At 68.4% G+C, this 114,256-nt stretch carries 102 protein-coding genes and 1 tRNA gene (1 of these 103 cut by a window edge); 51 read left to right on the top strand and 52 right to left on the bottom strand.

Annotated features, from left to right (window positions below; all coding sequences use genetic code 11):
• Positions 1-213: 213 nt before the first annotated feature.
• Entirely contained in the window at positions 214-1,668 is a 1,455-nt protein-coding gene (gene pyk, locus OM513_RS13845; RefSeq protein ID WP_264945053.1) for a pyruvate kinase, read from the bottom strand.
• Positions 1,669-1,745: 77 nt separating this feature from the next.
• Between pyk and OM513_RS13850 the strand changes: the two genes are divergently transcribed.
• From OM513_RS13850 to ruvC, 5 genes are all read left to right on the top strand, one after another.
• Complete coding sequence (locus tag OM513_RS13850) at positions 1,746-2,123, top strand: DUF1244 domain-containing protein (RefSeq protein ID WP_264945055.1); 378 nt, start codon at positions 1,746-1,748, stop codon at positions 2,121-2,123.
• 30 nt (positions 2,124-2,153) lie between these two features.
• On the top strand, positions 2,154-3,512 hold the full coding sequence (locus tag OM513_RS13855; protein WP_264945057.1) for a metal-dependent hydrolase family protein: 1,359 nt from the start codon (positions 2,154-2,156) through the stop codon (positions 3,510-3,512).
• A gap of 80 nt (positions 3,513-3,592) precedes the next feature.
• Complete coding sequence (locus OM513_RS13860; protein ID WP_264945058.1) at positions 3,593-3,832, top strand: DUF2312 domain-containing protein; 240 nt, start codon at positions 3,593-3,595, stop codon at positions 3,830-3,832.
• Positions 3,833-3,949: 117 nt separating this feature from the next.
• Entirely contained in the window at positions 3,950-4,693 is a 744-nt protein-coding gene (locus OM513_RS13865; protein ID WP_264945060.1) for a YebC/PmpR family DNA-binding transcriptional regulator, read from the top strand.
• A gap of 127 nt (positions 4,694-4,820) precedes the next feature.
• A complete protein-coding gene (gene ruvC, locus OM513_RS13870) occupies positions 4,821-5,318 on the top strand; it encodes a crossover junction endodeoxyribonuclease RuvC (protein WP_264945061.1) in 498 nt (165 codons plus the stop codon).
• Positions 5,319-5,362: 44 nt separating this feature from the next.
• Here the strand turns inward: ruvC and OM513_RS13875 are convergent, their stop codons facing one another.
• The 4 genes from OM513_RS13875 to OM513_RS13890 form a co-directional block, all read right to left on the bottom strand.
• Positions 5,363-6,844, bottom strand: a complete 1,482-nt coding sequence (locus OM513_RS13875) for a putative 2OG-Fe(II) oxygenase (RefSeq protein ID WP_264945062.1) — start codon at positions 6,842-6,844, stop codon at positions 5,363-5,365.
• Positions 6,841-7,998, bottom strand: a complete 1,158-nt coding sequence (locus OM513_RS13880; protein ID WP_264945063.1) for an aspartyl/asparaginyl beta-hydroxylase domain-containing protein — start codon at positions 7,996-7,998, stop codon at positions 6,841-6,843. Before OM513_RS13880 ends, OM513_RS13875 begins: the two co-directional genes overlap by 4 nt.
• Positions 7,995-10,010 carry a tetratricopeptide repeat-containing sulfotransferase family protein gene (locus OM513_RS13885; protein WP_264945065.1) on the bottom strand — a complete coding sequence of 672 codons (2,016 nt, stop codon included), beginning with the start codon at positions 10,008-10,010 and terminating at the stop codon, positions 7,995-7,997. The genes OM513_RS13880 and OM513_RS13885 overlap by 4 nt, the downstream gene beginning before the upstream one ends.
• 122 nt (positions 10,011-10,132) lie before the next feature.
• Entirely contained in the window at positions 10,133-13,273 is a 3,141-nt protein-coding gene (locus tag OM513_RS13890; protein ID WP_264945066.1) for a TonB-dependent receptor domain-containing protein, read from the bottom strand.
• A 216-nt stretch (positions 13,274-13,489) separates the two neighbouring features.
• On the opposite strand from OM513_RS13890, the gene OM513_RS13895 reads away from it, so the two are divergent.
• Entirely contained in the window at positions 13,490-14,032 is a 543-nt protein-coding gene (locus tag OM513_RS13895; protein WP_264945067.1) for a hypothetical protein, read from the top strand.
• A 459-nt stretch (positions 14,033-14,491) separates the two neighbouring features.
• On the opposite strand, the gene OM513_RS13900 is transcribed toward OM513_RS13895, so the two are convergent.
• From OM513_RS13900 to xseA, 3 genes are read right to left on the bottom strand one after another with little or no spacing between them, the layout of a single operon-like run.
• Positions 14,492-15,385, bottom strand: a complete 894-nt coding sequence (locus tag OM513_RS13900; protein ID WP_264945068.1) for a M23 family metallopeptidase — start codon at positions 15,383-15,385, stop codon at positions 14,492-14,494.
• On the bottom strand, positions 15,385-15,588 hold the full coding sequence (locus tag OM513_RS13905) for a DUF2093 domain-containing protein (protein ID WP_264945070.1): 204 nt from the start codon (positions 15,586-15,588) through the stop codon (positions 15,385-15,387). The genes OM513_RS13900 and OM513_RS13905 overlap by 1 nt, the downstream gene beginning before the upstream one ends.
• Before the next feature lie 36 nt (positions 15,589-15,624).
• Positions 15,625-17,004, bottom strand: coding sequence for an exodeoxyribonuclease VII large subunit (gene xseA / locus OM513_RS13910; protein WP_264945072.1), 1,380 nt, complete (start codon positions 17,002-17,004; stop codon positions 15,625-15,627).
• Between xseA and purD the strand changes: the two genes are divergently transcribed.
• Both purD and OM513_RS13920 read left to right on the top strand, forming a co-directional pair.
• The gene (gene purD / locus OM513_RS13915) at positions 17,003-18,268 is read left to right on the top strand and encodes a phosphoribosylamine--glycine ligase (RefSeq protein ID WP_264945073.1); all 1,266 of its coding nucleotides are present in this window, start codon (positions 17,003-17,005) and stop codon (positions 18,266-18,268) included. The genes xseA and purD overlap by 2 nt on opposite strands.
• Before the next feature lie 138 nt (positions 18,269-18,406).
• Positions 18,407-19,138 carry a helix-hairpin-helix domain-containing protein gene (locus OM513_RS13920; protein ID WP_264945075.1) on the top strand — a complete coding sequence of 244 codons (732 nt, stop codon included), beginning with the start codon at positions 18,407-18,409 and terminating at the stop codon, positions 19,136-19,138.
• A gap of 48 nt (positions 19,139-19,186) precedes the next feature.
• On the opposite strand, the gene OM513_RS13925 is transcribed toward OM513_RS13920, so the two are convergent.
• From OM513_RS13925 to OM513_RS13940, 4 genes are all read right to left on the bottom strand, one after another.
• Positions 19,187-19,711, bottom strand: a complete 525-nt coding sequence (locus OM513_RS13925; protein WP_319951620.1) for an STM3941 family protein — start codon at positions 19,709-19,711, stop codon at positions 19,187-19,189.
• A gap of 38 nt (positions 19,712-19,749) precedes the next feature.
• Positions 19,750-21,060: a hemolysin family protein gene (locus OM513_RS13930; RefSeq protein ID WP_264945078.1), complete on the bottom strand. Its 1,311-nt coding sequence runs from the start codon at positions 21,058-21,060 to the stop codon at positions 19,750-19,752.
• A 110-nt stretch (positions 21,061-21,170) separates the two neighbouring features.
• Positions 21,171-21,602, bottom strand: a complete 432-nt coding sequence (locus tag OM513_RS13935) for a nucleoside deaminase (RefSeq protein WP_264945313.1) — start codon at positions 21,600-21,602, stop codon at positions 21,171-21,173.
• Positions 21,603-21,683: 81 nt separating this feature from the next.
• Positions 21,684-21,974: a hypothetical protein gene (locus OM513_RS13940; protein WP_264945079.1), complete on the bottom strand. Its 291-nt coding sequence runs from the start codon at positions 21,972-21,974 to the stop codon at positions 21,684-21,686.
• Positions 21,975-22,127: 153 nt separating this feature from the next.
• Here OM513_RS13940 and rpmB point away from each other — a divergent pair, with 153 nt between their 5' ends.
• Positions 22,128-22,415 carry a 50S ribosomal protein L28 gene (rpmB, locus tag OM513_RS13945; RefSeq protein ID WP_264945080.1) on the top strand — a complete coding sequence of 96 codons (288 nt, stop codon included), beginning with the start codon at positions 22,128-22,130 and terminating at the stop codon, positions 22,413-22,415.
• 140 nt (positions 22,416-22,555) lie between these two features.
• Here rpmB and OM513_RS13950 read toward each other — a convergent pair whose 3' ends face one another.
• The 4 genes from OM513_RS13950 to OM513_RS13965 form a co-directional block, all read right to left on the bottom strand.
• The gene (locus OM513_RS13950; RefSeq protein ID WP_264945081.1) at positions 22,556-23,611 is read right to left on the bottom strand and encodes an esterase-like activity of phytase family protein; all 1,056 of its coding nucleotides are present in this window, start codon (positions 23,609-23,611) and stop codon (positions 22,556-22,558) included.
• A 280-nt stretch (positions 23,612-23,891) separates the two neighbouring features.
• Complete coding sequence (phbB, locus tag OM513_RS13955) at positions 23,892-24,614, bottom strand: acetoacetyl-CoA reductase (RefSeq protein ID WP_264945082.1); 723 nt, start codon at positions 24,612-24,614, stop codon at positions 23,892-23,894.
• A gap of 17 nt (positions 24,615-24,631) precedes the next feature.
• Positions 24,632-25,639 carry a ferrochelatase gene (hemH, locus tag OM513_RS13960; RefSeq protein WP_264945083.1) on the bottom strand — a complete coding sequence of 336 codons (1,008 nt, stop codon included), beginning with the start codon at positions 25,637-25,639 and terminating at the stop codon, positions 24,632-24,634.
• A complete protein-coding gene (locus OM513_RS13965; RefSeq protein ID WP_264945084.1) occupies positions 25,636-27,891 on the bottom strand; it encodes a xanthine dehydrogenase family protein molybdopterin-binding subunit in 2,256 nt (751 codons plus the stop codon). The genes hemH and OM513_RS13965 overlap by 4 nt, the downstream gene beginning before the upstream one ends.
• 130 nt (positions 27,892-28,021) lie before the next feature.
• Between OM513_RS13965 and lgt the strand changes: the two genes are divergently transcribed.
• The 5 genes from lgt (at position 28,022) to OM513_RS13990 (ending at position 32,614) form a co-directional block, all read left to right on the top strand.
• Complete coding sequence (lgt, locus tag OM513_RS13970) at positions 28,022-28,888, top strand: prolipoprotein diacylglyceryl transferase (RefSeq protein ID WP_264945085.1); 867 nt, start codon at positions 28,022-28,024, stop codon at positions 28,886-28,888.
• A gap of 119 nt (positions 28,889-29,007) precedes the next feature.
• Positions 29,008-29,982, top strand: coding sequence for a class I SAM-dependent methyltransferase (locus OM513_RS13975; RefSeq protein ID WP_264945314.1), 975 nt, complete (start codon positions 29,008-29,010; stop codon positions 29,980-29,982).
• Positions 29,979-30,488 carry a GNAT family N-acetyltransferase gene (locus OM513_RS13980; RefSeq protein WP_264945086.1) on the top strand — a complete coding sequence of 170 codons (510 nt, stop codon included), beginning with the start codon at positions 29,979-29,981 and terminating at the stop codon, positions 30,486-30,488. The genes OM513_RS13975 and OM513_RS13980 overlap by 4 nt, the downstream gene beginning before the upstream one ends.
• Entirely contained in the window at positions 30,485-31,246 is a 762-nt protein-coding gene (gene pgeF / locus OM513_RS13985) for a peptidoglycan editing factor PgeF (RefSeq protein WP_264945087.1), read from the top strand. The genes OM513_RS13980 and pgeF overlap by 4 nt, the downstream gene beginning before the upstream one ends.
• 57 nt (positions 31,247-31,303) lie before the next feature.
• Positions 31,304-32,614, top strand: a complete 1,311-nt coding sequence (locus OM513_RS13990) for a cystathionine gamma-synthase family protein (protein ID WP_264945088.1) — start codon at positions 31,304-31,306, stop codon at positions 32,612-32,614.
• 21 nt (positions 32,615-32,635) lie between these two features.
• On the opposite strand, the gene OM513_RS13995 is transcribed toward OM513_RS13990, so the two are convergent.
• From OM513_RS13995 to OM513_RS14015, 5 genes are all read right to left on the bottom strand, one after another.
• Positions 32,636-33,274 carry a PilZ domain-containing protein gene (locus OM513_RS13995; protein WP_264945089.1) on the bottom strand — a complete coding sequence of 213 codons (639 nt, stop codon included), beginning with the start codon at positions 33,272-33,274 and terminating at the stop codon, positions 32,636-32,638.
• A 139-nt stretch (positions 33,275-33,413) separates the two neighbouring features.
• A complete protein-coding gene (gene murA, locus OM513_RS14000; protein ID WP_264945091.1) occupies positions 33,414-34,697 on the bottom strand; it encodes a UDP-N-acetylglucosamine 1-carboxyvinyltransferase in 1,284 nt (427 codons plus the stop codon).
• A 240-nt stretch (positions 34,698-34,937) separates the two neighbouring features.
• The gene (gene clpS, locus OM513_RS14005) at positions 34,938-35,294 is read right to left on the bottom strand and encodes an ATP-dependent Clp protease adapter ClpS (RefSeq protein WP_264945092.1); all 357 of its coding nucleotides are present in this window, start codon (positions 35,292-35,294) and stop codon (positions 34,938-34,940) included.
• A 139-nt stretch (positions 35,295-35,433) separates the two neighbouring features.
• Positions 35,434-36,207, bottom strand: a complete 774-nt coding sequence (phaP, locus tag OM513_RS14010; RefSeq protein WP_264945093.1) for a phasin family protein — start codon at positions 36,205-36,207, stop codon at positions 35,434-35,436.
• Between the two features lie 200 nt (positions 36,208-36,407).
• Entirely contained in the window at positions 36,408-38,150 is a 1,743-nt protein-coding gene (locus OM513_RS14015; RefSeq protein WP_264945094.1) for a PHA/PHB synthase family protein, read from the bottom strand.
• Between the two features lie 185 nt (positions 38,151-38,335).
• On the opposite strand from OM513_RS14015, the gene OM513_RS14020 reads away from it, so the two are divergent.
• Both OM513_RS14020 and OM513_RS14025 read left to right on the top strand, forming a co-directional pair.
• On the top strand, positions 38,336-39,541 hold the full coding sequence (locus OM513_RS14020) for an LL-diaminopimelate aminotransferase (RefSeq protein ID WP_264945096.1): 1,206 nt from the start codon (positions 38,336-38,338) through the stop codon (positions 39,539-39,541).
• A 43-nt stretch (positions 39,542-39,584) separates the two neighbouring features.
• On the top strand, positions 39,585-40,007 hold the full coding sequence (locus OM513_RS14025) for an acyl-CoA thioesterase (RefSeq protein ID WP_264945098.1): 423 nt from the start codon (positions 39,585-39,587) through the stop codon (positions 40,005-40,007).
• Positions 40,008-40,009: 2 nt separating this feature from the next.
• On the opposite strand, the gene OM513_RS14030 is transcribed toward OM513_RS14025, so the two are convergent.
• A complete protein-coding gene (locus OM513_RS14030) occupies positions 40,010-40,675 on the bottom strand; it encodes a hypothetical protein (RefSeq protein WP_264945099.1) in 666 nt (221 codons plus the stop codon).
• On the bottom strand, positions 40,672-41,166 hold the full coding sequence (locus OM513_RS14035; RefSeq protein ID WP_264945100.1) for a winged helix-turn-helix transcriptional regulator: 495 nt from the start codon (positions 41,164-41,166) through the stop codon (positions 40,672-40,674). The genes OM513_RS14030 and OM513_RS14035 overlap by 4 nt, the downstream gene beginning before the upstream one ends.
• A gap of 148 nt (positions 41,167-41,314) precedes the next feature.
• Here OM513_RS14035 and OM513_RS14040 point away from each other — a divergent pair, with 148 nt between their 5' ends.
• Positions 41,315-41,629, top strand: a complete 315-nt coding sequence (locus OM513_RS14040) for a CC_3452 family protein (protein ID WP_264945102.1) — start codon at positions 41,315-41,317, stop codon at positions 41,627-41,629.
• 48 nt (positions 41,630-41,677) lie between these two features.
• On the opposite strand, the gene OM513_RS14045 is transcribed toward OM513_RS14040, so the two are convergent.
• Positions 41,678-42,352, bottom strand: coding sequence for a hypothetical protein (locus tag OM513_RS14045; RefSeq protein ID WP_264945103.1), 675 nt, complete (start codon positions 42,350-42,352; stop codon positions 41,678-41,680).
• Positions 42,353-42,461: 109 nt separating this feature from the next.
• On the opposite strand from OM513_RS14045, the gene OM513_RS14050 reads away from it, so the two are divergent.
• Complete coding sequence (locus OM513_RS14050) at positions 42,462-44,555, top strand: RelA/SpoT family protein (protein WP_264945105.1); 2,094 nt, start codon at positions 42,462-42,464, stop codon at positions 44,553-44,555.
• Positions 44,556-44,574: 19 nt separating this feature from the next.
• Here the strand turns inward: OM513_RS14050 and OM513_RS14055 are convergent, their stop codons facing one another.
• The 3 genes from OM513_RS14055 to OM513_RS14065 all read right to left on the bottom strand — a co-directional run bounded on the left by OM513_RS14055 (position 44,575) and on the right by OM513_RS14065 (position 50,860).
• Positions 44,575-45,552, bottom strand: coding sequence for a DUF6607 family protein (locus tag OM513_RS14055; RefSeq protein ID WP_264945315.1), 978 nt, complete (start codon positions 45,550-45,552; stop codon positions 44,575-44,577).
• 23 nt (positions 45,553-45,575) lie between these two features.
• The gene (locus tag OM513_RS14060; protein ID WP_264945107.1) at positions 45,576-47,783 is read right to left on the bottom strand and encodes a TonB-dependent hemoglobin/transferrin/lactoferrin family receptor; all 2,208 of its coding nucleotides are present in this window, start codon (positions 47,781-47,783) and stop codon (positions 45,576-45,578) included.
• A gap of 320 nt (positions 47,784-48,103) precedes the next feature.
• Positions 48,104-50,860 carry a TonB-dependent receptor gene (locus OM513_RS14065; RefSeq protein WP_264945108.1) on the bottom strand — a complete coding sequence of 919 codons (2,757 nt, stop codon included), beginning with the start codon at positions 50,858-50,860 and terminating at the stop codon, positions 48,104-48,106.
• Positions 50,861-51,134: 274 nt separating this feature from the next.
• Between OM513_RS14065 and OM513_RS14070 the strand changes: the two genes are divergently transcribed.
• Positions 51,135-52,199 carry a glycosyltransferase family 2 protein gene (locus OM513_RS14070; protein ID WP_264945110.1) on the top strand — a complete coding sequence of 355 codons (1,065 nt, stop codon included), beginning with the start codon at positions 51,135-51,137 and terminating at the stop codon, positions 52,197-52,199.
• A 25-nt stretch (positions 52,200-52,224) separates the two neighbouring features.
• Here the strand turns inward: OM513_RS14070 and OM513_RS14075 are convergent, their stop codons facing one another.
• On the bottom strand, positions 52,225-53,094 hold the full coding sequence (locus OM513_RS14075; RefSeq protein WP_264945111.1) for a 3-hydroxybutyryl-CoA dehydrogenase: 870 nt from the start codon (positions 53,092-53,094) through the stop codon (positions 52,225-52,227).
• A gap of 65 nt (positions 53,095-53,159) precedes the next feature.
• Between OM513_RS14075 and OM513_RS14080 the strand changes: the two genes are divergently transcribed.
• Positions 53,160-54,158, top strand: a complete 999-nt coding sequence (locus OM513_RS14080) for a DUF1176 domain-containing protein (RefSeq protein WP_264945112.1) — start codon at positions 53,160-53,162, stop codon at positions 54,156-54,158.
• A gap of 25 nt (positions 54,159-54,183) precedes the next feature.
• On the opposite strand, the gene egtD is transcribed toward OM513_RS14080, so the two are convergent.
• The 5 genes from egtD to gluQRS all read right to left on the bottom strand — a co-directional run bounded on the left by egtD (position 54,184) and on the right by gluQRS (position 58,140).
• Positions 54,184-55,161, bottom strand: coding sequence for an L-histidine N(alpha)-methyltransferase (gene egtD / locus OM513_RS14085; RefSeq protein WP_264945113.1), 978 nt, complete (start codon positions 55,159-55,161; stop codon positions 54,184-54,186).
• 1 nt (position 55,162) lies between these two features.
• Entirely contained in the window at positions 55,163-56,431 is a 1,269-nt protein-coding gene (egtB, locus tag OM513_RS14090) for an ergothioneine biosynthesis protein EgtB (protein ID WP_264945114.1), read from the bottom strand.
• 73 nt (positions 56,432-56,504) lie between these two features.
• On the bottom strand, positions 56,505-57,053 hold the full coding sequence (locus tag OM513_RS14095; RefSeq protein ID WP_264945317.1) for a cob(I)yrinic acid a,c-diamide adenosyltransferase: 549 nt from the start codon (positions 57,051-57,053) through the stop codon (positions 56,505-56,507).
• A 4-nt stretch (positions 57,054-57,057) separates the two neighbouring features.
• On the bottom strand, positions 57,058-57,297 hold the full coding sequence (locus OM513_RS14100) for a twin transmembrane helix small protein (RefSeq protein ID WP_264945115.1): 240 nt from the start codon (positions 57,295-57,297) through the stop codon (positions 57,058-57,060).
• Between the two features lie 9 nt (positions 57,298-57,306).
• Positions 57,307-58,140: a tRNA glutamyl-Q(34) synthetase GluQRS gene (gluQRS, locus tag OM513_RS14105; protein WP_264945117.1), complete on the bottom strand. Its 834-nt coding sequence runs from the start codon at positions 58,138-58,140 to the stop codon at positions 57,307-57,309.
• A 101-nt stretch (positions 58,141-58,241) separates the two neighbouring features.
• On the opposite strand from gluQRS, the gene OM513_RS14110 reads away from it, so the two are divergent.
• The 5 genes from OM513_RS14110 (at position 58,242) to OM513_RS14130 (ending at position 65,570) form a co-directional block, all read left to right on the top strand.
• Positions 58,242-58,808 carry an HNH endonuclease gene (locus OM513_RS14110; protein WP_264945118.1) on the top strand — a complete coding sequence of 189 codons (567 nt, stop codon included), beginning with the start codon at positions 58,242-58,244 and terminating at the stop codon, positions 58,806-58,808.
• A gap of 110 nt (positions 58,809-58,918) precedes the next feature.
• Complete coding sequence (locus tag OM513_RS14115; protein ID WP_264945120.1) at positions 58,919-60,958, top strand: S9 family peptidase; 2,040 nt, start codon at positions 58,919-58,921, stop codon at positions 60,956-60,958.
• 104 nt (positions 60,959-61,062) lie between these two features.
• Positions 61,063-63,537 carry a transglycosylase domain-containing protein gene (locus OM513_RS14120; protein WP_380916345.1) on the top strand — a complete coding sequence of 825 codons (2,475 nt, stop codon included), beginning with the start codon at positions 61,063-61,065 and terminating at the stop codon, positions 63,535-63,537.
• Positions 63,538-63,664: 127 nt separating this feature from the next.
• Positions 63,665-64,666, top strand: coding sequence for a threonine aldolase family protein (locus tag OM513_RS14125; RefSeq protein ID WP_264945121.1), 1,002 nt, complete (start codon positions 63,665-63,667; stop codon positions 64,664-64,666).
• Position 64,667: 1 nt separating this feature from the next.
• The gene (locus OM513_RS14130) at positions 64,668-65,570 is read left to right on the top strand and encodes a DMT family transporter (RefSeq protein ID WP_264945122.1); all 903 of its coding nucleotides are present in this window, start codon (positions 64,668-64,670) and stop codon (positions 65,568-65,570) included.
• 40 nt (positions 65,571-65,610) lie between these two features.
• Here OM513_RS14130 and OM513_RS14135 read toward each other — a convergent pair whose 3' ends face one another.
• Positions 65,611-67,224, bottom strand: a complete 1,614-nt coding sequence (locus tag OM513_RS14135; RefSeq protein WP_264945123.1) for a M20/M25/M40 family metallo-hydrolase — start codon at positions 67,222-67,224, stop codon at positions 65,611-65,613.
• Positions 67,225-67,268: 44 nt separating this feature from the next.
• A complete protein-coding gene (locus OM513_RS14140) occupies positions 67,269-68,924 on the bottom strand; it encodes a M28 family metallopeptidase (RefSeq protein ID WP_264945124.1) in 1,656 nt (551 codons plus the stop codon).
• 107 nt (positions 68,925-69,031) lie between these two features.
• Between OM513_RS14140 and pepN the strand changes: the two genes are divergently transcribed.
• Together pepN and OM513_RS14150 are read left to right on the top strand one after the other, a co-directional pair.
• Complete coding sequence (gene pepN, locus OM513_RS14145) at positions 69,032-71,617, top strand: aminopeptidase N (protein ID WP_264945126.1); 2,586 nt, start codon at positions 69,032-69,034, stop codon at positions 71,615-71,617.
• Between the two features lie 125 nt (positions 71,618-71,742).
• Positions 71,743-72,837 (top strand): Fic family protein, encoded by a 1,095-nt coding sequence (locus tag OM513_RS14150; RefSeq protein WP_264945127.1) that lies wholly within the window; start codon positions 71,743-71,745, stop codon positions 72,835-72,837.
• On the opposite strand, the gene OM513_RS14155 is transcribed toward OM513_RS14150, so the two are convergent.
• Entirely contained in the window at positions 72,838-74,457 is a 1,620-nt protein-coding gene (locus OM513_RS14155) for an alkaline phosphatase D family protein (RefSeq protein ID WP_264945128.1), read from the bottom strand.
• Positions 74,458-74,564: 107 nt separating this feature from the next.
• Between OM513_RS14155 and OM513_RS14160 the strand changes: the two genes are divergently transcribed.
• Entirely contained in the window at positions 74,565-76,280 is a 1,716-nt protein-coding gene (locus OM513_RS14160) for a dipeptidyl-peptidase 3 family protein (RefSeq protein ID WP_264945129.1), read from the top strand.
• Positions 76,281-76,296: 16 nt separating this feature from the next.
• The gene (locus OM513_RS14165; RefSeq protein ID WP_264945131.1) at positions 76,297-77,760 is read left to right on the top strand and encodes a hypothetical protein; all 1,464 of its coding nucleotides are present in this window, start codon (positions 76,297-76,299) and stop codon (positions 77,758-77,760) included.
• 7 nt (positions 77,761-77,767) lie between these two features.
• On the opposite strand, the gene OM513_RS14170 is transcribed toward OM513_RS14165, so the two are convergent.
• The 3 genes from OM513_RS14170 to OM513_RS14180 are packed head-to-tail and all read right to left on the bottom strand — an operon-like array spanning position 77,768 to position 80,402.
• A complete protein-coding gene (locus tag OM513_RS14170; RefSeq protein WP_264945132.1) occupies positions 77,768-78,943 on the bottom strand; it encodes a glycosyltransferase in 1,176 nt (391 codons plus the stop codon).
• The gene (locus OM513_RS14175; protein WP_264945134.1) at positions 78,943-79,455 is read right to left on the bottom strand and encodes a DUF2141 domain-containing protein; all 513 of its coding nucleotides are present in this window, start codon (positions 79,453-79,455) and stop codon (positions 78,943-78,945) included. The genes OM513_RS14170 and OM513_RS14175 overlap by 1 nt, the downstream gene beginning before the upstream one ends.
• Positions 79,452-80,402, bottom strand: coding sequence for a hypothetical protein (locus OM513_RS14180; RefSeq protein WP_264945135.1), 951 nt, complete (start codon positions 80,400-80,402; stop codon positions 79,452-79,454). The genes OM513_RS14175 and OM513_RS14180 overlap by 4 nt, the downstream gene beginning before the upstream one ends.
• Positions 80,403-80,568: 166 nt before the next feature.
• Between OM513_RS14180 and OM513_RS14185 the strand changes: the two genes are divergently transcribed.
• Positions 80,569-81,648 (top strand): glycosyltransferase, encoded by a 1,080-nt coding sequence (locus OM513_RS14185; protein WP_264945136.1) that lies wholly within the window; start codon positions 80,569-80,571, stop codon positions 81,646-81,648.
• Here OM513_RS14185 and OM513_RS14190 read toward each other — a convergent pair.
• From OM513_RS14190 to pyrE, 7 genes are read right to left on the bottom strand one after another with little or no spacing between them, the layout of a single operon-like run.
• Complete coding sequence (locus OM513_RS14190) at positions 81,633-83,693, bottom strand: TonB-dependent receptor (protein ID WP_264945138.1); 2,061 nt, start codon at positions 83,691-83,693, stop codon at positions 81,633-81,635. The two genes, OM513_RS14185 and OM513_RS14190, sit on opposite strands and share 16 nt — an antisense overlap.
• Positions 83,690-84,325 (bottom strand): maleylacetoacetate isomerase, encoded by a 636-nt coding sequence (gene maiA, locus OM513_RS14195; protein ID WP_264945139.1) that lies wholly within the window; start codon positions 84,323-84,325, stop codon positions 83,690-83,692. The genes OM513_RS14190 and maiA overlap by 4 nt, the downstream gene beginning before the upstream one ends.
• Before the next feature lie 2 nt (positions 84,326-84,327).
• Positions 84,328-85,473, bottom strand: coding sequence for an AI-2E family transporter (locus OM513_RS14200; RefSeq protein ID WP_264945141.1), 1,146 nt, complete (start codon positions 85,471-85,473; stop codon positions 84,328-84,330).
• The gene (gene lepB / locus OM513_RS14205; protein WP_264945142.1) at positions 85,470-86,363 is read right to left on the bottom strand and encodes a signal peptidase I; all 894 of its coding nucleotides are present in this window, start codon (positions 86,361-86,363) and stop codon (positions 85,470-85,472) included. The genes OM513_RS14200 and lepB overlap by 4 nt, the downstream gene beginning before the upstream one ends.
• A complete protein-coding gene (gene acpS / locus OM513_RS14210) occupies positions 86,363-86,776 on the bottom strand; it encodes a holo-ACP synthase (protein ID WP_264945143.1) in 414 nt (137 codons plus the stop codon). The genes lepB and acpS overlap by 1 nt, the downstream gene beginning before the upstream one ends.
• Positions 86,777-86,818: 42 nt before the next feature.
• Positions 86,819-87,565, bottom strand: coding sequence for a pyridoxine 5'-phosphate synthase (locus OM513_RS14215; RefSeq protein ID WP_264945320.1), 747 nt, complete (start codon positions 87,563-87,565; stop codon positions 86,819-86,821).
• Positions 87,565-88,149, bottom strand: coding sequence for an orotate phosphoribosyltransferase (gene pyrE / locus OM513_RS14220; protein ID WP_264945145.1), 585 nt, complete (start codon positions 88,147-88,149; stop codon positions 87,565-87,567). The genes OM513_RS14215 and pyrE overlap by 1 nt, the downstream gene beginning before the upstream one ends.
• A gap of 160 nt (positions 88,150-88,309) precedes the next feature.
• On the opposite strand from pyrE, the gene coxB reads away from it, so the two are divergent.
• From coxB to OM513_RS14265, 9 genes are all read left to right on the top strand, one after another.
• Positions 88,310-89,434, top strand: a complete 1,125-nt coding sequence (gene coxB / locus OM513_RS14225) for a cytochrome c oxidase subunit II (RefSeq protein ID WP_264945147.1) — start codon at positions 88,310-88,312, stop codon at positions 89,432-89,434.
• A 4-nt stretch (positions 89,435-89,438) separates the two neighbouring features.
• On the top strand, positions 89,439-91,106 hold the full coding sequence (gene ctaD, locus OM513_RS14230; RefSeq protein WP_264945149.1) for a cytochrome c oxidase subunit I: 1,668 nt from the start codon (positions 89,439-89,441) through the stop codon (positions 91,104-91,106).
• Positions 91,107-91,217: 111 nt separating this feature from the next.
• The gene (locus OM513_RS14235) at positions 91,218-91,721 is read left to right on the top strand and encodes a DUF805 domain-containing protein (RefSeq protein WP_264945150.1); all 504 of its coding nucleotides are present in this window, start codon (positions 91,218-91,220) and stop codon (positions 91,719-91,721) included.
• 58 nt (positions 91,722-91,779) lie between these two features.
• Positions 91,780-92,682: a heme o synthase gene (locus OM513_RS14240; protein WP_264945152.1), complete on the top strand. Its 903-nt coding sequence runs from the start codon at positions 91,780-91,782 to the stop codon at positions 92,680-92,682.
• Positions 92,679-92,843: a hypothetical protein gene (locus OM513_RS14245; protein ID WP_264945154.1), complete on the top strand. Its 165-nt coding sequence runs from the start codon at positions 92,679-92,681 to the stop codon at positions 92,841-92,843. Before OM513_RS14240 ends, OM513_RS14245 begins: the two co-directional genes overlap by 4 nt.
• The gene (locus OM513_RS14250) at positions 92,840-93,373 is read left to right on the top strand and encodes a cytochrome c oxidase assembly protein (protein WP_264945155.1); all 534 of its coding nucleotides are present in this window, start codon (positions 92,840-92,842) and stop codon (positions 93,371-93,373) included. Before OM513_RS14245 ends, OM513_RS14250 begins: the two co-directional genes overlap by 4 nt.
• Positions 93,374-93,405: 32 nt before the next feature.
• The gene (locus tag OM513_RS14255; RefSeq protein WP_264945156.1) at positions 93,406-94,239 is read left to right on the top strand and encodes a cytochrome c oxidase subunit 3; all 834 of its coding nucleotides are present in this window, start codon (positions 93,406-93,408) and stop codon (positions 94,237-94,239) included.
• Positions 94,240-94,243: 4 nt separating this feature from the next.
• On the top strand, positions 94,244-94,609 hold the full coding sequence (locus tag OM513_RS14260) for a DUF983 domain-containing protein (RefSeq protein ID WP_264945157.1): 366 nt from the start codon (positions 94,244-94,246) through the stop codon (positions 94,607-94,609).
• Positions 94,609-95,253, top strand: coding sequence for an SURF1 family protein (locus OM513_RS14265; RefSeq protein WP_264945158.1), 645 nt, complete (start codon positions 94,609-94,611; stop codon positions 95,251-95,253). The genes OM513_RS14260 and OM513_RS14265 overlap by 1 nt, the downstream gene beginning before the upstream one ends.
• A gap of 239 nt (positions 95,254-95,492) precedes the next feature.
• Here the strand turns inward: OM513_RS14265 and OM513_RS14270 are convergent, their stop codons facing one another.
• Positions 95,493-95,657: a hypothetical protein gene (locus OM513_RS14270; RefSeq protein WP_264945160.1), complete on the bottom strand. Its 165-nt coding sequence runs from the start codon at positions 95,655-95,657 to the stop codon at positions 95,493-95,495.
• A gap of 89 nt (positions 95,658-95,746) precedes the next feature.
• Here OM513_RS14270 and OM513_RS14275 point away from each other — a divergent pair.
• The 11 genes from OM513_RS14275 to OM513_RS14325 all read left to right on the top strand — a co-directional run bounded on the left by OM513_RS14275 (position 95,747) and on the right by OM513_RS14325 (position 105,043).
• Positions 95,747-95,821: transfer RNA gene (locus OM513_RS14275), tRNA-Thr, on the top strand.
• A 265-nt stretch (positions 95,822-96,086) separates the two neighbouring features.
• A complete protein-coding gene (locus OM513_RS14280) occupies positions 96,087-97,331 on the top strand; it encodes an MFS transporter (RefSeq protein ID WP_264945161.1) in 1,245 nt (414 codons plus the stop codon).
• Between the two features lie 88 nt (positions 97,332-97,419).
• Positions 97,420-98,550, top strand: coding sequence for a nickel/cobalt efflux transporter (locus OM513_RS14285; RefSeq protein WP_264945163.1), 1,131 nt, complete (start codon positions 97,420-97,422; stop codon positions 98,548-98,550).
• Between the two features lie 13 nt (positions 98,551-98,563).
• The gene (locus OM513_RS14290; RefSeq protein WP_264945164.1) at positions 98,564-98,830 is read left to right on the top strand and encodes a metal-sensing transcriptional repressor; all 267 of its coding nucleotides are present in this window, start codon (positions 98,564-98,566) and stop codon (positions 98,828-98,830) included.
• A 591-nt stretch (positions 98,831-99,421) separates the two neighbouring features.
• Entirely contained in the window at positions 99,422-100,171 is a 750-nt protein-coding gene (locus OM513_RS14295) for a LuxR family transcriptional regulator (protein ID WP_264945166.1), read from the top strand.
• Positions 100,172-100,253: 82 nt separating this feature from the next.
• On the top strand, positions 100,254-100,880 hold the full coding sequence (locus OM513_RS14300; RefSeq protein ID WP_264945168.1) for an acyl-homoserine-lactone synthase: 627 nt from the start codon (positions 100,254-100,256) through the stop codon (positions 100,878-100,880).
• Positions 100,881-100,889: 9 nt separating this feature from the next.
• Entirely contained in the window at positions 100,890-101,774 is an 885-nt protein-coding gene (locus OM513_RS14305) for a phytanoyl-CoA dioxygenase family protein (protein WP_264945169.1), read from the top strand.
• Complete coding sequence (locus OM513_RS14310) at positions 101,771-102,349, top strand: GntR family transcriptional regulator (RefSeq protein WP_264945170.1); 579 nt, start codon at positions 101,771-101,773, stop codon at positions 102,347-102,349. The genes OM513_RS14305 and OM513_RS14310 overlap by 4 nt, the downstream gene beginning before the upstream one ends.
• 93 nt (positions 102,350-102,442) lie before the next feature.
• Complete coding sequence (locus tag OM513_RS14315; RefSeq protein ID WP_264945171.1) at positions 102,443-102,571, top strand: benenodin family lasso peptide; 129 nt, start codon at positions 102,443-102,445, stop codon at positions 102,569-102,571.
• Between the two features lie 55 nt (positions 102,572-102,626).
• A complete protein-coding gene (locus OM513_RS14320) occupies positions 102,627-103,283 on the top strand; it encodes a lasso peptide biosynthesis B2 protein (RefSeq protein WP_264945173.1) in 657 nt (218 codons plus the stop codon).
• Positions 103,284-103,324: 41 nt separating this feature from the next.
• The gene (locus OM513_RS14325) at positions 103,325-105,043 is read left to right on the top strand and encodes an asparagine synthase-related protein (RefSeq protein WP_264945174.1); all 1,719 of its coding nucleotides are present in this window, start codon (positions 103,325-103,327) and stop codon (positions 105,041-105,043) included.
• On the opposite strand, the gene OM513_RS14330 is transcribed toward OM513_RS14325, so the two are convergent.
• The 4 genes from OM513_RS14330 to OM513_RS14345 form a co-directional block, all read right to left on the bottom strand.
• Entirely contained in the window at positions 105,023-107,140 is a 2,118-nt protein-coding gene (locus OM513_RS14330; protein ID WP_264945176.1) for an Atxe2 family lasso peptide isopeptidase, read from the bottom strand. The genes OM513_RS14325 and OM513_RS14330 overlap by 21 nt on opposite strands.
• Positions 107,134-110,067 (bottom strand): TonB-dependent receptor domain-containing protein, encoded by a 2,934-nt coding sequence (locus OM513_RS14335; protein WP_264945177.1) that lies wholly within the window; start codon positions 110,065-110,067, stop codon positions 107,134-107,136. Before OM513_RS14335 ends, OM513_RS14330 begins: the two co-directional genes overlap by 7 nt.
• A gap of 99 nt (positions 110,068-110,166) precedes the next feature.
• Entirely contained in the window at positions 110,167-111,132 is a 966-nt protein-coding gene (locus tag OM513_RS14340; protein WP_264945178.1) for a FecR family protein, read from the bottom strand.
• A gap of 38 nt (positions 111,133-111,170) precedes the next feature.
• The gene (locus tag OM513_RS14345; RefSeq protein ID WP_264945180.1) at positions 111,171-111,728 is read right to left on the bottom strand and encodes an RNA polymerase sigma factor; all 558 of its coding nucleotides are present in this window, start codon (positions 111,726-111,728) and stop codon (positions 111,171-111,173) included.
• 690 nt (positions 111,729-112,418) lie between these two features.
• Here OM513_RS14345 and OM513_RS14350 point away from each other — a divergent pair.
• A complete protein-coding gene (locus tag OM513_RS14350) occupies positions 112,419-113,381 on the top strand; it encodes a LysR family transcriptional regulator (RefSeq protein WP_264945182.1) in 963 nt (320 codons plus the stop codon).
• A 100-nt stretch (positions 113,382-113,481) separates the two neighbouring features.
• Here OM513_RS14350 and OM513_RS14355 read toward each other — a convergent pair whose 3' ends face one another.
• Positions 113,482-114,256, bottom strand: the 3' end of a protein-coding gene (locus OM513_RS14355; protein ID WP_264945183.1) for a beta strand repeat-containing protein. Its footprint extends 2,303 nt past the window's final position; the window shows 775 of its 3,078 coding nt (coding positions 2,304-3,078); the start codon falls outside the window, past its right edge; the stop codon is at positions 113,482-113,484.

Below are 114,256 nucleotides of genomic sequence, written 5' to 3' on the forward strand. Positions count from 1 at the left end.
GCGCACTTGCATGCCTCGCCAACGCGCATTCGATCCGATCAAATACAAGCTGCGAAACCAAATCGAGCGGACCATCGGCAAGCTCAAACAACTCCGGCGCATCGCAACCCGATACGACCGCATCCCGCAAAACTACCTCGCCAGCCTATGCTTGGCCGCCCTCAGCTTCTGGTGCTGAATGTCGATTCAACCTAGCCGCCCGCCACAGGCCACTCAGCGATAATTCTTCAGTTCGTCGCCCAGGATGCGCACGACGTGCAGCACGTTGGTGGCGCCCGGCGTGCCGAAGGGGACGCCGGCGCACACGATCACGCGATCGCCCGCCGCGGCGATATGGTGGCGCAGCGCCATGCGCTTGGCCTTGGCCACCATCTCCTCGAACGAGCCGACGTCCTTGGTGTGGACCGCGTGGACGCCCCACAACAGGCCCAGCCGCCGCGCCGTCTCCAGCTTGGGGGTGAGCACCATGATCGGCACCGCCGGACGCTCGCGCGCGATGCGCCGCGCGGTGGAGCCCGAGGTGGTGAAGCACAGGATCGCGCTGGCGGAAACGGTGGCGGCGATGTTCTTCGCCGCCTCGGCCAGCGCGTCGGCGGTGGTGGGATCGGGGCGGGTGACGGTGAAGTGGACGCGATCGCCATGCGCCGGATCGCGCTCCACCGCATCGGCGATGGCGTTCATCATCGCCACCGATTCGACCGGATATTTGCCCGCCGCGCTTTCCGCCGACAGCATGATCGCGTCCGCGCCATCATAGACCGCGGTGGCCACGTCCGACACCTCGGCCCGCGTCGGCGACGGCGATTCGATCATCGATTCGAGCATCTGCGTGGCGACGATCACCGGCCGCCCCTGGCGCCGCGCCGTCTCCACGATGCGCTTCTGGAGCGGCGGCACCGTTTCCGGCGGCAGCTCGACGCCCAGATCGCCGCGCGCGACCATCACCGCGTCGCACTGCTCCACGATCTCGTCCAGCCGGGCGATGGCGCTGGGCTTCTCGATCTTGGCGAGCAGCGAGGCACGCCCGGCGATCAGCCGCCGCGCCTCCGCCAGATCCTCGGGCCGCTGGACGAAGCTGAGCGCGATCCAGTCCACCCCCTGTTCGCAGGCGAAGGCCAGGTCGCTGCGGTCCTTCTCGGTCAGCGCCGCCAGCGGCAGCACCATGTCCGGCACGTTCAGCCCCTTGGAGTTCGACAGCGCGCCGCCGACCTCGACGATGGTGGTCAGCCGGTCGGGCGCATGGGAAAGCACGCGCAGCACCAGCTTGCCGTCGTCGAGCAGCAGCCGCGCGCCCTCGCGCGCCGCCTCGAAGATCTCGCGGTGGGGCAGCTCGACGCGGGTGGCGTCGCCGGGCTCCGGATTGCGATCGAGCACGAATTCATGCCCCGGCATCAGCATCACCCGTCCCTCGGCGAACTTGCCGACGCGCAGCTTCGGCCCCTGGAGATCGGCCAGGATCGTGCTGGGGCGCGACACCCGCCCCTCCAGCGCGCGGATCGCCTTGATCAACGGCACCTTCGACGCCTGGTCGCCATGGCTCATGTTGATGCGGAAGGCATCGGCGCCCGCACGATGGAGCTGCTCGATCATCTCGGGCGTGCTGCTTGCCGGGCCGAGCGTGGCAAGCACCCTGACCTTGCGCGAACGCGGGTTGATCGCCTTGGACATCCGGATCCTCGCCTGGGGAGCTATGCGTCGGTGGCTCTAACCCTTAATGCGTCAGGATCAACCCGTGGAGACGGATTATGACAACGCTGGACACGCTGGACGACAAAATCGCCGCCGCCGCATTCCGCCGGCTGGTCCGCCATCTCCGCCACCGCAGCGATGCGGAGAACATCGATCTGATGGGCCTGGCGGGCTTCTGCCGCAACTGCCTGTCCGACTGGGTGGAGGAGGCGAGCGGCGGCGGCATCGGCCGGGAGGACGCGCGCGCGATCGTCTATGGCATGCCCTATGCCGAGTGGAAGGCGCGGTTCCAGAAGGAGGCGACGCCCGAGCAGCTTGCGCGGATGCAGGAAAGCCTGGCCCGGAACGAGGCGGTGGAGGCTGCGCTGGACGAAGCGCTCGACGAGAGCTTCCCGGCCAGCGATCCGCCGTCGATGATCGAGCCGGGCCGCTGAACGACATGAAATAGAGGAGAGGGGAACGAGATGATCCGCACGATCGCGACCGCGCTGGCGCTGGCAATCGCCGGCCCCGCGCTGGCCCAGTCCGCCGCGCCCGCGCCCGGCGCGGCGCCGGTGGCCGCCAAGGTGACCTATATCCACGCCGGCCGCCTGCTCGACCGGCCCGGCCAGCCGCCGCGCGGCAACAGCACGATCATCGTGCGCGACGGCAGGATCGCCGAGGTGCGCGACGGATTCGCCGCGCCGGAGGGCGGCGCCGCGCTGATCGACCTGAAGGACCGTTTCGTGCTGCCGGGCCTGATCGATCTGCACGTCCACCTGCTGGGCATCGGCGGCGATCCGATGCGCGCGCGGCTGCTCGCGCTGACCAACGACGATGCCGACGACCTGCTGATCGGCATATCGAACGCCCGCGTCACCATCGACGCGGGCTTCACCACCATCCGCGATCCGGGCGACGACCCGCGCAGCATCCGCGCGCTGCGCGATGCGATCGAGCGCGGCGACGTGGCCGGCCCCACCATCGTCAACGGCGGACTGATGCTTTCGGTGACGGGCGGGCATGGCGACGGATCGAACGGCGTGCGCGCCGACGTGGCCGAGATGATCATCCAGAAGCAGGAGCAGGTGTGCGACGGCGCGGTGGATTGCGCCCGCGCGGTGCGCCGCCAGATCGCGCTGGGCGCGCAGGTGATCAAGTTCGCGGCGACGGGCGGGGTGCTTTCCAACGTCTCCGGCGGGCTGGGCCGCGCGATGACGCCGGAGGAGATGCGCGCGATCGTGGAGACCGCGCACGGCCTGGGCCGCAAGGTGGCGGCGCACAGCCACGCCGCCGACGGCACCAAGGCGGCGCTGATCGCGGGCGTGGACACGATCGAGCACGGCAGCTTCCTGGACGATGAGGCGATCCGCCTGTTCAAGGAAAAGGGCGCGTGGCTGGTGCCGACGATGCTGGCGCCGCGCGCGGCCGTGGCGCAGGCCCGCGGCGGCGCGTTGCCGCCGGCCGTGATCCCCAAGGCGGAGGAGGCGGCGGCCGCCGCCTTCGAAAGCCACAAGAAGGCGATTGCCGCGGGGGTGAAGATCGCCTTCGGCACCGACACCGGCGTATCGAAGCATGGCGACAATGCGCAGGAGTTCGCGCTGATGGTGAAGGCGGGGATGAAGCCTGCCGACGCGATCGCCGCCGCCACCGTCAACGCCGCCGACGCGCTGGGCCGCAAGGGCGAACTGGGCAGCATCGAGCCGGGCAAATGGGCGGACATCATCGCCGTATCCGGCGACCCGCTGAGCGATGTGACGCGGCTGGAATCGGTGGAGTTCGTGATGCGCCGCGGTGCCGTCCACAAGGCGGGCGGAAAGCGCCAGGGCTTTCCGCCGCAATAAACCGCGGCAAGGTTGCGCGGGCCGCGGGCAATCGCCTAGAGGCCCGGCTTCCCCAATTCGAATCCGAGAGCCGAAAACCGATGACCGACAATATCTCCGCCGAGCAGTTGCGCCTTTTCATCGAGCGCATCGAGCGGCTTGAGGAGGAGAAGAAGGCGATCGCCGACGACATCAAGGACGTCTATGCCGAGGCCAAGTCCACCGGCTTCGACGCCAAGACGATGCGCACGATCGTCCGCCTCCGCAAGATGGAGAAGCACCAGCGCGACGAGATGGACGCGCTCGTCGAAACCTATCGCACCGCGCTGGGCATGGCCTGACGCGAGACCCCGGCCCGCCCGCCCCAAGCTTGCCGAAGGGCGTGCGCGGCCACCAACGATCGCGGGCGGCGGGCTTCGACCGGCCCGGCCCGATCGGGAAACACTGGATCCGGACCAATGGCAGGCCATTCCAAGTTCAAGAACATCATGCACCGCAAGGGCGCTCAGGATAAGAAGCGCTCCAACATGTTCTCCAAGCTCAGCCGCGAAATCACCGTCGCGGCCAAGATGGGCTTGCCCGATCCCGACATGAACCCGCGCCTGCGCGCCGCGATCAACGCGGCCAAGGCGCAGTCGATGCCGAAGGACAATATCCAGCGTTCGATCGACAAGGCGGCGAAGGGCGATACCGAGAATTACGAGGAGGTCCGCTACGAGGGCTTCGGCCCGGGCGGGGTGAGCCTGATCATCGAGGCGCTGACCGACAACCGCAACCGCACCGCCACCAACGTGCGCACCGCGGTGACCAAGAACGGCGGCAACATGGGCGCCAGCGGATCGGTAAGCCACGGTTTCGACCGGATGGGCCTGATCAACTATCCCGCCTCCGCCGGCGATGCCGACAAGGTGTTCGAGGCCGCGCTGGAAGCCGGCGCCGAGGATGTGACGTCGAGCGAGGACGGCCACGAGATCTGGACCGCGATCGACGCGCTGCATGAGGTGGTGAAGGCGCTGGAACCCGTGCTGGGCGAAGCCGAGGGCGCCAAGCTGGCGTGGAAGCCGCAGACCATGGTCAGCGTGGGCGAGGACGACGCGGGCAAGCTGTTCAAGCTGATCGACACGCTGGACGACGACGACGACGTCCAGACCGTGTGGGGCAATTACGAAGTGCCCGACGAGGTGATGGAGAAGCTGGCGTGATCCAGCGCCTCCCCCGGCGCACTGGGGGAGGTTGTTCCCGGCGGCGGCGCGGGCCGCCGTCCTGCTTGCTCACGCGAAGGCGCGGAGGCGTGAAGCTGGCGGCAGCCGTCCCAGCGGCGATCCGCGCATGATCCTGCTCGGCCTCGATCCCGGGCTGGCGACCACCGGCTGGGGGCTGATCCGCGCCGAAGGCAACCGGCTGAGCCATGTCGCCAACGGCCGTCTGACCACCGATGCCAAGGCGCCCCTTCCCCGCCGTCTGGCGCATCTCGACGCGCAGCTTGCCGCGCTGATCGCCGATCATGCGCCCGATGCCGCCGCGGTGGAGGAGGTGTTCGTCAACGCCAATCCCCAGTCCACGCTGAAGCTGGGGCAGGCGCGCGGCGTGGTGATCTGCGCCGCCGCGCGGGCGGGGATCGAGGTGGGCGAATATGCCGCGCGGCTGGTGAAGAAGGCGGTGGTCGGCAACGGCAATGCCGAGAAGGCGCAGGTCCATGCGATGGTGACGCGGCTGCTGCCCGGCGTGAAGATCGACGGCCCCGACGCCGCCGACGCGCTGGCCGTCGCGATCTGCCATGCCCACCACCTGGCCAGCGCAAGGGCGCTGGGGGGCGGCAGGGCGTGATCCGCGCGGATTGAACCGTTCCCAGCGGAGGCCGGGGAGCGGATTCAGGCAGGCGGTGCGACGTCGAAGGCCACGGTCATCCGCTCGCCGGCGGCGAAGGGCACCGTGCCGTGCCACAGGATGGAGGGGAACAGCACCAGCCGCCCCGGCCGCGGCTCGACGGTGCGCAGCGGCGGCAGATCCAGCCCCAGCCCGGCCTGCGGAGCGCCCAGCGTCAGCCACCCGGCCTCGCCTCCGCCCCGCTCCGCCTCGCCCGGCAATGCGACGTACAGCGCGGAGGATATCCAGCCCTGAGGATGGACATGCGCGGCATGGTGCCCCGCCGCCGCCAGCCGCACCGACCAGCTTCCGGCGAAGCGCACCGGCCTGTCGCGGCGCGGCGCGAGCGTGGGGTGGCGCGGATCGGCGGGGGGAAGCTGGTCGCGGTGCCGCTCCACCGCCCAGACGATGGCCTGGCGCAGCGCCACGATCTCCGGCTCGATCCGGCGGAACAGCGGCCCATCGGTCTGGGTGCCGCCACGCACCGACTGGTCGAGATGCTGCGCGCGCGCGTGGTGAAGCCCGCGCAGCACCTCCGCCAGCCGCTCCAGCGGCGGCAGGCGATCGCCCAGGTCGATCACCGAGACGAGCCGGGGATCTCCCGCCAGCCAATCGTGGCGCGGATCGCCCGCCAGCCGCCAGGCGATCGCGGCATAGGGCCAGAGCGCCGTGGCGTGGGGCGTATCCAGCCAGCGCTCGATCAGCGGCAGCGCCTCCGCCGCGCGTCCGGTGCGCAGCAGGTGGCGGACGCGGCGCACCGCCACGCCCGCATCGTCGAACCCCGCCAGGCGCAGGAACAGCGGCTCGGCGGCGTCGGCCTCGCCCAGCTCCGAACGGGCGGCGGCCTCCTGAAGATCGAGGAACGGCGATCCGCCCACCGCCGCCCGGGCGCGGGCGATCGCATCGCAGGCGGCGCCATGCTGCTCGGCGAGCATCAGCGTCTGCACCAGCCCTTCCCACAGCGCGCGTTCGCCCGGATGCCCGGCGATCGCGCGGTGATAGGAAGCGGTGGCCGCATCGCGCGCGCCCATCATCCAGCGGAGCTGCGCCAGCTTGGCGTGGCCCGGCAGCCAGCCGGGGTTCTGCGCCAGCAGCGCGTCCAGATCGCGGATCGCCTCCTCCGCGCGGTCCTCGGCGAACTGCGCCGCCGCGCGGCCGAAGCGCACCTCGCCATCGCCCGGCGCGAGCGCCACCGCGCGATCGTAAAGCGCCAGCGCGGGCACCCCCGCCTCCAGAGCGACATGCGCGTGGCCCTGCGCGATCTTGGCGTCGCCTGGTGCCAGCCGCGCGGCATGGGCGAAGGCATCGAGCGCGATCGCGTGGCGATCCAGCGCACGATGGAGCAGCCCGCTCCACTGCCACAGCCGCGCATTGCCGCCCGCGCGCGCCGCCGCCTGGGCCAGCAGCGGCGCGGCCTCCTCCTCATTGCCGTCCGCCAGCGCGGCTGCGGCGCGGCGTTCGAGCGCCTCGGCCTCGCCCGGGGTCACAGCCCGCCCGCGGAGGAGCCCCCGTCGGCCGCGATCATCGCCGCCACGGCGGCGCGCTCGGCCGCGGTCAGATCCGGGTGCCAGACGTCGAGGATCAGCACGACGCGCAGCAGGCCGCTGGGGTTCATCGCCTCATGCTCGACGGTATCGTCGAATACCCAGGCCCGGCCGCGTTCCCACAGCCGCGTCTCGCCGCCGACACGGAACCAGCAGCCTTCGGGCACCACCAGCGGCAGATGGCACACCAGCCGCGCGTTGTTCACCCCGACATGCGGCGGGATGCTGGTGCCCGGTGCGAGCAGCGAGAACATCGCGTTGGGCGAGGCCCCGGGGATATCCGGCTGGCCGATGCGATCGAGCAGCGCAAGCGTGGCGGGGGCATGACGGGCGTTGGCCTCCACCCGCTTGCCGTTCTTGTAGAGATGGATCGCGGTCCAGTCCGGATTGCGGTTGAGCGGGCGCCATTGCTGCAGCGGCAGATGATCCGGATATTCGATATAGGGCACCAGTTCGGACCGTTCGGAGGCCATTGCGGCCTCCAGCTCGGCGGCGATCGCATCGGTCGCGGCCTCCAGCTCCTCCAGCCAGGGGAAGCGGGCGCGCGGATGATATTCGCGCTCGGCGATGCCGGGGAAATGATAATGGGTCGGCTCGCTGTGCCACACCCGGGTGCGGCGCAGCGCGTTGGTGCGGAAGCGGGCGATGCGCCAGCGCTCGTCCTCATCCGCGCCCGCCTCGATCGCCGCCGTGCCCTGTGCCAGCCGCGCCTCGCGCGCGTCGAGCCAGGCGTTGTGGCGCCGCTCCGCCTCGGCGACGATGCCCGCGAGCTGGGGCGGCAGCGCGCCGTCGGGCCGCTGTGCCAGCGCGTTGCCCCATGCCTCCCCGGCGCGGGGATCCTCGATCCGTTCGAGCAGGCTGGCGCGCAGCAGCAACGCCGAGAAATCGAGCGGGTGGACGGCGAGCGCGGCGTGCGCCGCATCCAGCGCGACGCGCGGCTGGCCCAGCGCGCGGCTGATCCCCGCCAGCCGCATCAGCACGCCGAAATCGCCGGGATCGGCCTCCGCCGCCTGGCGCAGCAGCGCCTGCGCGCCCTTCAGGTCCTGCGCCGCCGCCGCGCGATCGGCCTGGGCGACCAGCGTGGCGGCATCGCTCACAGCGAATATCCGAAGCGTTCGGCCCAGGGCTCCAGCACCGGCAGCACCGGCTCCAGATGCTTGCGGTAACGGGTCCAGCGGCCGGCCGCGCGCTTGTAGATCGGCTCGGTCACCTGCGAATAGCTGGCGGTGGTGATCAGCCCGCGCGCCTTCGCCGTGCGGGTGTGGTCCAGCGCTTCCTCGCGCCATTCCAGGCCCAGGAAGTCGAACAGCGGCCGCACCTCCGCCGCCACATCCTCCACCAGTTGCTCATAGACGATGGTGTGGACGTTGAGCGGCAGCAGTTCGCGCGCGCGCTCCCAATGGCGGAAGGTGAGATCATAATAGGCCGCCGCATCCTCCAGCCGCAGAAAATTGGCCATCGCGCTGTTTAGGCGGAAGTTGCTCATGAAGCAGCTCAGCAGCACGTCGCACGGATGGCGCAGCGCCAGGATGAAGCGGGCGTTGGGGAAGATGCGCGCGATCAGCGCGGCCTTTTGAAGGAACAGCGGCGATTTATCGATCAGCATCGATCCGGCGGGCACTTCCGCCACCTTCGCCACCTCATCGCGATACTGCGCGCGGGCGGCGGCGATCGCGGCATCGTCCATCCCCGGGATCGCGAAGAAGCCGCCGGTTTCCTTGTCGACATAGTTGAGCGGCGGCTGTTCCTCCATCACCGTGGTGGCCGGATGGCCCATCAGGATGGTGTCGAGCAGCGTCGTGCCCGAGCGCGGAAAGCCGACCAGGAACACGGGATCGGCGCCATCACCCGCAGGCGGGGTGGCGGGCTTCCACCCCGCGACCCATTCGGGAGTGAACGCCGCCACCTCTGCCTTCAGCTCGTCGCGCAGTTCCTCCGCGCGGCGCAGCGGCTCGGTGGGGCTTTCGCCGTGCAGCCGGTTGGTCTCCTGGAAATCGGCGAAGGCTTCGTCCGATCGGCCCAGCCGGTCGAGCAGCGTCGCGCGGATGTGGATCGTGCGCTCCGGCTCCACCTCGGGCGGAACCTGCGCCAGCGCCGCCAGCCCTTCCTCGAACCGGCCGGCGCGGCGATGCTCCATCGCGCGCAGGAAGCCCAGCGGCCCTTCATCGAGCCCGTTGGCCTCGGCCAGCGCGATCAGCGGGGCGAACTGGTCCTCGCGGTTGGTGTGCTCATATTGGATGACCAGGCCCAGATAGGCGTCGACCAGCTTCGGATCGTGCGCGATCGCGTGGCGGAACGCGGCCTGCGCCTCGTCCACGCGGCGGACCAGGCCATATTCGACGCCCAGCTTTAGCTGCAGGTTGGGATTGTCCGGATCGCGCGCCACCGCGCCCTCGATCGCGGGCAACGCCTCTTCGTGCCGCGCCTCGCGCTTGAACAGGACATAGAGTTCGTGGAGCGGGCGGCCGTCGTCCGGGAAGTCTTCGGCGGCCTTGCGCAGCACGGCGGCTGCATCGTCGATCCGGTCGGCGTTGCGCAGCGCCTCCGCCAGGTTGAGCCGCGTCGGCGCGGCCTGCGGATCGAGCGCGACCGCCCGTTCCAGCGCGGCGACGCTGCCCGCGAAATCGCCGGTGGCCGACAGCGCATTGCCCAGGTTGTTCCAGCTCTCGAAATCGCCGGGCGCCGCGGCGACGACGTGGCGATAGGCCTCCACCGCCTCCTCATAGCGTTCCAGCGCCTGGGCCGCGAAGCCGCGATAGCGCGCGATGCGCAGCGTGGGATCGGCCAGCGCGCGATCGCGCGTCGCCACCTCCAGCGCAGTGGCCAGGTCGCCGGTCTCCACCAGCGTGGCGACAAGGTTGCACGCGATGGTCGTGTCTTCGGGCCGGCCGTGGTGCGCGGCGCGCAAGTGCGTCACCGCACCGGCAGGATCGCCGGAACGCGCGCGCAGCATACCGAGGAAGGCGTTGAGCGCGACGATGTCGCCGCCACCGGCCAGCGCGTTTTCCGCGATCATGCGGGCGCGGGCGAGGTCGCCCGCCTGGGCCGCCCCCATCGCCTGGCGCAGGGCATTTGCGGTTGCGGGATCGAGCATGGGTGCGCTTGCCACCTTGGCTGTTTGGACCGCGGGCAGGCACCAATGCAACCGCCTGATTGCCGCGCCGGATCCGAAAAAGAGAGGGGCGGCGGACCCGAAGGTACGCCGCCCCGAAGTATCAGGCGATCCGATCGTCAGAAGTCGATCGTGACACCCATGTAGATGTAACGGCCCAGCGCGTCATAGGTCGCCGGATAGGTGTTGCCGTTGCACGGACCGGTCGGACACAGGTTCGAACCGTCGCGCCCGGCGTTACCGCTGGTGACAAACGGCGGAGCCTTGTCGAACAGGTTGTTCACGCCGAGGCGGAACGAGTAGTTCTTGCCCAGCGAATAGGTCGTCGCCAGGTCGAAGTAGTTGTACGCCTTGATGTGCAGGCCCGGATCGAAGTTGAACGCACCGGTCAGCGCCTGATAGGTGCTGAGGGTTTCCGCGGTCACCTTGCCGACATAGCGCCACTGGAGCGACGCACCGAGACCGAACGGCGCCTGCCAGGTCAGGCGCGCCTTGTGCCGCCACTGGGGCAGCGGAGCGCCGCTGGTGACCGTGCCGCCCGCCGAGCAGGTCGGACCATAGAGGCCCGCGCAGTCATAGGGCTGGGTCACGCCGTTATCGACGATGTAGCGATCCAGATAGGTGCCCATCATGTTGACGCCCAGCGAACCCCAACTACCGATATCGGTCGAGTAGGAAGCGCTGACCTCCACGCCCCGGGTCTTGGTGGTGCCCAGGTTGTTCGGGATGCCGTCGACATAGCCGCCCGGCGTCAGCCAGATCGAGCCCGCGGTGTCGCGATGGACCAGCGTGCACGAATAGGGGACGAACGAGGACGTCGCGTTGGCGACGCAATCCTTCAGGATCGCGTCCTGCGCGGCGGGGCTGATCGCCTGATCGACCTTGATGTCGAACCAGTCGATCGTGGCCGAGAAGCCCGGCAGCATCGACGGCTGGAGCACGACGCCCAGGGTCTTGGTGGTGGCGATTTCCGGCGTCAGGTTCGGGTTGCCGCCGATCAGGCCGTTGTACTGGCCCGCCGGATTGGCCGCCGTGCCGGTGCCGACCGCGAGGCCCTGATAACGGCAGCCCCATTCGGCGGCCGTGATCGTGTGGCCCGAGCACGGATCGCTGGAGCCCGCCAGACCCACGGTGGGGGTGGCGAACAGCTCCTGGATGTTCGGCGCACGGACGGCGCGGTTGTATGCGCCGCGCAGGCGGATGTCGCGAATCGGCGCGAAATCCAGGCCGAGCTTCCAGGTGTCGGTGCCGTAGCTCTTGCCCGCGCTCGTGTCATAGTCCGAACGGCGATAGCCCGCGGTCAGCGACAGATCATAGAAGATGCTGTCGTGGACGATCGGGACCTGGGCCTCCGCGAAGAACTCGAACACCTTGAAGCTGCCGGCGATCGGCAGCGTGGCGCCGCCCTGGCCGGTCAGGTCGCCGGTGGCGAAGGCATTGTCGGTCTGCAGCTCGAGCGATTCCTTGCGGTATTCGATACCGAAGTTCACCGCCACGCCGTCATCGGCCCACGGCGACTTCACGCCGTAGTCGCCCAGCAGGCCGGTAACCGACGCGCTGGCGATCTGCTCGGAGGTCTGGCCCTTCTGGAAGCCGGTGGCAGACAGATAGGCGACCGCCGCCGCGCTGGCGCCGCCGGCGCCGCCGAACACATTGTACGGAACGCAGGTCGGATCCGAACCGTCGAGCACCGAACGGCAGATCGGATCGAACGCCGCGGTGCGCGGATCGTCCACCACGTTCAGCGCGCGGTTCAGACGGGCGACCGAGAACTCGTTCGAATAGACCTGCGTGTAGTTGACGCGGCCATACTGATAATAGGCATCGTACGACCACTGCGGACCCAGGTTGCCCTTGGTGCCGATCACGCCGCGGAAGTTGACGTGCTGCAGGTCCGAACGGCGCGGACCGCCTTCCACGTTGCGGCGCAGGAGCTGGAAGAAGCCCTGGTTGTAGGTCGTGCCGAACGAATCGGTGAAGACCAGCGGCGCATTGCCCGGATTCGGGTTGTACGGCGCGCCCGTGGCGAGCGGGAAGTTGCCGAGATAGCCGTTGATCAGGTTGTCGCCGTCGCAGACCACGTTGCGCTGCGTCGCCGACATCAGCGGGTTGTCGCAGTTGATGGTCAGCGTGTTGCCGAAGTCACCCGAGGGCGCGATCTGGGCGACCGTGCGGTCGTCCATGAACATGAACTCGAGGTACGGCTTGATCGACTCGTTGACTTCGTAGTTGGCGAAGAAGCCCGCCGTGTAGCGCTCGTCGGGGCGCTGGAAGTAGTTGGTCGGCGCGAAGTTGTAGAGCGTCGCGGTGTTCGCGAAGCCGCCGCCCGGCGTGAAGGTGTAGATGGTCGAGGTCGCGGTGGTCACCGCGGTATCGAACAGCACCACGTTGCCGTTGTCCGACGTCGCCGAACCGCCGCAGCGCGGAGCCCCGCCGCCGCCGTTCTGCAGCACGCAGGCCGAATAGTCGCGGTTGCGCTGGGTGATCGGCTTGACCTTGCGATAGCCGAAATAGGCGACGGCATGGCCACGGTCGTCGTCGAAGCCGGTGCCGATCGCAACCGTCGCGTCCCAGGTGCCACCGTCGGTGACGCTGCCCTTGGGATAGTCATAGCCCACCAGGCCCGCGTTGGCGCGCGCATCGAGCAGCGGCGTCAGGAACTTGTCGCGGTTGTTGTGCTGGAAGAAGCTGTACTGGCCGTCGACGCGGATACCGGTGAAATCGGTGTCCACGATGAAGTTGACGACGCCGGCGACCGCGTCCGCACCATAGGTCGACGAAGCGCCGCCGGTGAGGACCTCGACGCGCTTCAGCATCGCGGCCGGAACGATGTTGATGTCGGCGGCCGAACCGCTGGTCGGGCTCGGATCGCCCGGCAGCAGGCGGCGGCCGTTGATCAGGCTCAGCGTGCGGGTGGTGCCCAGACCGCGAAGGTCGACCGAGGCGGTGCCGTCGGCGCCGTTCGACAGAGTCGAGGCCTGCGACGCGAACACAGCCGGCAGCGAGTTGAGCAGGTCCTCCATCTTCGTCGTGCCCTGGAGCTTGATGTCCTGGCTGTTGACGACGGTGACGGGGGCGACCCCCTCAAGGTTCGGCTGCGGGATGCGCGAGCCGGTGACGATGATCTCGCCCTCATCCGAGGCGGTATCCGCCGGCGCGGACTGGTCGTCCTGCGCGAAGGCGGGCGAAGCGATCAGCGCAATGCCGATGGCGAGCGGAGCCGCCCCACGCTTCAAATACCCTGCCAATCTGTTGGTCATGGTTTCTTCCTTTCCCTGAATACCAGGCGCCCGCAGGGGCGCCGGATCGCGGGAGAAAGCACTTCGTTTCGACCAGTGTAAATCGTTTGTGTGTGGCCTGGATAAATCACTTCGGCACTATGCTTTTTGTGCAACACAGCGGCAACGTTTTCGCAAGGAAACGGACACTTGACTCGCCGCCTGCGCGGGTCGCAACTGTGCGCAGGAGAACGAGTTATGTCCGACAAGCGTCCCACGGCAGCCGCCCTTCGCGGGCTATGGCTGGCTGCGGCCGCGCTGCCGTTTCTCGCAGTCGCGGTACCGGCCGCGGCGCAGGACCGGTCGAAGCGACTCGACGATGTCGTCAACTGCCGCAAGATCACCGATGCCGCCGCCCGGCTGGCCTGTTACGACACCGCCGTCGCCGAGCTGGACAGCGCGGAAAAGGCGCGCGAGGTGGTGGTCGTCGATCGCGAGCAGGTGCAGGAGGCCAAGCGATCGGTGTTCGGCCTGAAGCTGCCGAAGATCCGCCTGTTCGGCGATGGCGTGCCCGATGCGGATATCGACCAGATCGACACCAGCGTCACCGTGATCGCACGCCGCGGCGACGGGCGCGTCGCATTCACCGTGACCGACGGCGCGCGATGGGTGCAGACCGACGATCGCGCGCTGGTGGGCGTCAAGCCCGGCACCGCGGTGACGCTGACCAAGGGCGCGATGGGCAGCTATTTCGCACGCTTCAGGGGCGCGATCGCGATCCGGGTCGAACGGGTGAACTGAAGCCTGGGCGGAGCAGCCCGAGGTTCCGGCGACACGCGGCGCCGTTGGATGGGCAGCGAAACAGGGTTGGCTCCACAGCAGGGTGCGTCAAATCTGACCCATGCGCGCCGGGCCGTTCCGGCTTGGTTTATGTTTCACGCGAAGGCGCGAAGGCGCTAAGATTTGAAGAGAATTTGTTCGCGTAGGGGCGCTGAGATGCGTCGCCTGATCGCGCCGAAGGCGTCCTTCCAATAGCTCGCGCGCGGCGGCGCTTGGATGGGGGATCGCTATCGCGGCCAATATCTCCCCGCGCCCTGTGCGCCTCTGCCCGGACCAAAAACTTTCTTCGCGCCTTCGCGCCTTCGCGTGATTCAAATGGAAGAAGACCAACGCCGCCGCCCCGGGCACAGCCGTCCCGCCTCACCATAAAACCGCGTTCAATCTCCCGGAGAATGCCACTCGGATTTGATGCGCGATACCCTAATCCGCCATCGGCATCGGTCCGGCGACCAGCAGCGGATCGATCCGCGCGTCGCGCCACTTGAGGCTCCAGTGCAGGTGCGGGCCGGTCGCCCGGCCGGTCATTCCCACGGCGCCCACCGGCTGGCCGCGGCGCACGCGCTGGCCCACCGTCACGTCGATCCGCGACAGGTGCATGAAGGCGGTGTTGAGCCCCATGCCGTGATCGATCATCAGCAGATTGCCCTCCAGCGTGAAGGGCTTGGCGGCGGCGAGCACGACCACGCCGTCGGCCGGCGCCAGCACCACCGTGCCCGTAGGCCGGGCGATGTCGATGCCGGAGTGATAGGAGCCCGCCTCGCCGTTCTTGTACACGCGCTGCGATCCGAACAACGTGGAGATGCGCCCGGTGACCGGCCACAGGAAATCCTGGCGCCATCCGGCGGCGTCGGTCTCCTTGCTGCGCGCGGCGGTGATCTGTGCCAGCTCGCCGGGGCGGGTGCGCTCGAACTCGGGCTGGGGCACGGGGTATTTGGGCAGCGTGTCCAGCCGCGAGATGTCCCAGGCGCGCGGGGCGATGGCCAGCGTCTCGCTGACGGTGGTGCCGTCGGCCAGCGCGGCCTCCAGCCGCGCAGAGGCGGGGGCGTCGCGATCGAAGGCGATGATGAAGCGGCCGTCGGAGGCGAAGGGGATCGCCTTGCCTTCCAGCGTCAGCATCCGCGTGCCGCGCGGCACGGTGCCGCTGGCCAGCCCGCCCTGGATCAGCTTGCCGGCGAGCGCGAAGCGGCCGGGCGCCGCGGCAGCAGGCGCGGCCGGCGCGGATGCCGCCGCAGGCGGCACCTCCGGCGCGGGGACCATGGTGGCGAGGACGAACAGCGCGGCGCCGGCCGCGGGAACACGCAGCAACCGGCCCATCAACCCGCTCCGTTCAGCGCCTTCAGCGCGATATCGGCGCCGGCATAGGCCTCCTGCCGCGCAACGCTCCAATAGCGTAGTTCATCCAGCGCGATACGCTCGCCGGTGATCGCGCAGACGACGTGATCGCCCGGCGTCAGCACCCGGAATCCATTGGCCATGAAGTGCAGCCGGGCGGCGCGGGTGGAGTTGGACATCAGCATCTTGCGCAATCCCAGGAGAGGTGGAGCGGCGATCCGCTAGAGCAGGCTCGGCTGCTCGGGCTTGTCGCCAGCATAGGATCTGCCGCCCGTGCGCTCAACCCGCACGTCCACCATGCCGTCCCTGAAGTGGAGCGTCACCGCCTGGGCCGCGCGCGCCGCCGCCGCGGTGGCGATCACGCGCCCGCCCCCGCGCGCCTGGACCCAGGCATAGCCCTTTTCCAGCGGCCGGTTCGGATGCGCGGCGTCGAGCAGGCGCGATGCGCCGTCCAGCCGCTGGCGCGCGGCCTCCAGCCGGTGCGTCAGCATCGCGGGGCGCAGCGCGGCTCCGGCGCGATCGAGCTGGGTCCGTGCCGCAACCGCGCGCCGTTCCAGCGCCAGGCCCAGCCGGCCGGCGAGATCGTCCAGCTTCTGCCGCTGTGGCCCCAGCAGCGCGTCGCGCCGGGGGATCACCCGCTCCAGCGCCGCCAGCCGTTCGCCCGCGCGCTCATGGTAGCGGCGCGCGCAGCGTTCGGCGCGCAGCCCCAGCGTGGCGACATTGTTCGCCACCTCCGCCAGCACCGGCACCGCGATCTCCGCCGCCGCGGTGGGCGTCGGCGCGCGCAGGTCGGCGGCGAAGTCCGACAGGCTGGTGTCGGTCTCATGCCCCACGGCGGAGATGGTGGGGATGCGGCAATCGGCGATCGCGCGCACCACCGCTTCCTCGTTGAAGGCCCACAGGTCCTCGATCGAACCGCCGCCGCGCGCGACGATCAGCAGGTCGGGCCGCGGCACCGGCCCGCCGTGCGCCAGCGCGTCGAAGCCGCGGATGGCCCCCGCGATCTGCGCCGCCGCGCCATCGCCCTGCACCAGCACCGGCCAGACGATCACATGGCTGGGACAGCGATCCGCCAGGCGATGCAGGATATCGCGGATCACCGCGCCGGTGGGCGAAGTGACCACGCCGATCACGCGCGGCATATAGGGCAGCGGCCGCTTGCGCGCGGGATCGAACAGCCCCTCCGCCGCCAGCTTCGCCTTCAGCTTTTCGAGCAGCGCCATGAGCTGGCCCTCGCCCGCCAGTTCCATCCGCTCGATCACGATCTGATATTTCGAACGGCCGGGATAGGTGGTCAGCTTGCCGGTGGCGATCACCTCGATCCCGTCCTGCGGGGCGAAGGGCAGCGCGCCGGCCACGCCGCGCCAGATCACCCCGTCGATCACCGCATCGGCATCCTTCAGCGCCAGATAGGCGTGGCCGGATGCGGCGCGCTTCCACCCCGAAATCTCGCCGCGCACGCGGACATGGGCGAAATTGGTCTCCACCATCCGCTTCAGCCGCTGCGAAACCTCGCTCACGGTGAACGCAGCGGAATTGTCCCCCGCGCGCTCCTCCGCTACCAGCCGCGCCGGTGCGTCGTCGGAGAAGGGATCGGGCATGAACGTCCTGCTGCTGGGATCGGGAGGACGCGAACATGCGCTCGCGTGGAAGCTGGCGCAATCGCCGCTGGTCGAAAAGCTGTGGGCGGCGCCCGGCAATCCGGGGATCGCGCAGCACGCGGAGCTGGCCGTGCTGAACCTGGCCGATCATGGCGCGGTGGCGGATTTCTGCCGCGCGAACGCGGTGGAATTCGTGGTCGTCGGGCCGGAGGCGCCGCTGGTCGACGGGCTGGGCGACAGCCTGCGCGCCGCCGGGATCGGCGTGTTCGGCCCGGACAAGGCGCCCGCGCAGCTCGAAGGGTCCAAGGGCTTCACCAAGGCGCTGTGCGCGCGCGAGGGCATCCCGACCGCCGGCTATGTCCACGCCCATTCGCTGGTGGAGGCCCGCGCGGCGCTGGCGCGGTTCGGCGCCCCGGTGGTGGTGAAGGCCGACGGGCTGGCCGCGGGCAAGGGCGTGACCGTGGCGATGGCGATGGCCGAGGCGGAGGCCGCGGTCGCCGCGATCTTCACCGGCCCGGGCGCCAGCGCGGTGATCGAGGAATTTCTGGAGGGCGAGGAGGCCAGCCTGTTCGTGCTGACCGACGGGCGCGACATACTGACCATCGGATCGGCGCAGGACCACAAGCGCGTGGGCGACGGCGACACCGGCCCCAACACCGGCGGCATGGGCGCATACAGCCCCGCCCCCGTGCTGACCCCCGAACTGGAAGCGCGGGCGATCGCGGAGATCGTGAAGCCCACCGTGGCCGCGCTGGCGCGCGACGGCATGCCCTATAAGGGCGTACTCTACGCCGGGCTGATGCTCACCACCGAGGGGCCGAAGCTGATCGAATACAACGCCCGTTTCGGCGACCCCGAATGCCAGGTGCTGATGCTGCGGCTGAACAACGACCTGATGGCGCTGATGCTGGCCACCGATCGCGGCACGCTGGCGCAATGCGGCGCCGCCGGTTTCACGGACGACACGGCACTGACGGTGGTGATGGCGGCGCGCGGATATCCGGGCACGCCGGAGAACGGCGGCCAAATCGCGGGAATCGACGCGGCCGAGGCGGCGGGTGCGCATGTCTTCCATGCCGGAACGCGGATGGACGGCGGACGGCTGGTGGCGAGCGGCGGGCGCGTGCTGAACGTGTGCGGCACGGGCGCGGACGTGCGCGCGGCGCAGGCGGCGGCCTATCGCGGCGTCGACGCGATCGACTTCCCCAGCGGCTTCTGCCGCCGCGACATCGGCTGGCGCGAAATCGCGCGCGAGACCGCGTGATCGATCGCCCGGCGAGCCCAAACGTCTCGCGGATGCACAACTGATGGCCGCTTGGGTGCGCGACGCGCTGGACGCGGCGGGAAAAGCCGCGTTAAATAGTTAACGGGGAAATCACAGCAGTTGCGTCGGGAGGGCGCCATGACCGACCTGTTCAAGTCGACGACGCCGCTCATCGCGGGAGGGCCGGACTGGCTCACCCTGCCGATCGCCATCTTTGGCGGGGCGGGGCTGCTTGCGGTGCTGATCCTGTGGTGGGCGCTGGCATCGCTGCTGCGCCGCCGCCAGATCCAGCGCCAGATCGAGGAATATCGCGCCGAACGCGAAGCGGAGGCGGCAGCGGCCGCAGCAGCAGCGGCGGCAGTACCGCCGCCTCCCCCTCCGCCGCCGCCCCCTCCTCCCCCGCCGCCTGCGCCCGAGCCCGAGCCCGTGGTGGAGGCCGCTCCCGAGCCGGTGGTCGAAGCCGCGCCGGAGCCTGTGGCCGAACTGGCCGCCGAGCCCGTGGCGGAAGCGCCAGCCCCGGCCGAGGAGCCAGCCCCGGCCGAGGAGCCAGCCCCGGCCGCGGAGTCGCCTGCGCCCGAGCCTGCCCCGGCCCCCGCTCCGCCGCCGCCCGCACCGGCCCCCGCGCCCGCCGCGATGGACGACCTCACCCGCATGAAGGGTGTCGGCCCGCGCCTTGCGGAGCGGCTCAACAGCGTAGGGATCGGCAGCTTCGCGCAGATCGCCGCGCTGTCGCCCGAGGACCAGGAAGCGCTCGATTCGCGCCTGGGCGATTTCCAGGGCCGCATCCACCGTGATCGCTGGGTGGAACAGGCCGCGCTTCTCGCCGCCGGCGACATCGCCGGATTCGAGGAGAAGTTCGGCAAGCTGTGATCCGGTCGGCGGGCACGCCCTGAGGGCGGCGTCTCGCCCCGTTGGCGATCAGCCTTCGGTGAACAGCTCCGGCGCGTTGGCCTCCACCGCCCCGGCCATCGCGTCGAAGCCCTGGCTCAGCCCCTGCGCGGTCAGCGTGACGTCGCCGAAGCCCAGTGCCTTGTTCGCGCCCGCCAGCCGGCCGAGCAGCGTCGAGGACGGGTAGGCGTCGGGATCGCGCAACCACAGCGTCAGCATCCGCTGGCTGCGGATCGTGGCATAGGCGGCGCTGTCAAAGGCGCTCCAGGGAATCGTCTCCTCCGACCAGCGGCGCCAATAGAGCCCTTCCGGCGCGATCCGCATCACCACGCCGGTGCGGAACAACTGGCGCACCGCCACCGCCGCGCAGAGGCCGAAGAAGGCGATCGCCCCCCAGCCGAGCAGCTCCACCAGCCCCGGATCGCGCAGGAAGCGTGATCCGGCCGATATCGCTTCCGGATCATAGACGAACCAGATGCCCGCCGCGACGAACAGCAGCGCCCCCGCCAGCAACAGGACCACCCGGCCCCGCGAAACCCCTGCTTCAAAAACCATCGCCACGCCCCCCCGCTCCCGGTGCGTGGCCGCGGCGGCTATCCCGCGCGGCCGACCAGCAACTTGTCGATCTTGTGCTCGTCCATGTCGACGATCTCGAAACGCCAGCCCTGCTGGACGAAATGCTCGCCTTCCTCGGGCAGGTGCTTGAGCACCGCCAGCGCCAGCCCCGCGACGGTGGCGAAATCGCGATCCTCGTCCAGCTCGATACCGATCCGTTCGGCCAGCGCGTCGGCCGGCATCTGGCCGGATACGAGCAGCGAGCCGTCCTCGCGCACGACGACATAGGGGCTTTCGCCCCGGTCGCGATCCGACGCCAGTTCGCCCGCGATCGCGGCCAGCAGGTTCATCGGCGTGACGATGCCTTCGAAATGGCCGTATTCGTCATGCACCAGCCCCATCGGCACCTGGGCGCGGCGCAGCGCGCCCAGCGCGTCCATCGCGTCCACCTGATCGGGCAGAACGGGGGCGGGGCGCATCAGCTTGCGCAGGTCCAGCGTCTCGCCGCGGAACAGCGCGGCGGCGATGTCGCGCGCCTGCACCACGCCGATCACCGCATCCACCGATCCTTCCGCCACCGGCAGGCGGGTGTGCATCGTTTCCAGCAGCGCGGCGCGGATACCGGCATCGTCCAGGTCCACGTCCAGCCAGTCGACCTCGGTACGCGGCGTCATCACCTCGCGCACCGGCCGGTCGGCCAGGCGGACGACGCTGGAGATGATCGACCGCTCATGTTCCTCGATCACGCCCGATTTGCTCGCCTCCGCCACCAGCAGGTGCAGCTCCTCGGCGGTGACGCGATTCTCCGACTCGCGCTCCATGCGCAGCAGGCGGAAGATCGCGGCGCTCGTCGAATCGAGCAGCCACACGAAGGGCGCGGTGATCCGGCTGAGCCACAGCATCGGCACCGCCATGATCGCGGCGATCGGCTCCGGGCTGCGCAGCGCAAACTGCTTGGGCACCAGCTCGCCGATCACCAGGCTGGCGAAGGTGGTGATGCCGATCACCAGCGTGAAGCCCAGCGTCTCCGCCAGCTCGGCGCCGACGCCCAGCCAGTGCAGCCGCGCCGCCACCGGCCCGCCCAGGCTGGCCCCCGAATAGGCGCCCGCGATAATGCCGATCAGCGTGATGCCGATCTGGACGGTGGAAAGGAACTTGCCCGGATCGGCCGCCAGCGTGATCGCCGCGCGCGCGCCCGTTCCCCTGCCTCCCGCCCGGGCCATCGCCTCCAGCCGCGCCTTGCGCGCGGAGACGATCGCCAGCTCGCTCATCGCGAACAGGCCGTTCAGCGCGACAAGCGCGAGGATGATGACGACATCGATCCAGGGAAAGGGAGGCATCTGGTCCATCGCCGGATGGCCCCTCTTAGCCGGAGTTGCGCAGGCTTAACAACCAGGGAGTGCCGGAAAACGGGCTTTTGGTCACACACGGTCCGCTTGTCGCGGCGCCAGCCGCTCCGCTACCCCCGCCGGTCCCTGAAGAAGCCGCGCAGCATGTCCGCCGCATCGCGCTCGCCGATGCCCGGATAGACCTCGGGCCGGTGGTGGCAGGTGGGCTGGCCGAAGAAGCGCGGGCCATGCTCCACAGCACCGCCCTTGGGATCGGCGGCGCCGTAATAGAGGCGGGCGATCCGCGCATGGGCGATCGCCCCGGCGCACATCGCGCACGGCTCCAGCGTAACCCACAGATCGCAATCGTCGAGCCGTTCGCGCCCCAGCGCGGCGGCCGCGGCGCGAATCGCCAGCATCTCCGCATGTGCGGTGGGATCGGCCAGCGCGCGCGGCGCGTTGGCGGCGGTGGCGATCACCGCGCCGTCGCGCACGATCACCGCGCCCACCGGCACCTCGCCGCGAATCGCGGCATCGGCGGCGGCGTCCAGCGCCAGGCGCATCGGCTCGGGCAGGGTGAACATGCGCGCCTCAATGCACCAGCCGCGCGGCGCGGGCCATGCCCGGCGCGCGCGGCGGGCGAATCACTTCTTCTCGGCGGGCGGGGCGCTTTCGGCCGGGGCCTTCTTCACCTCGATCGTCGGCAGCGAAACCGTGGTGTTGCGCATCTCGACGGTCGGCACGGCGAAGGTGGCGTTGGTGGTGCCCATCTCGATCGTACCCGTCTTCACCTCGGGCAGCCGGCCGGCCTGCACGTCGAAGCGCACCCGCGGCATCATCCCTTCCTTGGGGAACTCCACCCGCAGCATGCCGATCGACAACAGCACCACAGCCGCGAGCGCGAGCAACCCGATCAATACCAGCAAAATACGCATCGTCCGGCTCTCCACTGAATCGCTTGCGCAATGAACGCCGTATTCACCATGCTGGTTGCACGGTAAACGGTGAATCGGTTGACGGCCCGTCCCATTACGGCTATCGGCGCGGCCTTTCCGGCCTTCCGGGGCCCTCGATTCAGGACTGAACCGATGTCGCGCATTTGCGAGCTGACCGGCAAGGGCCGGCAGGTGGGACACAATGTCTCCCACGCCAACAACAAGACCAAGCGTACGTTCCTGCCCAACCTGCAGAATGTGACGCTGATCTCCGACGTGCTCGGCAAGAGCGTGCGCCTGCGCGTTTCGACGCACGGCCTGCGTTCGGTGGAGCATGTCGGCGGCCTGGACAACTGGCTGCTGAAGACCCGCGACGAGCAGCTTTCGCTGCGTGCGCGCCGCCTGAAGCGCGAAGTCAAGAAGGCGTCGGTCGCGGCCTGAGCCGCCGGCCTGCCGGATTCGAACCGGCCCGCCCTTCTGCCCGAATCTCCCATGCCAACCGGCATCGGGCGTTCCGGCAGAAGGGCGGGCCGTTCGCATTGGCGGATTCGGGCATATCGCGCCCTGGCGCGGGATCGGCGCTACGGAGCCCGGGCGGCGGGCTTGACCGGTTTCGCCGGCGCGCGCGGCGGCAGGTCCAGCCGGAACTTGAGCAGCAGCGATCGCTCGAAAAAGGCGCGATTGTCGTCGCTGGCGATCCACAGCACGGTATCGGTGCCCTCGCGCGCCACCGCCAGCGCCTCCAGATTGTCGCGCGTCAGCGGCGGCCCGATCGTGGCCAGATCGATCCCGCGCACACGCGCGCCCGGCCGGATGTCGCGCGGCTCCACCAGCAGCAACTTGGCCGAGAACAGGTCGCGGAAGGTGAAGCGCAACAGCGATTCGGGCGAAAGCTTGCGCAACAGCACCAGCAGCCGCCCATCGGGCAGCGGCACGGCGTCTGAGGGATTATATCCGTCCTCCGGCTGCACCAGCGCGAAGCGATAGGCGCGGGTGCGCGGATCGGCGGGATCGCCAAGGAAGCGCACGCCCGCGCGCGTGCCCCCCGCCCCGCCCGGCTCGGTCTCCGCGATCGCCACGAAGCTGCCGTCGGGCATCCGGGCGAGCGATTCGATCCCGCCGTTATAGCCCCATCCGGCCATCGGGCGCGGGCGGGCATGCGCCTGTGCCTTCGCCAGATCGGGGCCGTAGCGCCAGATCGCGTTATAGCTTTCATAGCCGATCCAGACCTGCCCGGTCGCCGGATCGCGTGCCATCGATTCGGCGTCGCGATCGGCCTTGCCCAGCCCGGTGCCGGGGCCTTCCGCCAGATCGGCGAATTCCACCGCGCGCGGCTGCCAGTCCGCACCCATGCGGAAACGGACGATATTGCCGCCGTCGCTGACCAGCGTGAACCGGTCGCCATCGACCGACATGGCGGAAAAGCCGCCGAAGGCGGGGTCCTCGCTCTCCAGCGCCACGCCGCCCAGCCAGGTGAGAGCGCCGGTGCGCACGCGCGCGGGATCGCCCGGATCGAAGGGCACCGGTATCGCGCGCATCTGCGCCACCGGCCCCAGCGTGAGCCGCTGCAGCCAGCTAGACGACGGGAGCAGCAGCAGCAGGAACATAAGCGGGATCAGGGCGGCGGCGCGACGCATCCGGGCGACCCTAAAGCGATTTCCAGCCGGGTGGAATCGCCAGCGGCCCGGAAATCGCGGCAAGCAAAGGAAAAGGGAGCGGCGAACCGGCGCGGCCGGATCGGAACCTGCTCTGGCGGCGCAGCGCGCGCCGCACGGAGGAAGATGAACCGCGGCTTACGGCGGCATTCAGGGAAGGATCAGCGGAACCCGATTAGGTTACGATCATTGTAAGCGTATCCCCTCGCGTGGCGTATCGAGGGTTCGGGGCCGGCTCCCAGCGGAGCCGGCCCCGTTTTCGTCAGTACATATGCTGGCCGCCGTTGATCGACATGGTCGATCCAGTGACGAAGCCGGCATTCTCCGAACAGAGGAAGGCCACGCCGCGCGCGATCTCCTCGGCATGGCCCAGCCGGCCGACCGGGATCTTGGCGACGATCTTCTCCAGCACGTCGGCGGGAACGGCGGCGACCATGTCGGTGTCGATATAGCCCGGCGCGATGGCGTTCACGGTGACGCCCACGCGCGCGCCCTCCTGCGCCAGCGCCTTGGTGAAGCCGTGGATGCCGGACTTGGCGGCGGCATAGTTCACCTGGCCGTACTGGCCGGCCTGGCCGTTGATCGATCCGATGTTGACGATGCGGCCCCATTTGCGATCGCGCATGCCCGGGAACACCGCGTGCGCCATGTTGAAGCAGCCGCCCAGGTTGATGCGGATCACATCCTCCCACATCTCGCGGCTCATGCGCAGCAGCGTGCCGTCGCGGGTGATGCCGGCGTTGTTGACCAGCACGTCGACCGGGCCGAGCGCGGCCTCGACCGCCTTCACGCCCTCGGCGCAGGCGTCGAAATCGCCGACGTCCCATTTGAATGCCGCGATGCCGGTGCGCGCGGTGAAGTCGCGCGCCTTCTCGTCATTGCCGGCGTAATTGGCGGCGACGATGAGGCCATCCGCCTTCAGCGCGACGCTGATCGCCTCGCCGATGCCCCGCGTACCACCCGTCACGATCGCTACTCGTGCCATTTCGCTTCCTCTCTTCGTTACGCCGCCGCCTCTAACCAGCCGGTCAGCTCGCGTCCAATAATTGTGCGCAGCATTTCGATGCCCGTTTCCCCGGCATTGAGGCAAGGGAGATAGGCGAAATCGCGCCCTCCAGCGGCGCGGAAAGTCTCGCGCCCGCGGATCTCGATCTCCTCGAGCGTCTCCAGGCAGTCCGCGGCGAAGCCGGGGGAGAAGATCGCGACGCCGCGCCCCTCCCCGCCCAGCCGGGCGAGCACCGTCTCTGTCGCTGGCTCCAGCCATTTGGCGCGGCCGAAGCGCGACTGGAACGCGACCTCGACCGGGCGCCCCAGCGCCTCGCCCAGCAGTCGCGCCGTCTTCAGGCAATGGCAGTGATAGGGATCGCCCAGCGCCAGCGTCCGTTCCGGCATGCCGTGGAAGCTGGCCAGCAGCACGTCCGGCGCGAATTCCAGCCGCGCCAGCCCCTCGCGCACCGATGCGGCGAGCGCGGCGATATAGGCCGGATCGTCGTGATAGGGCGGCAGCGTGCGCAGCGCCGGCTGGCGGCGCATGCCGGCCAGCGTGGCGAAGGCGATATCGTTGGCGGTCGCCGTCGTCGCCGCGCAATATTGCGGGTAGAGCGGCGCGAACAGGATGCGGTCGCACCCCGCCTCGACCAGCGCGGCGATGCGATCCGCGATCGCGGGGCGGCCATAGCGCATGGCATGATCGACGATGACGCGATCGCCCCAGCTCCCCGCCAGCGCCTCCGCCTGCGCGCGCGTGATCGCGGCCAGCGGCGATCCCTGCTCGGTCCAGACCTGGGAATAGGCGTGCGCCGACTTGCGCGGCCGGGTGCGCAGGATCACACCGTGCAGGATCGGCTTCCAAAGCAGCGGCGGGATCTCCACCACGCGGCGATCCGACAGGAACTCGGCCAGATAGCGGCGCACCGCCCCCGGCTCGGGCGCGTCGGGCGTGCCCAGGTTGACCAGCAGCACGCCCACGCGGGGCGGCGCGACGCGCGGGTGATCGGCGGGGCGGGTCATCCGACGTCCGAAAGCAGCGGCAGGCGGCGCAGGCGCACGCCCGACGAAGCCTGGATGGCATTGGCGATGGCCGGGGCGACCGGCGGCACCGCCAGTTCGCTGACCCCGCCGGGATCGGCCGCGCTGTCGATCAACTCGACGGTGATGTCGGGCGCGTCGGCCAGCGTGGGCAGGTTGAGGTCGGCGATCGACGTCGCCTCGGCCAGATTGCCCTCGAAGCCGGTCGAGCAGCCGATCGCCGCGGCCATGCCGAAGATCAGCCCGCCCTCGATCTGCTGCAGCACCAGATCGGGGTTGATCACCCGCCCGCAATCGACCGCCGCGACAAGGCGCGTGACCTTCACCCGGCGCCCGGGCGCCAGCGCGGCCTCCGCCATCACCGCGATATGGCTGCCGCGGAAGCTGTGGCAGGCGATGCCCTGGCCGCTGCCCGCGGTGCCGCCCTGCCAGCCGCCGATCGCCGCCGCCGTCTGGAGGCAGCGTGCCAGCCGCGCCTCGTTGCCCAGCTTGCCCATGCGGAAGCTGAGCGCCTCGATATTGGCGATGTGCGACAGCTCGTCGATGAAGCTCTCGGTGAAGAAGGCGGTGTAGCTATGTGCGCCCGACCGCCAATAGCCGGTGGGCACGCCGATGTCGGCCGGGTGATGATCCACCGCCAGATTGGGGATGGCATAGGCGGGCGCCGCCCCGGCCACCGCCGCGCGGTCTCCACCCGAAAGCGCCAGCGCGCCCGCCACCAGCGGATCGCCGCCCAGCAGCCGCGCCGCCAGCTCGCGCCCGGTGGAGGGCGCCGCGATCTTCGCCAGCCAGCCGGTGATGGCGCCCCCGGCGCCCAGCTTCGCGGTGAGCCGCGCGGCGGCGGGCGCGCGGTACCGGTCCTGCCGGGCATCCTCCGCGCGCGACCAGGTGAGCTGCACCGGCCGCCCCACCGCCCGGGTGATCGCCGCCGCCTGGGCCGCCACCTCGGTCTCCAGCTTGGCGCCGAACGATCCGCCCGCCATCATCGGATGCACGGTCACCTGATCCTGGCCCATGCCGATCGCCGCGGCGGCGGCGGCGCGCGCCAGCGACGGCGCCTGGGTGGGCAGCCACAGCGACAGCCGCCCTTCGCGGATCGCGGCGGTGCAGGTCATCGGCTCCAGCGCGGCATGGAGCGCGAGACCGGCCGAATATTCGGCCGAAACCACGCGCGCGCCACGGAAATCGGCAGCCAGATCGCCCGTCTGCACGATCCGCGTACCGGCGCCGTCGAGCGCCTTGGCCAGAGCTTCCTCGAGCGAGACATTGTCGATGCGTTCCGCCGGAGTGCGGAAGGCGGGGCGCATCTTCGCCAGCGCGCGTTCCGCCGCCCACCAGGTGTTGGCCACCGCCGCCACCCAGCGATCGCCGCGCACGATCGAGAGCACGCCGGGCACGGCCTTCGCCAGCGCCTCGTCCGCGGTCAGCAGTGCGGTGTCGCCCGCCGGCCCCTGGCGGACCGCGGCGAACACCATGCCGGGCAGCCGCACATCGGCGGCATAGTTCAGGCTGCCGTCCACCTTGGCCGGCGCGTCCAGCCGGGCGACGCGCTGGCCGGTCAGGCGGTTGGCGGTGCCGGTGCGCAGCGGCGGTTCCTCGGGCGGGGTCTCGTCGGCGGCATCCTCGGCGAGCGCGCCGAAGCCCAGCCGCTGGCCGCCGCTCACCACCTGGCTCGCCACCGTGTCGCACGCCTTCCAGTCGACGCCCCAGCGCCGCGCCGCCGCCATGCACAGCATGGCCCGCGCCGCCGCCCCGGCCGCGCGCAGCTCCGGCTCGAACTGGCGGATCGAAGAGGAGCCGCCCGTAAGCATCAGCGCGCTGCGCACCACCTGGCGCTCGCGCAGCCATTCGGGGAGCGCGCCCAGCGCGGTTTCGAACACCGTCGCGGCGCCCAGCGGATTGGCATAGAGCGGGTTCAGCGGCGCCGCCTCCACCCCCACCTTCTTCCAATCGGCCCCCAGTTCGTCGGCGATGATCTGGGCAAAGGCGGTGAACACCCCCTGCCCCTGTTCCGATTGCGGGACGGCGACGGTGACATGCCCGTCGGTGCCGATCTTGATCCAGGCGCCATAGACGCTTTCGCCCGCATCGGCGGTGAGATTGGGCGAATAGGCGCGCGGCCACACCGCCCAGGCGACGAGCAGCCCCAGCCCCGCGCCGCCGCCGATCAACAGCGTCCTGCGGCTGGGCCGCCATCCTTCGCCCGCGTGCTTCGCCGCTGCCTGTTTCGCCATCGCCCCGCTCTATCGCGCCGCGCCGCGCCGCGCCAGCCGCCTCCGCGCCCCGAACGTCCAACAGCCCCTTGGGTTTCGTCGTGGATGGCACTAAGCAGTGCCGCGCCCATTCCCGCGGAGAACAAGCCCGGTGCTCCTCGATTTCCTCGCTTCGGCGAACCAGCATATCCAGTTCGAATCGCTCGGCCTCAGCAAGGTCGCGCTCGACCTCGGCGTTTTCGAGGTGAAGTGGTATTCGCTCGCCTATATCGCCGGGATCCTGATCGGCTGGTGGTATCTGCTGCGGATGCTGCGCCAGCCGGGCGCGCCGATGTCGCGCACGCATGCGGACGATCTGGTCTTCTATGCCACGCTGGGCATCATCCTGGGCGGGCGGCTGGGCTATGCGATCTTCTACGATCCGGCGATGCTGATCCAGCCGCTGCGGCTGATCGCGCTGTGGGACGGTGGCATGAGCTTCCACGGCGGCGTGATCGGCACGACGCTGGGCATCCTGTTCCTGGCGCGGCGCAACGGGCTTAGCTGGCTGCGCGTGCATGATTATGTCGCGTGCTGCGCGCCGATCGGCCTGTTCCTGGGCCGGCTGGCCAATTTCGTGAACGGCGAGCTGTGGGGCAAGCCGGCGGATCTGCCCTGGGCGATCGTGTTCCCCAACGGCGGCGGCGTGGCCCGCCATCCCAGCCAGCTCTATGAGGCGGGGCTGGAGGGGATCGTGCTGTTCGCGATCCTGTGGTGGCTCTTCTGGAAGACCGATGCGCGCTACAAGCCTGGCCGCCTCGTGGGCGTGTTCCTGCTCGGCTATGGCGCGTTCCGCTTCATCGTCGAATATTTCCGCGAGCCTGACGCGCAGTTCACCGGCACCTTCCTGGCCAGCACGATCCACATGGGTCAGCTCCTGTGCCTGCCGATGATCGCGGGCGGCATCTACCTGATCGCCACCGCGGCGAAGCGGCCGCTGATCAACGCCCCGGGCGGCGAGGAGCCGGCCAGGCCGTGAGCGAAACGCCGCTCGACGCCTCGCCCAGCGAGCGCGCCGGGAACGCCGCCGAGCCGCTTCTGCCGGAGCGGCTGGCGCGCGCGATCACGCTCGCCGGGCCGATCCCGCTCTCGCAGTTCATGGGGGCGGCCAACACCCATTATTATGCGACCCGCGATCCGCTGGGCGCGCGCGGCGATTTCACCACCGCGCCCGAGGTGAGCCAGATGTTCGGCGAGCTGATCGGGCTGTGGCTGGCGGACCTGTGGGACCGCGCCGGGCGGCCCGAGGTGCGATTCGTCGAGCTGGGGCCGGGCCGCGGTACGCTGGCAGCGGACGCGCTGAGGGCGATGGCGCGGATCGGGCTGACCCCGCCCGTGCATTTCGTCGAGACCAGCCCCACGCTGCGCGCCGCCCAGGCCGAGCGCGTGCCGCACGCCGAATGGCACCTGGACCTGCTGGGCGTGGAGGACGACCGGCCGCTGCTGATCGTCGCCAACGAATTCTTCGACGCGCTGCCGATCCGCCAGCTCGTCAGCACGGGCGAGGGCGGCTGGCGCGAACGGCTGATCGCCTGCCAGGACACGCTGTTCCTGCCCGTTACCGGCGATCGCGGGTTCGATCAGATCATCCCGCCGCATCTGCGCGGCGCCCCGCCGGGATCGGTGATCGAGACGTCGCCCGCCAGCGTCGGGGTGATGCGCGGGCTCGCCAAGCGGCTGCTGGAGCATGGCGGCGCCGCGCTGGTGATCGACTATGGCTATGAAGGCCCGGCGCTGGGCGACACGCTGCAGGCGGTGCGCGGGCATCAATATGTCAATCCGTTCGACACGCCCGGCGAGGCCGACCTGACCGCGCATGTCGATTTCGGAACGCTGGGCGCGGCGGCGGCGGCCGAGGGGCTGACGGTCCACGGGCCGGTGACACAGGGCGCGCTCTTGTCCGCGCTGGGCATCGACGCGCGCGCCGACGCGCTGGCCCGCGCCCATCCGGACCGCGCGGAGGGCATCGCCGAAGACCGTGCCCGGCTGGTCGACGACGACAAGATGGGCGAGCTGTTCAAGGCGATGGCGCTCACCGCCCCCGGCTGGCCGGAGCCGGAGGGCTTCGCATGATCGCCTATTCGGACGGCGTGCCCGCCGACGGGCCGGAGCTGGACGCGATGGCGCAGGAAAGCTGGATCGCCACCTTCGCCCACAGTTGTTCGGAGGCGGACCGCAACGCCTATTTCGCCACCGCCTATGGCCCGGACGGCGCGCTGATCCGCGATCTCGCCGATCCCGCGCATGCCTATCGCATCGCGCGGGTGGACGGGCGGATCGCGGGCTATGCCAAGCTCAGCCCCGCCTGGCTGCCCGATGCGGAGGAGGGCGCGGTGCAGCTCAGCCAGCTCTATGTGCTCGGCGCGTTCCACGGCACCGGCATCGCCCGCACGCTGATGGACTGGACGATCGCCGCCGCCCGCGCCCGTGGCGCCCGCGCGCTGCTGCTGACCGTGTGGGAGCATAATCCGCGCGCGATCCGCTTCTATCAGCGCAAAGGCTTCGTCCATATCGGCGACTATGCCTTCCAGGTCGGCGAGCAGACTGACCGCGACCTGATCCTGCGGCTGGCGCTGTGAGCGGCGTGGAGGCGATCCGCGCACAGGCGCTGGCGGGCGTGGCGCACGGCTTCCTGGGGCGGCGCGGCGGCGTATCCGGCGGATTGCACGCCGGGCTGAACGTGGGGCTGGGATCGGAGGACGACCGCGAGGCGGTGGCCGAGAACCGGCGCCGCGCGGTGGCCGCGGTGCTGCCCGGCGCCGATCTGGTGACGCTGTATCAGGTGCATTCGGCCGATGCCGTCACCGTGCTGGCGCCGTTCGAGGAGCGGCTGCGCCCCCGCGCCGACGCGCTGGTGACCGACCGGCCCGGCTTCGCGCTGGGCATATTGACCGCCGATTGCGCGCCCGTGCTGTTCGCCGATCGCGATGCGGGCGTGATCGGCGCCGCGCATGCCGGGTGGAAGGGCGCGATCGCGGGCGTCACCGATTCGACGCTGGCGGCGATGGAACAGCTCGGCGCGCGGCGCGACCGGATCGTGGCGGCGATCGGCCCGTGCATCGCGCGCGCCAGCTATGAGGTGGACGAGGGCTTCCTGGCGCGCTTCGCCGCCGCGGACCCGGAAAACGAGCGCTTCTTCGCCGCGGGCCGCCCGGGCCATCACCAGTTCGACCTGGAGGCCTATGTCGCCCACCGCCTGGCCGCCGCCGGCGTGCGCACGGTGGAGGCGATGGGGCTGGACACCTATGCCGATCCGGAGCGTTTCTTCAGCTATCGCCGCGCCACGCATCGCCACGAACCGGACTATGGGCGGCAGATCGCGCTAATCGGTCTGTGACCCCTGTTCTTTCGTTGCATCCGTAACTAACTGCCGGCCATTGATCCGGAGAAGATAATGACCGACGAGACCGAAAACGGGCCGGCTGGCAGCGCGCCGCGCCGCCGCGCCAAGCCGTCCACCGATACGGTGGGCACGCGCAAGCTGAAGCCCAGCACGCTGATGATGGGCCATGGCTATGATCCGATGCTGTCCGAAGGATCGCTGAAGCCCCCGATCTTCCTCACTTCCACCTTCGTCTTCCCCAACGCCGCGGCGGGCAAGCGCCATTTCGAAGGCGTCACCGGCAAGCGCCCGGGCGGGGCCGAGGGGCTGGTCTATTCGCGCTTCAACGGGCCGAACCAGGAGATACTGGAGGACCGGCTGGGCGTGTGGGAAGAGGCGGAGGACGCGCTCGCCTTCTCCTCCGGCATGTCGGCGATCGCCACGCTGTTCCTGTCGATGGTGCGGCCGGGCGACACGATCGTCCATTCCGGGCCGCTCTATGCCGCCACCGAGACGCTGATCGCGCGCATCCTGGGCCGCTTCGGCATCCACTGGCTCGACTTCCCGGCAGGTGCCACGCGCGAGGAGATCGACGCGGTGCTGCAGAAGGCATCCGCCGGCAACGTCGCGCTGATCTATCTCGAAAGCCCCGCCAACCCCACCAACGCGCTGGTGGACGTGGAGGCCGTGGCCGCCAGCCGCGACGCGATCTTCACCGGCGCGAACAAGCCGCCGATCGCGATCGACAACACCTTCCTGGGTCCGCTATGGGCGCAGCCGCTGAAGCAGGGCGCCGACATCGTCGTCTATAGCCTGACCAAATATGCCGGGGGCCATTCGGACCTGGTAGCGGGCGGCGTGCTGGGATCGAAGGCGCACATCGACACGATCCGGCTGATGCGCAACACGATCGGCACGATCTGCGATCCCAACACCGCCTGGATGCTGCTGCGTTCGCTGGAGACGCTGGAACTGCGCATGACCCGCGCGGGTGAGAATGCGGTCAAGGTGTGCGAATATCTGCGCACGCATCCCAAGGTGGAGAAGGTCGGCTATCTCGGCTTCCTGGAGGAAGGGAGCCGCCAGGCCGACATCTATCGCCGCCACTGCACCGGCGCGGGATCGACCTTCTCGCTCTATCTGAAGGGCGACGAGAAGGAGGCCTTCGCCTTCCTCGACGCGCTCAAGATCGCCAAGCTGGCGGTAAGCCTGGGCGGCACCGAGACGCTTGCCAGCCACCCCGCGGGGATGACCCACCTGTCGGTGCCCGAGGCGCGCAAGGCGGCGCTGGGGATCACCGACAACCTGGTCCGCATCTCGATCGGCGTCGAGGACGCGGACGACCTGATCGCCGATTTCGAGGAAGCGCTGAAGGCGGTGTGAAGCGATGCCGGACGGCGCGCGCTACATCGCGTCGTCCGGCCCCAGCCAGTTCGCCAGCGTGTCGATCTTGAGCGCGACGTCGAACTGCATCCCGACATAGCCGTCGCGCGCCCAGCGGACGCGCCCGGCGAGCGGCGGCAGGCCATCGACGAACACCGCCGCCTCGGTCTCCACCGGCAGCGCCAGGTCGGTCGCCACCTTGGCGCCGTTGAGCGAGATGTCGCACAGCAGCACGCCGCGTTCGGCATCATCGGTGCAGAGCCGCGCGTGGCGGCTGACGCGCATCCGCGGCGTGCGCGCCACGCGGCGATAGGGGCCGCCGGCCTGCTCGCCGCGCAGCGCCGCGATCACGTCGATCCGCGTATCGAAGGCGATGCCCGCCAGATCGTCCTGACACCACATCACGCGCGCGGGCACCGGATATTCCGGGGTGACCTCCACCATCACCGCCGACCCCACAGGGATCGGCTGGTAGAGCCTGATCATCGCGCCAGAGCTGGAAAGGTTGCGCACCATGCACAGCCGCTGCTCGCCGGCAACGACCAGCTTGCCGACGCGCAGCAGCGTCGTCGCGCGTTCCTCGGTTCGCCGCTCGGGCGGCCTTGGCACGCCCGAACCCAGCGACACGACCGTAAGCTCGTGTCCAGCAAAACTATCCATCCAAGCCACCCGTTCTGGGAGTGCCGCCCTGACTCCGGAACCCGCGTAGCAATTCCGCCAAAATAGGTAGGCGCAGGCTTACGGGCGGTGAACCGGCACGGTTTAGGCGCGGTTAGGCATGATGGCGGCGGCGCGGCGCTCAGCCGTCGCCGACACGCTCGATATCGGCGCCCACGGCCTGGAGCTTCTCCTCCAGCCGCTCATAGCCGCGATCGAGGTGATAGACGCGGTTGACCTGGGTCTCGCCCTCGGCGGCCAGGCCGGCGACGATCAGGCTCATCGAGGCGCGCAGGTCGGTCGCCATCACCGGGGCGCCGGTGAGCTTCTCGACGCCGCGCACCACGGCGGTGCGGCCGTGGACCTCGATATTGGCGCCCATGCGCGCCAGCTCGGGCACGTGCATGTAGCGGTTCTCAAAGATCGTCTCGGTCAGCACGCTGGCGCCGTCGGCCTTGCACAGCATCGCCATGAACTGCGCCTGCATGTCGGTGGCGAAACCGGGGAAGGGCGCGGTGTTGAGCGTCAGCGGGCGCAGCGGGCCATCCGCGGCGATGCGGATCGAGTCGCGCTTTTCCTCCACCGTCACGCCCGCGTCGATCAGCGCGTCGAGCGTTGCGCGCATGTCCTCCGCGCGGGCGCCCGCCAGGTCCACCGAGCCGCCGGTGATCGCCGCGGCGCAGGCATAGCTGCCCGCCTCGATCCGGTCGGGCATCACCTGATAGGTCGCGCCGTGCAGCCGGTCGCGCCCCTCGATCTCCAGCGTCTCGGTGCCGATGCCGCCGATCGAAGCGCCCATCGCGACGAGCAGGTTGCACAGGTCGACGATCTCCGGCTCGCGCGCGGCGTTTTCCAGCACCGTGGTGCCCCGCGCCGTCACCGCCGCCATCACCGCATTCTCGGTCGCGCCCACCGACACCACCGGGAAGCGGAAGCTGCCCCCCGGAAGCCGCCCGCCGGGCGCAGTGGCCTTCACATAGCCCGCGGCCAGCTCGATCTCCGCGCCGATCGCCTCCAGCGCCTTCAGGTGCAGGTCGATCGGGCGATTGCCGATCGCGCAGCCGCCGGGCAGCGAGACGGTCGCCTCGCCCTGCCGCGCGACCAGCGGGCCAAGCACCAGGATGGAGGCGCGCATCTTGCGAACGATGTCATAGGGCGCGACCGTGGAGGTGAGCCGCTGCGCCTGCATCGTCATCACCCGGCCAAAATCCTCGGGCCGCCCGCCCGCGACCATCGTCGACGCGCCAAGCTGGTTGAGCAGGTGGCCGAAGCTGTCGACATCGGCCAGGCGCGGCAGGTTGCGCAGCGTCAGCGGCTCGTCCGTCAGCAGCGCGCAGGGCATCAGCGTAAGCGCGGCGTTCTTCGCGCCGGAGATGGCGATGCGGCCGGAAAGGCGATTTCCGCCGCGGATCAGGATGCGGTCCATCGCGTGCTTCTAGCCGTACCGGTATGCCGCGCAAGAGCGCCCGCAACGGGTATCCCCTCCCGGTAAAAAGCAAAGGCGCGCCATCCGCCTGCCGCGGAAATCGGGGCCGGGCGGCGCGCCACGTCCCATCGCGCGCAACCGCCCGGCCGCCCACCGCGCCCCCCGGCACGGCGACGAACGCGGAAATAAAGCGGAAATACGAAGACGGAACTCAGGAATGCCCCGTAGCGGGCCGCAAAATCAGGCTTTTTCGAGCGTACACTGGAGCGGGTGCTGGTTTTGCCGGGCGAAATCGATCACCTGCTGCACCTTGGTCTCGGCGACCTCATAGCTGAACACGCCGCATACGCCCACGCCGCGCTGATGCACGTGCAGCATCACCCGCGTCGCCTCCTCCATGCTCATCCGGAAGAAGCGCTGGAGCACCAGCACGACGAATTCCATCGGCGTATAATCGTCGTTGAGCATCAGCACGCGATAGGGTGTCGGCTTCTTGGTGCGCGTGCGGGTACGTGTGGCGAGGCCGACGGAGGGGCCGTTGCCGCCTTCGTCGCCATCATCGCCCATGCGGATCGGATCGGGAGCGCGCTGGTCCATCGTGCCAAAAATATGTGAGCGCCCCGCACGTGGCAAGGCCGCAGCGCAAGGATCGCGGCGACAGGCCGTCCCGGAAACGCGAAAGGGGCGGCCGCCGAACCGGCGACCGCCCCTCGATTGTACGCGATACGCTGCGGGATCAGGCCGCGGCCTTCACCTTCTCGGCGGCGACAGCGAAGCGGTTCTGCAGCGGCTGGGCGGCGTCGCCAGCCAGCTTCAGGAACGCCTCGGTGCCCTTCGAAGCTTCGGCGACGTAGGAGTCGAACGCGCCGCGGAAGAAATCGCTCTGCAGCTTGAAGAACTCGGTCGGCGACTTGACGGCCGACAGGCTCTTCAGTGCGGCGGTCGCGCTCTCGAACGACTTGCGGCTGTACTCGGCGGCTTCCTGGCCCAGCGACTCGAAGCCCTTGGCAGTGATCTTGCCCGACTCGACGAGCGCCTCGATGTTGCCCTTGGCGAACTCGTTGGCTTCCTCGGCCAGCTTGGTCGACTTCTCGACGGCCGCCTTGGTGCGGTCGTTGAAGTCGGTGAAGAAGGCCTGGGCCTTGGCGATGTTGGTCTCGATGGTTTCCATGACTTTGCTTTCCTTGACTGCGGTTTCGGCCGTCTCGCTGGCGGCGGCGGCGGCCTCGATCAGGGTTTCGGCTTCCTCCACGACGGACTCGATCGCGGCTTCCGCCGCTTCGGGCACGATGGGATCGGCCAACTCGGTTACGGTCTCTGCTTCCTGCGTTGCTGCTTCGAGGACGGGCTCGGGCTCGGCTGCGACCGGGGCGGTTACAACCGCTTCGATGGCCGGCTCGGGCTTCTCAGCCTCGACGGCAGCAACCATCTCCTTGGGCGCGGCCTTGGCACGCGCCGTGGACTTCGGAGCGGCGGGCTTTCCCGTGCTCTTCTGACCCTTGGCTGCCATGATGACTCACCTCGTCAAAAGTTGTTGCTGCAACGCAGCATCTAATATCTTGCAGCGCGGAATGCAAGGGGCTTATTGTGCAGTGCAGCATAAACGAAATATCGTTTATATATAGATGGTTGTCGCAACTGTTATGTCGCACAACACCCTCACGCCGGGGCAGCAAAACTCCGGGGACTCGGCCAGATCAGCGGCGACGATCAGCGCGCGCGGACATAGGTTCCCGGCGCATCGCACAGCGGCTTTAGCCTGCCCTTGCCGGGAATGCGCGCGCCCTTGGCCGCGACGCGCTCCTCGTCCTGCCCGGCGATCCATTCGATCCAGTCGGGCCACCAGCTCCCCTTCGTCTCCTTGGCCGAGGCGAGGAAGGCATCGAGCGTCTTCGCGCGCTTGCGGCTGGTCCAATATTGATATTTGCCCGCCGCGGGCGGATTGACCACGCCCGCGATATGCCCCGATCCGGCCAGCACGAAGCGCAGCGGCCCCTTGAAATAATGGGTGATCTTCCAGACGCTGGCGGGCGGCGCGATATGGTCCTCGCGGCCGGCCTGGATATAGGCGGGGGTCTTCACCATCGTCAGGTCGATCGGCGTGCCGCCGGCGCTCAGCGATCCGGGCACCACCAGCCGGTTGTCGCGATACAGATCGGCCAGGTAGCTCATGTGCCAGGCGACGGGCAGGTTGGTGACGTCCGAATTCCAGTAGAGCAGGTCGAACGGCGCATAATCCTTGCCGAGCAGATAGTTGTTGGTGACGTAGCTCCAGATCAGGTCGCGCCCGCGCAGCAGGTTGAAGGTGGCGGCCATATAGCGCCCGTCGAGGAAGCCGTCCGCCGCCAGGCTGCGCAGCATCGCGAGCTGATCGTCGTCGACGAACACGTTGAGGTCGCCCGCCTCGGAAAAATCGACCTGGGCGGTGAAGAAGGTGGCGCTCTTCACCTTCTCCACCTGCCCGCGCGCGGCCAGCACGGCCAGCGTCGCGGCAAGCGTGGTGCCCGCGACGCAATAGCCGATGGCGTGGACGGCATCGACCTTCAGCAGATCGCGGATCGTGTCGATCGCGTCGATCTGGCCATGCTCGATATAGTCGTCCCAGGTGACGTCCTTCATCGATGCGTCGGCAGACCGCCACGAAACGACGAACACGGTAAGCCCCTGCGCCACCGCCCAGCGGATGAAGCTCTTCTCCGGCGCCAGATCCAGGATGTAGAAACGGTTGATCCACGGCGGGAAGATCACCAGCGGCACCTTGAACACCGTCTCGGTCGCCGGGCTGTACTGGATCAGCTCATAGAGCGGTGTGCGCTTCACCACCTTGCCGGGCGTCGTCGCCAGGTTGCGCCCCACCTCGAACGCCTGCGCGTCGGTCTGTGTGAGCTGGCCCTTCTCCAGGTCCGCCAGCATGTGCTGCAAGCCCTTGAGCAGGTTCTCGCCGCCGGTTTCGATCGTCTTGGCCAGCACCTCCGGATTGGTGGCGGGGAAGTTGCTGGGGCTGATCGCGTCGATGAAGCCCTTGGTCGCGAAGCGGAGCTGCTCCTTGTGCCGGGGATCGACGCCGTCGAGCGATTCGACGCCCTTCAACAGATGGTCCGCGATCAGGAAATAGCTCTGGCGCAGGAAATCGAACACCGGCTGCTCGCGCCATTCGGGCGCCTTGAAGCGCTTATCGCGCGCCTGTTCGGGCGTTTCGTGGAAAGGCGCGGTGTGCTCCGGGTCCAGGAAGCGCTGCCACAGCGCCATCGTGTCGGCCCACAGCTCCGCGCCCGCGCGCACCGCCGCCGTGGGATCGATCGCGGCGCCCAGCGGCGGCGCGGCCGGCGCGTGCTCGGCCAGGTCCATGCCGTGTTCCAGCAGGATCTGCTGCGCGCGCCCGAACACCCAGGTCCAGTGCTGGATATCCTCCAGGCTGGGCATGTGCGGCGGGTTCGGCGCGGTTTCGGCCATGGTGTCCTGCTCTATGTTTCCGGGCCGCTGCCCGCCATACCGGATCGGCCCGGCCCGGTGGATGGCGGCGGTAGCGATCCTTTAGCGCGCTGTTTGTTTCTCGTCATTCCCGCGCGCAAAGGAATAGCGTATCAACGGTTTCGGCGTATGGATGCGCCGTTCCCCCTCCAACAGCAGAGGAAGCAATGTCCGACGAGTTCTACCGCATCAAGCGACTGCCGCCCTATGTCATCGCCGAAGTCAACGGCATGCGGGCAGCGGCGCGCGCGGCAGGCGAGGACATCATCGATCTGGGCATGGGCAACCCGGACCTGCCCCCGCCGGACCATGTGATCGAAAAGCTGTGCGAGGTGGCGCGCAAGCCCGACGCGCACGGCTATTCGCAGTCGAAGGGCATTCCCGGCCTGCGCCGCGCCCAGGCCAATTATTACGCGCGCCGTTTCGGCGTGGAGCTCGATCCCGAGAATGAGGTGGTCGTCACCATGGGATCGAAGGAAGGGCTCGCCAGCCTGGCCACCGCGATCACCGCGCCGGGCGATGTGGTGCTGGCGCCCAACCCGTCCTACCCCATCCACACCTTCGGCTTCATCATCGCCGGCGCCACGATCCGCGCCGTGCCGACGACGCCCGACGAGGCCTATTTCGAAAGCCTTGAGCGCGCGATGAACTTCACCGTGCCGCGGCCGAGCGTGCTGGTGGTCAACTATCCGTCGAACCCGACGGCGGAGACGGTGGACCTGGCCTTCTACGAACGGCTGGTCGCCTGGGCGCGCGAGAACCAGGTATGGATCATCTCCGACCTGGCCTATTCGGAGCTGTATTTCGACGGCAAGCCGACCGTGTCGATCCTGCAGGTGAAGGGCGCGAAGGACATCGCGATCGAGTTCACCTCGCTATCCAAGACCTATTCGATGGCCGGCTGGCGGATGGGCTTCGCGGTGGGCAACCGCAAGCTGATCGCGGCGATGACGCGGGTGAAGTCGTATCTGGATTATGGCGCCTTCACGCCGATCCAGGCCGCCGCCTGCGCCGCGCTGAACGGCCCGCAGGACATCGTCGAGCGCAACCGTGAGCTGTACCACAAGCGCCGCGACGTGCTGGTCGAAAGCTTCGGCCGTGCAGGCTGGGACATTCCGCCGCCGCCCGCCAGCATGTTCGCCTGGGCACCGCTGCCGCCAGCGCTCGCCCATCTGGGCAGCCTGGAATTCTCCAAACAGTTGCTGACCCATGCCAAGGTCGCCGTGGCCCCGGGCGTGGGCTACGGCGAAAACGGCGAGGGCTTCGTGCGCATCGCGATGGTGGAGAACGAGCAGCGCCTGCGCCAGGCGGCGCGCAACGTGCGCAAATATCTCCAGTCGATGGGCGTCAACACGCCGGCCAAGGCGGGCTGAACCGGGCTTGCGCGGCGCGGCGGGTTTCGCCATCGCGCCGTGCATGACCCGCCCCGGCTTTCCCTTCTCGACCCGCTTCCGCGTCCGCTATTCGGAGATCGACGGCCAGAAGGTCGTCTTCAACTCGCGCTACCTTGAATATGCCGATGTCGCGATCACCGAATTCTGGCGCTGGGCGAACCTGAAGGAGATCGGGCCGGACTGGCTCGACACCGAATTCCACATCGTCCGTGCAACGGTGGACTATAAGCGCCCCTTCCGGCTGGACGACATGATCGAGGCGTTCGTCCGCGTCGAGCGCGTCGGCAATTCGAGCCTGACGCACCGGATCGATCTGTGCCTGGCCGACGGCGGCGATCTGCACGCCACGATTGAGCTGGTGAGCGTGCATGTCGATCTGGAGGAGCGCCGCTCGGTGCCGATGCCGGACAGCATCCGCGCGAAGTTCGAGACGTTGCGGGGCTGAGCCTAACGCGCCCCGCCCTTGCGGCGCAGGATCAGCAGCGGGATATCCGTGCCGCTCTCGACCAGGCCGGCGGCCGCGTCCAGCTCCGCTCGGACCGGCTCGAGCGAGCTGATCTCGCAGCCCTTCGGCACTTCCTCCGTTCCCTCCGCCGGTGCCTTCCAGAAGCTGGGGAAATAGGTGCAGTAGAGCGGGAATATCTCGAACCCGGCGGATGCCGCGCGGAAGAAGTGATAGCCGAACTTCGGCTTGTCGCCACGGCTCTCGTCGATCTGGGTCAGGTAGAGCGGCCCGCGCCAGCCGCGGAAACGGACCACGCCCTCGCCCTCCGGCCCCACCATCCGGTATTCACCGTCCTCCACGAACAGCGCGATCGTGGGCAGGTCCTTCTTCTGATCGGGGTCATAGGCGCAATAATAGATGCGCTCAGGCTTCCCCTGCGGCTTGCCCTGCGCATCCTTGTCGCGCGCGAAATAGCCGGGATCGAGGCACTCGGCGCGTTTCGGCTTGGGCAGTCTGCGACGCCCCTTCGCATCGGTGGCCAGATAGACGGTATAATCGCCCGGCACCGCCGTTTCCGGATGATCGGTCGCCGCGATCAGCGGCATCGGGGAATGGAGCGTGCAACCACCGAGCAGCAGCGCGGGGGAGAGGATCGCGATCCACTTCATTCCGCCGCCTTCACCTCCGCCTCCACCTCCGCATCCTGTGCCACCTGCTCGGGCAGCGCCCAGAGCAGGTCCTGCTTGCTGAGCACGCGGCCGTCGTGCGAGCGCACGGTTACCGCGGCAACCGGGCGGCGATCACGCGCGTCGACCAGCACCGGGCTGGCCGGCACGCCGGTTTCCCAGCGTTCGCCCCATTGGCGCAACGCCACCATCGTCGGCAGCAGCGCATAGCCCTTGTCGGTCAGCCGGTATTCGATCTTGCGCCGGTCATCCGGGCAGGGCCGCCGTTCCAGGATGCCGTGGCCCACCAGGCGCGCTAGCCGGTTCGCCAGGATGTTGCGCGCGATGCCGAGTTCCGACTGGAACTCCTCGAAATGATGCAGCCCGTTGAACGAGCCCCTGAGGATCAGGAACGACCAGCGTTCCCCCATCGCCTCCAGCGCGGCCGGCAGGCTGCACAGGGCGGACAGATCCTCTCGCAAGCCATTTCCCATAGACCAGACACCTTATCGTATTTCCGCCCCGCCCGGAACGGGATATCTTTTTGCATCGCAGCACCAGTTTTGGCTTGCAATCTACATGCCTGTTAATTAGGTAGCGATTCGCAACTAGATTGCAACCCTAACCCCAGGGAGACTGGAAATGACCCGTTTCTTCTCCGTCGCCGCGGTTGCGGCGGCAGCGCTTGCGTTCACCCCGGCCGCCGGCATCGCGCAGACCGCGCGCGGCTATTACGCGGCGACCCCCGCGACCACGCCCGAGAAGGCCAGCCTGGTCACGCGCACGACCGTGTGGAAGTGCGGCGAGGGCGTTTGCGTCGCTTCCAAGGCGACTTCGCGCGATGCGATCATGTGCGAGCTGGTGGCCCGCGAACTGGGCGAGCTGACCGCGTTCAGCGTGCAGGGCGTGGCGTTCGATGCCGATGCCCTCGCCAAGTGCAACGCGCGCGCACGCTGATACGGACGTGCGGGGCGGGGGCACGCGCCACCCGCCCCGGCGCCGGGCTCAATCGCCGATCCGCGTGGCGATAACCGGCTTCACAGGCTCTCCGTCCGCGATTTTTGCTGCGTATGCGAGCACGTCGCCACGGATCGCATCGATCGATTCCACCTCGCACTTCAGCTTGGGCCGCGGCCCTTCCGCCGGCTTGCTCGCACCGCCGTCGCACGGCACCAGCACCGCTTCGATCCGCGCCGGATGCAGTGCGGCCAGCGCATAGAAATACCCCTTCAGCTCGCCCTTGTCGGTGCCGACCTGAACAAGGCGCACCCCGCCGCCCAGATCGCGCAGGCGCAGGCCATAGACCTCCTTGGCCACCTCCGCGGGATCGTCGCCCTCCCCCGGCACCCCGGTCAGCACGAAACCCGCGTTCCCCGGCGCGATCCGGAACTTCGGGTTTTCCGACAGGTCCTCGTCGTCGAACGGGCAATAGAGTACCGGCACCGGCCCCGCCTCGCGCGGATCGGGAAAGCCCAGATCCAGGCACCGGGCGCGCTGGACGCTATCCAGCTTTTCCAGCGCTTCGGGCGTGAAACGCGACAGGCCCTGGTACAGCCCCGGCACCAGATCGGGCGCGGGGTCCGATGCGGCGATCAGCGCTTCCTCCGAATGCAGCACGGCGCAGGCGGACAGGGGCAGCGGCAACAGGGCCAGGGCGAGCGGGATAAGGCGGTTTCGCATGGCCGCATGCTGCCCGCTTTGCGTTCCCGCAGCAACGCTCCGCGCGGAAAATGTCCCCCGGCGCACTAGAACATTGCAAAGCGGCGGCTTGCGGCCCCATCTTGGCGCGATGTTGCGCCAGTACGAGCTTGTGGACAGGGTGTTGAGCTATGACCCGGAGGCCGATGAGGCCCTGCTCAACCGCGCCTATGTCTTCTCGGTCAACGCGCATGGCCATCAGAAGCGGGCGAGCGGCGACCCCTATTTCAGCCACCCGATCGAGGTGGCGGGCATCCTGACCGACCTACACCTGGACGGCGAGACCATCGCCACCGCGATCCTGCACGATACGATCGAGGACACGGTGGCCACGCTGCCCGAGATCGAGAGCAAGTTCGGCGCCAGCATCGCGCGGATGGTGGACGGCGTCACCAAGCTCTCCAAGATCGAGGCGCAGAGCGAGAGCGAGCGCGCCGCGGAGAACCTGCGCAAGTTCCTGCTGGCGATGTCGGACGATATCCGCGTGCTGCTGGTCAAGCTGGCCGACCGGCTGCACAACATGCGCACGCTCCACTTCATCAAGAAGCCGGAGAAGCGCAAGCGCATCGCCCGCGAGACGATGGACATCTATGCCCCGCTCGCCGAGCGGATCGGCATGTACGAGTTCATGAAGGAGATGCAGAGCCTGGCCTTCCGCGAGCTGGAACCGGAGGCCTATGAATCGATCACCCGGCGGCTGGATTCGCTGAAGGTCGAGGGCGAGGACCGCATCGCGAAGATCGCGTCGGGGCTGAAGCTGCTCCTTTCCCGCGGCGGGATCGACGCCGAGGTGACGGGGCGCGAGAAACATCCCTATTCGATCTGGAAGAAGATGTCCGAGCGCCATGTGAGCCTGGAACAGCTTTCGGACGTCATGGCCTTCCGCGCGATCGTGGACAGCGAGGAGGAATGTTATCGCGCGCTGGGGATCATCCACCGGCGCTGGCCGATGGTGCCGGGGCGGTTCAAGGATTACATCTCCACGCCGAAGCGCAACGGATACCGTTCGCTGCACACCAGCATCATCCACGCCGCCGACACGCGCATCGAGATCCAGATCCGCACGCGCGACATGCACGCCCAGGCCGAATATGGCCTGGCCGCGCATTGGGCGTACAAGCACGGCACGCTGCGCCCCGACACGCAGGTGAGCTGGATCCGCGACCTGGTGGAGATCCTGGACCAGGCCGAAAGCCCGGAGGAGCTGCTCGAACATACCAAGATGGCGATGTACCAGGACCGGATCTTCGCCTTCACGCCGAAGGGCGAGCTGATCCAGCTTCCCAAGGGATCGACGCCGATCGACTTCGCCTATGCCGTCCATTCGAACCTGGGCGATCAGGCGGTGGGCGCGAAGGTGAACGGCCGCGTCGTGCCGCTGCGCACCGAGATCCAGCAGGGCGACCAGGTGCAGATCCTGCGATCCAAGGCGCAGCAGCCGCAGGCCAACTGGCTGAACTTCGCGATCACCGGAAAGGCACGCGCGGCGATCCGCCGCCACCTGCGCCACAAGGAGCGCGAGGAGACGGTGAAGCTGGGGCGCAAGCTGTACGAAGACCTGATCGCGCGGCTGCCCACCCCCGCCGGCCCCGATGCGCTGGCGGATGCGCTGCGCCGGTTGAACCTGGAGGACGAACCCGCGCTGATGGAGGCGATCGCGCGCCGCAAGCTGACCGACGCGCAGGTGCTGGAAGCGGTGATGCCGGGATCGTCCGAGGGCGTGGATCACGCCCCGCTGGAAGAGGCGCAGGTGCAGGCCATCGACATCAAGGGGCTGACCCCCGGCGTGGCCTTCACGCTTTCCGAATGCTGCCGCCCCGTGCCTGGCGACCGGATCGTGGGCCTGCGCCGCCCCGGCGAGCCGATCGAGGTCCACGCGATCGATTGCCCGACGCTGCCCGAGGACGGCGAGGCCGACTGGGTGGACCTGACCTGGGGCGACAAGGCCGAGGGCGGCGTGGCGCGCATCGCCGTGACGCTGAAGAACGAGCCCGGCGCGCTGGGCGCGGTGGCGACGCTGATCGGCCAGCACAAGGCCAACATCCTGGGCCTGCGGCTGGACAACCGCGACACCACCTTCCACCTCAACACGATCGATCTTGAGGTGCGCAACGTGCAGCATCTGATGCGCCTGCTGGCCGCGCTGCGCGCCGCCGACGCGGTGAACTCGGCCGAGCGGGTTTAGCGCCCGCCCGGCCGGGGCGTCAGCGCGTGGCGCCGTCGATCAGCTTGCGGGCCTCGGCGATCGCGGCGGCTTCGGCGGTCTTGCCCGCCTGCACGGCATCGGCCAGCTCCAGCAGCCTGGCGGAGATCACCGTGCCGGCCTGTGCCTCCTCGGCCACGCGAATGCCCTTCTTCGCCGCGCCCACGCGATCCCATTCGGCGCGCACCGCCGCCCAATAGCCCTTGGTCGCCGCCCAGTAATCGTCGGCGGCCTTCACCTCATATCCGTCGAAGCGGGTGTAGGTGTTGAGGACATATTCCTGGACCACCGGCTCCAGCTTGCCGGCGAACAGGCCCATCTTGGTGTTGTCCTGCCAATGGACCCAGCCGGTGGGCGTGGGCTGGTGGCGGTTGATCGAGAGATAGCGGTCATAGACCGGCCCGCGCACCGCATCGCGCCGGGCAAGGGGACGCCAGGTCCAGCTCGATCGCCAGCGCCGCACGCCGCCCACCGTTTCCCAGATGCCCCAGCCGGCGTAGCGGGGGCTGTCGTCCACCTGCCACACGGTCTGCGACCAGGCGCCCTTGCGCTGCGCCTCGGGCACGTCCTTCCAGGTCCATGCCCCCTGCCCGTCATAGCCGAGCACGCGGGCGGGCTCATATTCCCAGTCCTGGCGCCAGTGCTTGATGACATGCGCGGCGCCGTCGATCGTCACCACCAGCAGGTGCTGGAGGACGATGCGGCGCCCGCTGTCTTCGATCACGCGGACCGATTCATAGCCGCCGGAGATCTTGCGATCGATCGGCGTATAGTCGCCGCGCCAGGCGGTCGCCTCCTGCATGTCGAAGCGGACCTTGTAATTGCCCGCCATCGCCAGGATGCCGGCGCGATCGGTCTCGAACGATGCGGTCTGGCGCGCGGGCGCCTGGGCCGCGGCCGGAGCGGCGGGCAGCGCGAGCGCGAGCGCGAGCGGCGGCAGCACGGCCGCGGACAGCGCCGCGGTCAGGGTCCAACTCATGGTCTTCATCATGTTCCTCCGGATCAGAAGCGGTAGCTGATCGAGACGCTGCCGTTGCGCCCCGGCTGGGTGTAGGCATCCTTGACGGTCGAGGTGTCGGAGAGCCCGCGCACGTCGTTCCACCAGGCATATTTGCGATCGGTGATGTTGAAGATGCCCGCACGCAGCGTGAGCGCCTCGGTCACCTTGAAGAAGGCGGTGGCATCCAGGATGGTGAAGGCCCCGGGCCGGTAGCAGGCGCCGGTGCAGAGCCCGGTGGTGTCCTCCAGCGGCTTGCGCGCCGAATGGGTGACGACCAACTGGCCGCCGAAGCGCCCGCCCGGATCGCGCCAGCCCGCGCCCGCGACCAGCTTCACCGGATCGACCGAGGAGAGCGGCGATTTGGCCCCGCTGGGATCGATCACGTCGCCATCGGCATAGGACAGCGCGAGATTGGCGGTGAAGCCCGCCGCGGTGTTGACCGAAGCACGCAGCTCGACGCCCGATACCTCGGCACGGTCCAGGTTGACGAATTGATAGACGGCGGGATCGGCGGGGGTGAAGCTCCCGCTCACCACCTCCTGCGAGATGAAGTCGTCATAGTCGGCGTGGAAACCGGTCAGGTCCACGCTGAAGATATCGTCGGCATAGCGGATGCCGCCTTCGAAGCTGCGGCTCCGCTCCGGCCCCAGATTGGGGTTGGGCGCGGAGGTATAGCCGAAGGCCAGGTTCTCGAAGAACTGGTTGACCTGGCTGGGCTCGGGCGCCTTGAAGCCCTGACCATAGCTGCCGAGCAGGCGGAACCCGCCGCCGAGCCGCACCACCGCGCCGAGCTTCGGCGACAGTCGCGATCCCGATTGCGCGGCGCCGGCGAAGCTCGGCAGCAGCGCATCGTTCTGCGGCTCCAGATCATACCAGTCGAGCCGCAGCGCCGGATAGAGCGTGACCGGGCCGATCGCGATCTCGTCCGCCACGAACAGGCCGGCGAGCGCATAGTCGGTCTCCGGGAAGGCGCGCGTCGGGAAGGTCTCGCCCGCCGGCGGCACCACCCCGTCGCGCAGGCCGCGCTGACGGGTGAAGCTGATGTCGCCGCCGATCACCAGCCGGTGCGTGGCGGCACCGGTGGCGAACCCGCTGCGCAGCTCGCCCGACACGCCGTAGACGCGGTTCTCGAAGGTGTTGAGCCGCTCGCGATCGGCGGCGGGCGTGCGGTCCTCATCGGTGAACTGCACGTCCTCCGCATCCTGCCAATAGACGCCGAGCCGGGCGAAATCGATCGCGCCCGATCCTTCCCAGCTCCAGTCGGCGGCGATGCGCTTGCGCTCGCCGGTGTCGCGCGCCTGGAGAAGGTCCACCGTCGCGCTGCGGCCGGTGAGCACATCGGTGAACAGATGCGTGTCGAGATATTCGCCGGTCAGCCGCAGCTTGTGGCCGCCGCCGGGCTGGAACACGAGGCGGCCGAGCACCGCGTTGGACCGTCCGTCCTGCGGGTTGGGCTGGGTGCGCGCCGATCCGGTGCCGCCCACGGTGCCCTTGTTGTCCAGCTCGCCATAGTCGCGCCGCGTATAGGCGACCATGCCCGACAGCGCGCCGCCGCCCGCCGCGAGCACCGCCGTCTCCGCGAACTCGTCGTCGGAGCTGGCATAGGCTGCGCGGACGAGCCCGCCGATGCTGCCGCCATCGAGCAGGTCCGCGGGATCGCTGGTGATGAAGCTGACCACGCCCGACAGGCCGTCGCTGCCGTAGAGCGCGGATGCGGGGCCGCGCAGGATCTCGACCGACTTGACCAGGCCCAGATCGACGTAATCGCCGCGCCCCGCGCTCTGCGCCCCGAAGGTGAAGCCGTCGGGCACGCGCACGCCATCCACCTGGATCAGCACGCGGTTGCCGCCGATGCCGCGGATCACGAAGCCCTCGTTCCCCGCGCGGCCGGTGACGCCCAGCGCGGCGCCGAAGCGCGCCGGCTGGCGCGGCACGCTGACGCCCGGCTCGAAGCGGACCAGGTCCTTGATGTCGGTCGCCAGTTCGTCGGCGATGCGTTGCTCGTCGATCACGGTGACGGTGGCGGGCGCGTCCTGCACCGCGACCGGCTGGCGCGTGGCGGTGACGGTGATCGTCACCTTGTCGCCTTCGCTGTCGCCGCCGGCATCCTGTGCCAACACCGGTCCCGCCAGCGCGAGCGACGCCAGCGCCGCCCCCGCCATCAGCCGCGCGCGGCCTCTCCCGTCCCTTGCCGTAAGCCGATACCGCATTGCCGATCCCCTGCTATTGATTCTGACTCGCAATAGCGACTCATGAAACGGAACGTCAAGCGGCGGACCGGAATCCGCGGAATTCACGGTTCAAGGCATTGATTGGGATATGTATTTTTTACGAGCGCGCACGCGATGGGGCGGCTCTGGGGCGCTTCAGAGCGCGGTGGCGGGCGCCGGATCGACTGCCCCGGGCGGCCGGTTTTCCGGCCCGGCGGACCCGCTGCGGCCCGCGATACGGCGCCGGCAAGGGCGCGGCTGGGGGTGAGGCCCGGATGGGGGCCGCGACGTCATCCGCCGCGGCCCCGCAACCGGCTTCGTCAGAAGTTGAAGCGGATACCGCCGCTGTAGCGGCGCCCGAAACGCTCCCATTCGATCGTCTGCGCTTCGCTGCTCGCCGTGGGGATGCCCTGCGCCGTGAGCATGCCCGCCGGATCGGAGAAGCGGCGGCCCGGCTGGTTCAGCAGGTTGGTCGCGTCGAAATAGATTTCGAAATTCGGCGTGACCGCATAGCGCGCCGAGAAATCCATCTCTTCGTCGCCCGCCCAATAGGTGTCGCCGGCGTCGGTCAGGTCGTCGGCGATACCGTCCAGCCACTTGCTGCGGCTCTGGTACTGGAGGCGCAGCGACAGACCGTACTTCTCGTAATAGGCGCCCACGTTGTAGACGAGGTCCGAGGTGCCCGGCAGCCGGACCTTGCGGGCCGGAACGCCCGGAACCGCGGGCTTGGTCACCTTGCTGTCGTTCAGCGTCACGTTGGCGCTGATGCCGAAGCCGCCCATCCAGCCCGGCAGGCCGAGCGTGTCGGTCCACGGCTCGAGCTGAAGCTGCGCGGCCGCTTCCATGCCGAACACCCGGCCGTTGCCGCCATTGGTGATGCCGGAGAAGTCATAGTCCGAACGATCGATGCCGTTGCTGTCCAGCGCGTTCGATCCGAACTTGCGCGTCTGGCGGTACAGCACGTCCTCCACCTTCTTGTAGAAGGCGCCGACCATCAGATAGCCCTGCGGCTCGACATACCATTCGAAATAGGTGTCGATGCCATAGGCGCGCTCGGGCTTCACCGCCGGATTGCCGCCGGAGATCGTGCCGTTGGTGTCGTTCACCACCACGTTCGGGCGGAGCTGGTCGTAATCGGCCCGCGCCGCGCCGCTGTTGAACGAAACGCGCAGCTTCTTCGAATCGTCCAGGTTGTAGTTCACGTGCAGGCTGGGGAAGGCCAGCGTCTGCTCTGCCTCCGCGGTCACCAGGCCGGTGGTCGACGCGATCGTCGCCACGGCGATGCCGCGGTTCTTGACGTGCTCCACGCGCACGCCGCCGACCAGCGAACCCCAGTCATATTTCAGCGTGCCCATCGCGAAGCCGGCCAGCACCTGCTCGCGCACGTCATAGTTGTTCGCGGTGTTGGGCGCGAAGGCGAAGTTCGCCCGCGCCGCCTCGGCCGCCGCGCGCATCTTGTCGGTGTCGAAATAGCGGAAGGTATAGCCCATCGCGATCTTGCCCAGGAACGGCTGGTCGAGCGAGAACAGGTTATAGTCGGTGGGCATGCCGATCGTCGCGAACTGCGGCGCGGTGTTCAGCGTGATCTGCTTCTCGTCGGCCACCTTGGTGCGCTGATCGAACTGGAAGCCCAGCTTGAACGTGGCGTCCGCGCCCAGGAAGCTGGTCTCGCGGGCGACGACCAGCTTGCCGGTATAGGCCTTGGTCGTGTCGATCGCGTCCAGGATGGTGAGCGACGACAGCGGCTTGGTGAAGCTGTCGATCGCGGTGACGGGCGTGCCCGCCTGATAGCGCGTCGGTCCGCTGAGCTGGAGCGTCGTGTAGAGATTCAGGCGCGAATAGTTCGGATCGCTGAAATCATAGGCGACGGTGGGGCGCAGCGTGCGCGTGCTGGGGCTGTCCCAGCTCGCCTCGCCGACGACCGAGCGATCGTCCTTCGATTCGGTGTAGTTGCCCAGCCACTTCAGCTCCCAGCCGTCGCCGAAGCTGTGGCTGCCCTCGATCGTGTTGGTGAAGATCGATTGGCGGAATGCGCGCAGCGTCGAGCGCTGGCGGATGTCGATGCCATAGATCACGCCCTTCTGCGGCGTGTTGCCGATGCAGACGTCGGCATAGCCGGTGTTGGTGGGGGTGGGGTTCACCGCGATGGTGCAGGCGGCCGAGCTGTTCGACAGGTCCGACTGGCGATCGTCGAGGTCGAAGCGATAATTGTCGCGCGCCTCGTCGTCCATGAAGATGGTGTAGATCGAACGCAGCGAAATGCTGTTGTCCGCATCGGGCCGCCAATCGAGCCGGCCCGAGACCGACCAGTTCTTGCGGGTGAGGCGGTACAGCTTGTTCTCGGTCTCCTGCGCCCAGAAGCGGCTTTCCCAGCCGGGGCGCTGATCCTGGCTCACGCGCTCGTAATCGGTCTCGAAATTGTCGGTGACCATCGCGCGCTGGAAATAGGAGCCGGACACCAGCACGCCGACCTCGCCCACGCCCGTATCGAAACGGTCGGACAGGACCAGCGAGCCTTCATACTGCTTGCGCTCGCCCAGTTCGGCGATGCCGAAGCCCGCCTTGCCCGCCGCGTGGAAGCCCTTGTAGTCGAACGCCGAGCGCGTGATCACGTTCACATTGCCGGCGACGGTCTCGCCCGGCATGTCCGGCGTCACCGCCTTGGAAACGATGATCTGCGACGCGATCGCGGAGGGGACCGAGTCGAAGCGCGCATCGCGGCCCTCGGGGCTCACCACGTTGATGCCGTCGAACGACAGGGTGGTCCAATAATTGGGCGCGCCGCGCAGGCTGATGTAGCGCGCCTGGCCCTGATCGCGCTCCACGGCGACGCCCGGAAGGCGGCTGGTGGCCTGGGCGATGTTCTGGTCCGGCAGGCGGCCCACGCCGTCCGACGCGGCGACGGCGACCAGCGAATCGGTGTTGCGCTGCACGTCGAGCGCGGCGGCCTCGGACTCCGCGATCGGGCGCGATCCGGTCACGACGATCGTGCCGTCCTCTTCCTCGCCCGCCGGGGCGTCCTGCGCATGAGCCGGCATCGCCAGCACCGAAAGGCACACGCCCGCCGCCAGCAGCATACGCAGTTGAGCCCGGCGGCCAGCGCCAGGAGCAGTGATCGAACGCATTGTTAGGACCCCCGATATGGTGTGTCTGATCTGTTGCGAGGGCGCCTAGTTGCGTTTCATTGCGGCGAGATAGATTCCGAATGACGGATCGATGACGGTTCCACGACAGTTCCGGTACGATGTCTATTTGACACACCCGGTTCGGCGCCCCGCCATCCGGCAGTGCAGAGGCCATGCACGATTCCGCGCATGACGTGCGCGTGAGACAGCGCTAAAGCGCGCGTCCATGGACCGTCCGAAGCTATCCGTCGTCATCCCCTGCTACAACGAGGAAGCCTGCCTCGAGATGCTGCACGCGCGCGTCTCCGCTGCGGCCAAGGCGGCGGTGGGCGACGACCATGAAATCGTGCTGATCAACGACGGATCGCGCGACCGGAGCTGGGAAGTGATGCAGCGCCTGGCCGCGGCCGATCCGCGGCTGATCTGCATCAACCTGTCGCGCAACCACGGCCACCAGCTTGCGCTCACCGCCGGGCTGGACCTGTGTTCGGGCGACCAGATCCTGATCATCGACGCCGACCTGCAGGACCCGCCCGAGCTGTTGACCGACATGCGTGCCACCATGGCCGAACAGGGCGCCGACGTGGTCTATGCCGTGCGCCGCAAGCGCGATGGCGAGAGCGTGTTCAAGCTGGCCACAGCGGCCGCCTTCTATCGCGTGCTCGACAAGGTGACCGACACGCCGATCCCGCTCGACACCGGCGACTTCCGCCTGATGACGCGCCGCGCGCTCGACGCCTTCCTGGCGCTGCCGGAACAGGCGCGCTTCATCCGCGGCATGGTGGCCTGGGTGGGCTTCCGCCAGGTGCCCTTCCTCTACGACCGGCAGGAGCGGCACGCGGGCGAGAGCAAATACCCGCTGAGCAAGATGATCCGCTTCGCGCTGGACGCGGTGACCGGCTTTTCCACCGCGCCGCTGCGCTTCGCCAGCCATGTCGGCCTGGCGCTGACCGGCGCGTCGGTGCTGCTGGTGCTCTATATCGCGTTCGGCTGGGTCACCGGCCGCGCGATCCAGGGCTGGACCTCGACGATGCTGGTCGTGGTGGTGCTGGGCGCGGTGCAGATGTTCGTGCTGGGGATGATCGGCGAGTATCTCGGCCGGCTCTACGTCGAATCGAAGCGGCGGCCGCTGTATATCGTCGCGGACGTCGCCGGGCCGGTGAAGGGCCACGCCCGGCTCGGCTATCGCTTCGAGGACGCGCCGGAAGCGCAGGGCTTCGCGCCCCCGGCGCCGCCCGCGCCGCCCTCCGCCCCTGCCCCCCGCCGCAGGACGCCGCGCGCGCGGAGCTGAGGCGGGGCGCGATGGCGCGCGCCGATCACCGCGTCGGCACGGGTTCCGGCCCCGAATAGTCATAGAAGCCGCGGCCGGTCTTGCGGCCGTACCAGCCGGCTTCGACATATTTCACCAGCAGCGGGGCGGGCCGGAACTTGGGATCGCCGGTGCCTTCGTGCAGGACGCGGCAGATCTCCAGGCAGGTATCCAGCCCGATGAAATCCGCCAGCGTGAGCGGCCCCATCGGATGGTTCAGGCCGAGCTGCACCGCGGTGTCGATATCGCGGATGTTCGCCACGCCCTCGCCCAGCGCGAAGCACGCCTCGTTGAGCATCGGCAGCAGGATGCGGTTGACGATGAAGCCGGGCGCGTCGTTGGCGTGGACGATCGCCTTGCCCAGCGACTTGCCATAGGCCTCTACCGCCGCGACGGTGGCGTCGGCGGTGGCCAGGCCGCGGATCAGCTCGATCAGGCCCATCACCGGCACCGGATTGAAGAAATGCACGCCGATGAAGCGCGCGGGATCGGGCGCGGCCTGGGCCAGCCGGGTGATCGGGATCGACGAGGTGTTGCTGGCCAGGATCGCATCGGCCGCCAGCACCTTGCCCAGATCGGCGAAGATCGCGCGCTTGATCTCCTCGCGCTCGGTGGCGGCCTCGATCACCAGCTCGCACGGGGCCATGGCGGCTGCGCCCTGAACCGGCTCGATGTTTGCCAGCGCGGCATCGCGCGCTTCGGCGGCGATCTTCTCCTTCTCGACCAGGCGGCCCAGCGCCTTGGCGATGCCGGCCTTGCCCTTCTCGGCGCGCGCCAGGTCAACGTCGGACAGCAGCACGCGGTATCCGGCCTGGGCGGAAACCTGGGCGATGCCCGCCCCCATCTGTCCCGCGCCGACGACGCCAATGGTCTTCATGTCCCAACTCCCTGCGATTCCGGCGCCACCTACCGCGCGGCGCCGGCTTAGGCTAGGACCGGCGCATGATCCGCCTGCTTCCGCTGCTGCTGCTGACTTCCGCCGCCCCGCCCGTGCCCGAGCGGCTGTTCGGCGACTGGGCCGTGACCTGCGACAATGTGATGCGGTGCGAGGCGGTTTCGCTGCAGCCCGCGGCGCGGCTGGGCGAGGATCATGTCCAGGTCTCGATCGGGCGCGATCCGGGGCCGGCGGGCGGGCTGACGATCGACATCGCCCCGCATGCCACTCCGGGCCGCGCTATGATCGAGATCGACGGGCGGCCGATGACGCCCGCGGTGATCCTGGAAACCGGCATCCACCTGGAGGGCGCGGCGGCCGAGGGGCTGGCACGGGCGATGGCCACGGGCAAGCGGATGACCGTGCGCGACTATCATGAGAAGCGGGTGGCGTTCATCTCGCTCGCCGGCTCGTCGGCGATGCTCCGCTGGATCGACGCGCAGCAGGGGCGCAGCGGCACGCTGACCGCGCTGGTGGCGCGCGGGACCAAGCCGGTGTCGGCGGTGCCCAAGGCGGCGGCGCTGCCCAGCGTCCCGGCGCTGCGCGCGCCAAAGGGGGCGCCACCCCGCATCGCGCCCGATCTGATCGCGGCGATGACGAAGCAGGGCGAGTGCGAGGAGCTGAACGACAATCCCGCGCTGAAGCCCGAGATCGCGAAGCTGGACGCGCGCAACACGCTGGTGCTGATCCCGTGCGGCAGCGGCGCCTATAATTTCAATGCCGCCGCCTTCGTGGTGACGGGCGGCAAGGCGGCGCCCGCCAAGTTCGACACGGGGCCGGACGTGGAGCTGAACGGCGTCACCATCCTGACCAACGCGGGCTGGAGCGACGAGAAGGGCGTGCTGGGCCATTATATGAAGGGCCGGGGGCTGGGCGATTGCGGCGGGGCGCAGGATTGGGTGTGGGACGGCAGCCGCTTCCGCCTGATCCTGGAAACCCGGCTGGGCGAATGCCGCGGTTCGATCGACTGGCTGACGGTGTTCCGCGCCACGCCGGTCTGGCGGTAGCTCCGCCGGCGGGGGATCGCAAAGGTCAGGGCGCGGCGCGCAGCGGCTGGGCTTCGCAGAGTATCAGCGCGAACCAGTCCTTCGGGTCGGTCCATTCGGCAACCGGCGTCCAGCCACCCGCGCGCAGCAGCATGCGGGCGCCGTTGGGGCCGTATTTATGGCTGTTCTCGGTATGGATCGTCTCGCCCGCCGCCATCGCGAAGGGACGGCCGTCGACCGTGAACGCCACGTCCCGCAGCGCCTCCAGGTGCATCTCGATCCGGGCGGCGTCGGCGTTCCAGATCGCGCGATGGGCGAAGGCATCCGCCGGGATCGTCCCGCCCAGCTCGCGATTGATGCGGTGGAGCAGGTTCAGGTTGAACGCGGCCGTCACGCCCGCCGCATCGTCATAGGCGGGGATCAGCACGTCCAGCGGCTTCACCCGGTCCATGCCGATCAGCAGCATCGCGCCTTCGCCCAGCCAGCCGCGCATCGCGCGCAACAGGTCCACCGCGGCCCAGGCGTTCATGTTGCCGATCGTCGATCCGGGAAAGAAGCCCAGCTTCGCCAGCCCCGCCACCGCATCGGGCAGCGGCACGGGGCGCAGGAAATCGGCCTCCACCGGATGGACCGGCAACCCCGGAAACGCCTGCGCCAGCGCCCGGGCCGAATGGCGCAGGAAATCGCCCGAGATGTCGATCGGCACATAGGCGGCCGGCGCGGCGGCGCCGAGCAGGATCGGCGTCTTGGCCGCCGATCCCGCGCCGAATTCCACCACCGCGCGGCCCGGCCCGGCGCGCGCGGCAACCTCGCCTGCGACCGAGCGCAGCAGCGCGGTCTCGGTCCGCGTGGGATAATATTCGGGGAGCGCCGTGATCTCCTCGAACAGTTCCGATCCGCGGCGATCGTAGAACCAGCGCGCGGGGATCGCACGCGGCCGCGCGGCAAGGCCGTTCAGCACGTCGGCGCGGAAGGCCGGATCGGCCAGCGTCGCCTGGCCGTCCTCGATCTCTTGCTTCAGCATGTCACAGATCCCTCGCCAGGCGGACGCCGGTGAATTGCCAGCGCTGATGGGGGTAGAAGAAGTTGCGATAGCTGGCGCGCACATGGCCGCGCGGCGTGGCGCAGCTTCCGCCGCGCAGCACGAACTGGCCGCTCATGAACTTGCCGTTATATTCGCCCACCGCGCCTTCGGCCGCGCGGAAGCCGGGATAGGGGCGATAGGCGCTGCCGGTCCATTCCCACACATCGCCGAAGAAGGCGGGGCCGCCGGCGGACGGGCGCGGCTCGGCCGGGCCTGCGCCGTCGAGCTGGTTGCCGCCCGCGGGATCGTGCGCCGCGGCGGCGGCCTCCCACTCGAACTCGGTGGGCAGGCGGGCGCCGGCCCAGCTCGCATAGGCGTCCGCCTCGAAGAAGCTGACATGCGTCACCGGCGCGGCCGGATCGGCCGGGCGGCGCCCGTCGAGCCCGAATCGCGTCCACACGCCATCGTCCTGCCGCCAGTAGAGCGGCGCCGTCACGCCCTCGCGCTGGACCCAGGCCCAGCCGTCCGACAGCCACAGCGCCGGATTGCGATAGCCGCCGTCGGCGATGAAGGCGGCCCATTCGCCGTTGTTGACGGTGCGGTCCGCGATCGCATGGGGGTGGAGCAGCACGCGATGGCGCGGCCCTTCGCAATCAAAGGCGAAGGCGGTGGCGCCGGACGGGTAGTCGCACCCTGCCTCCGCCTCCCCCGCCCGCCCCGCGATCCATCCGGGCGGGCCGGGCATGGCGACGGGCACCTTGGGATCGCCTGGCCAGAGCGCAGGTTCCAGCGGGTTCTGCGCGAGCAGGTGGAGGATATCGGTCAGCAGCAGTTCCTGATGCTGTTCCTCATGGTGGCAGCCGAGCTGGACCAGCGCCTCCGCCTCGGGCGAAAGGCCGGGCAGAGCGGCCAGCAGCGCATCGTCCACCGCCGCGCGCCAATCGCATATCTGCGCCAGCGACGGGCGCGTCAGCATGCCGCGCCGGGGGCGGGCATGGCGCGCCCCCTCCGCCTCGTAATAGCTGTTGAACAGATAGGGCCAGCGATCGTCGAACAGGCGATAGCCCGGCACGAAATCGCGCAGCACGAAGGTTTCGAAGAACCAGGTGGTATGCGCCAGATGCCATTTGGCGGGCGAGGCATCGTCCATCGACTGGACGCTGGCATCGGCATCGGACAGCGGCGCCGCCAGCGCGACGCTGAGCGCGCGGACCCGGGCATAGCGCGATGCGAGCGCGGCCGGCGCGGCGAGGCCGATGTTTGTTCGCATTATGTTCTCCATACGCCCGGAGAGGGCAGCGCGTCAATCCATGCCTGGCGCGGTCAGGCGCCGATCAGGATCATCAGCTACGCGATGCACCCGGCACCCAGAGAACGTCGCCATGCGCGTTCTGGTTCACCATCCGCGCCGCGACGAACAGCAGATCGGACAGCCGGTTGATATAGGTCAGCACCAGCGGCCCCGCCCCGGCGGCGACCGCCGAACGCTCCGCCCGGCGCACCACCGCGCGCGCCAGGTGCAGCGCCGCCGCGGCCGGATCGCCCGCGGGCAGCACGAAGCTGGTCAGCGGTTCGAGCGCCAGGTTCATCCGGTCGATGCTGTGTTCCAGCCACTCGGTCTGGCCGGGCATCAGCCGCAGCGCGCCCTCCACCTCCCCCGGTGTCGCGAGGTCGGCGCCAAGATCGAACAGGTCGTTCTGGATGCGCGCGAGCATCTCCGAAAGGCTGCCCGGCCCAAGCGCGGCACGGGCGACGCCGATCGCGCAGTTCGCCTCGTCCACATCGCCGATCGCGGCCATGCGCGCGTCGCCCTTCGACACGCGCGAACCATCCGCCAGCCCCGTGGTGCCGTCGTCCCCGGTGCGGGTGTAGATCCGGTTGAGCCGGACCAGCGGATCAGTTCCCGGAAGCCGAGGCGAACAGCAGAAGCAGCGCGATCACGCCAACGGCGGCGAGCTGGAGATAGATGCGGTACCACATCAGCTTGTTCGATTTGAGCGCGCGGTCGCTGGGGCCTTCGCCTTCGCCGCGCTGTTCCGCGTCGCTGGTCTTGACCAGGTTGACCAGCCCCATGGCGAGCACCGCGAGCACGGCGATCAGCAGGGCGACGAGCAGCAGGATGGCGAACAGCGTCATGGGGCGCATCTAGTCCTTCAGCAGCGCGATTCCAACCGGTAGCTCGCCCGCGCGCAGCTTTTCCGCCAGCGCGCGCCCGTCCTCGCCCGCCAGCCGCATCGCCTGGAGCGAGGGCGCGCCATGGCGCTTGGCCAGGCGCGCGCCGTCCGCCCCGGCCAGCAACGGGTGGTGCCGGTATTCGGGCACCGGGAGATCGAGCAGCGCCTGGAGCAGCCGGTGGACATCGGTGGCGGCGAACAGGTCGCGCCCGCGCACGACATGGGTGACGCCCTGCGCCGCATCATCGACGGTGACCGCGAGATGATAGGAGGCGGGCGCGTCCTTGCGCGCGAGCACGACGTCGCCATGCGCGGCGGGTTCGGCCCGCCGCCAGCCGGAGAAGGCGTCGTGCCACCATAGCTCCTCGCCGTGGGCCTTCGCCACATCCAGCCGCCAGCAATGGGGACGGGAGAGGTCCGGCGCGGCCAGCCCGCGGCACGTGCCGGGATAGACCGGCCCCTCCGGCCCATGCGGCGCGGCGGCGCTGGCGGCGATATCGGCGCGGGTGCAGAAACAGGGATAGAGCAGCCCCATCGCACGCAGGCGCTCCAGCGCGTCCGCATAGTGGTTCAGCCGCCGCGACTGGAACGTCACCTCCCCGTCCCAGTCGAGCCCCAGCCATTCCAGGTCGCGCAGGATCGCCTCGACATGCTCCACCCGGCTGCGCGTGCCGTCGATATCCTCGATCCGGAGCAGGAAGCGCCCCCCGCCCGCCCGCGCGAAACCATGCGCCTGCACCGCCGACCAGGCATGGCCCAGATGGAGCAACCCGGTGGGGCTGGGGGCGAAGCGGGTGACGATCATCGCCAACCCCGCTCTTGACCGCGAGTCGCGCGCTGTGCTGTCATTGCATCGTCACGGTTAACGGCCATGTGCCGGGCGAGGCAAAAGGGGCGAGGGAGCGCATGTATCATCCCGATCTGATCCGCCATCCGGATAGCTGCCCCGCGCTCGTTCTCAATGCCGACTATACGCCGCTGTCCTATTATCCGCTGTCGATCTGGCCCTGGCAGACCGCGGTCAAGGCGCTGTGCCTCGATCGCATCGACGTGGTTTCCTATTACGAACGCGAGGTGCGAAGTCCCAGCGCGAGGCTGAAGCTCCCTTCGGTCATCGCGCTCAAGCAATATGTGAAGCCTTCGCAATTCCCCGCCTTCACCCGTTTCAACCTGTTCCTTCGCGACAAGTTCGCCTGCCAATATTGCGGCAGCGGCCGCGATCTGACCTTCGACCATGTCATTCCCCGCGCCCAGGGCGGGCGCACCACCTGGGAGAATGTCGTCACCGCCTGCGCGCCATGCAACCTGAAGAAGGGCGGGCGCACCCCGCGCGAGGCGGCGATGCCGCTGGCGATCCCGCCGATCCGCCCGACAAGCTGGCAGATGCAGGAACATGGCCGGCGCTTTCCGCCCAATTACCTGCACGAGACCTGGCGCGACTGGCTATACTGGGACGTCGAGCTGGAAGCCTGAGCGCTGCCAGCGCGCCGCTGCCCGCGCACTCCGCCGGATATCAAGTGTATTGTTGTCATAATACACATGCGCCGCTAAGCTCCGCCCATCCAAACCGGGAGGATTCGCCCATGAAGACCCGTTCCGTCCTGCTGCTCGCCCTGGCGCTCGGCACCGCTTCGGCAGGCGCGCTGATCGCCGCCGCCCCCGTCCCGTCCGCCGATCCCGCGCTGATCCCGCGCGACGCCATCTTCGGCAACCCCAACCGCGCCGGCGCGCAGATCAGCCCCGACGGCAAGCACGTATCCTGGCTGGCCCCGGTGGAAGGCGTGATGAACGTTTGGGTCGCGCCGATCGGCGATCTGGCCGCGGGCAAGGCGATCACCAAGGAGGCCAAGCGCGGGCTGCAGCAATATTGGTGGGCGCCCGACGGCACGCACCTGCTCTACGCCAACGACAGCGGCGGCAACGAGAACTGGCACATCAAATCGGTGAACCTCGCCACCGGCGCCGAGATCGACCTGACCCCCTATGGCGACAAGGTACGCGCCGACATCCAGGGGCTGAGCGCGCTGCGCCCGGACGTGGTGCTGATCGGCGTCAACGACCGCAACCCGCAGTTCTTCGACCTTTACGAAGTGGACTATAAGACCGGCACCAAGAAGCTGGTGCTGGAAAACCCCGGCTATGGCGCGATCGTAACCGACAACCAGCTCCGCCCGCGCTTCGCGATGAAGCAGGTGCCCGGCGGCGGATCGCAATATTTCCGCCTGAAGGACGGCAAGTGGAGCGAAGTGTTCCAGGTCGCCAACGAGGATTTCTTCAACACCAGTCCGGTGGGCTTCAACAAGGACGGCACGAAGCTCTACTGGGTGGACAGCCGCGGGCGCGACAAGGCCGCGCTGGTGGCGATGGACACCGAGACGCTGGAAAGCAGCGTGATCGCGACCAGCGACAAGGCGGACGTGCAGGGCCTGCTGGTCGATCCGCAGACGTTCGAGCCGCTCGCCTTCTCGGTCAACTATCTGAAGAACGAGTGGACCGGGCTGACGCCCGCCGCCACGGCCGAGCTGGAATTCCTGAAATCGAAGCTGCCGGGCGAGTTCAGCATCCAATCGGTGACCGAAGACGGCAGCAAGGCGATCGTCGGCGTGTCCGCCGCGGAGAGCCCGGCGGTCACCTATATCTTCGATCGCAAGGCGAAGACGCTGACCAAGCTCTATGAGGGCCGCCCGGACCTCAAGAACTACAAGCTCCAGCCGATGTGGCCGCAGGAGATCGCCAGCCGCGACGGCAAGACGCTGGTGAGCTATCTGACGCTGCCGGCCGGCGCCGATGCCAACAAGGACGGCGTGGCCGACAAGCCGGTGCCGATGGTGCTGTTCGTCCATGGCGGCCCCTGGGCGCGCGACGAATATGGCTACAACAGCGCGCACCAGTGGCTGGCGAATCGCGGCTATGCGGTGCTCAGCGTCAACTTCCGCGGATCGACCGGCTTCGGCAAGGGCTTCGTCAATGCCGCGATCGGCCAATGGTCCGGCGCGATGCACGACGACCTGATCGATTCGGTCGACTGGGCGATCGCCAAGGGCGTGACCACCAGGGACAAGGTGGCGATCATGGGCGGCTCCTATGGCGGATACGCCACGCTGGTGGGCGTGACCTTCACGCCGGACCGTTTCGCCTGCGGCGTCGACATCGTCGGCCCGTCGAACCTGAAGACGCTGATGGAGAGCTTCCCGCCCTATTGGCGGCCGATCCTGGAAGGCACCTTCTTCAAGCACATCGGCGACCCCGGCAAGCCCGAGGACGTGGCGCGGATGATGGCGCAATCGCCGATCAGCAAGGTGGACGCGATCAAGGTGCCGCTGCTGATCGGCCAGGGCCAGAACGACCCGCGCGTCGTGAAGGCGGAGAGCGACCAGATCGTCAGCGCGATGAAGGCCAAGGGGCTGCCGGTCACCTATGTCAACTATCCCGACGAGGGGCATGGCTTCGTCCGTCCGGAGAACCGGCTGAGCTTCTTCGGCATCTCCGAAGCCTTCCTGTCGAAGTGCCTGGGCGGCCGTTACGAGCCGATCGGCGACGACTTCAAGGGATCGAGCCTGCAGGTGCTGGAGGGGGCCATGACCGTGCCCGGACTGCCCAAGGCGCTGGGCCTGCGGCGCTGACGCAAACGCGGGCGCGGGGGATTTCCGCCGGGCGGCACGGACGATAGGATCGGGCATGCGCGCGCGGCAGGGAATCCAGAATCGCCCCCCGGAGCGGCCGGCCCATGGCTAGGCCGCCCGAGGATCGCGCGCGATTCCCGCTGCGCCGGAGCGGCGGCGGGGGAGCGGAAACGCCGCCTCCCCCGCCCCCTGCCCAGACGACGCCGCAGCCTTCCGCATCGTCCGGCCCGGCCTTCCGCCCGCGCCGGACCGAGGCCGCGCCGCCGCCCGTGCCCGAGCCGCCCGCGCCCGGCCCGGCCAAACCGCGCATCCCGATCGATCTCGCCGCGCTCAACCCCTTCCGCCGCCGCCCCGCCGCGCCCGGGCCGGAGCCCGAGCCGACGATGGACGTGATCGATCCGCCCGCCCGCGCATGGCGGCGGACGCCCGCGCAGGACTGGCCGGCTGCGGACGACCCGCTGGAGCTGACCGGCGGCATCCCGCCCGCGGCGCAGCGGCCGCAGCAGTTTCAGTCGCCGCCGCCTCCCCCGCCGCCGCCCTATCCCCCCGCCTATGCCCCCGCGCAGATGCAGCCGGGCGGGTACACCAGCAACGTGCCCGTGCTGGTGCTGCGCAAGCCGCGCCCCTGGGGCCGCTGGATCGTGCGCGGGCTGGCCGGGTTCATCATCCTGATGGTGGTGGCGATCGCCTGGCTGGCACTCACCGCGCCGCTCTCCAAATCGCTGGAGCCGCCCGCCCCGCCGTCGATCACGCTGCTGTCTGCCGAGGGCACGCCGATCGCCCGGCGCGGCGCGACGATCGGAGATCCGGTGGATGCGGCGAAGCTGCCGCGTTACGTAACCGGCGCCTTCGTGGCGATCGAGGACCGGCGCTTCTACAGCCATTGGGGCGTCGATCCGCGCGGCGTGGCGCGCGCGGTGGTCAACAACCTCACCGGCGGGCGCCAGCAGGGCGGCAGCACCATCACGCAACAGCTCGCCAAGAACGCCTTCCTCGATTCGAGCCGCACCTTCACGCGCAAGGCGCAGGAGGCGATGATATCGGTGTGGCTGGAGGCGTGGCTGAGCAAGGACGAGATCCTCAGCCGCTATCTCTCCAACGTCTATTTCGGCGACAACGTCTATGGCCTGTCGGCGGCGGCGCAGCATTATTTCAGCACCACGCCCGAGAAGCTGACGCTGAGCCAGGCGACGCTGCTCGCCGGGCTGGTGCAAGCGCCGAGCCGGCTGGCGCCGACCGGCAACTTGAAGGGCGCGCGCGAACGCCAGAAGCTGGTGATCGCCGCGATGCGCGACGTGGGGCTGATCACCGAGGCGGAGGCCAAGGCGATCCGCCCCGCCGTGCTGAAGCCCGACCGGGTGAAAGAGCTGCCCAACGGCACCTATTTCGCCGATTGGGTGCTGCCCCAGGCGCGCGACCGCGCGGGCGGCGTCGCCACCGAACAGACCGTGCGCACCACGCTGGAGGATCGCGCGCAGAAGGCCGCCGAGCGCGCCGTGCGCGCCGCCGCCGCGCGCGGCACCCAGGTGGCGCTGGTGGCGATGCACCCGGACGGCAGCGTGATCGCGATGGTGGGCGGGCGCAGCTATTCCGAAAGCGCGTTCAACCGCGCCACCCAGGCGCGGCGCCAGCCGGGCTCGGCGTTCAAGCTGTTCGTCTATCTGGCGGCGTTGCGATCCGGCTTCGCGCCCGATTCGCCGGTGGACGATACGCCGCTGACGATCGGCGACTGGTCGCCGGAGAACAGCGACGGCCGCTATGCCGGGCGGATCACGCTGGCGCAGGCCTTTGCCAAGTCCAGCAACGTGGTGGCGGCACGGCTGTTTCAGAAGCTGGGGCCGGAAAAGGTGCGCCAGGCGGCACGCGATCTGGGCATCTCCACCCCGATCGGCGACGACGTGACCACGGCGCTGGGCACCTCCACCGTGTCGCTGCTGGAGCTGACCGCCGCCTATGCCGCGGTGGCCGAGGGCGCCTATCCTGTGCGCCCGCGCGGCCTGCCCGAGCTGACCGAGGACCAGGACTGGCTGGGCGCCCGGCTGGGCGGCGCGACGCGCTTTCCCGGCGGCCAGTTGGAAGATCTGCGCATGCTGCTGTCGGGCGTGGTCGAATCGGGCACGGGGCGGGCCGCGCGGCTATCGATCCCGACCTTCGGCAAGACCGGCACGACGCAGGACAATCGCGACGCGCTGTTCGTCGGCTATGCCGGCGGGATCGTGGCGGGCGTGTGGATCGGCAACGACGACAATTCGCCCAACGCCGCGCTTTCGGGCGGCGGGCTGCCCGCGCGGATCTGGCGCGACTTCATGGCGCGCTCGCTCGACATCCAGGCCGCGCCGCCGCCGCCGGTCGAGAGCAACGCCACCGAGGGCAACGACACGCTGGGCCTAGAGGATGCGCTGGAAGGGCTGGTGAAGGGGCTGGACGGCGTGACGACGACCGAGGTGGTGCCGCTCGGCCCCGGCGAGCCGACCCCGCGCCCGAGCGAAACGCCCGCCGCGCGCGAGGACGCCACCACCGCCCCGCGCCGCCCGTCCGCGCCCGAACCCGTCCGCACACCGGCGCGCACCGGGCCGTGATCCGGCCGGGGCGGAGGCGGCCGCGGAGGCGCACGCGCCGCCCCGGCCCCTTCGCCGGCACAGGGCGAACGGAACGGCCGCGAGGGCATGGTTGACGCGCGGCGCGGCACCCCGCAAGGGCGGCGGCATGCGCTTCTTTTCGGACAACGCCGCCCCGGTCCACCCCGCCGTGCTCGAAGCCATGGCCGCCGCCGACAGCATGGATACCGCCTATGACGGCGACCGCTGGTCGCGGCAGCTCGACGGGCGCTTCTCCGAGCTGTTCGAGACCGAGGTGCGCGTGCTGTGGGTGCCGTCCGGCACCGCCGCCAACTGCCTGGCGCTGGGCGCGCTGTGCCAGCCCTGGGGCGGCATCGTCTGTCATGCCGCGGCGCATATCGCCGGCGACGAGGCGGGGGCTCCCGCTTTCTACACCCATGGCGCGACGCTGATTCCGGTGGACGGGCCGGGCGCCAAGCTGACCCCGGATGCGATCCGCGAGGTGGCCGGGCGCATCCGCCCCGACGTCCACCAGACGCAGGTCCATGCGATATCGATCACCAACGCGACCGAATATGGCCTGACCTATTCGCCCGGCGAGGTCGCCGCGATCGGCGCGCTGGCGCGCGAGCGCGGCTGGGGGCTGCACATGGATGGCGCGCGCTTCGCCAATGCGGTGGCGCACCTGGGATGCTCGCCCGCCGAGCTCACCTGGCGCGCGGGCGTAGACGCGCTGAGCTTCGGCTTCGTCAAGAACGGCGGGATGAACGCGGAGGCGCTGGTCTTCTTCCGCCCCGAACTGGCCGCGCCGACGCTGGTGCGCCGCAAGCGTGCCGGGCTGCTGCTGTCCAAGGGGCGGTATCTGGCCGCGCAACTGCTGGCAATGCTGGACGGCGATCTGTGGCTGGAGAACGGGCGCGCGGCCAATGCGGGCGCGCGGCTGCTGGCCCAGGCGGCGGGCGCGCGGCTGGTGTTCCCGGTGGAGGCCAATGAGGTGTTCGTGCGGCTGACCGCGGAAGAGGCGGCGAAGCTGCGCGGGCTGGGCTTCGACTTCTACGACTGGGGCGTGGGCGAGGCGCGGCTGGTGACGAGCTGGAACCAGGGCGCGGAGGCGGTGAAGCCGCTGGCCGAGGCGATCGCGGCGCTGTGACATGACCGCCGCGCGCACCGCCCGCGCCCCGGTGATCCTGCCCTTCGTGGCGGTGTGCCTCGTATGGGGATCGACCTGGATCGTGATCCGCGATCAGCTTGCGGTGGTGCCGCCGAGCTGGTCGGTCGCCTATCGCTTTGCGATCGCGGGGGCGGCGATGCTGGGCTGGGCGGCCTGGCGCGGCGAGCGGCTGAGGCTGGACGCACAGGGCTTCGCGCTGGCGGCGGTGCTGGGGCTGATGCAGTTCATGCTCAACTTCAACCTGGTCTATCGCGCGGAACAGCACATCACATCGGGCGTGGTGGCCGTGGTCTATGCGCTGCTGCTGGTGCCGAACGCGGTGCTGGCGCGCGTCTTCCTGGGCCAGCGGATCGGCGCGCGGTTCGCCGCGGGATCGGCGATCGCGCTGGCGGGCGTCGCGCTGCTGTTCGTGCATGAGGCGCGGCTGGCCGAGGCTGGCCCGCGCGAGGCGCTGACCGGCATCGGCATCGCGCTCGCGGGGGTGATGTGCGCGTCGGTGGCGAATGTGATGCAGGCGGCGGAGCGGATGCGCCACCAGCCGCCCGCGGCGATACTCGGCTGGGCGATGCTGGCCGGCGCGGGCGCGGACGCGATCTGGGCGCTGGCCACCGCCGGGCCGCCGGTGTTCGAGCCGCGCGCAGGCTATGTCGCCGGGCTGCTCTACCTGGGGGTGATCGGATCGGCCTTCACCTTCAGCCTCTATTTCGGGCTGATCCGCGCCATCGGGCCGGGGCCTGCGGCCTATACAGGCGCGGTGATCCCGGTGATCGCGATGGCGATATCGACGCTGGCCGAGGGCTATCGCTGGTCGGCGCTGGCGGCCGGCGGCGCCGTGCTGGTGATCGCCGGGCTGGCGCTGGCGCTGGCGGCGCGGCAGCGATAGGGGCGGCGGCCACCCCGGCGGGGCCGGGGCAGCCGTGCCGTCACTTCGCGCCGTATCCGTCGAACTGGACGCCGAAGAAGTCGCCCTTCACCCAGCGCGGGCGATCGTTCGCGTCGGCCACGATCCGCGACGCGCCATAGACGACGCGGACATAGGTGGCGACGGAAGCCCAGTCGAACGGCAGCGTGATCTGGTCCGATGGCTTGTGATAGTCGTTGGCCAGGAACAGCTTCTGCGCCTCCGCCCCCGCGCCGCCGGGACCGGTGTCGATCGAAACCGCGGGCACGCCCGCCTTGACGAAGCTGTAGTGATCGGACCGGACGAAGAACATCTCCTCCGGGGTTGGATCTGGGACGATCGCCAGCCCCTCCGCCGCCGCGGCCTTCGCCACGGCCTGGCTGATCGTCGATCGCTCGCCGCCGCTCATCACCAGATCCTCGACCTTATAGGTCAGGATCGGCATGTCGAAGTTGAGGTTGCCGATCAGCGCGGCGCGCGGAACCGTGGGGTTGTGCGCGAAATAGTCGGAGCCGATCAGCCCCTTCTCCTCGGCGCCCAGCGCGATGAACAGGATCGATCGGCGCGGCGCCTTGCCCGATGCGCGGAAGGCGCGCGCCACCTCGATCAGCGCGGCGACGCCCGAGGCATTGTCCATCGCCCCGTTGTAGATGCGATCGCCGTTCACCGCATCGCCGACGCCGACATGGTCGAGGTGCGCGGTGAGCACCAGATACTGGCCCTTGAGCGCGGGATCGCTGCCCTCGATCATGCCGATCACGTTCTTGCTGGGCGTGGGCACCACCGATGTCTTGCTGGCGAGCGTGAGCGTCGCGGCGAGCGGTCCGGTGGGCATGCGCGTGCCCTTGGCCTCCGCCGCCAGCACATCGGCCCATTTGATGCGCGCGCCCGCGAACAGCTTTTCCGCGCCCGCCTGGCTGACATAGGCGGCGACGGGGGCGCCGGGCGACGGCGAATGCGCCTTGCCGTCCGGCCCCGCCCAGGTGGAGCGCGGGTAATCGTAGAAGCGCACGAAGGTGGCGAAGGGCAGATCATCGTGCCGCGCCGCCGATTCGAGCACGATCACCGCGCGCGCGCCGCGCTCCTGGGCGAAGATCGCCTTCTGCGCCTCGTCGCCCAGATGCGCCGAGACCTCGTTGGGCAGCCCCTTGGGCGTGCCGGGCAGGATCGCGACGATCTTGTCCTTGACGTTCAGCCCCTTGTAGTCGTCGCGCTTCCCCTCGGGATAGACGATGCCGTAACCGGCGAAGACCACGTCGCCGCTCGCCGCGAACTGCAGCGCGGAGGGGATCGCGTCGTTGACGAAATCGGTGCCGAAGACGAGCGGCGCGGGTTCGGCGCCGCGCCGCGTCATCACCATCGTGCCGCGCCCCTGCGGCCGTACCGAAACCATGCGGAACGGCTGGAACCAGTCCCCGTCCACCCCCGCCGGCTTCAGCCCCAGCGCCAGGAACTGCGCGGCGACATATTCGGCGGCGATGTCGAACTCGCGCGAGCCGGTATCGCGGCCGCGCATCGCATCGGAGGCGAGGAACTGGATATGCGCCTTCATCGCCGCCTGTTCGGGCGGCAGTTGCTGCGCGTGCGCCAGCGGCGCGGCGAGCAGCAGCAGGATCAGCGACAGGTAGCGGAGCATGAAGGGCCTTTCCTAGTGGCGGTTCGGCAGGGCGGAGGGGACGTTCAGGGCGCGACCGGCCCCTTGTAGAGCGTGCCGAAGAAATCGCCCTTGTTCCACAGCGGGCGGACCTCCGCATCGGCGATCGCGCGGGCGATGCGATAGTTCACGTCGATGAAGCGCGCGCCCGATTCCCAGTCGATCGGTCCGGAGATCTCGTCCGACGGCTTGTGGTAGTTCTCGGCGAAAAACTTCTCGACCGCCGCCTTGCCCGGCCCCGCCTCGCCCGGCCACAGGAACACCGAGGGGATGCCCTGCTGGACGAAGCGATAATGGTCCGAACGGGTGAACAGCCCCTGGTCGGGCATCGGATCGGGCGAAATGGTGACGCCGATGTCCTTCGCCGCCGCCTCCACGATCGGGCCGAGCGACGAGCGCTGCGCGCCGAACACGATGACGTCGTCGAACTTGTAGGTCAGGATCGGCATGTCGAGGTTGACGTTGGCGACCAGCCGTTCCTTCGCCAGCGTGGGATTGTTGGCGAAATAATCGGCGCCGACGAGCCCCTTCTCCTCCGCGGTGACCGCCAGGAACAGGATCGATCGGCGCGGCGGCTTGCCCGATTCCTTGAAACGGCGGGCCTCCTCGATCAGCGAGGCGATGCCGACGGCATTGTCCATCGCGCCGTTGTTGATCGTATCGCCGTTCTTGTCCGGACGGCCGACGCCGATGTGATCGAGATGGGCGGTAAGCACCACCACCTCTTTCGACAGGGTCGGATCGCTGCCCGGCAGCAGGCCGGCGACATTCCAGCTCATCACCGGCTCGCGCTTGGTTTCGAGCGAGACGGCGAGCCGGGCCTTGAGCAGTTCGGGCTTGAACTTGGCCTTGTCGTCCTCGGTCATCTTGGCGAGCTGGTCCCAGGGGCGTTTGGCGCCCGCGAACAGCTTGGCTGCGGCGGCCATGCTGAGCCCGCCCAGCGATGGCGCGCCGGGCGCGGCGACATGGCCGGTGCCGTCCGGGTTGGCCCAGGTCATGCGCGAGGAATCCCAGCCGGCGGCCATGCGCTCGAACGGGCGCACCTTGGCGGTGACGGGCGATTCCAGCGTGATCGTGCCGATCGCGCCATGCTGCTGGGCGATCACCGCCTTGTTGGCGGCGTTGCCGAAATGGGCGCGCTCCTCGCCGGGAAGGCCGCGCGGGGCGCCGCCGAAGAAGGCGACGATCCGGCCCTTGACCTTCGCGCCCTTGTAATCGTCGATCCCGAACTGCGGCGCGACGATGCCGTATCCGACGAACACCACCTCGGCATCCACCTTGGTCGTGTCGCGCATCGGATCGGCGCCGGGCAGATATTCCACGCCGAATTCCAGCGGCTGGCCGTTGAGCAGGAAGCTGCCCTTGCTGGCCGATTTGTAGCTGAGCAGCGGCACATTCTGCAGGAAGCTGCCGTTGTCGCCGGCGGGCACCAGCCCCTGTTCGTAGAATTGCGACGCGACATATTGCGCCGCGATCTCATATTCCGGCGCCCCCGCCTCGCGCCCGCGCAGCGCGTCGGAAGCGAGGAACATCACATGGCTCTTCATCGCCGCCTGGGGGGCGGGCAGCGGGGCGTTGATGCGGGCGTTGCGCTCGGCGGCGGCCTCGTCGCCGGTCGGTCCGGCGAGCGCGGCGCCGGCGGCAAGCGCGGCGAAGGCAAAGGCACTGACAAATCGAAGCATCGGGAAATCCTGAACGGGATGAATGCCCGATGGGTACGCAGCGCACGCGCGCCGCGCAACACGATTTCCTGTGGCGGGAAGCGGACTTGCCCCTATATCAGCGCGCCATGGCCGATGCACAGAACGCCGCCGCAGCGCCGCGCGTAACGCGCCGCGAGGATTATCGCGAACCCGACTGGCTGGTGCCGGAGATCGCGCTCGATTTCGAGCTGGACCCCGCCGCCACGCGCGTCCGCGCGGCGCTGAAGGTGACGCGCAACGGCGGCCACGATCGCCCGCTGGTGCTGATGGGCGACGGGCTGGAGCCGCTGGCGGTGCGCGTCGACGGCAAGGATGCGGCCTGGACGATGGAGGGGCCGGACCTGGTGATCGCGCTGCCCGGCGCCGCCCACCGGATCGAGACCGAGGTGGTGATCGCGCCCGAGCGCAACACCCAGCTCCAGGGCCTCTATGCCTCGGGCGGAATCCTCTGCACCCAATGCGAGTCCGAAGGTTTCCGCCGGATCACCTTCTTCCCCGACCGGCCCGACGTGCTGACGAAATACCGGGTACGGATGGCGGCGGAGAAGGCGCGCTATCCCGTGCTGCTGGCCAATGGCGATCCGGTCGCCCAGGGCGATCTGGCGGACGGGCGGCACTGGGCGGAATGGCACGATCCCTTCCCCAAGCCTTCCTATCTCTTCGCGCTGGTGGCGGGCGACCTGGTGGCCAATCGCGGCAGCTTCACCACCATGTCGGGGCGCGAGGTGCAGCTCGGCATCTGGGTGCGCGAGCCGGACCTGGCCAAGACCGATCACGCGCTCCACGCGCTGAAGCTCAGCATGGCCTGGGACGAGAAGGTCTATGGCCGCGAATATGATCTGGACGTGTTCAACATCGTCGCCGTCGACGATTTCAACTTCGGCGCGATGGAGAACAAGGGGCTGAACGTCTTCAACAGCCGCTACATCCTGGCCGATCCGGACACCGCGACCGATTGGGATTACGACGCGGTCGCCGCGGTGGTGGCGCACGAATATTTCCACAACTGGTCGGGCAACCGCGTCACCTGCCGCGACTGGTTCCAGCTCAGCCTGAAGGAAGGCTTCACCGTCTTCCGCGACCAGAGCTTCTCCGCGGACCAGGGCAGCGCCGCGGTGAAGCGGATCGAGGATGTGCGCGGGCTGCGCGCCAGCCAGTTCCAGGAAGACGCGGGGCCGCTGGCCCATCCGGTGCGGCCCGACAGCTATATCGAGATCAGCAACTTCTACACCGCGACGATCTACAACAAGGGCGCCGAGGTCATCCGGATGATGGCCACGATCCTTGGCCCGGAGAAGTTCCGCGCGGCGACCGACATCTATTTCGACCGGTTCGACGGCACCGCCGCGACCTGCGAGGATTTCGTGCGCTGCATGGAGGAGGCCGGCGGCGTCGACCTGGCGCAGTTCCGCCTGTGGTACAGCCAGGCGGGCACGCCGCGCGTATCGGCCACGCTGGCGCAGGACGGCGGCAAGGCGCGGCTAACGCTGAAGCAGACGGTGCCGCCCACCCCCGGCCAGCCCGAAAAGGCGCCGATGGTGCTGCCGCTGAAGCTGAAGCTGTTCGGCCGGGTGACCGGCCGCGCGCTGTGCGACGAGCAGCTCGTGCTGCTCAACCGGCCCGAGCAGGAGCTGGTGTTCGGCAACCTGACCGAGCCTCCCGTGCTTTCGATCAACCGCGGCTTTTCCGCCCCCGTGGTGGTGGAGACCGATCGCACGCCCGATCAGCTCGCCTTCCTTTCCGCGCACGATGACGACCCCTTCGCCCGCTATGAGGCGATGCAGCAGCTCATGCTCGACACGCTGACCGCCGCCGTGCGCGGCGCGCCGTTCGATCATGGCCCGGTGATCGAGGCGGTGCGCAACACGCTGGCCGATACGCGGCTGGACCGCGCGTTCGTGGCCGATGCGGTGCTGCTGCCGTCGGACAGCTTCATCGGCGATCAGATGGACATCGTCGATCCCGAGGCGATCTTCCGCGCACGTGAGGCGCTGCGCCGCGAGCTGGCCACGGCGCTGGCCGGCCAGTGGCGCGACGCCTATGAGGCCAATCGCGCCAACCGCTTCGAATATTCGCCCGCGGCGAAGGGCGCTCGGCGGATCAAGAATGTGGCACTGGGCTATATCGCCGCCAGCGGCGCCGCGGATGCTCCGGCGCTGGCCTTCCGCCAGTTCGAGGGCGCGGACAACATGACCGACCGGCAGGCGGCGCTGGGCACGCTGGTCAACGGCCGGTCGGACGAGCGCGCGGCGGCGCTGGCGGCATTCTACGATCGCTATCGCGGCAACGCGCTGGTGCTGGATAAATGGTTCCAGACCCAGGCGCTGTCGACGCGCGACGACACCGCCGAGGCGGTGGAAAAGCTGGCCGCGCACCCCGATTTCACGCTCGCCAACCCCAATCGCGCGCGTTCGGTGATCGGCGCCTTCGGGGTGAACCAGCGCGCGTTCCACCACCCGTCGGGCCGCGGCTATCGCTTCGTGGCGGATCAGTTGCTGGCGCTCGACCGGATCAATCCGCAGACCGCGGCAAAGCTGTTGCCGCCGCTGGGCCGCTGGCGCCGCTTCGACGCCGAACGCGCCGCCCGCATGCGCGCCGAGCTGGAACGGATCGTGGCGACCCCCGGGCTGAGCAAGGACACGTTCGAACAGGCCAGCAAGTCGCTGGATTAGCAGCGGCCATTCGCGGCGTATGCGCGCGGGGCAATTGGCCCAAACATGTTAAGTATTTTGAGTTTTTTTAACTCAAATGATCCGATATGTTGCCCTATGATCAATAGCGCGAACATGAACTGGCCATGCTGAAGCCGACCTACACGATCCCCGACCTTCCGCCCAAGGGAGCGTTGGAGACCCCACCGGTCTTGCGCGTGGCAGCCAGGGCCCACCGGCACCTCGCCGAATTGAAAGGCCGCGCGAGCAGCATTCCTAACCAGGGAATATTGATCGACACACTCTCCTTGCAGGAAGCGAAAGCCAGCTCGGAAATCGAAAACATCGTTACGACCCAGGACGAACTGTTTCAGGCCAGCCTGTTCCCGGAAAACCCTTCCTCGGGTGCTACCAAGGAAGTCGCACTCTATCGCGACGCTCTGAAGCTGGGGCTGGAGCGGATGCGCCAACAGCAGGGGCTGCTCACAAACGGCACGATTGTGGCGATGTTCCAGATGCTCAAGCGCACAAACGGAGGGTTCCGCGAAACGCCCGGTACCGCGCTGCTAAACGAAGCAAGCGGGGAGATCGTCTATGTCCCCCCGCAGGAGGGTCATACGGTTCGCACGATGATGGGTCGGCTGGAGACGTTCATCAACGACCACGCGGCCTGCGACTTGGACCCTCTCGTCAAGATGGCAATCATCCATCACCAGTTCGAAAGCATCCACCCGTTTCCCGACGGGAACGGACGCATCGGCCGCATTATCAACGCCCTCTACCTCACCCAACAGGGGCTGCTCGATATTCCCATATTGTACATGAGCCGGCATATTATCACGCACAAAGGCGATTATTATCGATTACTACAGTCCGTCCGCGAGACAGGCGAGTGGGAAGCATGGCTAATCTACATGCTTACGGCGATAGCGGAAACATCGATCGATACGCTCAATCTTGTGGAGAATATTCGCAGACTCATGGCGGAGTACAAGCAGCGCCTGCGCCGCAATCACCCGAAAATCTACTCTCAGGATCTGCTCAACCTGCTGTTCCGGCATCCCTACACACGCATCGCGCATGTGGAGCACGAACTTGGAGTAACCCGTCAGACGGCGGCCCGGTATCTCGACGAGCTCGCACAAGCCGGCCTGCTTTCGAAACACCGCCTCGGCAAGAACAACTACTATATCAATGATCCATTGGCCGACCTCTTTATGGAGCGGCCGGCCGCAGGCTGATCACGCCATCCGGTTGCTGCCGCGCTTCACCGTGGCGGTGTGGCCGATGCTGGCGGCGGGATTGCGCGTCAGCACCGTATCGACGAACAGCCAGTGGTTGGTCGCGCGTTCGGGGGTGAGCGTGAGCGCCATATAGCCGCGGCGGCTGACGTCGCACCATTTCAGCTCCGGGTTGGCGGCGGCCATCCCCGCCTCGATCCTGCGGAAATCGGGGCCGAGCGCGTCTTCATAGCCCGGCGAGGTCACCGAATGGCCGGCGAACTCGACGCCCGCGGCATGGCCGTCCTGCGCCAGATCGAAGGCCCAGGCATTGTGGCTGTCACCGCACAGCACGAGCAGGTTGGCGTCCGCCGCCTGCGCCGACTTCAGGAAGCGCGCGCGCGCCGCCGGATAGCCGCCCCAGTTGTCGAGATCGACCGGCAGCCCCGCCTTGCCCGCCGCGACCGAGCCCTGGACATAGGCGCGGGTATATTTGTCACCGTCGGGCAGCAGCCAATCCACCGCATCCGCGGGCGCGCGGAGCTGGCCCAGGATCGTGCCGAACGCCGTCACCTGCCACTTGCGGCCCGAACGGACCGACGCGGCGATCGCGCGGGAGAGCCACGCCTCCTGCTCGCTGCCCAGCATCGACGCCGCGGCGTCCTGCCACGGGCCGTCGCGGAATTCGGCAAGCGCGCGGGCGGGATCGGAAGCAAGGAACAGCGGGGCGATATCGGCGCTGCGGGTGCGGCCGAGCAGGCGGCTTTCGGTGCGGAACAGCGTGGCCAGCCCGCCGATGTCATAGGCGGCCCAGGGCGTTTCCGAAACGGGCATCCATTCGTGCCAGGCCTGGATCGCCGCGGCCCTGCGCACGCTCCAGTCGCCCTCGTTCGCCTGGTGGTTCTGCGCGCCGCCTTCCCAGCTATTGTTGGCGGTCTCATGATCGTCCCACTGGATCAGCATCGGGATCGCGGCGTGCAGCGCCTGGAGATCGGGATCGCTGCGATAGCTGGCGTAGCGCAGGCGATAGTCGGCGAGCGCGAGGATCTCGTGCTCCGGCTGCGGCATGCGCCCGGTGAGCTGGCGCGCGGCCGAGGGATACACGCCCGGGCCATATTCGTAGATATAGTCGCCGACATGGATGCCCAGATCGATGTCGCCCCGCGCGGCGGCATGGGCATAGGCGTTGAACCAGCCGAACCCCATGTTCGAGCAACTGAACACCGCCAGCGTGAACCGCCGCGTGCTATTCGGCAGCGTGCGCGTGCGGCCGATGGGGGAGATGCTACCGTCCGGGCCGACGAAGCGGTAGAAATAGCGCCGGCCGGGCAACAGTCCGGTGACCGCGATCTTCACGGTCCAGTCGCGCCACGGGCCGGTGATCGCCTGGCCGCCGCCGGCGATGCGGGCAAAGTCCGCGGTCTCCGAAATCTCGGCGCGTACCCGCGCGCTGTCGCCCGATGCGGGCACATAGCGCGTCCACAGCAGCATCCGGTCCGGGCCCGGCTCGCCGCTGGCGACCGAATGGGTGAAGCCCTGGCCCATCCCCGCGAAGGCGGCAGCAAAGCCCGGGATCGCGAAGGCGCCCAGACCCAGCGTTCCCGTGAGCAGCAGCGAGCGGCGGTCGATTCGGTGCGTCATCAATACCTCCCGGCGCAGCCGATGCACCGCGCGCATGGCGCGTTCGTGACAGCGTGCGGCACCAGCGCTAGGACGTGCGCATTGCTCCTGCAACAAGGCTGTATTCCATGCGTCACGCGATCCTTCCGCTGCTCCTCGCCACCGCCGCCTGCACGAACACGGCGCGGCCCGAAACCGCCGATCCCGCCGCGCTGGATGCCGCCGCGACCGCCGTCGCCGACGCGGTTTCCGCCACCGGTGCCGAAAGCGCCGACTATCTGAAGGCGCAGAGCGACAAGCTGGCCGTGATCCAGATGAAGCCCGACACCGCCTTCCTGAACGCCGAGGAGCGGCAGGTGGTGAACCTGCTGATCCAGGCTTCGAAGCTGATGAGCGAGATCTACCTGCGCCAGCGCGATCCCGCGAACCCGGAGACGCGCGCGCAGATCACCCGCAAGGGCGGGCAGGACACCAAGCTGCTGCTCAAGATGTTCGATCGCAACTTCGGCCCGTGGAACGAGGTGGACGATCTGCACCCCTTCTGGGGCACGAAGCCGATGCCGGAGGGCGCAGGCTTCTATCCCGCGGACATGACCAAGGCCGAGTTCGACGCCTATCTGGCCGCGCATCCGGAGCAGAAGGCGGCGCTGACCAGCCTCTACACCGTGGTGAAGCGCGACGGGGACCGGCTGGTCGCGGTGCCCTATTCGGTCGAATACCGGGAATGGCTGGAGCCCGCCGCCAGGCTGATGGAGCAGGCCGCGGCGATCACCACCAACCCCAGCCTGAAGAAGTTCCTCACGCTGCGTGCCAAGGCGTTCCGCACCGACGATTATTTCGAGAGCGAGCTGGCGTGGATGGACCTGAAGGACACCCCGATCGAGGTCGCGATCGGGCCGTATGAGACCTATACCGACCGGCTCTATGGCTGGAAGGCGGCGTTCGAGAGCTTCGTCACGCTGAAGGACCCTGAGGAGAGCGCGGCGCTCGACAAGTACAAGCATTACCTGCGCGACATGGAGGCCAACCTGCCGGTCGACGACCGGTACAAGAATTTCCAGCGCGGCTTCGAAAGCCCGATCGCGGTGGCCGAACAGGTGCAGGGCGGCGGCGACAATGTGCCCGGCGTGCAGACCATCGCCTTCAACCTGCCCAACGACGAGCGCGTGCGCGAGGCCAAGGGCGCCAAGAAGGTGATCCTCTCCAACGTGCTCGGCGCCAAGTATGAGCGCATCCTGAAGCCGATGGCGCCGCTGGTGCTGGTGCCCGATCAGGCCGGGCTGGTGGTGAAGAAATACATGCAGCTCGAAACGCTGTTCCACGAACTCTCGCACAGCCTGGGGCCGGGCACGATCCTGGTCGGCGGCCGCAAGACGACGGTGAACGAGGAGCTGAAGGAACAGGCCAGCGCGCTGGAGGAGGCCAAGGCCGACGTGATGGGCGCGTGGAACATCCTGTTCATGATGCAGAAGGGCGAGCTGCCCGCGGCCGAGAAGGACCAGCTCCTCGCCACCTATCTGGCCGGCACGTTCCGCGCGATGCGTTTCGGCATCGAGGAGGCGCATGGGCGCGGCGCGGCGATGCAGTACAGCTATCTGAAGGACAAGGGCGCATTCGCCTGGGACGCGGCGGCCGGGCGCTATCGCATCGACGGTGCGAAGATGGAGGCGGGGCTGCGCGATCTGCTGCGCGACATGATCCACCTTCAGGGCAACGGCGATTATGAAGGCACCAAGGCCTTCATGGCCAAATGGGCGGTGCTGGACGAAAACGCCAAGGCCGTGATCGCTTCGATGACCGCGATCCCGGTGGATATCGTTCCCGTCTATCCCGGCCAGCTCTGATGCCCGCGCACGCCTGATGCACGCACATCCCGTGCTGCGCCCGGTGGCGGCGATGCCGCGCTGGGCGCAGCTCGCGCTTGCCGCGCTGGTTACCCGCGCGGTGACCTTCGGCAACCCGATGCTCCATGTCGACGAGACCTTCTATCTGGAGGTCGCCGACGCCTGGCTGCGCGGGATCGCGCCCTATTCCGGCGTGTGGGACCGCAAGCCGGCGGGACTGTTCCTGCTCTATGCGATCCCCGCCGCGTTCGGCGTGGCGGCGGGCGTGTGGCTGTACCAGGCGATGGCGGCGGCGAGCGCGGCGCTGACCGCGCTGGCGATCGCGCGGCTCGCCGATCGCGCGGGATGGACGCGCGGCGCGACCTGGGCCGGGGTGGCCTATCTGGTCTGGCTGACCTGGCTGGAGGGCCAGGGCGGGCAGGCGCCGGTCTTCTACAACCTGCCGATGGCGGGCGCGGTGCTGCTCGTCGCGCCCGGCCCTGGGGACAGCACGTCCCCATCGCGCCGCTTCGCCCATGGGCTGGCGGCGATGGCGCTGGCCGGGCTGGCGATCCAGATCAAATACACGGCGGTGTTCGAGGGGATGTTCCTGGGCCTGTGGCTGATGTGGCGCGAATGGCGGCTGGGCCAACGGCCGGCCGGGATCGCCGCGAAGGGTGTCGCCTGGGCGGCGGTCGCGCTGGCGCCGACCGGTATCGCATGGGCGATGTTCGCGGCGGCTGGGCATGGCGGCGACTGGGTCTTCGCCAACTTCACCTCCATCCTGGCGCGGCAGCCCGATCCGGCGATCGAGCAGGCGGGCAATCTGGCGGTGATCCTGCTGATCGCCTCCCCGCTGATCGCGATGGCGGTGCTGGCGTGGCGGCTGCCCGCGGGCGCGGCGCCGGAACAGGCGATGCGGCGGTTCCTGTTCTGCTGGCTGGGCGCGGCGGCGCTGGGGCTGCTCGCCTTCGGTTCGTGGTTCGATCATTATGCGCTGCCGCTGCTGGTGCCCCTATGCGCCGTGGCGGCGGGATGCATCGGCGGGCATCGCGACGGGAGGCGCTGGGCGCTGGGCGCGATCGCGCTGTTCCTGATCGGCGGGCAGGCGGTGGTGCTGGGCAAGATCGCCAACCGCGGCACGGCGGCGCAATATGCCGCGCTGGTGCGGGGCATCGGCCGCGGGCCGGGATGCCTCTATGTCTATTCCGGCCCTTCGATGCTCTATGCGCAGAGCGGGCGCTGCGCGGTGACGCGATACTGGTTCCCCAGCCATCTGGGCCGCGTGCGCGAGGCGGGGGCGACCGGCGTGGACCAGGCCGCCGAGCTACGCCGCATCTTCGCCCGCGCGCGGCCGGAAGTGGTGGTGATGCGCGGGCCATATCGCGGCGAGAACGCGCCCATCCGCGCGATCGCCGAGGCGGAGGTGGCGCGGGCCTATGCCCCGGCCGGGCGCTATCCCCTGGGGGACCTGACGGTCACGGTCTATCGCCGCAAGTAGGATGGCGTCAGGCGGCCAGCGCGCGGCGGCGCTCCAGCAGCGCGGCATAATGGGCCATCAGCTCGCGCGCGTGATCATGGCCGGTGCGCACCCGCGCGGCGGCATGCCGGGCCGCGGCGCGCAGGATCGTCCGTTCGCGCGCATGCAGGCGGCGGATCGCGTCGGCGCAGGCGCGCGCATCGCCCGCGCGATAGGTTTCCGCGAAAAGCGGATCGGCGATCTCCGCACAGCCGCCGCGATCGGGGACGATCAGCGGCAGGCCCGACGCCAGCGCCTCATGCGCCACCAGCCCGAACGGCTCGTCGCTGGAGCCATGGACCAGCGCGTCGCAGCTCGCGATGATGCTGGCCAGCCGGTGGCGGTCATAGACGGGGCGGAAGAGGCGGATGTGGGGGCTGCCCTTGATCCGCGCCTCCACGCTGGCGCGCGCGGGGCCGTCGCCCAGCATCACCATCCCCACCGGGATGTCGGCGCCCGCCGCGTCGATCGCGTCGATCACCATCGGCCAGCGCTTCTCGCTGTGATGCCGCCCGAGCCCGAGCAGCAGCAGCCCGTCGCGCGGCAGCCCGCATTGCGCCAGCAGCGCCTCGCGCAGCCGTTCGTCGCGGTGATCGGGGGAGAAATAGCCCTCCTCGATCCCTAGCGGCATCGGAACGGCATCGAACCCGCGCCGCGTGAAATCGCGGGCGAGCGTGGGGCCGTTGGTGACGAAGGCGTCGAACGGCGCCAGCATGTTGTGCATCCAGCGCGTGTAGAAGTGGAAGACCCGCTCCACCCGCTCCGCGCTCACCAGCGGATGCAGCCAGCGGCGCGGATAGGCGGCCAGATTGTCGTTGTGGGCGAAATATACCTTGAGAGCGCGGCCGTGCCAGTTACGCACCGCCAGCGCCCCGGCCCAGGGCGCGCAGACCTCCACCACGTCCGGATCGATCGCGTCGAGCAGCGAGCGGATCGTGCGGACGCGGCTGAACTGCCGGTAATTGGTGTCGAGCGGCAGCAACGGCGAACGCACCCAATGGATGCGGCCGCCGCCCGGCCGTTCCTCCACCTCGTCGCGCTTGCCGGGCGCGATCACCACCAGCTCGTGCCCCAGATCGGCCATGATGCCGAACTTGCGGTCGATATAGGTGCGCACCCCGCCGCCGGTGGGGGAATAGAGCTCGTTGACGTCGACGACGCGCATCAGCGGGCCGGCGAAAAGCCCGAGAGGCCGCGCAGATACTGCATCTTGAGCGTTACCTGCACGCCGCCGGGGGCCACATTGATCGTCGAATAGGCGAGCTTCGGGCGCGAGCGGCCCACCGCGCGATTGCTGACCACGCCGACACCGTCCTTCCAGATGTTGAACTTGTTCTTGCCGTCGCGATCATGGGTGAAGACCATGCCGTAGCGCCCGGCCTGGGGCACGCGGATGCACAGGGTGACCGGGCCGGAAGCCGGGACCTTGCCCCACACGCGCGCGAAGAACTTGCCCTCGCGCTTCAGGTCGCGGTCGTCCTTCAGGAAATCCTGTTCGTTGGCGGGCCACAGCTCCACCTTGATGCTGCCAGTGCGGTCCTTCATGTCGAGCGCGATCACATGGATCGGCACGCCCGTGCCGTTGCACGGCGCATCCACCGTCTGCGCGGGCGCATGCGCCCCGGCCGGAGCCACCAGCGCCGCTGCCGCCGCAATCCCCAAAATCCGTCGCTTCATAGCCGCCCCTTGATCAATCCCCGGATGCTGAACCCGATCATCAGCACGACATGCACCAGCAGCGTCAACGCCGCTATCACCGCCGTCAGCTCCGACAATATCGCATCCTGGCCCAACAGCAGCATGGCAAACGAAGCGAACAGCAATTCCTTGTTCGGCACCAGCGGCAGGCGCGACGACAACAGCCGCATCGCGCACAGGAACAGCCAGGTGCCGATTTCCACCCCGGGCAGCGCGAAACGCCAGGTGGCGACCAGGCAGATGTTGACAAACAGGATGCGCGCCATGTGCATCCCGAACACCCACCACAGCATCCGCCGCGGCAGCGAGAACACGCGCCGGGCGAAGACCAGGAACGGCACGCTCATCGCCACGACCAGCGCCGCCGATGCATAGACCGCGCCCGGCCCGATCTCGCGCGGCAGTTCCTCGCTGAAGGGCGCGGCGACCAGGATCATCGCCAGCGTCATCGCGTTGCCCGCGATCGCGGACAGGATCGTCACGTCCTTGATCGCGCCGAAGGGCGCAGCCACCATCTGCGTGCGCTGGCGTGCCCAGGCGTAGAAATAGGCCTCGCCCGAATAGCCGAGCAGCACCTCGTTCGAGATGCGCTTCTTGTTCAGCGCCGCCAGGCCCGAAAACGGGATGCGCCACAGCCGCCGGAAGATCAGGTAATCGAAGGCGGGCGGCGCGAAATAATAGGCGGCGAAGGCCAGCCAGAACAGCGGATGGACCGGCACCGCGCGCTGGAGCGCCCCCAGCCCCGATCCGAACAGCTCGCGCGCCAGCGCGGCGATCATCAGCAGCGTGAGCGCGCCACCCAGAATCAGCGGCCAGCGGCGGCGGATCCGCTCGATCGGCTCCAGCCCGGCGATGGCCGCAGGATCGGGCAGCGCGGCCTGCGCGAGCGGGCCTTGCGCTATTTCAGTACCGGGGGACTGGATCATGCCGATACGGGTCTTTCAACAACAAGACAGGGGCGGCGCGATGCCGTCCCGGTTGGGATTGCGATGCACCCGCTCTGCGCCACGCGATGACAAGCGATTGCGATTTCTTCGCGGCGCGAATTGGGCTCTAAAGTGCCCCCCTAGAGCCCGGCTATCGCAGCGTAACATGACATTTTCGCAACATATTCTTTGCTTTGCGCAGACTCTTCGCGGCGGCGGGGTGGAACGGGCCATGCTCGCGCTGGCGCGGCAATGGTGCGCCGCGGGAAGGCGGGTCACCCTCCTCATCGGGGATGGCGGCGGGCCGCTGGCCGCAGAGGTGCCGGCCGCGGCGGACGCAAGGATGCTGGGCGACGGCCGCTACGGCGCGCTGCCCGGCGCGATCGCGGCGGCGGTGCGCGCGGACGCCCCGGACATGATCTTCTGCCCCGGCAACCATTATACCGGCGCGGCGGCGCTGGCCCGGCTGCGGCTGGGGCGCGGCTGCCCGCCGATCGTGGCGAAGATATCCAACGCGCTGGTGCGGCCGGAGATGGGGGCGATCGCGGCATGGGGCTATCGCCGCTGGCTGCGGGCGCACCCGCGCTTCCTGGCGCATGTGGTGGCGATGTCGCCGGCGATGGCGGCCGAGGCGGTGGCCGAGTTGCGGATCGCGGCGGAACGGGTGAGCGTGATCGCCAATCCCCCGCCCCGCCCGCCTGCCGATGCGCCGCCCGTGCCGCTGCCGCCCGGCCGGTTCCTGCTGGGCGTGGGGCGGCTGGAGCCACAGAAGCGCTGGGACCGGCTGATCGACGCGATGGCGCGGATCGCCGACCCTCAGGTTTCGCTGCTGATCCTGGGCGAAGGCGGCGCGCGTGCCGCGCTGGAGGCACAGGTGGCGCGTCTGGGGCTGGCGGCGCGGGTGCGCATGCCGGGCTATGCCGCCGATCCCGGCCCGGCGCTGGCGCGGGCCGAGGCGGCGGTGCTCACATCGGATTTCGAAGGCGTGCCCGGCGTGCTGCGCGAGGCGCTGGCGCTGGGCACCCCGGTGGTGGCGACCGAGGCGAGCGTGGCCGTGCGCGAGATCGTCGACACGCCGGACAAGGGCGAGGTGGTGCCGCGCGGCGATGCGGACGCGCTGCTGGCGGCGCTGGAGCGGCGGCTGGCGCCCGGCGCGGCACGGCCGGAACCGGTGGCGGCACCCGGCGATCCGGCGGCGGACTATCTGGCGCTGTTCGACCGGATCGCCGCTCAGCGCAGCGCGTAGCGCAGCCCCGCCCAGAGCGTGCGCGGGCTGGAGCGCTCGACGATGCCGCCGCCGCTGATCCCGGCCTCCACCCGCGCATCGAACAGATTCTCGCCGCGCGCCTCGAACGACAGGCCCGCGCCCAGCGGCACGCGCAGCAATGCGTCGAGCGTGACCGCATCGTTCAGCAGGCGCAGGTTCTGGTCGTCCTCGAACTGTGCGCCGGTGTAGCGGCCGGTGAACGAGACGGCCCAGCCGCCGCGGCTCCAGCCCAGCGTGGCAGATCCCTGGTTGCGCGCGGTCTGCGCCGGGCGCAGGCCGTCGAGCGGGGCCGGCACGCCCGAGGCCGCGACGCGCGCATCGGCGAGCGACCAGGAGGCCGCCAGATACCAGTCGCCGCGCGTCAGCCGCGCATCGAACTCCACGCCATAGGCGGTCACCGAATCCAGGTTCTGCCGCTGGCGATAGACGCCCGCCGCCGAGACGAAGCCGACGCCGGGGAAGCTGCCCGGGCCGCTGGCGATGGTGACGTTGGCGATCGCGCCGTCCAGCCGGTTCCAATAGCCCGTCGCGCGCAGCGTGAACCCGGCCGCGGGCGACCAGTCCAGCCCCGCCTCGGCCCCGCTCAGCCGCTCGGGGGCCAGCGCGGCGTTGGCGGCGGTGGCGTCGGCACCGACACGGAAAGGACGGTACAGCTCGTTCAGCGTCGGCAGCCGCCAGCCGCGATAGCCCGCCGCGCGCAGCGCGACCCCGCCGCCCGCGTCGAACGCCGCGCCGATCCGGCCCGTACCTTCCCAGCCGCTGCGATCGGCGAAGGCCAGACCGGTGAGTAGCGCGCCGCCCGCCAGCGGCGCCTCGGTCATGCGGCCGCCGCGGATCTGCCATCGGTCCAGCCGCAGGCCGCCGCTGAGCGTCAGTGCGCCGGTTTCCACGCTGACATCGGCGAAGGCGCCGAAGGTGGCGCTGCGCCCGCCCGCCTCGCGCCGCCGCGTCGGGGCGCCGGCGACATAGGTGTAATATTCCTGGGTGCGGCCCGATACCGCGCGCGCATCGGCGCCCAGCCGCAGCGTCAGCACATCCCCGGCCGGCGGCTGGATTTCGATGCGGCCGCCGGTGCCGGTGGAGGGCACGCTATACTGGTCGAGCGTTGGAGTGACCGTGGCGCGTGCCGCGTCGACGCTGGCGAAACCGCTGGAGAAACCCCGCGCCTGGACATAGGCGAGCGCCGACCAGCGCCAGTCGCCCCGGCCGACGATGCGCAGGCTGGCGTCGGCGCCCTCGCTCTTGCCCGCGGTGAAGGCGACGCCGCGCTCGCGCCGGTCTGTGAAGCCCGAAAGGCTCGCCTGCACCTCGGCGCCGCCGGTATCGATCACCGCGCGCAGCGACAGGCTGGCCTGCTCATAGGGCGAGGCGCGATCCACCGGGCCGCGCTGTTCCGCGATGACCGGGATGAAGCCGTCGCCGCGCGCATATTGGGCGGCGGCGGTGACGAAACCCGGGCCGAGCGCGGCCGACGCGGTGGCCACCGTATCCAGGCTGTCGCGGCTGCCATAGGCGGTGGAGAGCGCCAGCGGGCCGAGCGCCTCCGGCCCGGCGCTGAAAAGCTCGATCGTCCCCGCCAGCGCGCCCGGGCCGGCATAGCCGCTGCCCCCGCCGCGCACGACGCGCGCCGAGCCGAGCCGCGCGGGCAGATAGGCGGGGAAGGCCACCCAGCCGCCGAACGGATCGGCCTGGGGCACGCCATCGAGCAGCAGCAGCGTGCGGCTGGAGGCGTTCCCGCCCAGCCCGCGGATCGTGACGCCCTGGCTGGTGGGATGCGCCGATCGCGAATCGGAACGGCGGAACTGGGCGAGCCCGGCGACGTCGCGTAGCGCGTCCTCCAGCCGGGCACTGGCGGTGCCGGTCAACCGTTCGCGATCGATCTCCGCCACGGCATAGGCCGCCTCGCCCGGGGGCGCTTCCAGCCCGCGGCCGGTGACCGTGATCTCGGCCGGGGTCTCGCCCGGATCCTGCGCGAAGGCGGGGGCCGCGAGCAGCAGCCCCGCCGCCGCCAGAGCATGCTTCACGGCTTCACGCGATCGGGATGCGCCGCGGCGAAAGAGGGCAGCGCCTGGCACGCGGCATCGGCAGCGAGCAGCCGGGGATAGGCATCGAGCGGCGTATCGAAACGGCGCGCGTTGAACATCTGCGGCACCAGGCAGATGTCGGAGACGTCGGGTGCGGCGCCGCCCAGGAACGGCCCTTCGCCGCCGCCGGCCTCCGCCATCGCCTCCAGCGCGGCGAAGCCCTCCGCGATCCAGTGGCGCGTCCAGTCGTCACGCTTGGGCTCGTCGGCGCCGATGTCGCGCTTCAGCCAGCGCATCACGCGCAGGTTGTTGAGCGGATGGATGTCGCACGCGATCACCAGCGCGCGCGCCATCGCGTCGGCACGGGCATCGGGATCGGCCGGGATCAGCCGGGGTTCGGGAAAACGCGCGTCGAGCCATTCGACGATCGCCAGGCTCTGCGTCAGCACCCGCGTTCCGGTGTCGAGCGCGGGGACGAACCCCTGGGGGTTGCGCGCCAGATGCTCGGGGCTGCGCTGCTGGTTTTCCAGCAGCATCACATCGTTGCGGCGATATTCCACGCCCTTGAGGTTCAGCGCGATGCGGACGCGATAGCCCGCCGAGGAGCGGAAATAATCGTGGAGCAGCAGCATGCTCAGTCCTTGGTTTCGGTCATCGGTTCGGGATCGGGGACCAGCGGCTCGCGGCTTCGCCAGCGCGCGCGCCGCCGCCCGATGCCGGCCTGGGCGGCGCGTTCCGATTCGCGTTCCAGCGCGACCTTGATCATCGCCACCATCGGATCGGCCAGCGCCAGCCCCATCACGCCGAACAGCGTGCTCGCCAGGATCTGGGCCGAAAGCGTCAGCGCGGGCGGCAGGTCCACCGTGTGCCGCGCCACCAGCGGGATCAGCACATAGCCGTCAAAGGTCTGCACGCCGAAATAGATGGCGATCGCCCACAGCCCCTGATCCTGCCCAGCGCTAAACCCCACCGCCACCATCAGCACGCCCGAGACGAAGGCGCCGATATTGGGGATGAAGGCCAGGATGCCGGTGATGATGCCCAGCAGCAGCGCCATCGGCACCCCCGCGATCGACAGCAGGATCCAGGTGAGCACGCCTTCGAACAGCATCCCCGCCAGCCGCCCGGCGAGCAGGATGCGCATCGTCCGCGCCATCCGCGCCAGCGTGACCGAGAATTCGTCGCGCGCGGCGATCGGCACCATCCACTGCAGCCCGCGCTCGTACAGCCGCGGCTCGATGGCGACGAACAGGCCGATCGTCATCACCATCAGCAGGCTGCCGAACGCGCCCAGCAGCGACCCCACCGCCGAGGTGAGCCGCCCGACCGAGCTCATCGCCTGCTGCGCCATGCCGGCCAGGTCGGACGCGCCGGGCATGATCCCCAGGCCGGAAAGCCAGGCGGCGATCCGCGTCCACTGCACCTCCAGCGTGGTGCGGAGCTGCTCGGCCTGCTGGGCGATCTGGACGCCGGTGAGATAGAAGACGCCGGCGACGAAGGCGATCACCAGCAGCACGACGATGGCCAGCAGCGCGCCGCGCGGCAGCGGCAGCACGCGGCGCAGCAGCCGGACGCCGCCGTCGAGCATCGATGCGAACACCAGCGCCCCGAAGATGATCAGCAGCGGCTGGATCAGCAGCACCACCAGCCCGATCGCGATCGCGAGCCCGAACCATACGGAGGCGCGGCGCAGCTCCGCACGGATCAGCGGATCGCGCAGCTCGTTTGGGCCGGGCTCCTGAACGACCGATACCGCGCCCGGCGCCGCCTCTTCGCTCATTCGGTACCCCTTTCAGGCCGCAGCGACATGCCCGCCCGCCCGGAACGGAACGACGAGAACCAGGTCAGCGGGTTCCACGTCGCCGTGCCGTCGAGCGAGAAGGTGATGAACTCGGCGCGGCCGCCGATATTCTCCCACGGAACCGGCCCGCCCAGCCCCTTCACCGCTACCGGATAGCGGCTGTCGGCGCTGTTGTCGCGGTTGTCGCCCATCAGGAACACGCGCCCGCGGGGCACCCGCATCTCCGGGAAATCGTCGCCCGCGCTATGGCCCAGATCGGCGACGACATAGCTCGGCCCGCCGGGCAGCGTCTCGCGATAGACGGTCAGCCGGCAATAGAGCGCCCCGTCCTGCGCACGCACGCGGCGACCGGCATAGAATTGCGATCCGCCCTCTTCCGAATTGGTGCTGCACCGCGTGTTGGCATCGACGGGCACGAGCTGGTCGGGCAGCCACTCGCGCTCCAGCGGGCGGCCGTTGAGCCACACCACCCCGCCGCGCACCGCGATGCGATCGCCCGGCAGCGCGATCACGCGCTTGATATAGTCGGTGTCCTGCCCCGGCGGGGTGACGATCACCACGTCCCCGCGCTGCGGCAGGCTGCCCATCAGCCGCCCCGGCATGAAGGGCAGCAGGTGGAAGGTCGGCGTGACGTAGGAATAGCCATAGGGATATTTGGTCACCACCAGCCGGTCGCCGACGCGCAGCAGCGGCAGCATCGATTCCGACGGGATGTAGAAGGGCTTGGCGATCAGGCTGTGGAAGCCCAGCACCGCCACGACCAGCCACAGGATGCCGCGCGCCTCCGCCCACCAGTCGGTGTGGTGGTGCGCCTCGTCATCCTCCTGCTCCCCGGCCTCCGGCGCCAGCGCCAGCTCGTCCGCACGCATCACTCGTTCCTTCCCACCGGAAGCGCCTCGACCATCACCATGGCATAGGCCCAGGGGTCGTCGTCGGTCAGCGTCAGGTGTACCACGGCGCGGTGCCCCTCCGGCACCAGCGCGTCAAGCCGCGCCCTGGCACCCCCGGTGAGCATCAGCGTGGGCGCGCCCGAACGCGCGTTCACCACTCCGATGTCCTTCATGAACACGCCCTGAGAGAATCCCGTTCCCACCGCCTTCGAAAACGCCTCCTTCGCGGCGAATCGCTTCGCCAGCGTCGCGGCGCGGGTGTGCGGGCGGCGCGCGGCCTTGGCTAACTCGGTTTCGGTAAAGACGCGGTTTTCGAAACGTTCGCCGAAGCGCTCGAGCGATTTGCGGATGCGATCGATGTTGCACAGGTCGGAGCCGAGGCCGATGATCATGCGCCTAGGCCCAGCCGTCCCGGGAAGGAAGCGAAGGGACGCTCATCCCCGCGCCTCGTCCATCAGCGCGCGCATGCGCCGGACCACCGGGGCCAGTCCGTCGAAAATCGCCTCGCCGATCAGGAAATGGCCGATGTTCAGTTCGGCGACCTGCGGGATCGCGGCGATGGGGATCACATTGTCGAAGGTGAGGCCGTGGCCCGCATGCGGCTCCAGCCCCGCCTTGGCGGCCAGCGCTGCGGCGTCGGCGATGCGCTTCAGCTCCTCGGCCCGGCCATGTTCGGGCAGCTCGCAATAGCGGCCGGTGTGCAGCTCCACCACGGGGGCGCCCAGGCGCAGCGCCGCGTCGATCTGGCGCTCGTCGGGCTCGATGAACAGCGACACGCGGCAACCCGCCTCGCGCAGCTTGGCGACCATCGGCGCCAGGTGGTTGTGCTGGCCCGCGGCGTCCAGCCCGCCCTCGGTCGTCCGCTCCTCGCGCTTCTCGGGCACGATGCACACGGCATGCGGGCGATGGCGCAGCGCGATCGCCAGCATCTCCTCCGTCGCCGCCATCTCCAGGTTGAGCGGAACGGGCAGCCCGGCCGAAAGCCGCGCGAAATCGTCGTCGGTGATGTGGCGCCGGTCTTCGCGCAGGTGCGCGGTGATGCCGTCCGCCCCCGCCTCCGCCGCCAGCAGCGCGGCCCGCACGGGATCGGGATAGCCGCTGCCGCGCGCGTTGCGCACGGTGGCGACGTGATCGATGTTGACGCCGAGGCGGAGCCGCCCGTCCTGAGCTTGCCGAAGGATCACGCGGCGGCCCGGCTGCCGGGCTTCACCGCGGGAATCGCCGCCAGTTCGGGCGGCAGCGAATCGGGGGCATAGGCGGGAACGTCGAGGCGGAGGAGCGGATAGAAGGGCACGCCCAGATCGGCCGTGCCGTTGGAGCGGTCCACCAGCGCGGCGGCGGCGATCACGTCGCCGCCCGCATCGCGGATCGCCGCCATCGCCTCGCGCGAGGAAAGGCCGGTAGTGACCACATCCTCCATCATCAGCACCTTCTGGCCCGGCGACAGGCGGAATCCGCGGCGCAGCTCGAACGTGCCGGTGGGGCGCTCCACGAACATCGCGTCGACGCCCAGCGCGCGCGCCATCTCGTGCCCGGCGATCACCCCGCCCATCGCGGGGGAGACCACCGCCTCGATTCGCGAGCGCAGCTCTGCCGGGATGCGCGCGGCCAGCGCATCGGCCAGCCGGGCTCCGCGCGCGGGGCTCATCAGCACGCGCGCGCATTGCAGATAGCGCGAACTGCGCAGCCCCGAAGAGAGGATGAAATGCCCCTCGAGCAGCGCCTCCGCGGCGCGAAACTCCGCCAGAACCTCGTCGTCCGTCAACGCTGCCGCTCCCGCCCGGAATGGGCGCGCGTTACTTAGGGGCGGTACGCACCAGCCGCAACGCCCATCAAAAAGCTGTTGAGAACCCGGCGCGCGGTCGTATAGGCCGCAGCGATTGGACAATTTGTCCCAGCGCTTCAAAACGGGGTGATCACGAACGATGCGCATGCTTGGGTTGACTTCGATCGTCCTGGCGGCGGGGCTGGCACTGGCCGGCCCGTCCCAGGCACAGGCTCCGGCGGCTGCGCCCGCAGCGCCGGCGGCGGCACCGGTTGCCGCTCCCGCTCCGGCCACGGCCACCGCGACTCCGGCCGCGCCCGCCGCATCGGCGGAAGAGGCCAAGCCGGCCGATCCGCTTCAGAATGCGGACGGCAGCTTCAAGTTCGCGCCCGATCCCAGCATCGGCCAGCCGAGCACCTATTGGGGCCTGCAGCAGCAGGTGACCCCCAACGGCCGGACGGCGCACTGGTTCCACGACGTGATCCTGCTGCCGCTGATCGTCTTCATCAGCATCTTCGTGCTGGTGCTGCTGCTGTGGGTGATCGTTCGCTATCGCCGCGCCGCCAACCCGGAACCTTCGAAGACCAGCCACAACACGCTGATCGAGGTGATCTGGACGCTGGTGCCCGTGCTGATCCTGGTCGCCGTGGCGGTGCCCTCGATCCGGCTGCTCGCCGCGCAGTTCAAGCCCGCGCCCGACAATGCCGTCACGCTGAAGGCGATCGGCAACCAGTGGTTCTGGTCCTATGAATATCCCGATCATGGCGGCATCCAGATCACTGCCAACATGCTGAAGGAAAAGAACGAGGTTGAGCCGGGCCAGCGTTTCCGCACCGATCAGGACGGCCCCCGCCTGCTGGCGACCGACAACCGCATCGTCCTTCCCGTCGGCGTTCCGATCCGCCTGCAGACCACCGCGCAGGACGTGATCCACGCCTGGGCGGTCCCCGCCTTCTGGATCAAGCTTGACGCGATCCCGGGCCGGACCAACGAAACCAGCTTCATCATCGAGAAGCCGGGCATCTACTTCGGCCAGTGTTCCGAACTGTGCGGCGCGCGCCACGGCTATATGCCGATCGTGGTCGAAGCCGTCTCTCCCGAGGTGTTCGAGCAGTGGGTGAAGGCCAAGGGCGGCAAGATGCCCGAGGCCAAGGCCGCGGCCGCCCCGGCAGCCACCGCACCGGCCGCCCCCGCCAACGACAGCGAGCCGGCGAATGCCGCCGACGCGCTGGCGCAGACCAACAATGCCGAGCCCGCGAACGCGGCCGCCAGCACGGGTCACTGAGATCATGTCCGATACCGCAGTTGCACACGCCGCGCATGACGCCCATGCGCACCACGACGCCGACCACAAGCCGGGCTTCTTCGTCCGCTGGTTCCTTTCGACGAACCACAAGGACATCGGCACGCTGTACCTGATCTTCGCGATCTTCGCGGGGATCATCGGCGGCGGCATTTCCGGCCTGATGCGCATGGAGCTCGCCGCTCCGGGCATCCAGTATCTGCCGCATTGGCTGGAGGCGCTGCACGGCTCGGCGACCTTCGACGAATCGCTCCATTTCTGGAACGTGCTGATCACCGCGCACGGCCTGATCATGGTGTTCTTCATGGTCATGCCGGCGATGATCGGCGGCTTCGGCAACTGGTTCGTCCCGATCATGATCGGCGCGCCGGACATGGCGTTCCCGCGCATGAACAACATCTCGTTCTGGCTGCTGATCCCGGCCTTCACGCTGCTGCTCGCCTCGCCCTTCGTGGGCATCGGCGCCGGCACGGGCTGGACGGTCTATGCCCCGCTCTCGACCTATGGCGAGCCGGGGCCGTCGGTGGACATGGCGATCCTGTCGCTCCACCTGGCGGGCGCCAGCTCGATCCTGGGCGCGATCAACTTCATCACCACCATCTTCAACATGCGCGCGCCGGGCATGACCCTGCACAAGATGCCGCTGTTCGTGTGGTCGGTGCTGGTCACCGCCTTCCTGCTGCTGCTGTCGCTGCCGGTTCTCGCCGCGGCGATCACCATGCTGCTGACCGACCGCAAGTTCGGCACGGCCTTCTACGATCCGGCAGCGGGCGGCGATCCCGTGCTCTACCAGCACCTCTTCTGGTTCTTCGGACACCCTGAGGTGTACATCATGATCCTGCCGGGCTTCGGCATCGTCAGCCAGATCGTGTCGACCTTCAGCCGCAAGCCGGTGTTCGGCTATCTCGGCATGGCCTATGCCATGGTCGCGATCGGCGTGGTGGGCTTCGTGGTGTGGGCGCACCACATGTTCACCACCGGCATGAGCGTTCAGGTGAAGATGTACTTCACCGCCGCGACGATGGTGATCGCGGTGCCCACGGGCATCAAGATCTTCTCGTGGATCGCGACGATGTGGGGCGGCTCGATGAGCTTCAAGACCCCCATGGTGTGGGCGATCGGCTTCATCTTCATGTTCACCGTCGGCGGCGTGACCGGCGTGGTCCTCGCCAACGGCGGCGTCGACGATTACATGCAGGACACCTATTACGTGGTGGCGCACTTCCACTACGTGCTCTCGCTGGGCGCGGTGTTCGGCCTGTTCGCCGGCTTCTACTACTGGTTCCCGAAGATGAGCGGGAAGATGTACAGCGAAGTGCTGGGCCAGCTTCACTTCTGGCTGTTCTTCATCGGCGTGAACGTGCTGTTCTTCCCGATGCACTTCCTGGGCCTGCAGGGCATGCCGCGCCGCTATCCGGACTTCCCGGACGCCTATGCCTATTGGAACCACATCGCCAGCCTGGGCTATGTGATCATGCTGGCGGGCGTGGCCGTGTTCTTCTGGAACCTGATCCAGTCGCTGCTCGCCGGCCGCCAGGCCGAGGGCAACCCCTGGGGCGAAGGCGCGACCACGCTGGAATGGACGCTGTCCAGCCCGCCGCCCTTCCACCAGTTCGAGACGCTGCCGGTGATCGACGACGCCAAGGCGCACTAAGCGCCGCGGGCCACTGGCCGGAAACGAGACGCCCCGGGGAAACCCGGGGCGTTTTCGTATGTGCGGCGGGCGGCTATCCTGTGGCCTACGGAGTCGCGAAGGGGGGTCGCGGTGGAGCAAGTGCCGCTGGTGCATGCACGCATGACGTGCAGCGGCTTCCTCGTCTGCACGTTCTTCCTGGCCGCCGCCGCCGTCTCGACGCTGGCGCTGCTGGCATGGCTGGGGATTCCGCATCCGGCGGACCCGCGCCTGCTGGTGCGCGGCGCGCCGTGGGGCGTCATCGGTTTCGACCTGGCCTGGCTGGCGGCGGCGCTGGCGGCGATCGTGCTGCGGCTGCGCGACACCGGCGCGAGCGGCTGGTGGGCCGCGCTGCTGCCGCTGGCCGCTGCAGGCGCGGCGCCGCCGGGCGCAGCAGGGACGATGCTGGGCCTGGGCGCGGCGGCGCTGGCGGCGATCGCCTGGATATTGCTGATCGGCTGGCCCGGCACGATCGGCCCCAACCGCAACGGCGCCGATCCACGCGGATGGGAATCGCGCGAACACTATGACGCCGAACAGGCCGCCAATGCGGAGGCGATGCGCATCGCCGCGCAGGGCGCCCGGCGGCCGCACTGAACCGCCCCTCCCAGCCCCTTCCCCCCCGGCTTCGCTGGCACTATAGCGGCGCCGAGTCATGAGTACCGTAGCCGCCACCGTCACGCTTCCCGCCGAATGGCGCGACTTCCTCGCGCTGACCAAGCCGCGCGTGATGAGCCTGGTGGTGTTCACCGGATTGTGCGGCCTGCTTGCCGCCCCGGTGCCGGTCCATCCGGTGATCGGCTTCACCGCGATCCTGTGCATCGCGCTGGGCGCGGGTGCCGCGGGCGCGCTGAACCAATGGTATGAGGCCGATATCGACGCGGTGATGAAGCGCACGAGCAAGCGGCCGCTGCCCGCCGGGCGGATGGATCGCCAGTCGGCGCTGCATTTCGGCGTGGGGCTGGGCGCGTTCAGCGTGATCCTGATGTATTTCGCGGTTAACCTGGTCGCGGCGGTGATCCTGACCGCGTCGATCCTGTTCTACGTCTTCATCTACACCATCTGGCTGAAGCGCCGGACGCCGCAGAACATCGTGATCGGCGGCGCGGCGGGCGCCTTCCCCCCGCTGATCGGCTGGGCCGCGGCGACGGGGGACGTGGCGCTGCTGCCGCTGCTGCTGTTCGCGATCATCTTCCTGTGGACGCCGCCGCATTTCTGGGCGCTCGCGCTGTTCGTGAAGACCGATTACGCCAACGCCGGCGTACCGATGTTACCGGTTGTGGCTGGCGAACGCACCACCCGCACCCAGATCGGCATCTACACCATCCCGATGGCCGCCGCGGCGGTGGCGCCGTGGCCGCTTGGGCTGACCGGGCCGGTCTATGGACTGGTATCGATCGCGGCGACGGCGGTGTTCGCGCTGCTCACCATCCCCGTGGCCACGCGCGCCGCGGGCGAAGGCGACGCGATGCAGCCCGAGAAGCGGCTGTTCAAATATTCGGTCTTCTATCTCTTCATCCTCTTCGCCGCGGTGGCCGCGGACCGGTGGCTGGCATGACCCAGGACGAAACGCCCCTTCCCGGAACCGACGCGCACACGCGCGAGGTGCGCGCGCGCCAGGCATCGCGGGCGCGGGTGATGGCGCTGTTGCTGGGCGCCTTCGTGATCCTGGTCTTCGCGATCGCGATCGCCAAGATGACGGGCGGGGCGGCGCATTGACCCGCAACCTGCGCACCGCGCTGCTGGGATCGGCGTTCGTCGTCTTCATGGGCGGCCTGGGCTTCGCCAGCGTGCCGCTGTACCGCATGTTCTGTGAGGTCACGGGACTCAACGGCACCACCCAGCGCGGCGTGGCGGCCCCCGGCGGCACCGGCAAGAGCATCCGCGTGGCATTCGATTCGAACACCGCGCCGGGCCTGGGATGGGAATTCAAGCCCGAGCAGCGCGTCGAGACCATCGATATCGGCGCGCGCGACATGGCCTTCTATGTCGCCACCAACAACGCCGGAAAGCCCGTCACGGGCAGCGCCACCTTCAACGTGACGCCGGTGACCGCGGGCAAATATTTCGCCAAAATCCAGTGCTTCTGCTTCAACCAGCAGACGCTGAAGCCGGGCGAGACGGTGCGGATGCCGGTGATCTATTATGTCGATCCGGCCATCCTGACCGACCCCGACACCAAGGATATCCGCGAGATCACGCTCTCCTACACCTTTTATCCGGTGGATTCCGGGAAAACGGCGAGCTAAGGCACCCGCAAAACCAGCAACAGGGACCCACCATGGCCGGAGCCAGGAATCATCAGTATCACATCGTGAACCCCAGCGTGTGGCCACTGTTCGGCTCGATGGCGGCGCTCGTGCTCGCCGCGGGCGCGATCATGTGGATGAACACGATGCCGAGCGCGAAGCTCGTCTTCTTCGCAGGCCTCGCGGGCGTGCTCATCACCATGTTCGGCTGGTGGGGCGACGTGATCAAGGAAGCGCAGCAGGGCGATCATACGCCGGTGGTTCAGCTCCACCTGCGCTACGGCATGATCCTGTTCATCGCCTCCGAGGTGATGTTCTTCGTCGGCTGGTTCTGGGCGTGGTTCGATTTCGCGCTGTTCCCCTCCGCGGTCGAGGCCGTGGGCGGGCAGTGGCCGCCGAAGGGCATGCACGTGCTGGATGCGTGGCAGTTCCCGCTGCTCAACACGCTGATCCTGCTCTGCTCGGGCACCACCGTCACCTGGGCGCACCATTCGCTGCTGCATGGCGACCGCAAGGGCCTGATCAACGGCCTGTGGCTGACGATCGTGCTGGGCGCGCTGTTTAGCTGCCTGCAGGCCTATGAGTATATGGAGGCCCCGTTCCCGTTCAAGGCGGCGTCGGAGCATGGCTCCAGCTATGGCGGCGCCTTCTTCATGGCGACCGGCTTCCACGGCTTCCACGTGATCGTCGGCACGCTGTTCCTGATCGTGTGCCTGGTGCGCGCGTACAAGGGCCACTTCACCCCGAAGCAGCATTTCGGCTTCGAGGCGGCGGCCTGGTACTGGCACTTCGTCGACGTGGTGTGGCTGTTCCTCTTCGCCTCCATCTATGTGTGGGGCGGCTGGGGCGCGCCGGTTCACGGCTGACGCGATGACCGAGCCCGCGCCCGTTCAGTCCGCACTGACGGGCGCCTGCCCTCGCTGCGGCAAGGGCAAGATGTTCGCCGGCATCGTCCGCTTTGCGGATCGCTGCGGAAGCTGCGGGCTCGACTTCTCCCGTTTCAACGTTGGTGACGGGCCCGTCGTCTTCCTCACCATGGGGGTCGGCGGGCTCGTCACGTTGCTGGCGATCCTGGTAGAGCTGAACTGGGAACCCGGCCTGCTGGTCCATGCTTTGCTGTGGATACCGGTCACCACCATTCTGGTGGTCGGCGCGCTGCGCTTCGCCAAGGGGCTGTTGCTCACGCTGGAATATCGCAACGCCGCGGAAGAGGGGCGGCTGAAGCAGGAGCCGTGATGCCGCGTTTGCCAAAGCGCCTGCCGCTGGTGCCGACGATCGTCGTCGCGCTCGCGGTTGCGGCGATGGTCGCGCTGGGCGTCTGGCAGCTCGACCGGCGGCAGGAAAAGGCCGCCGCGCTGGCGATCTATTCGGCCAATGCCGGCAAGCCGCCGATGGCCTTTCCGCGCTACCCCGTCGGCGACGAATTCCTGTTCCGCAAGGCGAGCGCCAACTGCCTGGAGGTCATCGGCTGGAGCAGCCAGGGCGGGCGATCCACCGTGGGCGGCAACGGCTGGCGCCACATCGCGCAATGCCGCACCGGGGCAGAGGGGCCGGTGCTGCTGGTCGACATGGGCGTGGCGCGCGATCCCAAGTTCCGCCCGCAGTGGAAGGGCGGCCAGATCCGCGGCACCATCGCCCAGGCGCCGGACCACCGGCCGATGTTCGCGGGCATGTTCGACGATAGCCCGCGCGGGCTGATGCTGATCTCCGAAGCCGCCGCTCCGGGCCTGGAACCCACCGCCCCGCCGGACATCGCCAGCGTGCCCAACAACCACCTGGCCTATGCCGTGCAATGGTTCCTGTTCGCGATCGTGGCGGTGGTGATCTACCTGCTCGCGCTCGGCTGGCGCGAGAAGCGCAAGGGGCCTGGGAAAATATAAGACCGGAAGGGCAGGTCGCCCGGCCCACGCGCAACGCTAGCACCGCTCGCCCCGGGGCCTGCCGAAGGGGGGCCTGCCGCGAATCCCGCACCGGCGGAATGCGCCCTACGACAAGCTTTTCTGTATCGGATGATGTATCGGGCGGGCGCCTGGGCGGCGTGGCCACGCCGCTCCAGCGACGGATGTGCGGCCATTCGACAGGCCAGGGGCGAACGGCTGCCTTGTCGCCACGCGGGCCTTTATCCGGTGCATGGTCCGGAATCGGGTCCGCCCCCCCCGCCCTCCCCCTGCGTCGCATCCCCCTCCGGCGCCTCCGCCGCGATCTCGCGCGCCTGTGCCTTGCGCCGCCTCAGGTTGGCGCGCAGTTGCTCGGCAAGCCGCGCCTTACGTTCCGCTTCGGTCATGCGCGCGCGATAAACCGGACGGGATCGGGTTGACAATCAGGGCGGCGCCTGCACATAGGCGCCTCCCGCCCGCACAGACGCTGGCGTGTGCTGCCGTAGCTCAGTGGTAGAGCGCATCCTTGGTAAGGCTGAGGTCGTGAGTTCAATCCTCACCGGCAGCACCATTTTCTCCTTATAGATCAGTAGTTTATATCTACCCCTTTCCGGGGGCGGAGCCGGATTTTCCGCCACGGAAGCACTACGGAAGCAGCTGGAAGCGAAAGTTTGGCGGCTCTGGCGTAGGTGTGCCCATGCATTTGCTCCCACAAGCAGGGCTTACGCCGTCCGTTGTCGCGCGGCGGGGAGGAGATTCCGAGATGGTGTGGTTTTGCCGGTCGATCGCCTAGGGATCTACCCCTCCTGGTGACAACCGAGGCTATATTCGCAGACATGCTGCACGATGGAAAGAACCACGATGAGAGCAGCGCGCCGTCGCTAGCAGGGGCCGCGGCGTCCGTGAAAATCCCGAAGACGGTATGGGCGCTGGGCCTTGTCAGCCTTTTCATGGACGTGTCCTCGGAAATCATCCACGCGCTGCTGCCGCTGTTCCTGACGACGACGCTCGGCGCCAGTGTTGCGCTCGTGGGACTGATTGACGGCGTCGCCGAGGCTACCGCGTCGATCTCGAAGATATTTTCGGGCTATATCTCGGATCGGATCGGGCGACGAAAGCCGCTCATCCTGCTGGGCTACGGCCTCGGCGCGTTGTCGAAGCCCCTTTTCGCGATCGCCGGCAGCGCGTCGGTCGTATTGGGCGCCCGCTTCGCTGACCGTATCGGCAAGGGATTGCGGGGAGCGCCAAGGGACGCGCTGGTCGCCGACATGACGCCGATCGCGATCCGCGGTCGCGCGTTCGGGTTGCGGCAATCGCTCGACACGGTGGGCGCATTCCTAGGCCCGTTGCTGGCGATCGGCCTGATGCTCACTCTTGCAAACAATATCCGGGCGGTCTTCTGGGTGGCAATCATCCCCGGGGTCGTCGCGGTTCTGCTGGTCCTTTTCGGTGTCGAGGATCGACGGGGATCTGCCGATGCCCAATCCCCGGTGCCGGTCCGGACGCACGATCTCCTGCGCCTGGACCGTGCGTTCTGGGGCGTGGTCGCGATCGGCGTAGTGTTTACGCTCGCCAGGTTCAGCGAGGCGTTCCTGATCCTGAAGGCGAACGCCGAAGGCTTGCCGCTGGCGCTCGCGCCGCTCGTCCTCGTCGTGATGAACATCGTTTATGCGCTCGGCGCCTATCCCGCCGGCGCCTGGTCCGATCGCGTGCCGGCCGCGCGCCTGCTGCTTTGGGGCCTCGCCTGCTTGATCGCGGCGGATATCGTAATCGCCTTTACCTCGGGCATCATCGGCGCATTTGTCGGGATTGCGCTTTGGGGCGCGCATATGGCCATGACCCAAGGTCTGTTCGCCAAGCTGGTGGCCGACCACGCGCCTCCGGAGCTGCGTGGTTCCGCCTATGGAGTGTTCAACCTTGCGACCGGGCTCGCGTTGCTCGCCGCGAGTGTCATCGCGGGTGTGTTGTGGGACCGTTGGGGATCGAGCGCGACCTTCGCCGCCGGCGCAGCGTTCGCCGGACTGGCATTTCTGTTGCTGGCGTGCCGGAGAAACACGTCTGGGCAATCGAGCGACGGCTAGGCGGGTGGCGCGGCGCGGCGCTTCGCCCAAATCATCGGCTTGCTCAAAAGCACTCGCGCTATCCTATCCAGGGGGATAGGATATGGGGATGACGTCATTCACCGACCTTCTCCAGCAAGGCGCCGCTCACGCCTGGCTCTTCATCCCGACCGCGATTCTGCTCGGCGCGCTGCACGGCCTCGAGCCTGGGCATTCCAAGACGATGATGGCGGCCTTCATCATCGCGGTGCGCGGTACCGTGAGGCAGGCGGTGCTGCTTGGCCTTGCCGCGACGCTTTCGCATACCGCGATCGTCTGGGTGATCGCGCTTGGCGGGCTATATCTGTGGCGCGGGCTCGCGCCGGAGATGATCGAGCCGTATCTTCAGGTCGCCTCAGCTGTGATCATCATCGCCATGGGCGCGTGGATGCTGTGGCGGACCCGGCGCGAGCAAGGCTTCGCGGCCCTTCACGATCATGACCATTTGCATGACGATCATGGTCACGACGCCCCCACCCGGATCGATACCGGGCACGGCGTACTTCGGCTGGAGGTGTTCGAGGACGGCGTTCCACCGCGCTTTCGAATCATCGCCGAGCGCGGGCATATCTGGCCCGCCGGGGAGGTCTCGCTCGAGACCGAGCGGCCCGATGGCGCGCGACAGGCTTTCGGCTTCGAGCAGCGCGACGGCTATCTCGAATCCCGGGAGGAAATCCCCGAGCCGCACGAATTCGTCGCACGGCTCAGTCTCGCGCATGGCGGCCATGCCCATGACTACGACGTCGCGTTCATCGAGCATCATCACGGCCACGACCATATGCACGAGGAGCTTCGCGGCCTCGACCTGACCGCTGGAGTCCAGGACGCGCATGAGCTGGCGCACGCCAACGACATCCGGCGCCGCTTCGCCGACCAGAGTGTCACGACCGCGCAAATCGTGATCTTCGGTCTAACCGGGGGGCTGATTCCCTGCCCCGGCGCGATCACCGTGCTGCTCTTGTGCCTGCAATTGAAGGCGTTCACGCTCGGCGCTGCTTTGGTGCTCTGCTTCAGCATCGGCCTGGCGCTGACCATGGTCGCCTCGGGCGTGATCGCGGCGCTGAGCGTCAAGCACGTCTCCAGGCGCTTCAGCGGTTTCGGCGAGATCGTCCGCAAGGCGCCGTATGTCTCGGGCACGGTCATCCTGTTGATCGGTCTCTATCTCGGGATCAACGGATGGCTTCACCTTCCAACCGCATGATATCGGATCACCCATGAGCCACGCTTGCAACCCCGACCTGCTCAATCGCCTGAAACGGGCGCAGGGCCATCTGGCGACGATCCTCACGATGATCGAGGAAGGTCGTGACGGGCTGGAAACCGCGCAACAGCTCCAGGCCGTCGTCAGCGCGCTCGACAAGGCCAAGACGTTGCTGGTGACGGATCATATCGAACATCACCTCGAAGATGTCGTGGGGCCACTCTCCGCGGAAGCGCGCGAGAAGCTGTCGCGGCTGAGCGACCTGGCAAAATATCTGTAGCGCGGGCCACGCGCATGGTTGGTAACCGAAAGGGGAAGGCTTTCCCCTGACGCCGAGCCTTGGTCTCGGCGTACCCCTTCTGCGGGGCCGGCAGGCGACCCGCAGCGCCCCCAGGAGAGTGAGAGAAAGGCGGAGGTTTCACGACGGACTGAAGGCCGAGTGAGCTCCGGCCGGCCAGTCACGGAGTTCCTGGCGAGAGCGCACCTTCTGCGGAAAGTTGCTTAATGACGCAGATCGCGTGCCGAAACCCTCCAAGCCGCGCGCCGCTTCCGAAAATCGTAAACCGTAACGAAATGCGCCCGCGTACAAGCTTACGTTGCTCTCCACCATAGTTACCCACGCAAATCTGCGCGATTCCGAAGATCGACGCTCAATGATTTCCTGAGTTCAACAGCAATCAATTGGCCATTCGGCTGCGTTCGAGCGGCCGCAACTATAGTTATTTGTTTACAGTGGAACGGTTTGGCGCGATCTAGCGCATGCAATCGCTCAACCGACTCCCTTGAGAAGTTGTTCGGACATGAGCCCAGTATGGGGCGTATCGGAGGGAAAGCGGCTTGAGGTCCGCGCCCGCGTGCGGCCAGGGTGGTCATGCCGCGTTTCGAAGTAGCCGAAGTCTTCGTGAACAATGCGCGCTTCGCGCCGACGCGAGAGGCGCTGCACGAAGCGCTGATCCAATCCTGCTCCGACATGGGAGTGCGCTACTTCGCGCTGACCCATCACATCGACTTTGGCAGGGAGGCCGGTCCAGCGGTCCGGCTCCACAACTATCCTTCGAGCTGGGAGGAATGGTTCGACGAACGCGGCCTCGGCCGCACCGACCCGATTCACCGGGCCTGCAATCTCGCGAGCGTCGGCTTCGCCTGGTCTGCCGTACCCGACATGATCAAGCTGACGCCCGACGACAGGTGCGTGCTCGAGCGCGCCTACGAGATCGGGATTGGCCAAGGCTTCACGATACCGGCAAGCGTCCCGGGTGAAGCGCTCGGATCCTGCTCCTTCGCGGTCGATGCCGGACAGGCTTTTCCCGAGGAGTTCCAGTTCGTGTGCCAGCTCGTGGGCGGCTTCGCATTCGAGGCGGCTCGGCGGATCTCGGGGTCTCGGGACATCCTGACCGATCACGCGCCGATCCTGACCGATCGGCAACGCGACTGCGTGCTGTGGGCCGCGCGCGGCAAGACCGACTGGGAGATCTCGGTCATCCTAGGCGTCGGCCATGAAACGGTGATCCAGCATCTGAAGCATGCTCGCGAGCGTTACGGCGTCCAGAAGCGCGCCCTTCTGGCGGTAAGGGCCCTGTTCGACGGGCTGATCAGCTTCTCCGACATCCTCAAGCGCTGACGCTATCCCCATTTCTTGGAATATCGCGCCCCTGCGCTGATCGGGATGCTTGGCCCCTCGTCAATTCGAGGGGTCTTGCTCCATGGTTCTTCTCGTCGATTCCACCGTCGACAACGTCGCCGATACAGCGTTCCGGTCGATGTTCGCTGCCCGAAAAAGCGTCTTCATCGATCTGCTCAAATGGGACCTTCCGGTCCTCGACGGGCGCTACGAGATCGACCAGTTCGACGACCGACACGCGCGCTATCTGATCATCACCGACAGCCAGCATGAGCATCTGGCGTCCGCCAGGCTCCTCCCGACGACACGGCCCCATATCCTGGACGGACTCTTCCCGGCGCTATGCGCGGGTGACGTCCCGCGGGGGCCGCGCGTCTGGGAGATTACGCGGTTCTGCTTGGGGAGGCAGCTTCGCGCCACAGAACGGCGCGCGATCCGCAATCATCTCGTGTCAGCCCTGGCAACCCATGCGCTCGAGAACGGGATCGACACCTACACTGGCGTCGCGGAGATGGCGTGGCTCCAGCAGATCCTCAGCTTCGGCTGGCAATGCCGGGCGCTGGGCGAGCCCCTTCCCCACCAGGGCGGCCTCCTCGGCGCGCTTGAAATCACGATCACGACCGAGACGCCGGCCGAACTGGCCGGGGGTGGCGTGTGGTCGCCCATCATCGCCCACGACATGCCGGCGCGCCGCGCCGCCAACGCCTGAGGTATCGCCATGACTCAAAATCCGAACGCCAGGCCCGCCGAATGCACCGCCGCGCTGGAGCTGCTCAGGACCCAGGGATGGTGCGTCATTCCGAACGCGTCGCCGCGCGAGACCATCGAAGCGCTCGCCGCCGACCTGGCGCCCATCTATGAGGCGACACCTTTTTGCGAAGGCGATTTCTATGGTGGCCGAACCAAGCGGTTCGGTAGCCTGCTGAAGCGCTCGCCCCTGGCTGCCGCGCTGGCCATGGACGACTTGATCCTCGCCGTCAGCGAGGAGGTGCTCTCGCCGTGGTGCGACACGCTGCAGTTGAACCTGATGCAGGCGATCGCGCTGCACCCCGGCGCGCCGGCGCAATTCCCGCACCGCGACCAGGACATGTGGCAGGGGGTCAAGGGTGAGGTCGAGTATCTGGTCAATGTGATGTGGCCGCTGACCCGCTTCACAGTCGAGAATGGCGGGACGATCATCTATCCCTGCAGCCACGGCAGCGAAGCACTAAGCGACGTGATGCCCGAACGCTCGATCGTCGCGGAATTCGGGCCGGGGGACGCGTTCCTGTTCCTGGGCTCGACGCTGCACGGGGCCGGTGCGAACCGCAGCGCGGAGATCCGTAAGGCAGTTGTGGTCAGCTACTGCCTCGGATGGCTGAAGCCCTATGAAAACCAGTGGCTGGCCTATCCGCCCGCAATCGCTCGCGGCTTCTCCCCCGAACTCGCCGCCCTGGTCGGCTACCGCCAGCACCGCCCCAACCTCGGCAATTACGAGGGCATATGCCCTTCGCTCCTCCTCACGGGCAACCTCCCTGACCATATCGGAGCGGTGGACGCGCTGAGGCCCGACCAGGCCGAGGCCGTCGCGGAGTATCGAATTGGCCAGGAGGCCGCCGCATGAGTCCGCTCCAGGCGATGGAGCGCAGCTACGCGACGCTCAAACAGATGCTGCGGGAGGGGCGGTACGCGCCCGGCGCCCGCCTGGAAGCGAACCGCATCGCCGAGGCGCTCGGCGTCAGCATGACGCCTGTGCGCGATGTCCTGCAGCGCCTGGTCGGTGAGCATCTGGTCGAGGCGAGCGTCGGCGAGGGCTTTCATGTGCCGCGGCTCGGCGAAGCGGCGCTCCGAGATCTCTACGAGTGGCACTCCGCCCTCGTACTGATGGCGGTTCGCACCGCCCGCCACCCGCTTGCCGTGGACGAGCCGGACGATGAGACGATCGCCGCCAGAACGGCCCTGCTGTTCGAGCGCATCGGCGAGATGGCGCCCAATCGCGAGATACGGCTCGCCATCTCGAGTGTCAGCGATCGCCTTCATGCGTTCCGGATGGTCGAGTCGCAAGTTCTCCAGCCGCTGATCGGCGAACTGGACGAGCTTGCCGTGATCGACGGCGGGCTTCCGCAAGCAATCCGGCGCTATCATCTTCGCCGGATGCGGGCAGTCCCCGAGCTAATTCGGCGCCGTGAGGCGCCCTGATTGGGCATTCGATTATAATCGGATTATAAACTTCTTATAACTCCCGGCATGTCGGACCTTCTCCTGGTCGCATCTCGCGACAGGAGAATGATCATGGACCGCGAACCCAACGAAACCATCGACCTGATCGATCTCGGCGTCGCCAGCGTCGAGACGCAGGGCGCCCAGGACGGCGACGTGGACGGCCTCGGGAAGATCCCGCTCGGCCTTTCCGACGACTGATCGGCCGGGTGCCGGGCCGGCGCCGCCGGCCCGGCATCGCCTCTGGGGTTCGGTGATGCATTGGCGAATTTTGCCGCACGCGACGGCGTGCGTCGCTTCTGACAAGCTGTTTCTGTTGGATCTGCGACAGGACAGATATTTTCGCGTGCCGGTCGCCTCTCAGGCCGAGTTTGCGGAATGGCTAGACCGTCGATACGCCTGCGCGCCGCCTCCGAGCGTCCTAGAAGTGCTCCTGCGGGGCGGCATCCTCAGAGAGGGGGACGAGACGCCGACCAATGCGCTTAAGCAACGGGGCGATGTCCCAGAACCTTGCGCCTCCTGTCCCGACTGGAATCGGCAAGATCTCCAGCAAGCCCGCGTTGGAGCCACGGTCGCCGCGGCATGGGCGCGGCTTCGCCTGTTCTCCCTTCATCGCCTGATTGTGAAGCGATCCGAGTGTTCTCCGCCAAGAGACTGCCGGCCAGTCGCAGAAATCCTCGCCGCTGCAGAGCAATTCGAGCGCTCGAGAAACTGGACTCCCATCGCCCGAAACTGCCTGCTTGATTCTCTGGCTCTGGACAGCTGGTTGGCTCGGCGAGGCATCGTGGCGACGCTCGTGTTCGGGATCGCCGCAGAACCATTTCAGGCGCACTGCTGGCTGCAGACGCGCGATGCCTTGATCAACGACAGCTACGACCACGTCTCGCGGTTCACACCGATCTTTTCGGCATGAACAGGTCGGCTTTCCTTGCGGTGATTCCAGCAGGTCACGCCATGCCCGAATGGCTGCCGCGAGTCGCCGAAGCGCTGCACCGCCGCCACGGGCTTGTCGGCTTGGTCGAGGCGCCGGGCATGAAAGTGTTCGGGAACGCGGGCGCGGCGCATCTGCTGACTGGCGGAAAGGATGGGATCGTATGGGGCCATCTTTTCGACCGACGGACCGGCTTGAAGGTTAAACCCGAAGAGCTGGACAAGACCAGCGGACTGCGTTTGCAGGATTTGCTCGATGGTTTCTGGGGCGGTTATGTCGCCTTGCTGAATTCTGGCGACACGGTCGATATCGCCCGTGATCCGTCCGGTGCCATGGCCTGCTATCATGCGGCGATCGAGGGCACGCACTTGGTCACATCGCGTCCCGACCTGTTGTTCGAACTCGGACTGCTTCGACCGCAAATCGATTGGAGCATCGTCGCTCAGTCTCTCATTTACAGCGACATCCGCCCGGCCCGCACAGCACTGCGCGGTATCAGCGAATTGCTCCCTGGCGTGAAATTGCGGATTTCTGACGGCCGAGCTGAGAGCCGATGCGCATGGTCGCCATGGGACTACGCGGCGAAGATGGAGGCCTCGAATGCAGCAGAGGCTGCCGCCCGCCTGCACGCTGCGGCGACTGAAACGCTAAGCTCGTGGGGCAGCTGCTTCCAGCGACCGCTGATTGAAATTTCCGGCGGCCTCGATTCAGCGATCGTGGCTGCGGGAATCAGGCCCGCGGTACAGGAGGCGAGATGCGTGACGTTCGGGCCGTGGGAAGGTGATCCAGACGAGCGTCCCTGGGCACGAGCGATCAACAACCATCTCGGCTTTCCGCTCGATGAACTGGCCCTCGCGCTAGACGATGTCGATGTCATGCGATCGGACGCCGCTCATCTCCCGCGACCTTGCACTCGCTTCTTCTCGCAAGCCCTCGATCGGCCGCTGCAGGAGTTGGCCAGGAATATGAACGCGGACGCCTTCTTTGGCGGGGGTGGAGGCGACAGTGTCTTCTTTCACCTTCAATCGGCCTTGCCTGTGATCGATCGGGTTCGGCAGGAGGGCTTCGGCTTGGGTGCGTTTCGCACTGCCGCAGATATTGCGCAGATCGCACAGACCGATTCCTGGACGGTTCTTGCCACCGCGCTTCGGCGATGGCTGCGGCGCGCCTCGGCCTACCCGACACCCATGTCGAACAGCTTCGTTGCGGCACATGTCAGCGAGGGGCTTCCATGGCCCGCCGACAACCCCTGGCTTGAGGCACCCCTGTCTATTGCGCCCGGCAGAAAGCGACAGGTTTGGGCGGTGATGACGATACAGAACCACCTTGAGGGATATGGGCGCGAGGCGGTCGCGCCATTCATCTCCCCGCTGATGTCGCAACCCATGCTGGAGACATGCTTCTCGTTTCCAACCTGGCTCTGGTGCGAAGGCGGTCGAAATCGTGCCCTCGCTCGCGATGCGTTCCGCGCCGCCCTGCCGAGAATGGTGATCGAGCGTCGAACCAAGGGGTCGTTCAACCGACTGGTCACGACACTGCTCGAAAGGAACCGCGCCCGGATTCGCGAGATGCTGCATGAAGGGGCGCTGGCACGAGAACGCATCTTAGACCTGGCGGCGGTGGACGCCTGTCTCGACGGGACCTTTCCCGAGCACGACGCACTTTCCCAGTTCATGGTGCTCGTTGACCACGAGGCGTGGGCAGCGTCGTGGGAAGAATATTCAGGAGCCCAGCCTGCGTGATGGCAAGGTGGCACGCATGATCACCCAGCGCGCGAGATCTTCCGGGCGCGCGAGTTCCGGATGGTCCTGCCCGAGCAGCCAGAAGTCGAACCAGGACACGTTACGCGCGTAGATCGCCAGCCGATGCGCTGGATGGTTCTTGGTATGCCTCTCATCGGGAAACACGAACATTTCGACGGGCGCGCCATGGCTTTGCAGGGAAGCGAACGTCTCGGATGCGGCGCGAAACTCCCCGTCAGGCAGTTGCATCAGCAGCGGCGTGCGAATGCTATCGGCGTTCAACGCAAGCGACTGCGGCTTCCAGAAGTCGCGCGCTTGATCTCCAGCCGCGGGGTATCGCCACGCCCTCGTCGATGCGGCGAAGCTGGGTCCAACGGTGAAGAGGTTGCTAGGATCATCACAGCACGTACTGACACTGGCCGCCTTGAAGCGGCTCGAGTTGATCAGAGCGAATTGAACCGTGCTCGATCCATCGCTCATGCCGGTGATGCCGATGCTGTCGGCCTCGATCACACCTTTCGCGATCGCCGCATCGACTCCGGCGTCCAGCGCGGTGAAAGCGCGCCGGCGCCACGACCAGTTCCGCGCCCTGAGGCGCTGGCGCTCATTGAAATCGGTCTCGGCGTCGACGTTTGCGGCATTTCCCGGCATCTGAACGCTTAGCACCGCGAAGCCATGTGCAGCGAACAGCTGGATGGGGTACTCGTCTCCGATCCCCCCGCGTAGGAACCCCCGGCTGAGATACTGCACGACGATCAAAGGGTGCTTCTGGCCCAACCGATGCGAGGGTGGGAGCACAAGGTCGCCGTAGGTCTCAACCCCGTCACGATCGGTCCAGGACAGGCGCTCCACCGACCCCAGCCTGACATGCCCGAATTCTGGATTCGGATCATAGAGTGTGACGAAGCGCGCGGTGGCCATGTCGATCGCCACCAGCGTTCTGGGGTGGAGCGCCGTCTCGCGCGCGCACACCAAATTTGCCGATACGAGCTGGCAGCCGACCAACCAGTCTCGCGTTTCCAGGACTTTCGAAGGCGTCGCTTTGCCGGGACGCCAGCGGTAAAGTGCCATGCGCCCGGCATTTTCCGCGTTGCCACCTGTCAATATCAGCAATTCTCCGGTGGGCGACCACCAAAGTCCTGCAATCTGCTGGCGACACAGCAGTTCAGGGCAGCGCTGGTCGCCGTCCCTTGTCCGAACATACAGTTTTTGACCCGCAGCGGCATGTCCTGGCTCGTCCGGGCCGACCCATGCCACTCGCCCCTGCGGGCCCTCCGCGACAAGGCTTGCCCCGGCCGGCGGCGATGCGCGGTCGGACCCCGCAATAGCCCCCTTATCCTCCAAAACCGGTGTGACCCGACCAGTCGAGAGATCCACGCGGTTCAGCTCGTTGGGAAGCGGGAGCGGAGGATGAGGGTAGCTCTCGGAAACCGACCAGAAGCGTTCGTCGTAATGAAACCCGACGCGACCCTCGCGCTCGATCGCGGCACGGCCTGCATCGAGCGCGGAGCGGGTCGCAAACAATATGCTCTGTCCGTCCGGAGCCCAGCGGGGGGCAGAGGGCTCGGTTGAAAGGTGCGAAAGCTGGGTCGCTGGCTTGCCATCCAGTCCGACGCGCCAGATTTGCGTGACGCCGGCATCGCGACGCAGAAAAGCCAGCCATCTGCCGTCAGGCGACCAAATAGGTGTCGCGTCGCCCGGCAGGCCAGTGGGTATTGCCGGTATCCCGTGCACATCGCTGGGGCTGGGGAAAATGGTACCGCCGACATCGAGCAACCGCGGTGCGAACCTGCCACGGAGACTCACGAGTACAACGCCGATGCAGTAATCGTCGGTGTCCGGATTGGCGCGGCGAAGCGTGAGCGCCGCGAGCGTTCCGTCAGGGGAAACCCGAAACGATGGTCGCCCCAGGCCATCGTCGATGCGGCCAAAGTCGCGCAGCTCGACGAGATCGCGTGCTGTTACGGCCTTTCTGCCTGTTGCCGCCCGGGGGGAGGACGGCAACAGGCGCTCGGCGCAGGAAGTTGGCGCCGCATGCGCCGATATGCTTCCGGACGAGAGTATCAGCAGCGAGATCAGCGTTGGTCGGATCACCATTTCTTGGTGATCTGGATCGCGAGAACCCGCCCCAACGGGCTGGCATTCTCCCCATCGTATGCCGCCGTGTAGGACCCGGCGAGATAGCTCACATAAGGCGGATCGGCATCGAGCAGGTTGGACGCGTTGATCGCTATCCGGAGCCCGCCAAACGGGCCGTCACGCTCACCGAAATCATAGCCGATGTTGAGGTCGAAGGTAGTCCAGGCGGCGACGCGCGCGGAAGGGACAACAAGCTTGTTGGTATAGCCGTCCACATAGTTCGCGAAGAGCGCCGCGCTGAACCCGCCCTTGCTCCAGACGGCTCGTGCGCGAAGCCTGAGGTCAACCGGGTTTCCTACCGTATCGACGACGTCGATCGCGGCAGCGGTCGCGGTCAGCTGCTGTCGAATATTGAAGATGAAGGTGCCGACTGCGCCCAGCTCGACGTGCCCGCCCGCCAGATCGAACCCGTAGCTCAGGTCGATGTCCAGCCCGGATTGCTTCACGACGGAAAGGTTCTGTAGCCTCGCGTCTGCTACGGCGACGAACGTCGCGTTCGCGGGGATGCCGAAGAAGTTGCGATAATATGGGGACGCCAGCAGTTCGGCGACGCGCGCCGCCGAAGGGTTAGGCTCCAGGATCGGCGCGTAGATATCGCGGTTGATCAGGAAATTCGGGATATTCGCGGAGGGCGTGGCGATGCGATCGCGATAATCGACGTTGAAATAGGTAGCGCCGATTCTCAGTCCGGGCAGGAATTTCGGCTCGAGATCGGCTCCGAGTGTCCAGGTCGTCGCCCGTTCCGGACGCAGGTTGGGATCGTTCCCGCGGATGACCAGAATGTTCGAAGTGCCGCCAGCGGCTTGCGGGTCCGCAGCAGGATAGCCGAAGATCGCGATCGAGCCAGGGTCCTGTCTCAGCTCCGTGAAGGTCGGGGCACGGAATGATTTTCCGTAACTGCCTCGCAGGGTGATTCCCGATACGGGTTCCCAGGAAAGACCAAGCTTCGGATTGGTCGTCCGGCCGAAATCGCTATAGTCCTCGGCACGCACTGCCGCGGACAAGTCCAGACGGTGAAATCCGGGCAAGGTCGCGTCGCCCCCGAAAACCGGGATCCTGAGTTCGGCGTACACGCCCTTCACCCTTCGGACGCTGAGCAGCGGCGTCGGCGGCGTGACCGTGGGTGTCAGCGTCGAGGTATAGGAGATGGTCGCGCCGTAGCCGTAGCGATCCTCGTGGTAGTCGCCACCAACCGCCAGTCGCAGGTCGCCCGCAGGCAAGCGGAATAGGGGCCCGTCTGCGCGCAGCGTCGCCGACCAGACCACGCCGAAATAATCGATCTTTGTGTAGCCGCGGATGGAGTCGATCGTTGCCCGGTTGGTAGATGGTCCGTCGCCAAAGAGATTGTAGGCGGTCGAAGGATTGCTGTCTGCCAGCGCAAGCGCCAGCCGGGCGGTGTTGACGCGATTGCCGAGCATCCAGCTTTCATCCTGCCGGCCCCATGTCCCGTGCGCATCGACGGTCCAGGCGCCGAAACTTGCCTCAAGCCCGGCTGTCGCGCCAAAGGCCCGGACTTGGCCACTCTGCCTCTCGGCGCCGAGATCCCTGGTGAAGCTGTAGTCGACGCCGACCGGCAAGTGCGTGCCAATAGGATCGAGATAGAAAGCATTGGTGACCGGGACGGTGCGGCGTGCGTTGCTTTGCGCTCGGGTCGCTTGATCGTAATTCCGCCATGTCCCGAGACCGTTCGCATAGAATCTGAGATTGCCGGTCAGATCCTGGCTTATGGCCGCGAAGACGGAATGACGGCGCTGCTCCGGCAATATGTCCGTTCCATACCAACCATCCCCCCGGTTGATCGCGCCGCGGCTCAATTGGGCGGCAGTCAGCCCGACCCCGTTCTGACCTGACGGAATGGCGAAGTTCACCCCACCGGCGACGATCGTTCCGGGGCTGGAATAACTGCCGCGGCGATCGGGACCGCCAAAGGGACGCAGGTCGTCAGTCGCAAAATCCCTGTCCGCGGCGCGAAGCCGGTCGCGCTTGTAATACTCGTATGCAAGGACGGCCCGACCGCCCGTCCAACGGGTGCCGAACAGCTGGCTGAATTGATATTCCTGCGAGTCCCCGCCGGCAGTGCCGATGCGGAAGCTCGTCTCAGCGCCGCGGAAATTCAGCCGCGGGATAATGTTGACCACACCCGCGACCGCGTCCGAGCCATAGATTGCGGAGGATCCGTCGGGCACGATTTCGATCCGCTCGATAATGGATGCGGGGATCATCGAGATATCGCCGAACGTGCCGCCGCCACCGCCGAGCGGCGGGCGGTCGCCATTGATCAGAACCAGCGTCGACACCTGACCCAGGCCGCGCAAGTTCACACCGGAGCCGCGGGCGGAGTTTCCATTTCCGATCCCGGTTATCAGTTCGCCGGTGCCTTCATTTGCACCGCCCGCGAAATTCTGCGGGATTGACTGCACAATCTGCTGGGTCGTCGCAAAGCCGCCTTGGGCGATCTGCTCGCGACCGATGGATATTACGGGAACGCCAACCGGTCCGCTGCCGCGGATGCGCGTGCCGGTGACGAGGATTTCGCCTTGGTCCTCAGCGGGTGCGTTTCCCTCTCGCTCGACATCGTCGCGCCGGACGACCAGCGTGTTGCCGACGAAGACCACGCGCAGGCGGCTCCCGCGCAACAGCTGCGAGACGGCTTGGTCGGGGCGGAAGCGCCCCTTGAGCGCCGGCGCCTGAAGGCCGTCCACGAGCTCGGTCGGTGCGATGACCTGCGTGCCGGATTGCTGCGCGACCGCGCGCAACGCCGTGCCCAGGTCCTGGCTTGGCATGTCGAATTCACGCGTACTGTCTGCCTGAGCGAACGCCGCCGGCGCGATCATGACCATCGCCGAGCCTGCCAAGGCCAGCGCACCCGATTTCCCCATCCGCATATATCGCTCCCCACTTTCAGCGCCGCCGATTTGGCGGTCTGGGGTGGGAGACGAGGTTGCGCGGAAAACCCGCCCGAAATTATTCCGGGAGCGCCAGGATCATGGGCGGTGAAGGATCAGATCGCCTTGCGGCGACCGCTCGACACGCAGCGAGAAGGCTGCGGCCAAGGCAGCGGCAAGCTCATCGACAGGAAGCGGCCGAAACCCGCCGGTCACGCGTTGCGCCGCGAGCGACGGATCGCCCAGGCGGATCTTGCGCTGCGAGTAGCGATTGGTCTGCTCGAGGACGTCCCCGAGCGGCACGCCGTCGAAATCGAGCATGCCGGAGACCCATTGCTGCAACCCCGGCGAGGCCTTTGCCACCTGCGGGCGGCGGGTCAGGTCGGTGAAGCACTCGCCGGGCGCGAGCCGCGTGACTGCCGCGACGCTGCCGGCGGGCGCCAGCCCGCGGACATCGACCGAACCCCGAAACAGGCTGACCCTCACCCCTCCCGGCTCGAACCCGACGTCGAACAAGGTCCCGAGCGCCGTTACGGTCCGGCCGCCTGCCTCAACCCGGAACGGGCGTGCAGGATCGTGCGCGACATCGAACCGTGCGCGGCCCCGGACGAGCCGGACCTGACGCAGATCGCCCGACAGGCGCACCTCGATCGCGCTGTCGGTATCGAGCGTCACCGTCGAGCCGTCGGCGAGCTTCACGGTGCGGATCTCTCCCACCCGCGTTTCCTGCGGTTCGGCAAGCGCCACCACCGCGCCGCCAGGCACGCCGCTTGGCGAGCGCAGAAACCAGAACCCGGCCACAACGACCAGCAACAGCGCAATCGCCGCGAAAGCCGGCCGGGCACCTGGCATCTCCCAGATTGGAGGCCGCCGCTCGGGCAGGTGCCGGTTGCGCCCCATCTCGGTGTCGGCGAGCCCGCCCGTCTCGAGCCATTGGCCGCCCGCCTGCTCATAGGCTTCGCGGTGCGCCGGATCGGCGTCGCGCCAGCGCTCGAACTCGGGACGCAACGCCTCGCGATCGGGGCCCCGCATCCGCGCGAACCACATCCCGGCCTGCTTGATCACGGCGGGGCTGCGGCTGTCCTTCGGTCCCGAACCCGGCATCAATCCCTGCCCGCGTGCTGAAGGAGCATCGTCATCGCCTTGGCCATCTGCTTCTCAATACCCGAGACGGACATGCCGGTCCGTTCGGCGATTTCGTTGTAGCTGAGGCCGTCGAGGCGATGCGCCATGAATATTTCCCGAGTCTTGGGCTTCATCCGACGCATTACCGCCTCGATGCGCGCAAGACTATCGCGTGCTTCAAGACGCGACACTTCATTTGCCGCCGAAATGGCGTCTTCCTCGAACGGGACGTGCATCAGCTCGCCGCGACCTGCCGCGCTCTTTGCACGGTCGCGCAGGAGGTTGCGCGCCACTTGCCGCAGGAAAGCGCGGGGACGCGCGATTGGCTCGGTTCGCGTCTGCTCGCTCTGCGCCAGTCGGAGAAACACTTCCTGAGCGATATCGCCCGCGTCTTCCCGATTGGAACGATGGCGGGTGATGAACCGAACGAGCGCATGGCGTTCATCCCGATAGATCATCTCCAGTCCGAGCGGACCTGGCGCACCGTCGTCGGGATCGCCGAACGCCGGCACGGTCGAGGGTGCAGGCGGCTGCATCAAGCCGCTCCGCATCCAAGAACCCGTTCGCATCCCCGTCCGACCACGACGTCCATCGCCCCGCCTCCCATTTGCGAAGCGGGCCGGCAGGAGCCGGGTGTTGAGAACAAGTTTGAGGACTTGCGCCGACGCCTTTAGCCGCGAACGGCCTGAACATGCGCGTCGGCCACCCGGCCGCTAGTGCCTGGATAGGGATCTCAAACGAGGTTCTCACGCCTCGGCGCCACACTTTGAGCGGCGCGTTCCAAGACTAGGATTGGAACGGATCAAAAGGCAAGCCAATCAGGAAAACAGGGAATCGCAACCACTTCGGTGGAATCTTCGCGGTCCCTGCGGCCAAAAGGTCGCACGCGCCACAGGCGCAGAAAGGAGCGCACCCTTGCAGACGGACGGCCGTCGCGGCGGCGTGCGCGCGGGCCTGGGGGCCAGCCGCCGCCGTGACCCCCGGCCGGTCGCAAGTGTGCCACGCGGGCCAAAAAAGGCGCGGACCCTGACGCCTTCGCAGAAGGCGCAGCGCACGCTCCTCTGATCCCCCGCGTTCCACTCCTTGTCGCCCATTCGGCTAGGCGTTCGAAGCGTCAACATCGTGCGGCAATACGGACAATTGTCGCCGGCGAGGAAAGCGCGTGGCCAAAATTGTTTGATGGGCGCCCTTCCCATTTCTTGGAATAGCGGCCGTTTACCAAATACATGATCTTCGCGCCCGTCCATCTGGCGGCAACCCTGCCGCCGCTGGAGAGCGGAAAAGCGCCGATGATCGAAGTTCATTTGCTGCGCTACGCGCTGGCGGCTGCCGACAGCGGCAGCTTCAGCCAGGCGGCCGACCGGTTCGGGATCAAGCAATCGACGCTCAGCAAGCGCATCCATTATCTGGAGGACCGGCTCGGCGTCGCGCTGTTCCGCCGCTCGAGCCGCGGTGTGGTGCCCACAGACCCCGGTCCCGGCATTCTCCGCAAGGCCCGCCAGATCGTCGAAGATATAGACGCTCTCGACCAGGACTGCGCGGCGATCGCGCGGGGCACGGCCGGCCTGTTGCGGTTCGGCTTCCACGGCTCGCTCGGAAGCGGCGACCTCTCCGCCGTCGTTCGGGACTTCCGCGCGGCGTGGCCGGATGTGGAGCTGGCCGCGCGCGAGCGCAGTCGATCGCGGCTGCTGCGTGCGCTGGAGCGCGACCAGCTCGACTTTGCGGTGATGAGCGGACAGGCAGCGCGCCCCGGCATCGTCTCGCTGTCCTTCTGGAGCGAGCAGGTGATGATCGGCCTGGCCCGCGGCGATCCGCTGTGCGGATGCGATCCGCTCTACTGGTCCGATCTGCGCGGTATGACCTTCGTGATCAGCAAGGTCGATCCGGGCCCTTTCCTCAACGACCTGGTCGCCTCCCGGCTCTCGGGTCCGGGCTTCGGCCCCAGCGTCAAGGTCCAGGATGTCCGGCGCGAGAATCTGTTCTCGTTCGCGGGGAATGGCTGCTGCGTCGTCACGACGGGCATCGCGCGCGAAGATGACGATCTGGTGCTCCGCCCCGTGCATGACGCGTTCGGCGCCACTCATCTCGAGCAAGCGATCCATTGGCGCCGGGATAATGACAGCGCCGCGCTGCGGCGTTTCCTGGAGATGCTGGCGCACCGCTACGGGCGTCCATTGCCGTCCCACTGAGCGCAACCAGAAATTCGAAGGGCCGCCGCGCAAGGGGGATGCGCGGCGACCCTTCCCGCTTACCGGCTCGTCCCAGGGGGCGCGGGACGGCCGGAGCGGATCAGCGAAGGCTGGTGATGCTATTCGTCGCCTGGTTGCCGACCGCGACCGCGCTCACCTGGTTGCCGGTGAGGGCAAAGCTGCTGCCGGTCATCGATCCGAACGGCAGGGTCAGCTGATTGCCCGTCGCGATCGCCGTCACCGGACCATAGTTGGTCTGGCTGCTGACTATCGCGACGCTACCGGGCTGCCCGAACGAGGACAGGCTCGCCGCATTGGTCGCGGTGTTGCCATAGGCCGCAGCCGAGACATTGTTGCCGCCGATCGTCATCGACGCCTGGTTCATGCCGGTGAGAGGGCCGTTGAATGCCGCGCCGACCAGGCTGTTCGAGGCCGAAGCCGTCACGCTGCCATAGTTGGTCTGGGCGTTGAGCAGCGGCGCACCCGCGTCCGCCCAGATCTCGAACCGGCTGACCTCGGACGTGGCGGTTACCGGCGACGGCACACTTCCGTGCACCACAAGCTGGCTGTCGGCCGCATTGCCGCGCGCCAGCGCGCTGGTCGCATTGCCGTCGATCCCGACCGACGAGGCGTCGATCATCGGCATCGCGGGGAATTGCGATGCGCGGTAGCCGGCATCCAGCGACGCGTTCGCCGCGACACTCGCGGTGCTGGTCTGCATGTTGCCGAGCCCGCCCGCCACGCCGCCGCCCAGCGTGTCGATCGTGACGAGGTTTACGGCGCGGTTCGCATTCGCCTCGGCGACGGTCGTGTTGGCGTCGATCGCGAAGCGTGAGCCGGCCATGCCGATCCCGCTGTCGGTGTTCTCGATCGAG

It is taken from the genome of Sphingomonas canadensis (genome assembly GCF_026013525.1).
GTDB lineage: Bacteria > Pseudomonadota > Alphaproteobacteria > Sphingomonadales > Sphingomonadaceae > Sphingomonas > Sphingomonas canadensis.

Bases quoted from the DNA above. Each gene is read 5' to 3' on its own strand.
- pyk (WP_264945053.1), bottom strand. From the start codon at position 1,668: ATGTCCAAGGCGATCAACCCGCGTTCGCGCAAGGTCAGGGTGCTTGCC.
- OM513_RS13850 (WP_264945055.1), top strand. From the start codon at position 1,746: ATGACAACGCTGGACACGCTGGACGACAAAATCGCCGCCGCCGCATTC.
- OM513_RS13855 (WP_264945057.1), top strand. From the start codon at position 2,154: ATGATCCGCACGATCGCGACCGCGCTGGCGCTGGCAATCGCCGGCCCC.
- OM513_RS13860 (WP_264945058.1), top strand. From the start codon at position 3,593: ATGACCGACAATATCTCCGCCGAGCAGTTGCGCCTTTTCATCGAGCGC.
- OM513_RS13865 (WP_264945060.1), top strand. From the start codon at position 3,950: ATGGCAGGCCATTCCAAGTTCAAGAACATCATGCACCGCAAGGGCGCT.
- ruvC (WP_264945061.1), top strand. From the start codon at position 4,821: ATGATCCTGCTCGGCCTCGATCCCGGGCTGGCGACCACCGGCTGGGGG.
- OM513_RS13890 (WP_264945066.1), bottom strand. From the start codon at position 13,273: ATGACCAACAGATTGGCAGGGTATTTGAAGCGTGGGGCGGCTCCGCTC.
- OM513_RS13895 (WP_264945067.1), top strand. From the start codon at position 13,490: ATGTCCGACAAGCGTCCCACGGCAGCCGCCCTTCGCGGGCTATGGCTG.
- OM513_RS13900 (WP_264945068.1), bottom strand. From the start codon at position 15,385: ATGGGCCGGTTGCTGCGTGTTCCCGCGGCCGGCGCCGCGCTGTTCGTC.
- OM513_RS13905 (WP_264945070.1), bottom strand. From the start codon at position 15,588: ATGCTGATGTCCAACTCCACCCGCGCCGCCCGGCTGCACTTCATGGCC.
- purD (WP_264945073.1), top strand. From the start codon at position 17,003: ATGAACGTCCTGCTGCTGGGATCGGGAGGACGCGAACATGCGCTCGCG.
- xseA (WP_264945072.1), bottom strand. From the start codon at position 17,004: ATGCCCGATCCCTTCTCCGACGACGCACCGGCGCGGCTGGTAGCGGAG.
- OM513_RS13920 (WP_264945075.1), top strand. From the start codon at position 18,407: ATGACCGACCTGTTCAAGTCGACGACGCCGCTCATCGCGGGAGGGCCG.
- OM513_RS13925 (WP_319951620.1), bottom strand. From the start codon at position 19,711: ATGGTTTTTGAAGCAGGGGTTTCGCGGGGCCGGGTGGTCCTGTTGCTG.
- OM513_RS13930 (WP_264945078.1), bottom strand. From the start codon at position 21,060: ATGGACCAGATGCCTCCCTTTCCCTGGATCGATGTCGTCATCATCCTC.
- OM513_RS13935 (WP_264945313.1), bottom strand. From the start codon at position 21,602: ATGCGCCTGGCGCTGGACGCCGCCGCCGATGCCGCGATTCGCGGCGAG.
- OM513_RS13940 (WP_264945079.1), bottom strand. From the start codon at position 21,974: ATGCGTATTTTGCTGGTATTGATCGGGTTGCTCGCGCTCGCGGCTGTG.
- rpmB (WP_264945080.1), top strand. From the start codon at position 22,128: ATGTCGCGCATTTGCGAGCTGACCGGCAAGGGCCGGCAGGTGGGACAC.
- OM513_RS13950 (WP_264945081.1), bottom strand. From the start codon at position 23,611: ATGCGTCGCGCCGCCGCCCTGATCCCGCTTATGTTCCTGCTGCTGCTG.
- phbB (WP_264945082.1), bottom strand. From the start codon at position 24,614: ATGGCACGAGTAGCGATCGTGACGGGTGGTACGCGGGGCATCGGCGAG.
- hemH (WP_264945083.1), bottom strand. From the start codon at position 25,639: ATGACCCGCCCCGCCGATCACCCGCGCGTCGCGCCGCCCCGCGTGGGC.
- OM513_RS13965 (WP_264945084.1), bottom strand. From the start codon at position 27,891: ATGGCGAAACAGGCAGCGGCGAAGCACGCGGGCGAAGGATGGCGGCCC.
- OM513_RS13975 (WP_264945314.1), top strand. From the start codon at position 29,008: ATGGGGGCGGCCAACACCCATTATTATGCGACCCGCGATCCGCTGGGC.
- OM513_RS13980 (WP_264945086.1), top strand. From the start codon at position 29,979: ATGATCGCCTATTCGGACGGCGTGCCCGCCGACGGGCCGGAGCTGGAC.
- OM513_RS13990 (WP_264945088.1), top strand. From the start codon at position 31,304: ATGACCGACGAGACCGAAAACGGGCCGGCTGGCAGCGCGCCGCGCCGC.
- OM513_RS13995 (WP_264945089.1), bottom strand. From the start codon at position 33,274: ATGGATAGTTTTGCTGGACACGAGCTTACGGTCGTGTCGCTGGGTTCG.
- murA (WP_264945091.1), bottom strand. From the start codon at position 34,697: ATGGACCGCATCCTGATCCGCGGCGGAAATCGCCTTTCCGGCCGCATC.
- clpS (WP_264945092.1), bottom strand. From the start codon at position 35,294: ATGGACCAGCGCGCTCCCGATCCGATCCGCATGGGCGATGATGGCGAC.
- phaP (WP_264945093.1), bottom strand. From the start codon at position 36,207: ATGGCAGCCAAGGGTCAGAAGAGCACGGGAAAGCCCGCCGCTCCGAAG.
- OM513_RS14015 (WP_264945094.1), bottom strand. From the start codon at position 38,150: ATGGCCGAAACCGCGCCGAACCCGCCGCACATGCCCAGCCTGGAGGAT.
- OM513_RS14020 (WP_264945096.1), top strand. From the start codon at position 38,336: ATGTCCGACGAGTTCTACCGCATCAAGCGACTGCCGCCCTATGTCATC.
- OM513_RS14025 (WP_264945098.1), top strand. From the start codon at position 39,585: ATGACCCGCCCCGGCTTTCCCTTCTCGACCCGCTTCCGCGTCCGCTAT.
- OM513_RS14030 (WP_264945099.1), bottom strand. From the start codon at position 40,675: ATGAAGTGGATCGCGATCCTCTCCCCCGCGCTGCTGCTCGGTGGTTGC.
- OM513_RS14035 (WP_264945100.1), bottom strand. From the start codon at position 41,166: ATGGGAAATGGCTTGCGAGAGGATCTGTCCGCCCTGTGCAGCCTGCCG.
- OM513_RS14040 (WP_264945102.1), top strand. From the start codon at position 41,315: ATGACCCGTTTCTTCTCCGTCGCCGCGGTTGCGGCGGCAGCGCTTGCG.
- OM513_RS14045 (WP_264945103.1), bottom strand. From the start codon at position 42,352: ATGCGAAACCGCCTTATCCCGCTCGCCCTGGCCCTGTTGCCGCTGCCC.
- OM513_RS14050 (WP_264945105.1), top strand. From the start codon at position 42,462: ATGTTGCGCCAGTACGAGCTTGTGGACAGGGTGTTGAGCTATGACCCG.
- OM513_RS14055 (WP_264945315.1), bottom strand. From the start codon at position 45,552: ATGAGTTGGACCCTGACCGCGGCGCTGTCCGCGGCCGTGCTGCCGCCG.
- OM513_RS14060 (WP_264945107.1), bottom strand. From the start codon at position 47,783: ATGCGGTATCGGCTTACGGCAAGGGACGGGAGAGGCCGCGCGCGGCTG.
- OM513_RS14065 (WP_264945108.1), bottom strand. From the start codon at position 50,860: ATGCTGCTGGCGGCGGGCGTGTGCCTTTCGGTGCTGGCGATGCCGGCT.
- OM513_RS14070 (WP_264945110.1), top strand. From the start codon at position 51,135: ATGGACCGTCCGAAGCTATCCGTCGTCATCCCCTGCTACAACGAGGAA.
- OM513_RS14075 (WP_264945111.1), bottom strand. From the start codon at position 53,094: ATGAAGACCATTGGCGTCGTCGGCGCGGGACAGATGGGGGCGGGCATC.
- OM513_RS14080 (WP_264945112.1), top strand. From the start codon at position 53,160: ATGATCCGCCTGCTTCCGCTGCTGCTGCTGACTTCCGCCGCCCCGCCC.
- egtD (WP_264945113.1), bottom strand. From the start codon at position 55,161: ATGCTGAAGCAAGAGATCGAGGACGGCCAGGCGACGCTGGCCGATCCG.
- egtB (WP_264945114.1), bottom strand. From the start codon at position 56,431: ATGCGAACAAACATCGGCCTCGCCGCGCCGGCCGCGCTCGCATCGCGC.
- OM513_RS14100 (WP_264945115.1), bottom strand. From the start codon at position 57,297: ATGACGCTGTTCGCCATCCTGCTGCTCGTCGCCCTGCTGATCGCCGTG.
- gluQRS (WP_264945117.1), bottom strand. From the start codon at position 58,140: ATGATCGTCACCCGCTTCGCCCCCAGCCCCACCGGGTTGCTCCATCTG.
- OM513_RS14110 (WP_264945118.1), top strand. From the start codon at position 58,242: ATGTATCATCCCGATCTGATCCGCCATCCGGATAGCTGCCCCGCGCTC.
- OM513_RS14115 (WP_264945120.1), top strand. From the start codon at position 58,919: ATGAAGACCCGTTCCGTCCTGCTGCTCGCCCTGGCGCTCGGCACCGCT.
- OM513_RS14120 (WP_380916345.1), top strand. From the start codon at position 61,063: ATGGCTAGGCCGCCCGAGGATCGCGCGCGATTCCCGCTGCGCCGGAGC.
- OM513_RS14125 (WP_264945121.1), top strand. From the start codon at position 63,665: ATGCGCTTCTTTTCGGACAACGCCGCCCCGGTCCACCCCGCCGTGCTC.
- OM513_RS14130 (WP_264945122.1), top strand. From the start codon at position 64,668: ATGACCGCCGCGCGCACCGCCCGCGCCCCGGTGATCCTGCCCTTCGTG.
- OM513_RS14135 (WP_264945123.1), bottom strand. From the start codon at position 67,224: ATGCTCCGCTACCTGTCGCTGATCCTGCTGCTGCTCGCCGCGCCGCTG.
- OM513_RS14140 (WP_264945124.1), bottom strand. From the start codon at position 68,924: ATGCTTCGATTTGTCAGTGCCTTTGCCTTCGCCGCGCTTGCCGCCGGC.
- pepN (WP_264945126.1), top strand. From the start codon at position 69,032: ATGGCCGATGCACAGAACGCCGCCGCAGCGCCGCGCGTAACGCGCCGC.
- OM513_RS14150 (WP_264945127.1), top strand. From the start codon at position 71,743: ATGCTGAAGCCGACCTACACGATCCCCGACCTTCCGCCCAAGGGAGCG.
- OM513_RS14155 (WP_264945128.1), bottom strand. From the start codon at position 74,457: ATGACGCACCGAATCGACCGCCGCTCGCTGCTGCTCACGGGAACGCTG.
- OM513_RS14160 (WP_264945129.1), top strand. From the start codon at position 74,565: ATGCGTCACGCGATCCTTCCGCTGCTCCTCGCCACCGCCGCCTGCACG.
- OM513_RS14165 (WP_264945131.1), top strand. From the start codon at position 76,297: ATGCACGCACATCCCGTGCTGCGCCCGGTGGCGGCGATGCCGCGCTGG.
- OM513_RS14170 (WP_264945132.1), bottom strand. From the start codon at position 78,943: ATGCGCGTCGTCGACGTCAACGAGCTCTATTCCCCCACCGGCGGCGGG.
- OM513_RS14175 (WP_264945134.1), bottom strand. From the start codon at position 79,455: ATGAAGCGACGGATTTTGGGGATTGCGGCGGCAGCGGCGCTGGTGGCT.
- OM513_RS14180 (WP_264945135.1), bottom strand. From the start codon at position 80,402: ATGATCCAGTCCCCCGGTACTGAAATAGCGCAAGGCCCGCTCGCGCAG.
- OM513_RS14185 (WP_264945136.1), top strand. From the start codon at position 80,569: ATGACATTTTCGCAACATATTCTTTGCTTTGCGCAGACTCTTCGCGGC.
- maiA (WP_264945139.1), bottom strand. From the start codon at position 84,325: ATGCTGCTGCTCCACGATTATTTCCGCTCCTCGGCGGGCTATCGCGTC.
- OM513_RS14200 (WP_264945141.1), bottom strand. From the start codon at position 85,473: ATGAGCGAAGAGGCGGCGCCGGGCGCGGTATCGGTCGTTCAGGAGCCC.
- lepB (WP_264945142.1), bottom strand. From the start codon at position 86,363: ATGCGTGCGGACGAGCTGGCGCTGGCGCCGGAGGCCGGGGAGCAGGAG.
- acpS (WP_264945143.1), bottom strand. From the start codon at position 86,776: ATGATCATCGGCCTCGGCTCCGACCTGTGCAACATCGATCGCATCCGC.
- coxB (WP_264945147.1), top strand. From the start codon at position 88,310: ATGCGCATGCTTGGGTTGACTTCGATCGTCCTGGCGGCGGGGCTGGCA.
- ctaD (WP_264945149.1), top strand. From the start codon at position 89,439: ATGTCCGATACCGCAGTTGCACACGCCGCGCATGACGCCCATGCGCAC.
- OM513_RS14240 (WP_264945152.1), top strand. From the start codon at position 91,780: ATGAGTACCGTAGCCGCCACCGTCACGCTTCCCGCCGAATGGCGCGAC.
- OM513_RS14245 (WP_264945154.1), top strand. From the start codon at position 92,679: ATGACCCAGGACGAAACGCCCCTTCCCGGAACCGACGCGCACACGCGC.
- OM513_RS14255 (WP_264945156.1), top strand. From the start codon at position 93,406: ATGGCCGGAGCCAGGAATCATCAGTATCACATCGTGAACCCCAGCGTG.
- OM513_RS14260 (WP_264945157.1), top strand. From the start codon at position 94,244: ATGACCGAGCCCGCGCCCGTTCAGTCCGCACTGACGGGCGCCTGCCCT.
- OM513_RS14265 (WP_264945158.1), top strand. From the start codon at position 94,609: ATGCCGCGTTTGCCAAAGCGCCTGCCGCTGGTGCCGACGATCGTCGTC.
- OM513_RS14270 (WP_264945160.1), bottom strand. From the start codon at position 95,657: ATGACCGAAGCGGAACGTAAGGCGCGGCTTGCCGAGCAACTGCGCGCC.
- OM513_RS14280 (WP_264945161.1), top strand. From the start codon at position 96,087: ATGCTGCACGATGGAAAGAACCACGATGAGAGCAGCGCGCCGTCGCTA.
- OM513_RS14285 (WP_264945163.1), top strand. From the start codon at position 97,420: ATGACGTCATTCACCGACCTTCTCCAGCAAGGCGCCGCTCACGCCTGG.
- OM513_RS14290 (WP_264945164.1), top strand. From the start codon at position 98,564: ATGAGCCACGCTTGCAACCCCGACCTGCTCAATCGCCTGAAACGGGCG.
- OM513_RS14295 (WP_264945166.1), top strand. From the start codon at position 99,422: ATGCCGCGTTTCGAAGTAGCCGAAGTCTTCGTGAACAATGCGCGCTTC.
- OM513_RS14300 (WP_264945168.1), top strand. From the start codon at position 100,254: ATGGTTCTTCTCGTCGATTCCACCGTCGACAACGTCGCCGATACAGCG.
- OM513_RS14305 (WP_264945169.1), top strand. From the start codon at position 100,890: ATGACTCAAAATCCGAACGCCAGGCCCGCCGAATGCACCGCCGCGCTG.
- OM513_RS14310 (WP_264945170.1), top strand. From the start codon at position 101,771: ATGAGTCCGCTCCAGGCGATGGAGCGCAGCTACGCGACGCTCAAACAG.
- OM513_RS14315 (WP_264945171.1), top strand. From the start codon at position 102,443: ATGGACCGCGAACCCAACGAAACCATCGACCTGATCGATCTCGGCGTC.
- OM513_RS14320 (WP_264945173.1), top strand. From the start codon at position 102,627: ATGCATTGGCGAATTTTGCCGCACGCGACGGCGTGCGTCGCTTCTGAC.
- OM513_RS14325 (WP_264945174.1), top strand. From the start codon at position 103,325: ATGCCCGAATGGCTGCCGCGAGTCGCCGAAGCGCTGCACCGCCGCCAC.
- OM513_RS14330 (WP_264945176.1), bottom strand. From the start codon at position 107,140: ATGGTGATCCGACCAACGCTGATCTCGCTGCTGATACTCTCGTCCGGA.
- OM513_RS14335 (WP_264945177.1), bottom strand. From the start codon at position 110,067: ATGCGGATGGGGAAATCGGGTGCGCTGGCCTTGGCAGGCTCGGCGATG.
- OM513_RS14345 (WP_264945180.1), bottom strand. From the start codon at position 111,728: ATGCAGCCGCCTGCACCCTCGACCGTGCCGGCGTTCGGCGATCCCGAC.
- OM513_RS14350 (WP_264945182.1), top strand. From the start codon at position 112,419: ATGATCTTCGCGCCCGTCCATCTGGCGGCAACCCTGCCGCCGCTGGAG.